This is a genomic window from Azotobacter vinelandii CA (genome assembly GCF_000380335.1).
GTDB lineage: Bacteria > Pseudomonadota > Gammaproteobacteria > Pseudomonadales > Pseudomonadaceae > Azotobacter > Azotobacter vinelandii.
The window spans coordinates 3,894,059-4,007,611 of sequence record NC_021149.1 but is presented as its reverse complement, the minus strand read 5'-3'; the positions used below and the strand labels follow the sequence as shown (position 1 = coordinate 4,007,611).

Sequence of the window (113,553 nt, the reverse complement as noted above, 5' to 3'; positions counted from 1 at the left end):
CGCTGGTCAGGCTCGCGCTGCCTTTGCCCTGCGGGGCGATGCCGGCCAGGCGGAGCAGGCCATTGCTGATCCAGCCGAGCAGGATCACCAGCGGATACAGGATCTTCTGCAACTGCGCCAGCGGCCGGCTGAAGGGGTAGGCGACCAGCTCCGGTCGAATGGCCGCCAGCGTCTTGGGAGTGATCTCGCCGAAAATCAACAGGGCGAGGGTCGCGCCGAGGGTGGCGATGGCGATACCGACCTCGCCCCACAGGCGTGTGGCCAGCACGGTGGCGATGGCGGACGCGAGAATGTTGACGAAGTTGTTGCCGATCAGGATGGTGCCGAGCAGGCGATCGGGGTGTTCGAGCAGCGCCTTGGCGCGTTGGGCGCCGCGGTGCCCTTTCTCGGCATGGTGGCGCAGGCGATGGCGGTTGAGACTGAGCAGGCCCGTCTCGGCACTGGAGAAGAAGGCCGAGCATGCCAGCAGAAAGATCAGCAGGCCAATCAGGTAGCCGGGATGCAGGGCTTCCATGCGCGGTCCGGGATGTGCTCGGGGATGGGGGCCGGGCATGCGTCCCGGCGGCTCGCCTGCCGGCGAGGGTTGCCCTTCTGTTGGACGGCCTTAAACATGCACGATGAATTCGCGGACCAGCTTGCTGCCGAAGTAGGCGAGCATGAGCAGGCAGAAGCCGCTCAGGGTCCAGCGGATCGCCGTGTGCCCGCGCCAGCCGAGGCGGTGGCGGCCGATCAGCAGGGCGGAGAAGACCAGCCAGGCCAGACAGGCGAGCAGGGTCTTGTGCACCAGGTGCTGGGCGAACAGATCGTCGAGGAACAGCCAGCCCGAGAGCAGCGATAGCGAGAGCAGTCCCCAGCCGGCCCAGAGAAAACCGAACAGCAGGCTTTCCATGGTCTGCAGGGGTGGGAAGTTGCGGGCCAGGCCTGAAGGATGCTTGTGCTTGAGTTGATAGTCCTGCAGCAGCAGCAGCAGGGACTGGAACATGGCGATGGTGAGCATGCCGTAAGCGAGGACCGACAGCAGGATATGGGCGAGGATCCCTGGCTCCTCGTCGACTCCCTTCAAGGTGCCGACCGGCATGAACTGCGCCAGCAGCACGGTGAGCGCACTCAGCGGCAGCAGCAGCAACAACAGGTTCTCCACCGGCATGTAGAAGCTGGCGAGCAGGGTCAGGGCGATCACTGCGGCGGCGATCAGGCTGGAGGCGTTGAAGAAGTGCAGGGTCAGGCCGTTCGGCCCCAGCAGTTGCAACGCCAGGCTGATACCGTGGGCGATCAGGGCCAGGATGCCCAGCAGCAGGAGCAGGCGTTTGTCCGGCAGGCTGTGCCTGGCCAGGCGCATGCCCTGGTAGAGCGTGGCGGAGGCGTATAGACCGGCGGCGGCGAGGCTGGGCAACAGTGGATGCATGAGTCCGGGTCTGGCAGGTCCTAAAGCCCCGAGTGTGGCATACAACCGGCTTCTCACGAAAGACCGCCCGCGGTGTCGGCTCCGGGCTCTTCGTTATATAATTGCCGGCCCGCTGCAAGCCCACCCTGGGCTCTTCGAGCCCGAAAGGAACGTGCATGTTCGAAAACCTTACCGATCGCCTTTCCCAGACCCTTCGTCATGTCACCGGCAAGGCCAAGCTGACCGAGGACAACATCAAGGATACCCTGCGCGAAGTGCGCATGGCCCTGCTCGAGGCCGATGTCGCGCTGCCGGTGGTCAAGGAGTTCGTCAATCGGATCAAGGAGCGCGCTGTCGGCACCGAGGTTTCGAAGAGCCTGACGCCGGGGCAGGCCTTCGTGAAGATCGTCCGCGTCGAGCTGGAAACGCTGATGGGGGCGGCCAACGAGGATCTGGCGCTGAATGCGGCGCCGCCGGCGGTGGTATTGATGGCTGGCCTGCAGGGGGCGGGCAAGACCACCACCGTGGGCAAGCTCGCGCGCTTTCTCAAGGAGCGCCGCAAGAAGTCGGTCCTGGTGGTGTCCGCCGACATCTACCGCCCGGCGGCGATCAAGCAGTTGGAAACCCTGGCCGAAGAGGTCGGCGTCACCTTCTTCCCATCCGATGCCGCTCAGAAGCCCGTGGATATAGCCCAGGCGGCGATTCGCGAGGCGCGGCTCAAATTCATCGACGTGGTGCTGCTGGATACCGCCGGCCGTCTGCACGTCGATGCCGACATGATGGAGGAGATCAAGCTCCTGCATGCCGCCGCCAAGCCGGTCGAGACCCTGTTCGTGGTCGATGCGATGACGGGCCAGGACGCCGCCAACACGGCCAAGGCCTTCGGCGACGCCCTGCCGCTGACCGGCGTGGTGCTGACCAAGGTGGATGGCGACGCGCGTGGCGGTGCCGCCTTGTCGGTCCGCTACATCACCGGCAAGCCGATCAAGTTCATCGGCATGGGCGAGAAGAGCGATGCCCTGGAGCCCTTCCACCCGGATCGCATGGCTTCGCGCATCCTCGGCATGGGCGATGTGCTCAGCCTGATCGAGGAGGCCGAGCACAAGCTCGACCGCCAGAAGGCGGAGAAGCTCACCAGCAAGCTGAAGAAGGGCAAGGGCTTCGACCTTGAGGATTTCCGCGATCAGTTGCAGCAGATGAAGAACATGGGGGGGCTCGGCGGGCTGATGGACAAGCTGCCGGCCATCGGTGGCGTCAACCTGGCGCAGATGGGCAATGCCCAGGGCGTGGCGGAAAAGCAGCTGATGCAGATGGAGGCGATCATCAACTCCATGACCCCGGCCGAGCGCCGCGATCCGGACATCATCAGCGGTTCGCGCAAGCGGCGCATCGCCCTCGGTTCCGGCACCCAGGTGCAGGATGTCGGCCGTTTGATCAAGCAGCACAAGCAGATGCAGAAGATGATGAAGAAGTTCACCGCCAAGGGGGGCATCACCAAGATGATGCGTGGCATGGGCGGCATGTTCCCCGGCGGTCGGCTGCCCAAGATCTAGCGGCCGCCCGCTCGATACCGGGCTCGGTGGCGCGAACTCGAAAAGCCGTTTGCAAAATGCTGCATAACCTTTAGAATATGCGGCCTTTCGGGCCATGAGCCCAGTGTGCAATCTGGTTTTGCAGCACCGACTACAGGAACAATGTTCACATGGTAACCATCCGTCTTGCCCGTGGCGGCTCCAAGAAGCGCCCCTTCTACCACCTGACCGTGACCGACAGCCGCAACGCCCGCGACGGCCGTTTCGTCGAGCGCATCGGCTTCTTCAATCCGGTCGCCTCGGGCGCCGAAGTGAAGCTGTCCGTGGACCAGGAGCGCGCTGCCTACTGGCTCGGCCAGGGCGCCCAGCCGTCCGAGCGCGTCGCCCATCTACTCAAGGAAGCGGCCAAGGCGACCGCCTGATTTCGACATGGACATGACGCCTGCATCCGCCGATGGGCTGATCGTTCTCGGCAAGATCACTTCGGTGCATGGCGTCCGCGGGGAAGTGAAGGTCTATTCCTTCACCGATCCGATCGACAATCTGCTGGATTATCGTTTCTGGACGCTCAGGCGTGGCGACGAACGGCGTCAGATCGAGCTGGTCCGAGGGCGCCCGCAGGGCAGGCTTCTGGTGGCCAGGCTGAAGGGGATCGAGGATCGCGACGGGGCGCGTGCCTTGGCGGATTTCGAAGTCTGCGTTCCCATCGCCCAACTGCCTCGGCTGGACGAGGGCGAGTTTTACTGGCATCAGCTCGAAGGCCTGCGAGTGGTCGACCGGGAAGGTCGCTTGTTCGGCAAGGTCGATCATCTGCTGGAAACCGGCGCCAACGATGTGCTGGTGGTCAGACCCTGTACCGGTAGCCTGGACGACCGGGAGCGTCTCCTGCCCTATACGGATCAGTGCGTGTTGCGGGTGGATCTGGCGGCCGGCGAGATTCGGGTGGACTGGGATGCGGACTTCTGAGTATGCAGGTCGAGGTCATCAGCATTTTTCCGGAGATGTTCGCCGCCATCCGCGATTTCGGCATAACCAGCCGCGCGGTCAAACAGGGATTGCTCAGGCTCAACTGCTGGAATCCTCGCAGCTTCACGGAGGACCGTCACCAGACGGTGGACGATCGTCCGTTCGGCGGTGGTCCGGGCATGGTCATGAAGATCCAGCCCCTGGAGCGTGCGCTGGTTGCGGCCAGGGCGGCCATCGGGGGGCGGGCGAAGGTGATCTATCTGTCGCCGCAGGGCCGTCGGCTGAAGCAGCAGGCGGTGCGCGAGCTGGCGCGGGAAGAGGCACTGATCCTCATCGCCGGCCGTTACGAGGGTATCGACGAGCGCTTCATCGAGGCGCACGTGGATGAGGAATGGTCGATCGGCGATTATGTCCTGTCCGGCGGCGAACTGCCGGCCATGGTGCTGATCGATGCGGTTACCCGGTTGTTGCCCGGTGCGCTGGGGCATGCCGATTCCGCCGAGGAGGACTCGTTCACCGATGGCCTGCTCGATTGCCCGCACTACACCCGACCGGAGGTGTACGAGGGAAAACGTGTTCCTGAGGTGCTGCTGAGCGGCAATCACGAGCACATCCGGCGCTGGCGTCTGCAGCAATCCCTCGGGAGGACCTGGGAGCGCCGCGCCGATCTTCTGGATAGCCGCTCGCTTTCTGGAGAAGAGCAAGAGCTGTTGGCGGAATATCTTCGCCAACGGGACGATAGTTGACGTATCGATGGCGGGCCGAGGGCCTGTCTCAGGAGCACTCAGATGACCAACAAGATCATTCAGCAGCTCGAAGCCGAGCAGATGAGCAAAGAGATTCCGGCTTTCGCCCCGGGCGACACCGTGATCGTGCAGGTTAAGGTGAAGGAGGGCGAGCGCCAGCGTCTGCAGGCTTTCGAGGGTGTGGTCATCGGCAAGCGCAACCGCGGCCTGAACAGCGCTTTCACCGTGCGCAAGATCTCCAGCGGCGTGGGCGTCGAGCGTACTTTCCAGACCTACAGCCCGCTGGTCGACAGCATTACCGTCAAGCGTCGCGGTGACGTGCGCAAGGCCAAGCTGTATTATCTCCGCGACCTGTCCGGCAAAGCGGCACGTATCAAGGAAAAGCTTTCCTGATCAAGGGCTTTTCCCCTCGAAAAAGCAGCCGGAAGGCTGCTTTTTCGTTTGGGTGTCCGCCGATAGGCGTAACTCCTGCCTTGCAGCGTACAACAACAAAATCCCGCCAGTGGCAGCCATCTATTTTTATCTGGAAGTAGTGGCATGACCCCTAGAGAGCAAGAAATCCAGCGTCGGATCGAGTTGTCCGAAACCCGCATCACCAAAGCGGTCTTTCCGTTCACCACCAACCACCACAACACCCTGTTCGGCGGTACCGCGCTGGGCTGGATGGACGAGATTTCATTCATTACGGCGACGCGCTTCTGTCGTCTGCCGACGGTTACGGTTTCCTCCGACCGGGTCGACTTCAAGCATCCGATTCCGGGCGGTTCGATCGTCGAACTGATCGGTCGGGTGGTGCAGGTCGGCAATACCAGTTGCAAGGTCGAGGTGGAGATCTTCGTCGAAGGCATGTATTGCGGTACCCGCGAGAAAGCCATCACCGGCGTGTTCAGTTTCGTCGCCATCGACGAAAACAAGAGACCACGGGCTATACTGCCCGACTTTTCATCGGAAAAGGACGAAGCGGCCTGAGTGGTTGCTCGCCGATGTGAGTTTCCAGACTCCCTGGCGGCTTTTTCCGGTCTGTTCTGGCAAGGATCGGCATGCCTGGCGTCGAGCATCCACAGATCGAGCGTTTTCTCGAAGCCCTCTGGCTGGAAAAGGGCCTCTCGGCGCATACCCGGGCGGCCTATCGCAGCGATCTCGAACTTTTCAACGGCTGGCTGTGCGAGCGCGGCCTGGCGCTGGTCGAGGTGGGGCGCGAGCTGATCCTCGATCATCTGGCCTGGCGGGTCGATGCCGGTTACAAGGCGCGCTCCACGGCACGTTTTCTTTCCGGTCTGCGAGGCTTCTTCCGCTATCTGCTGCGCGAGGGCGTGATCGCCGGCGATCCGACCCTGCAGGTGGAACTGCCGCAATTGGGCCGTCCCCTGCCCAAGTCCCTTTCCGAGGCCGATGTCGAGGCGCTGCTGGCAGCGCCGGAAGACGACGATCCGCTCGGGCTGCGCGACCGGGCCATGCTCGAAGTGCTGTATGCCTGTGGCCTGCGGGTCAGCGAACTGGTCGGCCTGCGCCTGGAGCAGTTGAACCTGCGCCAGGGGGTGGTGCGGGTATTCGGCAAGGGCAGCAAGGAGCGCCTGGTGCCTCTGGGCGAGGAGGCCATCGCCTGGCTCGAGCGCTATTTGGTCGAGGCCAGGCCGCTGCTGCTGGGCGGGCGGCCGAGCGACGTGCTCTTTCCCAGCCTGCGTGGCGAGCAGATGACCCGGCAGACCTTCTGGCACCGCATCAAGCATCACGCCCGGCTGGCGGGGATCGGCAAGAGTCTGTCGCCGCACACCCTGCGCCATGCCTTCGCCACCCATCTGCTCAATCACGGTGCCGATCTTCGCGTGGTGCAGATGCTTCTCGGCCACAGCGACCTGTCGACCACTCAGATCTATACCCATATCGCCCGGGCACGCCTACAGGAGCTGCACGCGCGGCATCATCCGCGTGGCTGAATGGGCCGTCCGGGGTGTCCGCCTGTGATAGGCTCTGCCCATTCGCATTGTTCCTCTGGAGTATCCATGCGCGTTTCCTCCCTTTTCGCTGCCGTGGCGCTCGGTTTGGCAAGCACTCTGGCCTTGGCGGCCGATCCCGGCCAGGCCATTCGCAAGGCCCTGCAACAGATGCAGCCGGGGCTGCCGATCGAGTCCATCGCTGAAAGCCCGATGACGGGGCTCTACCAGGTCCAGTTGAAAGGGGGACGAATGCTCTATGCCAGTGCCGATGGCCAGTTCGTCATGCAGGGCTATCTGTATCAGCTCAAGGACGGCAAGCCGCTCAACCTCACCGAGAGGGCGGAAAGCCTGGCCGTGGCGAAGGCCATCAACGGTATACCGGCCGGCGAGATGGTGATCTTCGCGCCCAAGGAGCCGAAGACCCACATCACCGTCTTCACCGACACCGACTGCGGCTACTGCCAGAAGCTGCACAGCGAGGTGCCGGAGCTGAACCGGCTCGGTGTCGAGGTGCGCTACGTGGCCTTTCCGCGCCAGGGCATCGGTTCCCACGGCTACGGGGATCTGGTGAGTGTCTGGTGCGCCAAGGACCGCCAGGCGGCGATGAACAAGGCCAAGGCGCGGGAGAAAGTGCCGGCGGCCACCTGCGACAACCCGGTCGCCAAGCAATTCGAGCTGGGTCAGATGATCGGCGTGCAGGGCACTCCCGCCGTGATACTGGCCAACGGACAGATGATCCCCGGTTATCAGCCGGCGGCGCAGTTGGCCAAGCAGGCCCTGACCGCCCAGTCGACCAACTGAGCGGGTCGCCGCGCCTTCGGCGTTCGCGGGCGGCACGCCAATTGACTAAAGGCCGGGTGCTTCGTAATGTGCGGCTCTTTTCTCTGCGGTCGGGGCATATCCGGCCGCTCTCTGCGGTGAAGATGGGGAGTTTCAGCGTGAAACCGGTCAAAGTAGGCATCTGTGGACTGGGTACCGTCGGCGGCGGCACCTTCAATGTGCTCAAGCGCAATGCCGAGGAGATCGCCCGCCGCGCCGGGCGTGACATCGAGATCGCCCAGATCGCCATGCGCAGCTCCAACCCGAAATGCGATATCGCCGGCACCCCCATCGCCGCCGATGTCTTCGAACTGGTCGACAATCCGGAGGTCGAGGTCGTCGTCGAACTGATCGGCGGTTGCAGTCTGGCCCGCGAGTTGGTGCTCAAGGCCATCGACAACGGCAAGCACGTGGTCACCGCGAACAAGGCGCTGATCGCCGTGCATGGCGACGAACTCTTCGCCAAGGCCCGCGAGAAGGGCGTGATCGTCGCCTTCGAGGCGGCGGTGGCCGGCGGCATTCCAGTGATCAAGGCGATCCGCGAGGGTCTGGCCGGCAACCGCATCAACTGGGTGGCCGGCATCATCAACGGTACCGGCAACTTCATTCTCAGCGAAATGCGCGAGAAGGGCCGGGCCTTCGCCGACGTGCTCAAGGAGGCCCAGGCGCTGGGCTACGCCGAGGCCGATCCGACCTTCGACGTGGAGGGCATCGATGCCGCCCACAAGCTGACCATCCTCGCCTCCATCGCCTTCGGCATTCCGCTGCAATTCGACAAGGCCTACACCGAAGGCATTTCCAGGCTCACCAGCGCCGACGTCGGCTACGCCGAGGCGCTGGGTTACCGCATCAAGCACCTGGGCATCGCACGGCGCACCGCCGAAGGCTTCGAGCTGCGCGTGCACCCGACGCTGATCCCGGCCGACCGCCTGATCGCCAACGTCAACGGCGTGATGAACGCGGTGATGGTCAACGGCGATGCCGTGGGCTCGACCCTGTTCTGCGGCGCCGGCGCCGGTATGGAGCCGACCGCCTCGGCGGTGGTGGCCGATCTGGTGGACGTGGTCCGCGCCATGACTTCCGACCCGGAGAACCGCGTGCCGCACCTGGCCTTCCAGCCCGATGCGCTGTCCGCCCACCCGATTCTGCCGATTTCGTCCTGCGAGAGCGCCTACTACCTGCGCATCCAGGCCAAGGACCATCCGGGCGTGCTGGCCCAGGTGGCGACCATCCTTTCCGAGCGTGGCATCAACATCGAGTCGATCATGCAAAAGGAGGCCGAGGAGCACGACGGCCTGGTTCCCATGATCCTGGTCACCCACCGGGTCCGGGAGCGCTGTATCGACGAAGCCATCGCCGCCATGGAGGCGCTCGAGGGCGTGGTCGGCAAGGTCGTCCGCATCCGCGTCGAACAGCTCAACTAATCCGCTACAAGCCGCCCGCCGTCCGCCGCCAGTCGAGCCCCGCTGCGGCCCGGGGCCGCGGCCCGAACCTAAGGTTTGCACACATGCGCTACATCAGCACCCGTGGCCAGGCGCCGGCCCTGAATTTCGAAGACGTGCTGCTGGCCGGCCTGGCCAGCGACGGCGGCCTCTACGTGCCGGAAAGCCTGCCGCGCTTCACCCTCGAGGAGATCGCCTCCTGGGCCGGCCTGCCGTACCACGAGCTGGCCTTCCGGGTGATGCGCCCGTTCGTCGCCGGCTGCATCGCCGACGCCGACTTCAGGCGGATTCTGGAAGAGACCTACGGCGTATTCGCCCACAAGGCGGTGGCGCCGCTGACCCAACTGGGCGCCAACGAGTGGGTGCTCGAACTCTTCCAGGGCCCGACCCTGGCGTTCAAGGACTTCGCCCTGCAACTGCTCGGCCGTCTGCTCGACCATGTGCTGACCAGGCGCGGCGAGCGCGTGGTGATCATGGGCGCCACCTCGGGCGACACCGGCTCGGCCGCCATCGAGGGCTGCAAGGCCTGCGACAACGTCGACATCTTCATCATGCACCCGCACAACCGCGTGTCCGAGGTGCAGCGCCGGCAGATGACCACCATCCTCGGCGACAACATCCACAACATCGCCATCGAGGGCAACTTCGACGACTGCCAAGAGATGGTCAAGGCCAGCTTCGCCGACCAGGGCTTCCTCAAGGGCACCCGGCTGGTGGCGGTCAACTCGATCAACTGGGCGCGGATCATGGCCCAGATCGTCTACTACTTCCATGCCGCCCTGCAGCTCGGCGCGCCGCATCGCTCGCTGGCCTTCTCGGTGCCGACCGGCAACTTCGGCGATATCTTCGCCGGCTACCTGGCGCGCAACATGGGCCTGCCGGTCAACCAACTGATCGTCGCCACCAACCGCAACGACATCCTGCACCGCTTCATGTCCGGCAACCGTTACGACAAGGACACCCTGCACCCGTCGCTGTCGCCGTCCATGGACATCATGGTGTCGTCCAACTTCGAGCGCCTGCTGTTCGACCTGCACGGCCGCAACGGCGCCGTCGTCGCCGCGCTGATGGACGCCTTCAAGGCCACCGGCAGGCTGTCGGTCGAGGACGACCGCTGGACCGAGGCGCGTCGTCTGTTCGACTCGCTGGCGGTGGACGACGAAACCACCTGCGCGACCATCGCCGGGGTGCACGGCGAAACCGGCTACCTGCTCGACCCGCATACCGCGATCGGCGTCAGGGCCGCCCGCGAATGCCGGCGCAACCCGGCCCTGCCGATGGTCATTCTGGGCACCGCGCATCCGGTCAAGTTCCCCGAGGCGGCGGAGAAGGCCGGCATCGCCGCCGTTCCGCAACTGCCGGCGCACCTGGCCGACCTGTTCCAGCGCGAGGAGCGCTGCTCCGTGCTGCCCAACGACCTGAAGGCGGTGCAGGCCTTCGTCAGCCTGCACGGCAATCGCGGCAAGCCGCTGTAAGGCGCCGCGGCTCGAACCCTGAAGCCGCTTTCCAGCAGGAGGGTGGCTTTTTCCTTTTCCTTCATATCCTCCATGATCGGGCCGCTCGCGGTTCCTCCCTTTCCCGCGAGCGCCTGTCTTGCTGCCTGGAAAACGGGCCCTGTGGAAACTTTCCGCGTGCCGGCAAGTCATTTGCGGGCTGCAAGCAGCCTTCTCATCACTTGGGGTGTCTGGATATGGAAAGCACGCGTGAGTTGCTGGTCGAGGCGCTGGCGCCTTACAAGATCGATATAGGAGGGGTTCGTCCGGATGGCAGTCGGTTGCTGACGTTGCAGAACGGAGCTGGCGAAATCCTGATCGAGCGTCCGTTGAGTCCGGTGCAGTTGATGGACAAATGGTTGCTCATTGATGTCGTGGACGGCATCCATCGCGACCTGCGCATCCTCGAGGGACGGCTCACTCCCAAGGTGATCGCGGCGCTGGAGCGGGGGCAATGCGCCCGGCAGAACGACGTGTTCTGAGTCCGATGGGCGACCGGATGCGCGATGATCGTTGCGGGCCTTTCGCTTGCGCCCGGACATCGGCGCGTTCCATTTCCATGCCGGGTGGTGGATCGCTCCGGCAACGGACGTTGCGCATGGGCGGACTGGAGGAGGAGAGCACGGCACAGGGAGGTGTGGCCGGGCATGCCAGGAGGCCTGCGGGCTGCTGAGACGCTGACCCATGGCGCCGCGCCCGAACGGTTCGGGCATGGCGTCCGAGGGCTGGCGCCATGCCATCGGCGCACGTAAAGTTTCGCCTCCCGGTCCCGGCCCCAGCCTGTCCATGACCCTGCATCTGCCCACCCTGCTGCTGACGGTTGTCTACGTCCTGATCCTGCTGGGCCTGCTGATGCTGCATGCCTGGTGGCGCAGCGAAGGCGAGTCGACCCTCGGCTACATGGCCGGCACGCTGCTGGTAGCCGCTGCCGGCATGCTGCTGGGCAGCCTGCGCGGCATCGGCATCGATACCCTGTCCATCGTGCTCGGCAACATGCTGCTGCAATTGTCGGGCGGACTGGGTTGGACGACTTCGCGGGTGTTCGCCGGGCGACCGGCCTGGTGGCCGGGAATCATGGGCGGCGCGCTGCTCTGGGGGCTGCTCTGCCTGTGGCCGACATTCCTGGCCTCGCTGCCGCTGCGGGTGGCGATCGCCAACCTGCTGGTGATTCTCTACAGCGCGCTGGGGGCCTGGGAGCTCTGGCGTGTCCGCGCCTCCCTGACGGTCTCCGTCGCGCCGGCGCTGGGGATGCTGGTCCTGCACGGCACTTTCTACTGCCTGCGGCTGTCGTTCGATCGCGGCGCCTCCATCGGCCTGCGCTGGAGCGAAAGCGGTGCCGACTTCATGGCCTGGATGGTGCTGGAGGCCTTCCTGTTCGCCAACGGCATCGCCTTCGCTACCCTGGCCATGGTCCGCGAGCGCGCCGAGCAGCGCTACCGGGCGGTGGCCTATCGCGATCCGCTCACCGACATCGGCAACCGCCGGGCCTTCACCAGCGGCGGCGAGGTTCTGTTGGCCCGCTGCGCCGCCGAGGGACGGCCGGCGGCCTTGCTGCTCTGCGACCTCGATCATTTCAAGCGACTGAACGATACCCATGGGCACGCCATGGGCGATGCGGCGCTGGTCGCCTTCGGCCGTCTGCTCGCCTTGGGGGTCCGCCAGCAGGATATTTGCGGGCGCATCGGCGGCGAGGAGTTCGCCTGTCTGCTGCCCGGGGCGGACAGGACGGTATCGCTGCAGGTGGCCGAGCGCATCCGCCAGGCCTGCAGCGAACTGTCGCTGGAGCCGGGGGTGCGCGTCAGCGTCAGCATCGGCGTCGCCTCCAGCGAACAGGCCGGCTACGACCTGTCGCGCCTGCTGGCGCTGAGCGATCAGGCACTGTACCGGGCCAAGGCCAACGGTCGCGATCGGGTCGAGTGTTCCGCCGACTGACGCTCGCAGCGCGGATTCGGGGTACACTTGCCGCCCCTCGAAGCGGACCGGATGCCTGCCCATGGCCCTGCAAGCCACGCCCTACAAAGTCGAACTCAACCTCACCGACCTGGATCGCGGCGTCTACGAGAACCTGCGCTTCACCGTCGCCCGGCATCCTTCGGAAACCGAGGAGCGCCTGGCCGTGCGGCTGATCGCCTATGCTCTCTGGTACGACGAGCAACTGGCTTTCGGCCGCGGCCTGTCGGACGTCGACGAACCGGCGTTGTGGCTGAAAAGTCTCGACGACCGCGTCCTGCACTGGATCGAAGTCGGCCAGCCGGACGCCGAACGCCTGACCTGGTGTTCGCGACGCGCCGAACGGGTCAGCCTGCTGACCTACGGCAGCCTGCGGGTCTGGCAGGGCAAGGTGCTGGAGGCGGTGAAGGGCCTGAAGAACCTCAGCGTGGCGGCCGTGGGCCAGGAAGCCCTGGAGGAACTGGCCCGCGACCTGCCGCGTTCGCTCGGTTGGAGCCTGATGATCAGCGACGGCGCCTTGTTCGTCACCGACGAGCGCGGTCAGCACGAGATTCCCCTGGAGTGGCTGCTCGGCGAGCGCTGAGCGACGTTTCCCCGTAGGGCGGGAGCGTCCCGCCAGTCTTCGAATCCGGCGGCTGCTTCCGCCCTGAAATTACCATCCAATGCGAATCGAATCCCGTCCACTGCCCGAGCCCTTGCCCGACCTGGGCGATCTGCCGCCGCTTCTGACCCGGCTCTATGCCGCCCGTGGCGTGCAGTCCGCCGCCGAACTGGACAAGGGGCTGGCGCAACTGTTGCCCTACCGCCGGCTCAAGGGCATCGAGGCGGCGGTGGCGCTTCTGGTCGAGGCGCTGCGCGAGCGTCGGCGCATCCTCTTCGTCGGCGACTTCGATGCCGACGGCGCCACCGCCAGCACGGTCGGCGTGCTCGGCCTGCGCCTGCTCGGCGCTGAGCATGTCGACTATCTGGTGCCGAACCGCTTCGAATACGGCTACGGTCTGACTCCCGAGATCGTCGCCGTGGCCCTGGAGCGCCGGCCGGAGCTGCTGGTGACGGTGGACAACGGCATTTCCAGCCTCGACGGGGTGGCCGCGGCCAAGGCCGCCGGCCTGCAGGTGCTGGTCACCGACCACCATCTGCCGGGCCACGAACTGCCGGCGGCGGACGCCATCGTCAATCCCAACCAGCCTGGCTGCGACTTCCCCAGCAAGGCCCTGGCCGGGGTCGGAGTGATCTTCTACGTGCTGCTGGCGCTGCGCGCCCGCCTGCGCGAACTGGGCTGGTTCGCCGGGCGGAACGAGCCGAACCTGGCCGAACTGCTCGATCTGGTCGCCCTCGGCAGCGTCGCCGACGTGGTGCCGCTGGACGCCAACAACCGCATCCTGGTCCACCAGGGGCTGGCGCGCATCCGCGCCGGACGGGCGCGACCGGGGTTGCGCGCGTTGCTCGGGGTGGCCGGGCGCGACCCGCGACGGATCACTTCCACCGATCTCGGCTTCATCCTCGGGCCGCGGCTCAACGCCGCCGGGCGGCTGGACGACATGTCCCTCGGTATCGAATGCCTGCTCTGCGAGGATGAGGAACTGGCCCGCGAGATGGCGGTGCAGCTCGACCAGCTCAACCAGGACCGCAAGGCCATCGAGCAAGGCATGCAGCGCGAGGCCCTGGCCCAGCTCAGGGAACTGCCTGTCGAGGAACTGCCCTTCGGCCTCTGCCTGTTCGAGCCGGACTGGCACCAGGGGGTGATCGGCATCCTCGCCTCGCGCCTCAAGGAGCGCTACCACCGCCCGGCCATCGCCTTCGCCGACGCCGGCGACGATCTGCTCAAGGGCTCGGCGCGTTCGGTGCCGGGGTTTCACATCCGCGATGCGCTGGATGCGGTGGCGGCCCGGCAGCCTGGGCTGATCAGCAAGTTCGGCGGGCACGCCATGGCCGCCGGGCTGTCGCTGCCGCGGGAGAACTTCGCCGCCTTCGCCGCGGCGTTCGACGCCGAAGTGCGCCGCCAGCTCCGCGCCGACGACCTGAACGGGCGACTGCTCTCCGACGGCCCGCTCGGCATCGCGGAGTTCCACCTCGATCTGGCCCGCGCCCTGCGCCAGGCCGGTCCCTGGGGCCAGCACTTTCCCGAGCCGCTGTTCCACGGCACTTTCCAACTCGTCCAGCAGCGCCTGGTCGGTGAGCGCCATCTGAAGCTGGTGGTACGCAGCGAGTGCGGCGTGCTGCAGCTCGACGCCATCGCCTTCAATATCGATCGCGAGCAATGGCCGAATCCGGCGGTGCGCTGGGCCGAACTGGCCTATCGGCTGGACGTCAACGAGTACCGTGGGCAGGAGAGCGTGCAACTGGTGGTGGTGCATATCGAGGCGCGCTGAGCGGAGCGCCAGACCCGCGCGCCCCTTTCCCCGGCGCCGTTCGCCGCCGCTCTCGTCGGTGCGGGCAGCCGGTACATGACCCGGGCCCGTCGCGGTATGCCAGGGGCTTGTTTGCCATTTCCTGCAGGTGCAGTCTTTTCTCCCGTCTAGAGTTGAAGTGTCGATCATTCGTTAGGACCGGAGTGTTGCCATGAGCCTGCTGTTCGAGCCCTTGACCCTGCGTCAACTGACCTTGCCCAACCGTATCGTCGTATCGCCGATGTGCCAGTACTCGGCCCGGGACGGGCTGGCCAACGACTGGCATCTGGTGCACCTGGGCAGCCGCGCGGTGGGCGGAGCCGGGCTGGTGATCGTCGAGGCCACCGCGGTCGTCGCCGAAGGGCGTATTTCCGCCCAGGATCTCGGCCTCTGGAATGACGAGCAGATCGAGCCGCTGCGCCGCATCACCTCCTTCATCGAGTCCCAGGGCTCGCTGGCCGGCATCCAGTTGGCCCATGCCGGACGCAAGGCGAGCGTCTGGCAGCCCTGGCTGGGCCGGCCGGGCAGCGTGCCGCCCGAGGAGGGCGGCTGGGTTCCGGTCGGCCCCTCGGCGATTCCCTTCGATCCCCGCCACAGGGTGCCCGAGGTCCTCGACGAGGCCGGTATCCGCGAGGTCGTCCGGGCCTTCGTGCAAGCCGCCGAGCGTGCCCTGGCCGCCGGTTTCAAGGTCGTCGAGGTGCACGCCGCCCACGGTTATCTGTTGCATCAATTCCTCTCGCCGTTGTCCAACCAGCGTCGGGACCAGTACGGCGGCAGCTTCGACAACCGCATCCGCCTGTTGCTGGAGGTGACCGAGGCGGTACGCGCGGTGTGGCCCGAGACCCTGCCGCTGTTCGTCCGCCTGTCGGCCACCGATTGGGTGGAGGAAGGCTGGAACCCGGAGGAGACGGTGGCGCTGACCCGGCGCCTCAAGGCACTGGGCGTCGATTTGATCGACGTGTCTTCCGGCGGCACCGCGGCCGCGGCGGAAATTCCCGTCGGGCCGGGCTACCAGACCCGCTTCGCCGAACAGATACGCCGCGAGGCGGGGATCGCCACCGGCGCGGTGGGCATGATTACCGAGGCGGCGCAGGCCGAGCACATCCTGCGCACCGCCCAGGCCGACCTGATCCTGCTGGCCCGCGAGTTGCTGCGCGATCCCTACTGGCCGCTGCATGCAGCGGACTTTCTCGGCGACAAGGCGGTGCCCTGGCCGGCGCAATACGTGCGGGCCGCACATCGCGACACGCCGTTCCGCGAGTCCGGCGAACTCGACTGACGCCGGCCTCGCTTCTCGACCCGGAAGCAGAGGAGACTGTGCGATGAACACCAGTGGATTGCTCGATCAACTTCTCAGGTCCGCCGAGGGCTTTCGCCGGCAGGGACAGCCGTCGCCCGGCGGCGGGGCTGGCGGCGGCCTGTTCGGCGACATCCTCGGCGGCGCCGGCGGCGGTTCTCCGGGAGGCTCGCTGGGCGGCCTGCTGAGCGGCGGAAACAAGGGGGCGCTGGCGGCAGGGGCTCTCGCCCTGCTGCTCGGCAAGCAGCGGCTCGGCAAGCTGGGCGGCAACGCCGTGGCCTACGGCGGTCTCGCCGCCCTCGGGATGCTGGCCTACAAGGCCTTCAACAACTGGCAGGCACAACAGGCCGGCGCTTTCCCAGGCGAGCCGCAGACCCTCGACCGCCTGCCGCCGGAGCGAGCCGAAGGGCACAGCCGGGCGCTGCTCAAGGCGCTGGTCGCCGCGGCCAAGGCCGACGGGCATGTGGACGAGCGCGAGCGCCAGTTGATCGAAACCGAACTGGGGAGGGTCGCGGAGGACGAGGAGCTGCAGGGCTGGCTGCATGACGAATTGAACCGGCCGCTGGACCCGGCCGATGTGGCCCAGGCCGCCGACACACCGGAACTGGCCGCCGAGATCTACCTCGCGAGTCTGCTGGCGGTCGACGAGGAGCAATTCATGGAGCGCGCTTACCTGGACGAACTGGCGCGGCATCTGCGGCTCGATCCGCAACTCAAGACGGAGCTGGAGAGCCAGGCGAGGGCCGCCTGAGTCCGGCCGGGCGCTTCACGCATGCGGACCGCGGGCTGTCAGTGGCGGCCCGCTGCGTTATACTCTTCGGCTTTTCGAACTGTCCGAGCGCGAGCGCTGCCCACCATGGAAATCAATCCGATCCTCAACAGCATCAAGGACCTGTCCGAACGTACCCAGACCATTCGGGGGTATCTTTGACTACGATCGCAAGCGTGATCGTCTGACCGAGGTCGAGCGCGAGCTGGAAGACCCGAACGTCTGGAACAATCCGGAATACGCGCAGAACCTGGGGCGCGAACGCGCCCAACTGGCGCTGGCCGTCGAAACCCTCGACGAGCTCACCGGCGGTCTGGCCGACTCCCGCGATCTCCTGGACATGGCCGTCGAAGAGAACGACGAGGGTGCGGCGAACGATGTCGCCGCCGAAGTCGAGCGCCTGCGCGGCATCCTCGAGAAACTCGAGTTCCGCCGCATGTTCAGCGGCGAAATGGACGCCAGGAACGCCTACCTCGACGTCCAGGCCGGCTCCGGCGGCACCGAGGCCCAGGACTGGGCCAACATGCTGCTGCGCATGTACCTGCGCTGGGCCGACAAGCACGGCTTCGACACCGAGATCGTCGAACTGTCGGAAGGCGAGGTCGCCGGCATCAAGAGCGCGACCGTGCACGTCAGGGGCGAGTACGCCTTCGGCTGGCTGCGTACCGAGATCGGCGTGCACCGCCTGGTGCGCAAGAGCCCGTTCGACTCCGGCAACCGCCGGCACACCTCGTTCTCCGCGGTATTCGCCTCGCCGGAAGTCGACGACAACATCGAGATCGACATCAATCCGGCCGATCTGCGCGTCGATACCTACCGCTCGTCCGGGGCCGGCGGCCAGCACGTGAACACCACCGACTCCGCGGTGCGCATCACCCACCTGCCGACCAACACCGTGGTGAGCTGCCAGAACGAGCGCTCCCAGCACGCCAACCGGGACCGCGCCATGAAGATGCTGCGCGCCAAGCTGTACGAGCTGGAGGTCATGAAGCGCAACGTCGCCGCCCAGGCGCTGGAGGACACCAAGTCGGACATCGGCTGGGGCCACCAGATCCGCTCCTACGTGCTCGACCAGTCGCGGATCAAGGATCTGCGCACCGGCATCGAGAACAGCAACTGCGATGCGGTGCTGGACGGCGATCTCGACGAGTTCATCGAGGCCAGCCTCAAGAAGGGCCTGTGACCCTCACCGAATCATTCGCACCACATGCCAGATAGACAGAGACCATGAGCGAACAACCGCTGAACCAGCATGCCCTCCACGAGGAAGAAAACAAGCTGATCGCCCTGCGCAAGGAGAAACTCGCCGCCGAGCGCGCGAAAGGCAATGCCTTCCCCAACGACTTCCGCCGCGACAGCTACTGCGCCGACCTGCAGAAGCGCTATGCCGAGGCGGGCAAGGAGGAGCTGGAAGCGGCCGCGATCCCGGTCAAAGTGGCCGGGCGCATCATGCTCAACCGCGGCGCCTTCATGGTCATCCAGGACATGACCGGGCGCATCCAGGTCTACGTCGACCGCAAGGGCCTGCCGGCCGAGACGCTGGAGGCGGTCAAGCACTGGGACCTGGGCGACATCATCGCCGCCGAGGGCACCCTGGCGCGCTCCGGCAAGGGCGATCTCTACGTGCACATGAGCACGGTGCGCCTGCTGACCAAGTCGCTGCGCCCGCTGCCGGACAAGCATCATGGCCTGACCGACACCGAGCAGCGCTACCGCCAGCGTTACGTCGACCTGATGGTCAACGAGGAAACCCGCCACACCTTCCGCGTGCGTTCGCAGATCATCGCCCACATTCGCAGGTTCCTCGCCGAGCGCGACTTCCTCGAGGTGGAAACGCCGATGCTCCAGGTCATCCCCGGCGGCGCCGCGGCCAAGCCCTTCCAGACCCACCACAACGCGCTGGACCTGCCGATGTTCCTGCGCATCGCACCCGAGCTCTACCTCAAGCGCCTGGTGGTCGGCGGCTTCGAGCGGGTCTTCGAGATCAACCGCAACTTCCGCAACGAAGGCGTCTCGACCCGCCACAACCCCGAATTCACCATGCTCGAGTTCTACCAGGCCTACGCCGACTACGAGGACAACATGGACCTCACCGAGCAGTTGTTCCGCGAACTGGCGCAACTGGTGCTGGGGACCACCGACGTGCCCTACCAGGGTAAGGTGTTCCACTTCGGCGAGCCCTTCGCCCGCCTGTCGGTGTTCGACTCGATCCTCTACTACAACCCGGAAGTCTCCGCCGCGGACCTGCGCGACATCGAGAAATGCCGCGCCATCGCCAGGAAGGCCGGCGCCGACGTCAAGGGTTTCGAGGGACTGGGCAAGCTGCAGACGATGATCTTCGAGGAGTTGGTCGAGCACCGCCTGGAACAGCCGACCTTCATCACCCGCTATCCCTTCGAGGTTTCGCCGCTGGCGCGGCGCAGCGACGACGATCCGAGCGTCACCGACCGCTTCGAGCTGTTCATCGGCGGCCGCGAGATCGCCAACGCCTACTCCGAGCTGAACGACGCCGAGGACCAGGCCGAGCGCTTCATGCAGCAGGTCCGGGACAAGGATGCCGGCGATGACGAGGCCATGCACTTCGACGCCGACTTCGTGCGCGCCCTGGAATACGGCATGCCGCCGACCGCCGGCGAAGGCATCGGCATCGACCGTCTGGTGATGCTGCTGACCGATTCGCCGTCGATCCGCGACGTGATCCTTTTCCCGCACATGCGTCCGGAAGTCTGATCCGACGGCCGCACGAGCGACGCCCGACGAGGCCCGCACCAGGAGGCGGCGGGCCTCGTCGGACGCGCAAGATACGCTCCGCTGGTCGCGACCCGTGGTGCCGAGCTATCACGATGGATTGCTTCTGGCGCGGAAAGCCCTAACAATGGGGGCAGGTCTTAGTTGGAAAAGGATGCCCGTCTTGACCCAGTTCCTCTCCCTGAACAGTGCTGCCCACATGGCCAGCGCCGTTGCCCACAGTGTCCAGTATCGAGGTCGAAAGACCAGTCGTCGCGGTAGCGAGCAGCGCCGCCAGGCCATTCTCGATGCCGCCATGCGTATCATCATCCGCGACGGCGTGCGCGCCGTGCGCCACCGGGCGGTGGCCGCCGAGGCCGGCGTGCCGCTGTCGGCGACCACTTACTATTTCAAGGACATCGACGATCTGCTCACCGATACCTTCGCGCTGTTCGTCGAGCGCAGCGCGGCCTACATGGCCGGTTTCTGGGAGCGGACCCAGGGCCTGCTGCTGGAGCAGGTCGGTCGCCTCGACGACAGCGGCGATTCGCGCCGCCAACTGGCCGAGGAGATCGCCCGGCTGGCGGTCGGCTATGTTCGCGACCAGTTGCATTTCCGGCGCGACGAGCTGGTCGCCGAGCAGGCTTTCCAGCAGGAGGCGCTGATCAACTCGCGCCTGCACGAACTGGCCCGTTCCCACCGGCGGATCCTCCAGCAGGGCGCCATCCAGTTCTTCCAGGTACTCGGTTCGCAGCATCCCGAGCAGGATGCCAGCGTGCTGACCGGGATCATCGGCCGCATGGAGTACCAGGGACTGCTCGAAGGTCCGGGACGCCTGGACGACGAGGAGATGCTGGCCGTTCTGAGCCGCTACATGTATCTGGTTCTCGGGCTCTGACGAGATGGCCGTCCCGCTGGGTGCCGGGGTGGTCCTTCCTGGCGGGGGAGAGCGTTATGCGAGCCTGGCGTCTTGTCCTCCTGCTGCCCTTCTGCCTGCTCGCCGGCTGCCTGGTGAGCTTCACCGAGCGAATCGCTCCCGGCGAAGCGGCACCGGTTTCCCTGCTCGGTGAGTGGAGCCGGCGCAACGAGTGGGGCGAACGACTGGCCCTGGAGATTCGCCCGGCCGGCCCCGCCCGCTACCGCGCCCGGCAATCCCTGGAAGGGGCCGACGACGGGCTGCAGGCCGAATTCACCGTGACCCGCCATGGCCGGCGCTGGTATCTTTCCGCCGGGCTGCCGGACGACCTCGGTGGCGGTTTTCTCATCCTCGGCTTCGAGCTGACGGCGAACAACGAACTGGTGCTCTACAACCTGGGGCCGGCGCGGGTTCGCCAGGCGCTGGAGCGGGGGACACTGGCCGGCAAGCCGATCGTCACCGCCCGGGGACCCGGGGTGCGCGTTCTCAGCCCGCTGGACAGGGTCTTCGCTTATCTGGACGATCCCGCCAATTCCGACGTTTTCAGCGAAGTGGCGCGCTACCGGCGCGTCGGCCAGTGAGAGCTCGATGAGCAGACGCAAGCAGCAGTACGAGTACCAGCAGATCATCCGCAGCCTTTCCGACCGGTTGGTCGAGGCGCAGATGCCGATCCGCGTGCTGGACGCGGTGAAATGGGACGACGAAGTGCGCCAGCGCTTCTTCGCCGCCGATTGTCGCCAACTGCCGCCGGTGGACCGGGGCTATTACGAGAGTCGCCCCCTGTCCTTCGATCCGGTGGCGAAAAAGCAGGAGTTTCAGAGCATCGAGCGGGATATCACCCGCCAGCTCGGCCAGTTCAGCCCGGTCGGGCAGATCATGCGGCGCATGTGCAAGGAATACCGCATGGTCATCCGCATGCTCGAGGCGCGCGGTACCCCGGATTTCGGGCTGATTTCCGAGGAGCTCTACGGCGCCGCTTCGGATGCCTTCCACGCCGGCGACCCGACCCTGGCCGATTTCGGCCTGATGCTGTCCGACTACCTGAACCAGATCGCCGATCGCGGCGACCTCAAGGACGAGCCCAAGACCCTCAATGCCAGCGCTGCCGTGCAGAAGCTTCAGGAGCGCCTGAACCGGGTGTTCGGCGAGCACGAGAGCACGGTTCGCGTGTTCGAGTCCGACGGCATCGTCGCCGACGCCGCGGCCGGCGCCGACTACATCAAGATCCGCAGCGACGCGCTGTTCAACGAGCGCGACGTGCGCGCTCTGGAGGTGCACGAGGGGCTGGTCCACGTGGCCACCACGCTCAACGGGCAGAACCAGCCGATTTGCACTTTTCTGGCCAAGGGGCCGCCGTCCTCCACGGTGACCCAGGAGGGACTGGCGATCCTCATGGAGGTGATCGCCTTCGCCTCCTATCCCAGCCGCCTGCGCAAGCTGACCAATCGCACCCGTGCCATCCACATGGCCGAGCAGGGGGCTAATTTCCTGGATATCTTCGAGTTCTTCCGCGACCAGGGGCTGAGCGACGAGGACAGCTACACCAACGTCAGCCGCGTGTTCCGCGGCTCGTGCCCGGACGGCATGCCCTTCACCAAGGATCTGTCGTATCTCCGGGGCTTCATCCTGATCTACAACTACATCCAGTTGGCGGTACGCAAGGGCAAGCTGGAGCAGATCCCCCTGCTGTTCTGCGGCAAGACCACCCTGGAGGACATGCGTACCCTGCGCCAACTGGTGGACCAGGGGCTGGTGGTGCCGCCGAAGTACCTGCCGGAACAGTTCCGCGACCTCAATGCCCTGTCGGCCTGGATGTGCTTCTCCAACTTCCTCAATCACCTCAGCATGGAACGGATCGAGGCGGACTACGCCAACATCCTCTGAGCGGTGCGCGGCGATTCGCGTCGCCGCGCCGGGCGGCGTTCCCACGGAGTATCCTTGCGGGCTTCCCGTCTCGATAAGGACCGTTTTCCATGGCCAGCCATCAGCTCGATTACGAAATCCTCGGCGCCCACGCCCAGTCGGTGGAAATCATCCTCGATCCCGGCGAAACGGTGATCGCCGAGGCCGGCGCGATGAATTACATGACCGAGGGCGTACGCTTCGAGACCCGCATGGGCGATGGCTCGGAGAGCGGCGTGCTGGGCAAGCTGTGGGGCATGGGCAAGCGCATGCTGACCGGCGAGTCGCTGTTCATGACGCATTTCTCCAATCACGGCAAGCGGCAGGCGCGGGTCGCCTTCGCCGCGCCCTATCCGGGGACAGTAGTGCCGGTGGATCTCGCCGAGATCGGCGGCACCCTGATCTGCCAGAAGGACAGCTTCCTCTGCGCCGCCCGCGGTACCGAGATCGGCATCAGTTTCAGCAAGCGCATCGGTGCCGGTTTCTTCGGCGGCGAGGGCTTCATCCTGCAAAGGCTGTCCGGCGACGGCCTGGCTTTCCTGCATGCCGGCGGCGCGGTGATCCGCAAGGAGCTGCGCGACGAGACCCTGCGCCTGGATACCGGCTGCCTGGTGGGCTTCAGCCGGGGCATCGACTACGACATCCAACTGGCCGGCGGGCTGAAGAGCATGTTGTTCGGCGGCGAGGGCATTCTCCTGGCGACCCTCAAGGGCACCGGCACCGTCTGGCTGCAGAGCCTGCCGTTCTCGCGGCTGGCCGAGCGGGTCTACGAGTCGACCGTCAAGGCCCGCGAGGACGTGCGCGGCGGTGGCGACTGATGCCGCAGCGAGCGCTGCGTCCGCTCCTGCTCGGCTTGTTCCTGGCCGCCGGTGCCGGCTGCAGTTCCCTGCTGTTCTATCCCGAGCCCGGCCAGCCCCTCACGCCGCGCGCGGCCGGCCTGGACTACCGCGACCTCTACTTGCGCGCCGCAGACGGCACGCGCCTGCATGCCTGGTGGCTGCCGGCCCGGGCGGGACGGGAGGTGCGCGGCACCGTGCTGCACCTGCACGGCAACGGCGGTAACCTGGCCTGGCATCTGGGCGGCAGTTGGTGGCTGCCGGAACAGGGCTGGCAGGTGCTGCTGCTGGATTACCGCGGCTACGGCCTGTCCGAGGGCTCGCCCGCCCTGCCGGAGGTATACCAAGACCTAGAGGCGGCCTTCGCCTGGCTCGGGTCGGAACCGGCGGTGCGCGACAGGCCGCTCGCCGTGCTCGGCCAGAGCCTCGGCGGTGCCCTGGCAGTGCATTTCCTGGCGCAGCGGCCGCAACGCCGCGCCCGGCTTTCGGCACTGGTGCTCGACGGCGTGCCGGCCAGCTACCGGGAAGTGGCGCGGCACATGCTGGGCGGCGCCTGGCTGACCTGGCCACTGCAGGTGCCGCTGTCCTGGCTGGTGCCGGACGGCGACAGCGCGGTCGACGCGATGCCGCGGCTGCAGGGGCTGCCCGTACTGATCTACCATAGCCGCGACGACGAACTGGTCCCCCTGTCCAACGGATTGCGCCTGTACCGGGCCGCGGCTCCGCCACGGTTTTTCCAGCCGACCCGCGGCGGCCATGTGCAGACCTTCGCCGAGCCGGCATGGCGGGCGTTGATGCTGCGCTTTCTCGCCGATCCCCGGAGCGCAGGCGGACTGGCCCAACCTTCCCCAGACGAGATTTCCCGATGAGCGTGACCAACCCCGTTCACCTGATCCTCACCGCCGTCGGCAGTGTCGCCGTCACGGTGGCCGCGCTCGGCCATTACGGCTATCTGCATGTGGCCAGGCCGGAGGATGCCCTGCTGCTGGCGGAGTTCACCATGCTCAAGACCGTCCCCGGCGAGGATTACCGGGTTTCCCTGAAGCCGGCCAGCCAGGTGGCGCAGTGCATCGATGGCGTGCTGGTGCTGTTCGATACCGAGCAAAAGGGTCTCACCGGCGTGCTGGTGGACCAGCGCAGGCAGGCGGTGCGCTGTCCTGGCCAGGAAACTCCGCGGGGCGAGCGATGAAGGTCGTGGTCTGGCAGGGTGACCTGACGAATCTGGCGGTGGACGCGGTAGTCAATGCCGCCAATCCCGGCCTGCTCGGCGGCGGCGGGGTGGATGGCGCCATTCATCGCGCCGCAGGTCCGGGGCTGCTCGCCGCCTGTCGCCGGCTGGGCGGCTGTCCGACCGGCGAGGCGCGCCTGACGCCGGGCTTCCGCCTGCCGGCGCGCTATGTGATCCACACGGTCGGGCCGGTCTGGCTGGGCGGCGGCCAGGGCGAGGCGGAACTGCTCGCCGCCTGCTACCGCAACAGCCTGGATCTGGCCGAACGGCACGCTCTGACGAACATCGCCTTCCCGGCGATCAGTTGCGGCATCTACGGCTATCCGGCGGATCAGGCGGCCGCCATCGCCGTGGCCGAGCTGTGCCGTCCGCGCCCGGCCGGCAGCTCCCTGCGCCAGGCGCTGCTGGTGGCCTTCTCGGCAGACATGGCCGCCCTCTACCGGCGCCTGCTGGATGTCTGATTTCAGTGACTGGCGCCGTCGGCCTGTGCGCTCATCTCCTGCAGGTAGCGGCGCGACAGGGCGAGAAAGCGCGGCGTCGGGCCGATGTCCTCGTAGAGTGGATCGCCCTGCTCGTCGAGGGAGACGATCTGGCTGCCCTTCACATAGGGCATGCTGGTTTCCAACTCCTCGAGAGCCGCGCCGATCAGTTCGCCGAGCAATTCCTCGACGTTGCGTCTGGGGTACATTTCGGCCAGCGCGGCGAGGCGCGCGGCAGCTTCCAGGTCGAGTCGGATATGGTACGGACTGGGCGTCAGACGACCTCTGGCGCCGCGTTCCCAGTGCTGGAGCAGTTCGCGGATCTTCATGAGGCACCTCATCTGCTGCGTGGATGACCCGCCGGGCGGCGATCCGCCGGGCGGTGACAGGTCGTGCTCGGGTATTGACTTCAGACTAGCCCAGCAGCGCTTCCCCCTTGTCAGAAATCGGCATGCTGGGCACTCTACGGCAAGTGATCCGGTGCGACGGATGGACACCGGAAGTCCGGTCGGCTGGATATCCCCGAACTGCTGCTGGAGGTTCTCATGGAGGAAATCGACGCCCGCCTGCGCGAGGACGTCCGCCTGCTCGGCGAACTGCTCGGCGAATATATCCATGCCCAGTGCGGTGAGGTCTTCTTCGACAAGATCGAGCGCATCCGCCTGGGGGCCAAGACGGGACGCCTGGGGTCGGAGGAGGGCGCCGAGCAGTTGACCCGTACCCTGGGCGAGCTGCGGGAGGACGAGCTGCAGCCGGTGGCGCGGGCCTTCAACCAGTTCCTCAACCTGGCCAACATCGCCGAGCAGTACCACGAGATCCGCCGCCGCGCTCCCGAGGAGCCGCCGCCCTTCGCGGTGCGCGCCCTGCCCGAACTGCTCGACCGGCTGTTGGCCGGCGGCCATGCCGCAGACGCATTGGCCCGCCAACTCGGGCGCCTGGAGATCGACCTGGTGCTCACCGCCCACCCCACCGAGGTGACGCGCCGTACCCTGATCCGCAAGTACGAGGCGATCGCCGCCGAACTGGCCGTGCTGGATCATGGCGATCTGCTGCCGGCCGAGCGCGAGGCGGTGCACGAGCGCCTGCGCCGGTTGATCGCCGAGGCCTGGCACACCGACGAGATCCGCCGCAGCCGGCCGACCCCGGTGGACGAGGCCAAATGGGGCTTCTCGGTGATCGAGCATTCCCTCTGGCAGGCCGTGCCGGCCTTCCTGCGCGGCGTCGACCGCGCGTTGCACGAGGCCACCGGCCTGCACCTGCCGCTGGAGGCGGCGCCGATCCGCTTCTCCTCCTGGATGGGCGGCGATCGCGACGGCAACCCCAATGTCACCGCCGCGGTCACCCGCGAGGTGCTGCTGCTGGCGCGCTGGGCGGCTGCCGACCTCCATCTGCGCGACGTCGAGCAACTGGCCGCCGAGTTGTCCATGCAGGAGGCGAGCAGCGAGCTGCGCGCCCGGACCGGCGAGGTCGACGAACCCTACCGGGTTCTGCTCAAGCAACTGCGCGAGCGGCTGTTCGCCACTCGCGACTGGGCCGCGGCGGCCCTGCACGGCGAGGCCGTGCGTTCGCCGGCGGTGCTGCAGAACAACCGCGAGCTCCTGCAGCCGCTGGAACTCTGCTACCGCTCGCTGCATGCCTGCGGCATGGGGCTGATCGCCGACGGTCCGCTGCTCGACAGCCTGCGCCGGGCGGCCACCTTCGGCCTGTTCCTGGTGCGCCTGGACATCCGCCAGGATGCCGCCCGGCATGCCGCGGCGCTCAGCGAGATCACCGAATACCTGGGTCTCGGCCGCTACGCCGACTGGAACGAGGAAACCCGTACCGCCTTTCTGATGCGCGAGCTGGACAGCCGCCGGCCGCTGTTGCCGGTGCATTTTCCCGCCTCCGCGGAAACCGCCGAGGTCCTCGCCACCTGCCGCGAGGTGGCGCAGGCCCCGGCGGCGTCGCTGGGCTCCTACGTCATCTCCATGGCCGCGGCGCCCTCCGACGTGCTGGCCGTGCAACTGCTGCTCAAGGAGTGCGGCCTGCAGCGGCCGATGCGTGTGGTACCGCTGTTCGAAACCCTGACCGACCTGGACAACGCCGCGCCGACGGTGGAGCGGCTCCTGCTGCTGCCGGGCTACCGCGCCCGCCTGCACGGTCCCCAGGAGGTGATGATCGGCTATTCCGACTCGGCCAAGGACGGCGGCACCACGGCCGCCGCCTGGGCACAGTACCGCGCCCAGGAAGGCCTGGTGGAGGTCTGCCGGCGACAGGGCGTCGAACTGCTGCTGTTCCATGGCCGCGGCGGTACCGTCGGTCGTGGCGGCGGTCCGGCCCATGCGGCGATCCTCTCCCAGCCGCCGGGCTCGGTGCCCGGACGCTTTCGCACCACCGAACAGGGCGAGATGATCCGCTTCAAGTTCGGCCTGCCGGACACCGCCGTGCAGAGCCTGAACCTCTATCTGTCCGCCGTCCTCGAGGCCACCCTGCTGCCGCCGCCGGCGCCGGAGCCGGCCTGGCGCGAACTGATGGACCGCCTGGCCGCCGAGGGGCTGGCCGCCTATCGCAGCGTGGTGCGCGAGCATCCGCAGTTCGTCGAATATTTCCGCCAGGCCACGCCCGAGCAGGAACTCGGCCGCCTGCCGCTGGGCAGTCGCCCGGCCAAGCGGCGGGCCGGCGGGATCGAGAGCCTGCGGGCGATTCCCTGGATCTTCGCCTGGACCCAGACGCGCCTGATGCTGCCGGCCTGGCTGGGCTGGGAGACGGCCCTGGGCAATGCCCTGGCGCGCGGCGAGGGCGAACTGCTCAGGCGGATGAGCCGGCATTGGCCGTTCTTCGGCACGCGCATCGACATGCTGGAAATGGTCCTGGCCAAATCGGATGCCGCCATCGCCCAACTGTACGACGAGCGGCTGGTGGAGCCGGGCCTGCTTCCCCTGGGGCAGCAACTGCGCGGCCTGTTGTCGCAGGCCTGCGCCGCCGTCCTCGAATTGACGGAGCAGGATCGCCTGCTTGGCCACAATCCCGAGGTTCGTGCCGCCTTCAGCGTGCGCAATACTTACCTGGATCCTTTGCATCTGCTGCAGGTCGAACTGCTGGCCCGCTACCGTCTGCACCAGGAGCAGGCCTGCAGCCCTCTGGAGCAGGCATTGCTGGTGAGCGTGGCGGGCATCGCCGCCGGTCTGCGCAACACCGGCTGACGAACGGTCGGCGGGGGGGCTGCCGGCATCGCTCCCAGGAGGGGTGCCTTGCAGTGCTTTTCGTCGGTTTTTCCGTTGTTCGTGTCAAGTTCGCTACATTTTGGGCTGGCTTGTGCACCCCGGGGTCAGCTGTGTATCTTGTGCACCTTTTGGCTGCCCGATGGCGCCAGGTTTGTTGTTCAGAAGGTCGATCCGAGACAATTCGAAGCTTTTAACAATCACTCAAGGAGCTACATCGATGCGCGTGATTCTGCTGGGGGCGCCCGGTGCCGGCAAAGGTACCCAGGCCCGCTTCATTACCGAGAGGTTCGGCATTCCGCAGATTTCCACCGGTGACATGCTGCGTGCCGCGGTCAAGGCCGGCAGCCCGCTGGGGCTCAAGGTGAAGGGGGTGATGGACAGCGGCGGCCTGGTTTCCGACGACATCATCATCGATCTGATCCGCGAGCGCATCGCCCAGCCCGACTGCGCCCGGGGTTTCCTCTTCGACGGTTTCCCGCGCACCATTCCCCAGGCCGAAGCCCTGCGCGATGCCGGCGTGAGCATCGATCACGTGCTGGAAATCGCCGTCGACGACGAGGAGATCGTCTCGCGCATGGCCGGCCGCCGCGTCCACGCGGCCTCCGGGCGCGTCTACCACGACCTGCACAACCCGCCGAAGGTGGCCGGCAAGGACGACGAGACCGGCGAGGATCTGATCCAGCGCGAGGACGACAAGGAGGAGACCGTGCGCCATCGCCTGGCTCTCTACCATTCGCAGACCAAGCCGCTGGTCGATTTCTACCAGAGGCTCGCCGCGACCACCGGCACTCCCCGCTACACCCGCGTCGAAGGCATCGGCTCGGTGAGCGAGATCACCGCCCGCGTGCAGGCCGCCCTGGCCTGATCCGCCGTGCCCGCGACGGACGGCTCGCTTCGTGCGGGCCGTCCGTTTTCCGGTCTCCGCCCGGACGGGGTTTATAATGCCCGTCCTTTCAGTTCCTCCCGGATGACCCGATGACCACTCTGCTGGCCCTGGATACCGCCACCGAAGCCTGTTCCGTCGCTCTCCTGCACGAGGGCCGTGCGTTCGGCCGCCATGCGGTGATCCCGCGGTTGCATGCCCAGCGCGTGCTACCCATGGTTCAGGAGCTGCTGGGCGAGGCGGGCATCGCCCTGTCGGCGGTCGATGCCATTGCCTTCGGTCGCGGACCGGGTGCCTTCACTGGCGTGCGCATCGCCGTCGGCGTGGTTCAGGGCCTGGCCTTCGCCCTGCAGCGGCCGGTGCTGCCGGTTTCCGACCTGGCGCTGCTGGCCCAGCGCGCCCACCGGGAGCGGGGAGTCGATCAGGTGGCGGCGGCCATCGACGCGCGCATGGACGAGGTCTACTGGGGCTGCTACCGCCTGGCGGAGGGCGAGATGCGTCTGGTCGGCGGCGAGGCGGTACTGGCGCCGGAACGGGTCGAGCTGCCGCGCCTGGCGAGCGGCGACTGGTTCGGCGCCGGGACCGGCTGGACACACGCCGAGCGCATGCCGGTCGCGCCCACCGCCCGGGACGCCGATCTGTTGCCCGATGCCCTGGATCTGCTGAGCCTGGCCGGCTTCGCCTGGCGGCGCGGCGAGGCCGTGCCGGCCGAGCAGGCGCAGCCGGTCTACCTGCGCGACAAGGTCGCCACCCCCAAGGGTGTCCGGTAGGCCCGCGATGCTGCCCTATTGTCTCGGCTGTCCCTCCTGGAGCGAGGCGGGTTGGCGCGGCCGCCTCTACCCGGACGGCACGCCGGCGTCCGACTATCTGGCGCTGTACGCCCGGGTGTTCAATGCGGTCGAGGGCAACACCACCTTCTACGCCCGACCTTCGGCGGCGACCGTGCAGCGCTGGGCGCAACGGATGCCGGCGCATTTCCGCTTCTGCGCCAAGCTGCCGCGCGACATCAGCCATTCGGCCGAGCTGCGCCTGCAGATGCCGGCCGCCCGGGCCTTCGTCGAGTCGCTGGCGCCCCTGGGCGAGCGGGTCACGCCGTTCTGGCTGCAACTGCCGGCCAGCTTCGGGCCGGCGCGCCTCGGCGAGCTGGCGGACTTTCTCGCCGGCTTCGAGCGTCCCCTGGCGGTGGAAGTCCGCCACCCGGCCTTCTTCCAGCGCGGCGAGGAGGAGCGGGCACTGAACCGCCTGCTGCGCGACCGGGGCGTCGAGCGCCTGTGCCTGGATTCCCGGCCGCTCTTCAGTTGCCACGAGGACACGCCGGCGGTGCGCCATGCCCAGTCGCGCAAGCCGCGCCTGCCGGTGCGCCCGGCGGCCCTCACGGCGTTTCCGCAGGTACGCTTCATCGGCCATCCGCTGCTCGCCGCCAACGATCCCTTCATGGCGCCCTGGCTGGACAAGGTCGCCGCCTGGATCGAGGAGGGCAGGCAGCCCTACGTTTTCCTGCATACCCCGGACAACTTGCTGGCCCCCGAACTGGCTCGGCGCTTCCATGAACGGTTGCGGGAGCGCCTGCCGGGACTGCCGCCGTTGCCGGCGCCGGCGGCGGCCGACGATTCGCAACTCGATCTGCTCTGAGCATGCAACCAAGTTCCCCGTTCGTTGCCTCAAGGGCATGCCCATCGTTCGCAGGTTCTTGGTGTGCGCGCTGCTGGCAGGGCTCGCCTGGGGCGGCTGGCAGGCCTGGCCGGCCGTGCCGCCCCGCTGGAATCCCTGGGCGCCGCTGGATGTGCGGGATTCGCCGAACCCGCTCACGCCCTTCAAGCAATGGCGCCTGCGGCACGATCCGGCGCTCTGCGCCACGGCGCTGGCCAGTTCCGCACTGCGTTATACCGTCCTGGCCGACAGCCGGCCGGCGCCCGATTGCCCGATCGAGAACAGCGTGCGTCTGCACGCCGCCGAAGTCGCTTTCAATGCCAGCTTCACCGCCACCTGCCCGCTCGCCGTCGGCTATGCCCTGTTCGAGCGCCATGGCCTGCAGCCGGCGGCCCGGCGGGTGTTCGGCCAGCCGGTGGTGGGCATCGAGCACTATGGCAGCTTCGCCTGCCGCAATATCGCGCGCAGCGCCAGGCGCAGCCAGCACGCCAGCGCCAATGCCCTGGATATCGCCGGTTTCCGCCTGGGTGACGGCCGGCGCATCAGCGTGGCCCGCGACTGGGGCGGCGACGACCAGGCGGCGCGCTTTCTGCGCCTGGTGCGCGATGCCGCTTGCCGTTCCTTCAACGTCACCCTGGGCCCGGATTACAACGCTGCGCACCGCGATCACCTGCACGTCGACATGGGGCCGGGCCGGCTCTGCCGTTAGAGCCGGTGGTTCGGCCTGCCGGGACGCCGGAACCGGTCGCGACTCTGGCAGAATGCCGGGCCTGGAGTCGACGGCCGCCGGGGCGGCCCTTTTCGAGCATTTTGCAATGGCTGATGAAAGTCCTGCGGTATGGGTTCGGGTCGAAGCCCTGGATACGGTTTTTCACGAGGCGGCACAGGCCCTGGCCGGGCGCCTGGGGCTGCCGTTCGGCGGCGAGGCGCGATTCGCCCTGCAGCTCGGCGAGCAGGGGCTGCAGTTGGCCGAACTGGGAGCGCAGGCGCCCGGGCCGGTGCGGGTCGACTTCGTCGAGGGCGCGTCGGCGCACCGGCGGTTGTTCGGCGGCGGCAGCGGACAGATGATCGCCAAGGCGGTCGGCGTGCAGCCGGGCGTGCGTCCCCGGGTGCTCGATGCCACCGCCGGGCTGGGGCGCGATGCCTTCGTGCTCGCCTGCCTGGGTTGCGAGGTGACCCTGATCGAGCGTCAGCCGCCGATCGCCGCACTGCTCGAGGACGGTCTGGCCCGCGCGGTCCGGGATCCGGAAGTCGCTCCCATCGTCGCGCGCATGCGCCTGCTGCCGGGCGACGCCATCGCGCGGATGCGCCAGTGGCCGGACGAGCCGCCGCAAGTGATCTACCTCGATCCGATGTTTCCGCACCGCGACAAGAGCGCCCTGGTGAAGAAGGAGATGCGTCTGTTCCGCCCGCTGGTCGGCGACGACCCGGACGCGCCGGCCCTGCTCGAGGCCGCCCTGGCGCTGGCCAGCCACCGGGTGGTGGTCAAGCGCCCGCGCAAGGCGCCGAGCGTCGCCGGACCGAGGCCGGGCTACAGCCTGGAGGGCAAGTCCAGCCGCTACGATATCTATGCGCGGCAGTCGTTGAAGGGCTGAACACAGCGCGTTACAGGGCGCCGAACACCTTCTTCGCCAGGCTGGTGGCGGCGGCGGTCGGGTTCTCGCGGATCTTGGCTTCCTCGCCGGCGATCACCTCGAACAGTCCGTCGAGCGCCCGCTCGGTGACATAGTTTTCGAGATTGGCGCTTTTCGCATCGATCGCGCCGAAGCCAGCCGCCTTGGCGGCGAAGGCGTTGTACTGGCGGGCCAGGCCGACCTGGTCGGTCGCCTGCTTGACGATGGGCAGGAACTTGGCGCGGATCTGCTCGCGGCTGCTGCGGTCGAGGTACTGGGTGGCCGCATCCTCCGAACCGGAGAGAATCTCCTTGGCGTCGGCCACGGTCATCTTGCGCACCGCATCCAGCAACAGGCTCCCGGCTTGGGGAACGGCGGCCTCGGCGGCCTGGTTCATGCTGGCCTCCAGTTGCTCGACCTGGCTGCCCATGCCCATCAGTTTCATGGTCTTGGCGAGCTTGCCCAGACCGCCCGGCAGCTCGATGCGCAGCGCGGGATCGTTGCTGAAGCCGCCGGGCTGGCCCAGTTGCCGTACGGCCAGTTGCGCCCCCTGGCTGAGTGCGTCCTTGAGTCCGCCGCTGGCATCCCCCTGGCTGAGATCGGCGAGGGAGAGGGCGAAGGCGTGGGTACCCAGCACGAGGCCGGCGAGCAGCGGGGCGATTCGACGCATGATGGCATTCCGCGCGGAAAAGGGACGGCCAGCTTAGCCGAGGCGGGCGGAGCGGAACAGTCCGGCTCCCGCGAATCGGGCTTTCCGCCCGCATGGCAGAGCGCTTGCGGGGGAGGGGCGTGGCACCGGGCAGTGGCTTGCCAGGCCGGCGGCGGACTCCTTATAGTCCGCCGGCATTCACCACTGGCCGTTGGAAGGCCCCCGATACGCGGCCATCGGCGCCGGACCCGTCCGCACAGGGCGGGCTTTTCAACGGATCGAACGAGGCGTTTCCCGCCTGTGGCCGTCGGCTGGCGGGAAGGCCTTACTACACGGATGAGAGGCCATGATCGAGATAGAGAAGCTGACCAGGCGCTTCGCGCAGCGCACCGCGGTGGACGATCTGTCCTTCCGCGTCCAGCCGGGGGAGGTGCTGGGCTTTCTCGGCCCCAACGGCGCCGGCAAGTCCACCACCATGAAAATGCTCACCGGCTTTCTCGCGCCGACCTCCGGCACCGCGCGCATCCTCGGTTTCGACATCCGCCGCCAGACCCTCCAGGCCCAGCGGCTGATCGGCTATCTGCCGGAGGGCGCGCCCTGCTATGGGGACATGCGCGTGGCCGGCTTCCTCGGCTTCATCGCCGAGGTGCGCGGTTTCCGCGGCGCGGAGAAGCGGCGGCGGGTCGCCGCGGCGGTCGAGCGGCTGGAACTGGAGAAGGTGCTCGGGCAGAGCATCGATACCCTCTCCAAGGGCTTCAAGCGCCGGGTCGGCCTGGCCCAGGCGATTCTCCACGAGCCGCCGGTGCTGATCCTCGACGAGCCGACCGATGGCCTCGATCCCAACCAGAAGCATCAGGTGCGCCGGTTGATCGGCGATCTGGCCCGCGACCGCATCGTGATCATCTCCACCCATATCCTCGAGGAGGTGACGGCGGTGTGCAGCCGCGCGCTGATCATCGCCGCCGGCAGGCTGGTGGCCGACGGCACGCCGCTGGAGCTGGAAAGCCGCTCGCGCTACCACCAGGCGGTGACCCTGGTCGGCGAGGGCCTGGAGCAGAATGCGCTGGCGGCGCTGCCGGGCGTCGCCGGAATCGAGAGCAATCCACGCGAGGGCAGCCTCACCGTGCTGGCCAGGCCGGGGGAGGTGATCTTTCCCCAGGTCAATGCGCTGATCCACCAGCGCGGCTGGCAGGTGCGCGAGCTGGACGTGGAGCGCGGCCGCCTCGACGAAGTGTTCCGCAGTCTGACCCGAGGGGAGGCGGCATGAGGCAGCTACCGGTGGTTTTCAAGCGCGAACTGGGCAGCTATTTCGCCACGCCCCTGGCTTATGTGTTCATCCTGATCTTCCTGGTTCTCTCCGGGGTGTTCACCTTCTACCTGGGCCGCTTCTTCGAGAGCAACCAGGCGAGCCTCGCGCCTTTCTTCGATTTCCATCCCTGGCTCTACCTGTTCCTGGTCCCGGCCATCGCCATGCGCCTCTGGGCCGAGGAACGCAAGTCGGGCTCCATCGAGCTGCTGATGACCCTGCCGATCGGCCGCTTCGAGGCGGTCGTCGGCAAGTTCCTCGCCGCCTGGGTGTTCGCCGGCCTGGCATTGCTGCTGACCTTCCCCATGGTGTTCACCGTCAATTACCTGGGCGACCCGGACAATGGCGCGATTCTCACCGGCTACCTCGGTAGCTGGCTGCTGGCCGGCGCCTACCTGGCGATCGGCTCGTGCATGTCGGCGCTGGCGAAGAACCAGGTGATCGCCTTCATCCTCGCCGTCAGCCTGAGTTTCCTGTTCATCGTCAGCGGTTTTCCGCTGGTGCTCGACGCCTTCGCCGACTGGGCGCCGCAATGGCTGCTCGATGCGGTGGCCTCGTTGAGCTTCCTGGTACGTTTCGACGCGATCAGCAAGGGCGTTCTCGATCTGCGCGATCTGCTCTATTTCCTCTCCCTGATCGCCGCCTGGCTGGCCGCCACCGCGGTGGTGGTCGATCTGAAGAAGGCCGACTGACATGAAGAAGATCCTTTATTCGGGCGTCGGGCTGCTGCTCATCGCAGTGGCGTTCCTGGCCTTCAACGTTCTTTCCAGCCAGTTGCCGGGCAACGCCCGCCTGGATCTCACCGAGCAGAAGCTCTACACCCTGTCCGCCGGCACCGAGCGTATTCTCGCCGGGCTGGAGCAGCCGCTGGACCTGTATTTCTTCTACTCCGACCAGGCCACACGCGAACTGGCGCCGCTGCGCAACTACGCCCGGCGGGTCGAAGAGATGCTCAAGGCCTACGAGCGGGTGGCGAACGGCAAGCTGCGCCTGCACATCGTCGACCCCGAGCCGTTCTCCGAGGACGAGGATCGCGCCGCCGAGTTCGGCCTGCAGGCGGTGCCGCTGAACCAGGGCGACGAGCAGGTCTACTTCGGTCTGGCCGGACGCAACGCGGCGGGCAACACCCAGGCGATCCCGTTCTTCCCGCTGGATCAGGAGGAGTTCCTCGAATACGAGATCAGCCGCCTGGTGCAGGGTCTGGCGCATGCCCGCCTGCCGGTCGTCGGAGTGCTTTCCGGGCTGCAGTTGAACGGCGGCTTCGACATGCTCGCCGGACAGCCGACGGCGCCCTGGATGGTGCTCGAGGAAATTCGCCAACTGTTTCGCATCGAGAGCCTCGAGCCCGGTGTCGACCAGATTCCCGAGGAGGTTTCGGTGCTGCTGCTGGTGCATCCGAAGCAGTTGCCGGAGCAGACCCTCTATGCCATCGATCAGTTCGTGATGCGCGGCGGCAAGCTGCTGGCCTTCGTCGATCCGCTCAGCGAGATCGACAGCGGCATGAGCCTGTCCGGCGAGATGGGCGCTGGCCGGGCATCCGATCTGGAGCCGCTGTTCAAGGCCTGGGGCGTGCGCCTGCGCCCCGCCGAGGTGCTCGGCGACGGCGTCTATGCCATGGCCGTGAGCCTCGGCCAGGGACAGCGGGCGGTGCGCCATCCCACCTGGCTGAACCTGCCGCCCGAAGCGCTCGATCAGCAGGACGTCACCACCGCCGGACTGGAGAGCCTGATCGTCGCCAGCGCCGGTATCCTCGATCCGCTGGAGGGCGCCTCGACCCGTTTCGTGCCGCTCATCCAGAGTTCCACCCATGCCATGCCGCTGGACGCCGAGCGCGTCGCCGCGGTCGACGATCCGCAGAGTCTTTATGCCGATCTGCAACCGACCGGCGAGCGTTACGCCATTGCCGCGCGAGTCGACGGGCCGGCCAGATCGGCCTATCCGGACGGGATCGAGGGGCGCAAGGACGGCATCAAGTCGGTCGACAACATCAATCTGATCCTGGTCGCCGACAGCGACCTGCTCAGCGACCGCATGTGGGTGCGGATACAGGACTTCTTCGGCCAGCGCATCCCGCAGCCGTTCGCCGACAACGCCAGCTTCGCGATCAACGCGCTGGACAACCTGGCCGGCTCCGACGCGCTGATCGAGGTACGCTCGCGCGGCCGCTTCAGCCGTCCGTTCGAGGTGGTCGAGGCGCTGCAGCGCGAGGCGGAGGCGCGCTTCCGCGAGAAGGAGGAGGTGCTGCAGCAGCGCCTGGAGCAGACCGAGCGGCAGCTCGCCGCCCTGCAGCAGGGCGAGGAGCCGGGCAAGGTCCTGGAACTGAGCCCCGAGCAGCAGGCCACCCTGCAGCAGTTCCTCCAGGAAAAGCTGCGTATCCGCAAGGAACTTCGCGAGGTGCGCTACCAGTTCAATGCCGACATCGAGGCGCTCGGGCGTACCCTCAAGTTCCTCAATATCGCCCTGGTACCGATGCTGCTGACCCTGGGCGCGCTGGCTGTCTGGCTGTGGCGCCGGCGGCGGGCCTGAGAGGAGGGCAGGGACCGGCTCCAGAAGATATTTCGGAGCCGATAGCAACCTCCAAATCGATGAAAATAGTGGAATTTTCGACCGATTTATTGATCTGGAGGGGTTGCGCCTGCGACAAAAAGTCCTTCCCTGCCCAGGTGGTTGCTTTATACTGCCCAAGCGGTGCTTCCAGGGATGCGCCTTCAACACCCAAGCCTAGAGCATGTTTGAGGGTTTGGAGCACGTCCGCGGGCCATGGTGGCCTCTGGTAAGTCGAACAAAAATTGCATGTGTGGAGAGAGTGGTAATGGCTGATCGTGAGGTCGGAACCGTCAAGTGGTTCAATGATGCCAAAGGCTATGGATTCATTCAGCGCGAGAGCGGCCCGGACGTGTTCGTCCATTACCGCGCCATCCGCGGCGAAGGTCACCGATCCCTGATCGAGGGACAAAAGGTGGAATTCTCGGTGATCCAGGGCCAGAAGGGCCTGCAGGCGGAAGACGTCTCCAAGATGTAAGACACCGGCAGGTCCGTCGGCGACGGGCCTGTCCGCTTCTCCACGCTTCTCTCCAGGCTTCGGCAGGCGCCGAGGCGTCCTCGGCCCTCAGTGGGTCCGCCAGATGAACTCCTGTTCGCCCGTATCGTCGATCTTGATCCAGCGGTCGGCGGCATCGACGCTTTCCTCTTCCTGCCAGCCCCCCGGCGCGCAGCGGATCTGCACGCCCAGCGCGGCGAAGGCAGCGCGGGCGAAGGCCAGGTCGTCCTCCCAGGGCGTCCGCTCGCTTTCGATGAACAGGCTGTGCCACTTGCCCACCGCGTTCGGCAGCCAGGTGATGGGCGCGCCGTCGGCCGCCTGGCACTTGAAGGTCTGGCCCTGGCGCTGCCAGGGCGTGCAGGGCCCTATGGCGGCGTTCAGCCAGTCGGTGACCGCCTGCTGGTCGCCGTCCTTCAGGTAGATTTCGATGTCGGGTTGGCGCATGGCGAATTCCCCAGGATCGACAGACCCTTGCGTCAATTTCGTTCGATCCAATCGTAGCGTATGGCGATCGTGACCTCTAAGGGCGCGGCGATCACCGCGGCGCGGTGTTCGGCGTTGGCGCGCCAGCCGTGCGGGGTCATCGCCAGGAGGTCGGCACGATCCCCGGCGGCATCCAGACGCAGCCGGTAGCTCAGCGTTTCGCTGTGCGCGAGCCGCATGCCGGGCGGAATCAGCGACAGGTGCTTGGCGTCGTCGTATTCGCGCACCTCGTCATAGAGCAGGCCGCGCAGTTCCAGCAGATGCTCGCGGGTCGGCCCCATGCGCAGCAGGCCGCCACCGGGAGCCAGCAGGCGCCGCGCCTCCTGCCAGTCGAGCGGGCTGAACAGGCTGGCCAGCAGTTCGCAACTGGCATCGGCCAGCGGTACTCGCGCCATGCTGGCCACCAGCCAGGTCAATTGCGCAGCCCTGCGGCAGGCCCGCTTGACCGCCTCGCGGGAGATGTCCAGGGCGTAGCCATCGGCAGCGGGCAGGGCCGCGGCCAGTTGCGCCGTGTAGTAGCCCTCGCCGCAGCCGACGTCCAGCCAGCGGCGCGGCGCGCGTTCGGCGGCCAGTTCGGTCAGGCGCAGGGCCAGCGGGGCGTAGTGGCCGGCCTCCAGGAAGCGCCGGCGCGCCTCGACCATCGCCTGGTTGTCGCCGGGATCGCGGCTTTTCTTGTGCTGTACCGGCAGCAGGTTCAGGTAGCCCTGGCGGGCGCGATCGAAGCGGTGGCCGGCCGGGCAGGTCGCGCCTTGCTCGTCAGGCTGCAGCGTGCCCCGGCAGAGAGGACAGATCAGCATGCCAGCAGCCGCACCAGGGTCTGGTAGTGGATTTCGGTGAGCAGCTCCAGGTCGCTGGCCAGCACGCATTCGTCGACCTGGTGGATGGTGGCGTTGAGCGGACCGACCTCGACCACCTGGGTGCCCAGGGTGGCGATGAAGCGGCCGTCCGAGGTGCCGCCGCTGGTCGAGGGCGTGGTGTCCCGGCCGGTCACCGCGCGGATGCTGGCCGACACGGCGTCCAGCAGTGCGCCCGGTTCGGTGAGGAAGGGCAGGCCGGACAGCGCCCAGTCGATGTGCCAGTCGAGGCCGTGGCGGTCGAGGATCGCCGCGACGCGCCGCTGCAGACCCTCCACCGTGGACTCGGTGGAGAAGCGGAAGTTGAACAACATCTGCAGCTCGCCGGGGATCACGTTGGTGGCGCCGGTGCCGGCCTGGATGTTGGAGATCTGGAAGCTGGTCGGCGGGAAGAAGGCGTTGCCGTCGTCCCAGTGCTCGGCGGCCAGTTCGGCCAGCGCCGGCGCGGCCTGGTGGATGGGATTCCTGGCCAGTTGCGGATAGGCCACGTGGCCCTGCTTGCCGCGCACCGTCAGAGTCGCGCCGAGCGAGCCGCGCCGGCCGTTCTTCACCACGTCGCCGAGCGTCTCGCTGCTCGACGGCTCGCCGACGATGCACCAGTCCAGGCGTTCGCCACGCGCGCGCAGGCGCTCGACCACCGCCTGGGTACCGTGCAGCGCCGGGCCTTCCTCGTCGCTGGTGATCAGGAAGGCGATCGCCCCGCGATGGCGCGGATGGTCGGCGACGAAGCGTTCCACCGCGACCAGCATGGCCGCCAGGCTGCCCTTCATGTCCGCCGCGCCGCGCCCGCGGAGCATGCCGTCGGCGTCGAGGGTGGCGGTGAAGGGCGGGGTCTGCCAAGCTTCGTGCGGACCTGTCGGCACCACGTCGGTATGGCCGGCGAAGCAGAGTACCGGTCCCTCGCCCGTGCCGCCGTCGCGACGGGCCCAGAAATTCTCCACCTCTCCGATGCGCATCGGTTCCAGGGCGAAGCCGAGGGCGCCCAGGCGGGCCATCATCAGCGCCTGGCAACCCTCGTCCAGCGGCGTGACCGAGGGCCGGTCGATCAGTTCGCAGGCGAGCGCCAGGGTGGGGGAGAGGGCGGTGGCGGTCATCATGGCTCCGAAACGGCGGGAAAAGGACGGCATTTTAAGACAAAAGCCGCTGCGGGGCTGCAGCGGCTTTCGGGGCGCAGGAGGGGGCGGCGCTGCCGCAGCGCTGTCCGGCAATGCCGACCGCCTGTCAGACGGCTTCGACGAGCGGGACCTCCTGAACCTTCTTCGGCTGCGACGACAGCAGCGCCATGATCAGCGCCGCCAGATAGGGCAGCGACTGGATCAGCAGGACCGCCACCCAGAAGATCACGTCGTTGCTCGGGAAGCCCTGCACCAGGGCGATGCCGGCGGCCGCGCCCCACAGCACCAGCATGATCACCACCTCCTCGCGGGCTTCCGCCAGGGCCACCAGGATGCCGTGGTTGTTCGCCATCTTCGGTGTGCGGAAGAACGGGATGCTGCTGGTGAAGAAGCCGTAGAGCACCGCCTTGGCGATGGTGTGCGACAGCGCCAGGCCGGCGATCGCGGCGTAGAAGGCGTCCTTGAGGTTGACGCCCACCGCGCGGCGGTAGAGGAACAGGATCTTGCCGACCTTGAAGAAGAACAGCGCCAGCGGCGGGATGGCGAAGATCAGCAACGGCGGGTCGACCCGGTGCGGGACGATGATCATCGCCGCCGACCACAGCAAGGCGCCGAGGGTGAAGAAGATGTTCAGCCCGTCGGCGATCCACGGCAGCCAGCCGGCCAGGAAGTGGTAGCGCTGGCCGCGGGTCAGCTCGCTCTCCTTGCCCCACAGCAGGCTGCGGGTATGGCGCTTCATGATCTGGATGGCGCCGTAGGCCCAGCGGAAGCGCTGCTTCTTGAAGTCGATGAAGGTGTCGGGCATCAGTCCCTTGCCGTAGCTGCGTTCGGAATAGGCGGCCGAGAGGCCCTTCTCGAACACCCGCAGGCCCAGCTCGGCGTCCTCGGTGATGCACCAGTCGGCCCAGCCCAGTTCGTCCAGCACCGAACGCCGGGTCATGGTCATGGTGCCGTGCTGGATGATCGCGTCGCGGTCGTTGCGGGTGATCATGCCGATATGGAAGAAGCCCTTGTATTCGGCGTAGCAGAGCTTCTTGAAAGCGCTTTCGCGGTCGTCGCGATAGTCCTGCGGCGACTGCACCACGGCGATCTTCGGGTCGGCGAAGTGCGGCACCATGTGCTTGAGCCAGTCGCGTTCGACGCAGTAGTCGGAGTCGATCACCGCGACCACTTCGGCGTCCGGCGCGGTGTACTGCAGCACGTAGTTCAGCGCGCCGCCCTTGAAGCCGGCCAGCGGCGCGACGTGGAAGAACCTGAAGCGCGGGCCGAGGCGCGCGCAGTGCTCCTCGAGGGGCTTCCAGACCGCTGGGTCCTTGGTGTTGTTGTCGATCACCAGCACCTCGAAGTCCGGGTAGTCCAGGCGCGAGAGGGCGTCGAGGGTCTGCTTGACCATCTCCGGCGGTTCGTTGTAGCAGGGCACGTGGATCGACACCTTGGGCCGGTAGGCTTCGTCGGCGGTCACCGGCGGGAACGGCCGGCGGCGCTTGAGCGTCCATACCGTCTCGGCCAGTTCGTGGGCCTCGGTGAGCAGCACGATGAACACGCCGAGCGCACCGAGGGCGAGCAGGAAGCCGACGGTGAGGCTGAACCAGGTGCTGTACTGCTGGCTGTAGTCGTAGCCGATCCACACCAGGATCGAGCCGCAGGCGAAGGCGACGAAGGTCAGGAAGGTGCGTCCGCGCTGGCGCAGCGCGCTGCCATCGATCAGCAGCAGAGCCAGGGCCAGTACGGCGAGGACCACCGAGCCGACCGCCAGCAGGCGCCACTGGGGAATGGCCACCACCGGTCCCTCGAAGGCGAACTTGGGCTGGCGCTCGAAGTTGTAGACGCCCCAGTAGGCACCGACCGAGCCCTCGTCGTCGATCTTCCAGGGCTGGTCGAAGGCCTCGATGACGAAGTAGTTGTAGCCCTGGGCGTTCAGGGTATTGACCAGGGTGCGCAGGTAGATCGCCTGGTCGATCTGGGTGGCCTCGGCGCCGCCGCGGGTACGGCCGTTGCTCGGCCAGCCGACCTCCGAGAGCAGCAGCGGCTTTCTCGGGAACAGTTTCTTCAGGTCGCGGGCGCGGTCGAGGGTGAACTGGACGGAGTCCTCCATCGGCACGAATTCCCAGTAGGGCAGGATGTGCGCGGCGATCAGGTCGACGTGGCGGCCCAGCTCGGGGTATTCCTGCCAGATGTGCCACTGCTCGGAGGTGGTCACCGGCACCTTGACCGCGGCGCGGACCCGGTCGATGTAGGCGATCAGCGCCTCGGGAGTGATCTCGCTGCGGAACAGCGCCTCGTTGCCGACCACCACGCGCACCACGCTGCGCGAGCTCTTGGCCAGCTCGATGGCCTTGGCGATTTCCCGCTCGTTGCGCTCCATGTCCTGGCTGATCCAGATGCCCAGGGTCACGCGCAGGCCCAGCTCCTCGGCCAGGCGCGGCACGTTGGCCAGGTTGCCGTCCACCGAATAGGTGCGGATGCTGTCGGTCTGCCGGCTGAGCAACTCCAGGTCGGCGCGGATTTCATCGTCGCTCGGGTAGCGGTTTTCCTGGGGATTCTGCCCGGGGCGGAAGGGGGAGAAGGAGTAGCCGGAGATCTGCTCGGGCCAGTCCGGCGCGGTGACCGGCAGGTTGTAGAGCGCCCAGATTCCGGTGAAGAGCGCAGCGACTGCCACGACCACCACCAGATTGAGTCCGAATTTATGCGATGACATGACTGATTCAGGTTCCAAGAGGTGGAGCAGGAGAAGCCGGCGAACGCCGTTGACGCATCCTACGTTGCCATCCCTGACCTGTATAGCTCCCGCCTGTCCTGCCACGCCAGGCCCGGCGCGGCTTGCCACCCTTTGGCAGCGGATGGCCGGGCAAGTTCGGCGGAGGCTTCAATCCCGCCGTGCCTGCGCCGATAATAGCCGCCGGTTCGCGAGGTGGAACAATGATTACTGAAGATCGGCGCTTCGGCGGTATCGCCCGTCTCTACGGCAGCGAAGGCCTGGCCCGCCTGGCCGCGGCCCACGTGGCGGTGGTCGGCATCGGCGGGGTCGGCTCCTGGGCGGCGGAAGCGCTGGCGCGCAGCGGGGTCGGCGAGATTTCCCTGTTCGACCTGGACGATATCTGCATCACCAACACCAACCGGCAGATCCATGCCCTGGATAGGGCGGTGGGCCGGCCCAAGGTGGAGGCGATGGCCGAACGCCTGCGCGCCATCAGCCCCGAGTGCCGGGTGCATGCGGTGGCCGACTTCGTCACCCGCGAAACCATGGCCGAGCACATCACCGAAGACCTGGATTTCGTCATCGACTGCATCGACAGCGTGGCGGCCAAGGCGGCGCTGATCGCCTGGTGCAAGCGGCGCAAGATCGGCATCGTCGCCACCGGCGGCGCCGGCGGGCAGATCGATCCGACGCGGATCCAGGTCTGCGACCTGAACAAGACCTTCAACGACCCGCTCGCCGCCAAGGTGCGCTCGACCCTGCGCCGCGACTACGGCTTCTCGCGCACGCCGGGGCGGACCTATGGCGTGCCCTGCGTGTTCTCCAGCGAGCAGTTGCGCTACCCCAAGCCGGACGGCACGGTATGCCAGAGCAAGGGCTTCGTCGGCGAGGGCGTGAAGCTCGACTGCGCCGGCGGCTTCGGCGCGGTGACCATGGTCACCGCCAGCTTCGGCATGGCCGCCGCGGCCAGGGCGGTGGACAAGCTGGTGGCCGGCGCCCGTCGTCCGGCGGAGCGGCGCGCATCGTCCGCCTGATTATCCGGGATTCTTTACCCACGCTTACCCATCTTGACCTAACTCTTGCCACCCGCCTGACATAATCGACCGCCGTTGCGAACCGCCCCGGAGTCCGTGCGAATGTCGAAATCCAGGCTCTTGCGTCTTTCCCTGCCGTTGCTCGTCGGCGCCGTGCTGGCCGCCTGCGCCGGGCGCCCCGAGCCGCCCGGTCCGCCGCCCGGTGAAAACCTCGAGCGTCGACTGGAGGGCGCCTACCGGCCGGCCGCGCGGTCGCCGGTGCGCGGCTGGGATGACGAATGGCAGGTGGCCGGACAGGCGGTGGAGGTCAGTTGGCTGGCGCCGGAACAGGTCCAGGGGATGCCGCTGATCCTCTATCTGCCGGGGCTCGGCGAGAGCAGCCGGGACGGTGTGCAATGGCGCCGGGCCTGGGCCGAGGCCGGCTACGCGGTGCTTTCGGTACAACCTCGGCAGTACGGACGGGTGATCTACTCCAGCTCCGAGGCGCAGGTGGGGGTATTCCGCTCCCTGGCGCAGAAGAGCTTCGCTGACCAGGCCCTGGCGGCGCGCATCGCCGTGCTCGATCAGGTCCTGGCGGATCTGCGCAGACGGGCGCAAGCCGGCGAGCCGAACCTGGCCAGGGTCGACTGGCAGCGGCTGGCGGTGGCCGGCTTCGATCTCGGCGCGCAGACCGCCGCCGCCCTGGCCGGCGAGCGCGCGGCCGGAGCATCGGCGCCGGCCGGCTGGCAGCCGAGGGCGGCGATCCTGCTCAGTCCCTATGTCGCCGAGGACGGCGGGGGCGACCGCTTTGGCCGCATCGGTACGCCGCTGCTGGCGGTCACCGGGCCGCACGACGAGGACCCTTTCGGCTGGGTCGACCCGCCGAGCCGCCGCCAGCGGCTCTGGGAGGGGGTGAGGACCTCCGGCAGCTATCAACTGATCGCCGCCGAGGCCAGTCATCGGCTGCTGAGTGGCTCGTTCGAGGACATGGCCGGAGCGGGCGGCGGGCGTCAGGGCGGACCTTCGTCCGGCGGCCGGCCGGAGGGGGGCGCTGGTCGTGGCGGAAGCGGCGGGCCTGGCGGCGGTGGGGGACCCGGTGGGGGCGGCGGGCCCGGTGGCGGTCCTGCAGGCGGCGGACGCGCCGGTGGTCCCGGCGGCAAGGGCGGCGGCCCCGGTGGCGGCAGTCGGATGGGCCGCGGCCAAGGCATGGAGGAACGCATCGATCCGCGCCAGATGGCCAGCCTGCAGAGCCTCAGCCTGGCCTTCCTCGACGCCCGGGTGCGCGATGCCGCGCCGGCGCGCCTGTGGCTGGAACGCGACGCCGTCCAGTGGCTGGAGGCGACCGGCCGGCTCGAGCGGAAACCCTAACCGGCCAGTTCGCGCATTCGTTGCAGCACGGCATTCAGGCCGTTGCTGCGCGACGGCGAGAGCTGGCGGGACAGGCCGAGGCGGGCGAACCAGTCGGCCAGATCCACGGCCCGCAAGGCCTGTGCATCGAGGCCATCGACCCGCGCCAGCAGCACTGCCAGCAAACCGCGCAGCAGCCGCGCATCGCTGCCGGCGCGGAAATGCCAGTGGCCGTCCCGTCGTTCGCCGAGCAGCCAGACCTGGCTCTCGCACCCCTGCACCTGGTTGGCCGAGCAGCGCTCCGCGTCGCTCAGCGCTTCGAGACGCTCGCCCCACTGCAACAGCAGGCGCGCCCGCTGTTCCCAGCCGGGGCATCGGGCGAAGGCTTCCAGGGCCTCGCCGGCGGCGGCGGGCAGGCTCATCGCAGCAGTTCCAGGGCGCGTTCGAGGGCGGCGAAGAAGCGCTCCAGATCGTTCCCGTCGCTGTACAGGCCGAGCGACACGCGCAGCGCGCCGGGCAGGCCGAGGCGGCGCAGCAGCGGCATGGCGCAGTGCTGGCCGGCGCGCACGGCGATGCCCTGTTCGGCGAGCAGATGGGCCAGATCGGCGTTGTGCACCCCTTCGATCACGAAACTGGCCAGCGCGTTGTGCGGCTCGGCGAGCAGGCGCAGACCGGCGACAGCGCGCAGTCCGGCGAGCAGGCGCCGGTGCAGAGCCGCCTCGTGGGCGGCGACCGCCGTGCCGTCCAGGCTCTGCAGGTAGTCCAGGGTGGCGCCGAAGGCGATGGCCGCGCCGATCGCCGGGGTGCCGGCCTCGAAGCCGAGCGGCGCCGGGCGAAAGCGCGCCTCGTGGTAGTCGGCCTGCTGCACCATCTCGCCGCCGAACTGCCAGTGCTGCAGGCGTTCCAGGGCCTGCGGACGGCCGTGGAGCACGCCGAGGCCGTCCGGGCCGTAGAGCTTGTGCGCGGAGAACACGTAGAAGTCGCAGGCCAGCGACCGCAGGTCGTGGCGACCGTGGACCGCGCCCTGGGCGCCGTCGACCACCGTCAGCGCGCCCCGGGAACTGGCCAGGGCGAGCAGTGCGTCGAGCGGCTGCCAGCGGCCGAGCACGTTGGACAACTGACTGACCGCGAGCAGCCGGGTGCGCGGGCCGATCAGCCGCTCGGCCTGCTCCAGGTCGATGTCGCCGGCGCCATCCAGCGGCAGCACCACCAGGTCGAGACCGCGGCGCTGCGCCAGGCGTTGCCAGGGCAGCAGGTTGGCGTGGTGCTCCAGGGCGCCGACGGCGATCGTGTCGCCCGGCGCGAACAGGTGTTCGAGTCCGTAGGCGAGCAGGTTGAGGGACTCGGTGGCGCCGCGGGTGAAGACGATCCGCTCGGCGCTTCCGGCGTTCAGCCAGGCGGCGACCTTCGCCCGCGCCGCCTCGAAGGCCCGCGTGGCGCGCTCGCCGGGGCAGTGCTGGGCGCGGTGCACGTTGGCCGCGCCGCCGGCGTAGTGGCCGAGCAGGGCGTCCAGCATCGCCTGTGGCTTCTGCGCGGTGGCGGCACTGTCCAGGTAGGTCTGGCCGTCCCGGGCGAAGGCGGCGAAGGCCGGGAAGTCGGCCCGCCAGGGGGAGGGAAGGGACATGGTCGGTGCGTCGTCGTGAATGATGGGGAGGCCTTCGGGGCGGCGACGTTTGTCGTCATGCGATTCGTTGTAAACACCGTTTTTGTAAGAAACGGATTCGTCCGCGATCCGTAGGGTGGAAAACCGCGCAGCGTTTTCCACCAATCGCCGCCCGGCGCCCGCCAGGGTGGATGGCTTCGGCCATCCACCCTACGCCTGTGGTCGCGTCCGCAGAAGGCGGCGCGGTGGCTCAGTTGTGGGCGTGCAGCGCCTCGTTCAGCTCGATGGCCGACTTGTGGGTCTTGCACTCCACCGCGCCGCTCTGCGAGTTGCGGCGAAACAGCAGGTCCGGCTGGCCGGCCAGCTCGCGGGCCTTGACCACCTTGACCAGTCGGCCCTGCTCGTCGAGCAGATTGACCTTGGTGCCGGCGGTGACGTACAGGCCGGATTCCACGGTGTTGCGGTCGCCCAGCGGGATGCCGATGCCGGCGTTGGCGCCGATCAGGCAGCCTTCACCGACCGAGATGACGATGTTGCCGCCGCCGGACAGGGTGCCCATGGTCGAGCAGCCGCCGCCGAGGTCCGAGCCCTTGCCGACGAACACGCCGGCCGAGACGCGGCCCTCGATCATCCCCGGACCCTCGGTGCCGGCGTTGAAGTTGACGAAGCCCTCGTGCATCACCGTGGTGCCTTCGCCGATGTAGGCGCCCAGGCGGATGCGCGCGCTATCGGCGATGCGTACCCCGGACGGCACCACGTAGTCGGTCATCTTCGGGAACTTGTCCACCGAGAAGACCTCCAGCAACTCGCCCTTCAGGCGTGCCTCCAGTTGGCGGGCCGGCAGTTCGCCCAGATCGACGGCGCCCTGGCTGGTCCAGGCCACGTTGGGCAGCAGCGGGAAGATCCCGGCGAGGTTCTGCCCGTGCGGCCTGACCAGGCGATGGGAGAGCAGGTGCAGCTTGAGATAGGCCTCCGGGGTGGAGGTGAGGGCGGCGTCCTCGGCCAGCAGGGTGGCGACCAGCGGCTTGTGGGATTCGGCCAGGCGGGTGAGCAGGGCGGACTGCGCCGGGTCGATGCCTTTCAGCGCCACGGCCAGCTCGGCGGCCCGGTCGGTGTCGATGGCGATCGCCTGGTTGCCGCCGCTGTAGCCGATGAGCGGCGCGACCGCCGCGACCAGCTCGGCGGCCGGGTGCAGCAGCGGCAGGGCGTAGAAGACTTCCAGCCAGGCGCCCTGGCGGTTCTGGGTGCCGACGCCGAAGGCCAGGCTGAACAGGGTGGTGGACATGGGGGCGTTCCTTGTTGCTGATTCGTGAAGGCGCCGGCCTCAGGCCAGCGCGGCGGAATAGAGTTCCGGCTTGAAGCCGACCAGGCTGCGTTCGCCGAGGTCGAGCACCGGGCGCTTGATCATCGAAGGCTGGGCGAGCATCAGCTCGATGGCCCTGGCCTGATCAAGATCGGCCTTCTGTGTGTCATCCAGTTTGCGGAAGGTAGTGCCGGCGCGGTTGAGCACGACCTGCCAGCCGTGCTCGGCGCACCACTTCTCCAGGTGCGCGCGGTCGATGCCGGCGCTCTTGTAGTCGTGGAAGCGGTAGGCCACGCCCTGCGCGTCGAGCCAGGCGCGGGCCTTCTTCATGGTGTTGCAGGCCTTGATGCCGTAGAGGACCGGGGTTCCGTCTGTCATCTGGATATCGTGTGGTCGGGATGGAGGAGGGGAATTATGCCATGTCGGTTCCGTGCCGGCCGCAGCTCGGAAGGAATTTACCGGACGGTCCGGCGGTCTCTGCGCAAATCGCCCTCAGGCGCTACACTGCCAGCCTTTTCGGCTGCCGCCATCACCGTTTTTCCGAAGGACCCGCATGCCCGGCCTGAATCGCATCATCCTGATCAACACCCACCTCCAGGGCGTGGTGGAACTGGTCGTCGACGACCACACCAACATTTGCGGTACCAACGCCTCCGGCAAGACCACCCTGCAGCGGCTGGTGCCGGTGTTCTACGGCGAGTACCCGAGCCGCGTGGTGCCGGCTACCCGCGACAGCTTCGAGCGCTGGTACCTGCCCACCGAGCAGAGTTTCATCGTCTACGAATACCAGCGCATGGACGGCCAGCTCTGCCAGGCGGTGCTGGCCGCCGCCAGCGACGGCCGGGGGGTGACCTATCGCCTGGTGCAGAAGGGCTTCGAACTGGACGACTACGTGAAGAACCGCCAGGGCGACGCCATCGTCTGCCTGAGCATGGAGGAACTGGGGCGGCGCTTCCGGCAGGGCGGCGTCAACACCACCCGGCTGATCAACACCACCCAGTTCCGCGCCATCATCCAGAACGACCGCAGCCTGCTCGCCGCCGACGGTCAGCGCGCCGAGCTGCGCGGCTGGGCCCGGCAGTTCTCGCTCTGCGATCCGGAGCACTCGCTGCGCCATATCGAGAAGCTGGCGCGCGCCGTGCACTCGCGGGAAGGCAAGATGGAGACCATCAAGTCGATGGTCGCCGCGATCCTCGAGGAAGACGGCGTCAGCCCGCCGGCCACCCACCTCAACCTGCAGCGGGTCGAGGACTGGATTCGCGACAGCCGCCTGATCCAGGGCTTCAACGCCATCCGCCCGGAGTTCGAGCGCCTGGAGCGCGAATACCAGGACCTGCTGGGCGGCGAGCTGCGCCTGGCCGGCCTGCTGTTCGGCTACAAGGCCGACGAGCCGCGCCTGTTCCAGTCCCAGGAAGAGACCGAGGCGTCGATCGAGCGGAGCGGCTTCCAGCTCCGCCAACTGGAAGAGGGCTGGAAGGAGCGGCGCGACGCGCTCAACCAGGAGCTGTCCGCCGCCCGCGGCGACATCGGCCGCATCGAGGACGAACTGGAGCAGATCGAGCGGCAATACCAGGGCTATCTGGACGCCGACATCGAGCAGGCCAAGGCCGATCTCGAACAGGTCGGCGCCTGGCGCGACGAGATGGCCAACCTCGACGCCCGCCACCGCCTGCTCACCGAGCGCCACCAGGACGTCGAGCGCGCCTGGCTGGAGCGCCAGCAGGCGATCAAGGACCAGCGCGAGCTGGCGCTGGAGCAGTTGCGCGGCCAGGAAGAGGCCCTGCGCGAGGAGCGCGACGAGCGCAAGGCCCGGCAGGACGAGGCGCTGCACGCCCTCGAGAGCGCCTTCGTCGCCCGCCGCCAGGAAGGCCTGGAAGACTTCAACCGCCGCGAGTACGAGCGCAGGCTCGAACGCGATCGTCTCGACCAGCGGAGCCGCAACCTCGGCTACAGCGAGGAGGAGAACCTCGCCCTGGCGATCCTCGACCGTCGTCTCGAGGAGGCCGACGAGAGGGTCGAGGCCGCCGAGGCCCGGGTGCGCCATCTGGAAACCCAGGAGCGCGGCCTGCGCGCCCGCCGCGAAGAGGCCCATGGCGCCTTCACGCTGGGCGCGCGGCGGCTGGTCGAGCGCCAGGAGCAGCTCGACGAGATCGAACTGATGCTCTATCCCGGCCAGCACACCCTGCTGGAATTCCTGCGCCGCGAGCAGCCGGGCTGGGAGAGCCGGATCGGCAAGGTCATCCATCCGGAACTGCTCAAGCGCGCCGACCTCAAGCCGGCGCTGGGCGACGACGGCGAAGGCGGCCTGTTCGGCGTGCACCTGGACCTGGCCGCCCTCGAAGTCCCCGGCTACGCCGCCAGCGAGGCCGAGCTGCGCCAGCGCCTGCAACTCGCCCAGGACGCCTTGCAGGATGCCGAGAACCAACAGAAGGAGACCGAGGCCCGGCTGGTCGAGGCCAACGCCGCCTTGGAGGAGTCGCAGCGGCAACTGGTGGTGGCGCGCAGCGAGGCGCAGAACCGCCGCGACGACCGCCAGCGCCTCAAGGAGGAGCGCCGCGCCCAGAAGGACCGGCTGGACGCCGCGGTGGCCGAGCGGCGCAGCCAGGCGCGCAGGCAACTGGTCGAGCTGGATGGCGCGCTCGAGCTGCTGGTCGCCGAGCGCGATGCCTGGCTGGCCGAATTGAAGAGCCGCTACGGCGAGGAGCGCCTGGAAACCTCGGCGCACTGGCAGCAGGTGCTCGGCAGCCTGGACAACCAGATCCGCCAGCTCAAGGCCGCCGCCGAGGCGCGCCGCGCCGGCGCCCGGGCCGAGCTGGAGGAGTGCGAACGCTGGTACAGGGACGAGTTGAAGTCGCGTGGCGTCGACGAGAACGCCATCGTCGAACTCAAGCGCCAGATGAAGGCGCTCGGCGAGCGGATCGCCCGTACCGAACAGCGCCGCGACGAGGTGCTGCGCTACGATGACTGGTACCGGCACAGTTGGCTGGCGCGCAAACCCAAGCTGCAGGGCCAGTTGGGCGAAAGCCGCGACCTGGCCGCGGACCTGGAGCAGCGGCTGGGCGGCGCCAGCACCGCCTACAAGGCCGAGCGCGGCCGCTTGGAGGAAGGCCGCCAGCGGGCCGTACAGCTCAAGGGCCAGCTCGACGAGGCGCTGGGCCGTCTCAGGACGCTGCTGCGCCGCCTCGGCGAGCTGAAACTGCCGCGCGAGGCCAGCCCCGCCGAGGGCGAGCTGGACGAGCGCCTGCGCCTCGGCGAGGAGCTGCTGCAGGCCCGCGAGCGGCAGCTCGCCGCCATCAAGGCCCACGTCGAGCGTTTCGACGGCCTGATCGCCGGGCAGTCCGGCTCCGGCCTGGCGGAAACCTGGGAGCGCAGCCGCGCCGAATGCACCCAGGTCGGCGAGCGCGGCATCCCGAGCCTCGACTACCGTCGCCTGGTGCCGCACCTGGCGGAACTGCTCAACGTCCTGGTGCCGCAGAAGATCGCCGCGCTGCGCGATCTGGGCAAGAACTTCGGCATCGAGCTCAACCACTACTACGAGGTGCTCGCCGACATCGACCGCAAGATCGACACGCAGAGCGCGCGGATCACCCGCGAGGTCGGCGAGGAACTGTTCCTCGACGGCGTCTCCGAGTCGGCGGTGCGCATCCGTTCGCGGATCGGCGAGCTGGAGTTCTGGCCGGAACTCAAGGCTTTCATCAAGGCCTTCCGCGCCTGGCGCGAGGACGGCTACGGCGAACTGCCCGGCGAGGACTACACCGGCAGCATGCGCCGGACGCTGGACATCGTCGGCCGTTCGGCGCTCGGTGGCGGTATCGCCGGGCTCCTGGAGATCGAGCTGCGCCTGCGCGAGGGCAACAGCGACCTGGTGATCCGCACCGACCGCCAGCTCAACGAGTCGTCCAGCCACGGCATGGCCTATCTGATTCTCTGCAAGTTCCTGCTGGCCTTCACCCGCCTGTTGCGCGGCGCGGCGCCGGCCGTCGTCCACTGGCCCATCGACGAGCTGGGCACCCTGCACCACAACAACGTGAAGAAGATCTTCGACGCCTGCAGCAACAACAACATCCGCATCCTCGGCGCTTTCCCCAACCCGGATTCCGAGGTGCTGTCGCTGTTCGCCAACCGCTACATCGTCAACAAGCAGACCCGCCAGTTGCAGGTGGTCAGGCCGCGCCTGGATGCCATCGCCGAGCGCCTGAAGAACCTGAAAAGCGGAGAGGTGGCCTGAATGCTCTCGACCAGGGGACAAGTGATCGAGCGCCTGCTCAGGGGCGAGTTCATCTGCCGCACCAGCGACGAGGACGCCTGGCGTTTCCTGAAGACGCCGGCCAACCGCGAGCAGATCGACGACTATCTGGCCACCCTTAACCGCATGGTCGCCACCGTCGGCGGCGCCGGCGAGGGCGACGTGTTCTTCTGCGCCTACCGGCAGCTCGGCGAGGACGAGCGGCGGGTGGTCGGCCAGCAGTTCCGCGACGTCTGCGCCGCCCTCTCCCCGCTGGTGGAGTGGCTGGTGCTGGTCCAGGAGGCCGGCGCCCAGGATGCGCCGCTCACCGAGGGCAGCGCGCTGCGCCTCAACGAGCTGCAGAGCATCGTCGAGGACACTCCGGCGTTCCGCGAGCAACTGGCGCGGATCAGCCACTACCGGCTGTTCGGCTCGACCAGCGCCGGCGTCGACGGGCAGATCAAGCAGGTGTTCAAGCGCCTGTGCGAACTGGGCTATCTGGTGCGGCCCAATCCGGACAAGCAGATCTACCTGGGCACCGGCAAGCTCGACTACCTGTACGAGGTGATCCGCTTCATCGACGAAAGCGAGGGTCTCGACCTCGAAGGCCGCGCGGAAGGCGCCAGCCAGGGCTCGCTGCTATGAGCGGCAGCCTGCATCAGGCCGGGGTGCGCTTTCTGCGCCTGCTGGGCCGGCATGCCGAGCCGATCATGGACGCCTACCTGGCCGGCTCGGTGACGGATCAGGCGCTGGAGCCGGCGGTCGAGGAGCGGCTGGTCAGGGACGGTATCCTCTACCGTCCCGAGCCCGGCGCCGACCTGCACCTGCGCCGGGCGGTGCGCGCGCTGCTGGAGGAGGCCCTGCGCGACGACCGCAACCGGCAGATCGACGCCAACGCCGGCGCCGCCCTGGCCACCTTCAAGACCCTCGCCGCCCACTACAAGGAGGCGCGCCACCAGGGCGACTACGCGGCCGCCGACGCTTACCTGGGCGAACTGCGCGAGCACGTCTACGCCTTCGGCGAGACCCTGGGCCACGGCATTCGCGTGCTGTGGAGCCGGATCAACAACGAGTTCGGCTACGTCGGCACCCTCAACGCCAAGATCCGCGAGAACGAGTTGGCCCAGTCCCAGGTGAGCGAACTGCTCGCCGGGCTGGAGCTGATCAGCTTCGAGGAACTGGCCGAGACCGCCGGCGACCTGCGCGAGCTGCGCCGCCTGCTGGTCACCAGCCTGCAGCGCACGGTCAGCGCCTGCTCCCAGGAGCTGAGCGTGGTCCAGGGCCGCCTGCTCGAACTGCTCGGCCGCTTCCGCCAGATCCGCGGCCGCACCCGTCTGCTCAAGGGCTGGCTGCTGCACATGGAGCAGCAGCCGGACTACCGGGTGGGCAACCACGCCGCCCAGCCGCAGGTCCCGCAACTGTTCAACCAGGCCCCGGCGATCCTCGCTCCGGCCGCGGTGGACGTCCACAACCCGTCGCAGGAGGAGGTCCTGCTCGCCCTGGTGGCCCAGGCGCGCAGTCTGCAGCCGGCCGAGCGCCTGGGCCAGGCGCCGGGCGAGGCCGGCGAATTCGTGCTCGGCGCGCCCGAGGACTTCGAGGTCGTCGCCAACCCGATCCGCGCGGCCGTCGAGGCCTACTTCTGCCGGATCATCGACGGTGGCGAACGGCTTTCGGCCCTGGAGTACCGGGCGCAGCACGAACTGCCCTGGGATGCGGAAAGCTGGCTGTACCAGGTGATCGGCGGCTACGAGGGGCTGCCGGAGGAGCAGAAGCGCCACTTCGAGCTGGACCCCATCGGCGAGCCGCATCCGGTCTACTCGGGCAATTTCATCGTGCGGGACGTCAGGCTGTGGCTGGCCTGAGCGCGCGTCACTTGCAGGCCATCCACAGCCTGTTGCGCAGTCGGCGCCACAGGGTACCGCTCAATGCGACCTGGCAGTTCATCCGGGAGGAGCTGGAGGTCGGCGAGCCACGGGGAAACAGCCTCTACTTCGACGATGCCATGCTGCGTGTCCTGCGCCGGGCGGCCGAGTGCGCGAGCGGTGCCGCAAACCTGCTGGCCAGCGCTCCGCGCGGTAATCGCCTGCAGGTGGCGGCACAGGGTTTCATCGACGAGAAGACCGCCCGCCAGCGCCCCGACGATGGCTTCGTGCTGCTCAAGGGACGCCTGCCCGCGCCGTTGCCGACCCTGTCGCCCAGCCTGAGCCTGCGCGTGCCGCTGGAGAGCCTGGACCTTTCCGCCGTTGTCCAGGTACTGGTGATCGAAAACCTCGACAGCTTCGACGACTGGGAAGGCTACCGGGCCCCGGCCGGGCTGGCCGACAGCCTGATCCTCTATCGCGGTCACGGTGGTCTGGCGCGCGGCGCCCGGCGTTTGCTCGGCGCGCTGCCGGCGGCGGTGCGCGTCGGCGTGTTCGCCGACTACGACCCGGCCGGCCTGTGCATCGCCGCCGGCCTGCCGCGCGTCGATTTCCTGCTGCTGCCGGAACCAGCGCCGCGCCTGCTGGACAAGGGCAATCGCGAGGATTATGCCGACCAGTTCCGGCAGACCGCCCATCTGGAACGCATCGAACTGGACGGCTGGCAGGGCGTGTGGATGGAGATGAAAGAGCACGGGGTCAGCATCAAGCAGCAGCACATGCTGGCGCTCGGCATCGCGCTGCGACAGATACCACGTCGCCGGAGCGACGGAACTCGACCATGGTGAATTCTCGCCGCTTCGCTTGAGGGAGTAGACTGGGAACTCCCCAAGTGCCTCTTCCTGCATCCCATGCAACTTCTCTATACGATTCTGATCATGCTGCTGGTCGTCGGCGGCACGCGCATCACTGCGCAGTTCATCCCCATTCCCCTGCCGCTCATCCAGATCGCCATCGGCGCCCTGCTGGCGCTGCCGGGGTTCGGTTTGCACGTGCGGCTCGATCCCGAACTGTTCCTGCTGCTGTTCATTCCGCCCTTGCTGTTCGTCGACGGCTGGCGGATGCCCAAGGGCGAGTTCTGGCGGTTGCGCACGCCGATTCTGCTGCTGGCCTTCGGCCTGGCGCTGTTCACCGTGCTCGGCGCCGGCTGGCTGATCCATCTGCTGTTCCCCGGCATCCCGCTGGCGGCGGCCTTCGCCCTGGCGGCGGTGCTGTCGCCCACCGATGCCGTGGCGGTGTCGGCGATCGCCCATGGCCGCCTGCCGCGCACTCTGATGAACATTCTCCAGGGCGAGGCGCTGATGAACGACGCTTCCGGCCTGGTGGCCTTCAAGTTCGCCGTGGCGGCCGCCCTGACCGGCTCGTTTTCCCTGACCGAGGCTGGTCTGGAGTTCGTCCTGGTGGCCCTCGGCGGGCTGGCGGTCGGGGTGGCCCTGAGCTATGCGCTGGGGCGTTTCCGGGCCTGGATGATCGCGCTCGGCTGGGAGGAGCCGGCGCCGCACGTGATGTTCATGCTGCTGCTGCCGTTCGCCGCCTATGTGGCGGCCGAGCACCTGGGCGTCTCCGGGATTCTCTCGGCGGTGGCGGCGGGCATGATGCAGAGCCGTCTCGACCTGCTGCCGCGGCAGACCACCACGCGGCTGCTCAACCGCAGCGTATGGGCGCTGCTGGAGTTCACCTTCAACGGCCTGATCTTCCTGCTGCTCGGCCTGCAGTTGCCGGACATCGTCAAGGCCACGCTGAAAGAGGGCGAGCTGTTCTGGACGAGCGCCGTCGAGTTGGGACTCCTCGTCGGCCAGGTGTTCCTGGCGCTGATCCTGCTGCGTTTCGTCTGGACCTGGCTCTACTGGCTGGTGTCCGGTGCGCTGCGCCGCTGGCGCGGTCTGCCCAGCAGCTTCGCCGGGCAGTCGTCGCTGCGTCTGGCGGCGCTGCTCACCCTGGGCGGGGTACGCGGTGCCGTGACCCTGGCCGGCGTGCTGTCGCTGCCGTTGCTGCTGAGCAATGGCGAGGCTTTTCCACAGCGCGACCTGCTGATCTTCGTCGCCGCCGGGGTGATCCTGCTGTCGCTGCTGGTCGCCACCCTCGGTCTGCCGCTGCTGCTGCGCGGCCTGCCGGCGGACAACGAGGAAGCGCGCGAGCAGGAGTTGCGCCGCAACCGGGTGAAGACCGTCGAGGCGGCGATCCGCGCCCTGGAGGCGCAGAGCGAGGAGCCCGGCCTGAGTCCCGAGGAGATGGCCCTGGCGGCCGAGGTCAAGGCGAAGATCATGGCCGAATACCGCCAGCAACTGGAGCGCGACGATTCCGTGGAGGCGCGTACGCGCCTGCGCCAGATGGATGCGCTGGAGCAGCGCCTGCGCCTGCAGGCGCTGCGTTCCCAGCGCCTGGAGCTATACCGTTTGCGCCGTCGCCATCAGGTCGACGACGACCTGCTCGGCGAGATCCTGCGCGAGCTGGACATCAGCGAGGCGCGGCTGTTCCGCAGCACCTGAGGGCGAACGGCGGGCGAGGGGCGCCGTGCCGATGGCGCCGCTCAGCCCGCGCGAACGAAGTCGCGGATGCGCCCGGCGGCTTCCACGCATTCGTTCAGCGGGGCGACCAGGGCCATGCGCACGCGGTCGGCGCCGGGGTTGAGGCCGTCCACGCTGCGCGACAGGTAGGCGCCCGGCACCACGGTCACGTGCTCGCGGGCGAACAGGTCGCGGGTGAAGACCTGGTCGTCCACCGGAGTGCGCGGCCACAGGTAGAAACTGCCGTCCGGGCGCTCGACGTCGAGCACCGGCTGCAGGATGCCCAGCACGGCGTCGAACTTCTCCCGGTACAGCACACGGTTGGCGCGCACATGGACCTCGTCGCTCCAGGCGGCGATGCTGGCCAGTTGGGTCGGCACCGGCATGGCGCAGCCGTGGTAGGTGCGGTAGAGCAGGAAGCTCTTGAGGATCTCGGCATCGCCGGCGACGAAGCCCGAGCGCAGGCCCGGCAGGTTGGAGCGCTTGGACAGGCTGTGGAACACCACGCAGCGGCGGAAGTCGTCGCGGCCCAGCTCGGCGCAGGCGGTGAGCAGGCCGGGCGGCGGGTTCTGTTCGTCGAAGTACAGCTCGCTGTAGCACTCGTCGGCGGCGATCACGAAGTCGTGCTCGTCGGCCAGGGCGATCAGCTTCTTCAGGGTGGCGAGCGGCACCAGGGCGCCGGTGGGGTTGCCCGGCGAGCAGAGGAACAGCAACTGGCAGCGCCGCCAGACGTCCGCCGGTACCGCGTCGAAGTCGGGATTGAAACCGTTCTCCGGAAGGCACGGCAGGTAGTGCGGGGTGGCCCCGGCGAGCAGGGCCGCGCCTTCGTAGATCTGGTAGAAGGGGTTGGGGCTGACCACCAGGCCGTTGCCCGTGCGCTTCACCACGGTCTGGGCGAAGGCGAACAGCGCCTCGCGGGTGCCGTTGACCGGCAGCACGTGGCGCGCCGGGTCCAGCCGGTCGGCCGGCACCCGGAAACGCCGCTCGCACCAGCGGGCGATGGCTTCGCGCAGCGCCGGCAGGCCGAGGGTGGTGGGGTAGACCGCGAGCTGTTCGAGGTTGGCGGCCAGGGCCTCGACGACGAAGCTCGGCGAGCGGTGCTTGGGTTCGCCGATGGACAGGGCGATGGGCTTCTTGCCGGCCGGCGGCTGCACGCCGGCGAGCAGCGCGCGGAGCTTCTCGAAGGGATAGGGTTGCAGCAGGTTCAGGGCGTCGTTCATGGGGCTTTCCTGGTAGCCGCGGGCGGCGGCCGTCCCTGCGCGGGGCGGGCCGCCGTCCGGTTCTGGGTTCAGATGCTGATCCGGCTCGGCTGGATATAGCTGTCGCCGTCGGCCAGTTGTTCGGCGATCGCCAGTTGCAGGCGGGCGCAGAGTTCCGGGTCGGACAAGGGCTGGTTGTGCGCGTCGGTGACGAAGAACACGTCCTCGACCCGTTCGCCGAGGGTGGCGATCTTGGCGTTCTGCAGCGACAGGTCGAAGTCCAGGAAGATCTTGCCGATCCGCGCCAGCAGGCCGGGGCGGTCCGGGGCGATGATCTCGAGGATGGTCACCGGGCGCAGGGCGTCGTTCTGGATGGTGACCTGCGGGGCGAAGGCGAAGTGCTTGAGCTGGCGCGGCACGCGGCGCTGGATGATGGTGGGGTAGTCGGCCGGGTTGCGCAGGGCCTCCACCAGCCCCTGGCGGATCTCCTGGATGCGCGCCGGGTTGTTGCCGATCGAGCCGCCGTCGGCGTCGAGCACTATGTAGGTGTCGAGGGTGAACTGGCTGGTCGAAGTGATGACGCGGGCGTCGTGGATGCTCAGGTTGAGCTGGTCCATGGCGGCCACGGTCACGGCGAAGAAGTCGTGCTGGTCCGGCGCGTAGATGAATATCTGGGTGGCGCCCTCGAACTCGCGCTGGGTGGTTTCCTTGATCAGCACCAGCGGTCCGCCACTGCTCGGGTGCTGAAGGATCGCCTCGGTGTGCCAGGCGATGTCGCTGGAGGTGTGGCGCAGGAAGTAGTCGTCGCCCAGTTGCGTCCAGAGATGTTCGGCGTCGTCGGGATCGGTGCCGCTGCGCACCAGGATGTCCAGCGCGGCCTTCTGCGTCTGGCGGATCTGTTCCTCGCGGCCGACCGGCTGCTCCAGTCCGCGGCGCAGGGCGTGCTTGGTCTCGGTGTAGAGCTGGCGCAGCAGGCTGGCCCGCCAGGAGTTCCAGAGGGTCGGGTTGGTGGCGTTGATGTCCGCCACGGTCAGCACGTAGAGATAGTCCAGGTAGGTCTGGTCGCGGACCTTCTGGGCGAAGTCGAAGATCACCTGCGGATCGGAGAGGTCCTTGCGCTGGGCGGTGGTGGACATCAGCAGGTGGTTGCGCACCAGCCAGACGATCAGTTGGGTGTCCATGGCCGGCAGGTCGTGGCGTTGGCAGAAGGCCAGCGCGTCGGCGGCGCCGAGTTCCGAATGGTCGCCGCCGCGGCCCTTGCCGATATCGTGGTAGAGCCCGGCCAGGTAGATCAGTTCGGGCTTGGGCAGCTTCTCGATCAGCTTGCTGGCCAGCGGGTATTTCTCCGCCAGTTCCGGCCAGAAGAGTTTGCGCAGGTTCTTGATCAGGTTCAGGGTGTGGGCGTCGACCGTATAGATGTGGAACAGGTCGTGCTGCATCTGTCCGACGATGTGGCCGAACTCCGGCAGGTAGCGCCCGAGGATGCCGTAGCGGTTCATGCGCCGCAGGTTGCGGTGGATGCCCTGGCGGCTCTTGAACAGTTCGATGAACAGGCCGGTGTTGTGGGGATCGCGGCGGAAGGCGTCGTCGATCAGGTAGCGGTGGTCGCGCAGCAGACGGATGGTGTCGGCGCGCACGCCGCGGATCTCCGGGCGCCGGGCCAGCAGCACGAAGATTTCCAGCAGGGCGGAGGGCGTTTCCTGGAAGACGCCGGCGTGGGTGACCTCCAGATAGCCGTCGCGCACCTGGAAACGTTCGTTCAGCGGTTCGACCCGCCCGGCGGCGTCGCCGGGCAGGATGACTTCCTCGAAGTGCTGGAAGACCAGCTCGGTCAGCTCGGCGATGCCGAGCACCACCCGGTAGTACTTCTGCATGAAGCGCTCGACCGCCAGCTTGGCGTCGCTGTCCTCGTAGCCGAGCAGGCCGGCGATCTGCCGCTGCAGGTCGAACAGCAGGCGGTCCTCGGCGCGTCCGGCGAGCATGTGCAGGGCATAGCGCACCTTCCAGAGGAATTCCTGGGAGGAGGCGAGCAGGGTGTATTCGCTTTCCAGCAGGAAGCCCTGGCCGACCATGGCGTGCAGGTTGATGGTGCCGAACTGGCGACGGGCTATCCAGAGCAGGGTCTGGATGTCGCGCAGGCCGCCGGGCGAGCCCTTGACGTTGGGTTCGAGGTTGTACTCGGTGTCGTTGTAGCGGGCATGGCGGGTCTTCTGCTCGTCGCGCTTGGCGAGGAAAAAGGCCCGGCTCGGCCACATCCGCTGCGCGCTGGTGACCTCCTGCATGCGCTGGCGCAGGTGCTCGGGACCGGCGATGGTGCGGCTCTCCATCAGGTTGGTGATCACCGTCAGGTCGGCCTGCGCCTCCTCGGCGCACTCGGCCAGCGAGCGCACGCTCTGGCCGACCTCCAGGCCGATGTCCCAGAGCAGGGTGAGAAAGCCCTCGATCGGTTCGCGGAACACCTCGTGGTCGGCGCCGTCCATCAGGATCAGCAGGTCGATGTCCGAGTAGGGATGCAGTTCGCCGCGACCGTAGCCGCCGACGGCGATCAGGGCGATATCGGCATCCTCGCTCCAGTCGAAGCGGTTCCAGGCCAGGGCGAGGATCTGGTCGACGAACCAGGCCCGGTCCTCGATCAGCCGGCGGATGTCGCGGCCTTCCTGGAAGCGCGCATCGAGCACTTCCCGGGCGCAGCGCAGGGCTTTCTTATAGGCGGGGATGGGGCTGGACTTCAGGGCCAGCTCGGCCTGGAACTGCCCGGGGTCGAACAGATCGGGATCCACCTGCGGCATGGCGTCACCTCGATCAGCGCGAAGTGCGCGCGATGGTGTCGTCGCGGCGCAGGGTCAGGATCTCGTAGCCGCCGGCGGTGACCAGCAGGGTGTGCTCCCACTGGGCGGAGAGCTTGCGGTCCTTGGTGATGGCGGTCCAGCCGTCGCCGAGCAGGCGGGTTTCCGCGCGGCCCTGGTTGATCATCGGCTCGATGGTGAAGGTCATGCCTTCCTTGAGTTCGAGGCCGGTGCCGGCACGGCCGTAGTGGAGCACCTGGGGCTCTTCGTGGAACACCGCGCCGATGCCGTGTCCGCAGTATTCGCGGACCACCGAGAAGCCGCTCTTCTCGGCGTGCTTCTGGATCGTCTCGCCGATATCGCCGAGGTGGGCGCCCGGGCGCACCAGCTCGATGCCCTTGTAGAGGCATTCCTGGGTCACCTGGCACAGGCGCCTCGCCCATTCCGGGGGATTGCCGACCAGGAACATCATGCTGGTGTCGCCGTGATAGCCGTCCTTGATCACGGTGATGTCGAGGTTGACGATGTCGCCGTCCTTCAGCGGTTTGTCGTTGGGAATGCCGTGGCAGACCACATGGTTGACGGAGGTGCAGATCGACTTGGGATAGCCCTTGTAGTTGAGCGGGGCGGGAATGGCGTGCTGCACGTCGACGATATAGTCGTGGCAGATGCGGTCCAGCTCCTCGGTGGTGACGCCCGGCCTGACGTGTTCGCCGATCATTTCCAGCACCTCGGCGGCCAGGCGGCCGGCTACGCGCATTTTTTCGATTTCCTCGGGCGTCTTGATGGTGACGGTCATGCGGGCTCTCTCTCGGCGCCTGGGGCGCGGGACATACGTTCGGAATGGGGCGATGATAAACCAAATCGCCTGCGCGCCGCGCGGGGCATCGCCCGCCGCCCGGTAGCCTGCGGTCGGCTTTTGTGCTATAAAACGCGCCGCTCGGCGGACCTGCGGTTCGCGAGCATCGACCCCACACACGCATCGGCACGGTATCCTGGGTGCCCGCAAGGGTTGGATATCGGGATGCGTGGAGGCCTAACCCGATTCGAACGAGGAATTGAAATGTCCCAAGTCACCATGCGCGACATGCTGAAAGCCGGTTGCCACTTCGGTCACCAGACCCGTTACTGGAACCCGAAGATGGGCAGGTACATCTTCGGCGCGCGCAACAAGATCCACATCATCAACCTGGAAAAGACCCTGCCGATGTTCAACGAAGCCCTGAGCTTCGTCGAGAAACTGGCGGCGGGCAAGAACAAGATCCTGTTCGTCGGCACCAAGCGCTCCGCCGGCAGGCTGGTCCGTGAAGAGGCGGCCCGTTGCAGCATGCCCTACGTCGATCATCGCTGGTTGGGCGGCATGCTGACCAACTACAAGACCATTCGTGCCTCCATCAAGCGCCTGCGCGAGCTGGAAACCCAGTCCCAGGACGGTACCTTCGCCAAGCTGACCAAGAAAGAGGCGCTGATGCGCACCCGCGATCTGGAGAAGCTGGAGCGCAGCCTGGGCGGCATCAAGGACATGGGCGGCCTGCCCGACGCGATGTTCGTGATCGACGTCGATCACGAGCGCATCGCCATCTCCGAAGCCAACAAGCTGGGCATTCCGGTCATCGGTGTGGTCGATACCAACAGCAGCCCCGAGGGCGTCGACTACATCATCCCGGGTAACGACGACGCCATCCGCGCCGTGCAGCTGTACCTGGGCTCGGTGGCCGATGCCGTGCTGCGCGGCCGCCAGAACGCCGGCACCGGCGACGAGTTCATCGAGGAAGTCGCCGCTTCCGAGGCCGCGGAAGGCTGAGCGCGGGACATCAGGCGGTACCCGCTGCGCAAGAAAGGGGGCTAGGCCCCCTTTTTGCCACTTTATACATTTGAAGATCGGAAACGCCCGATCCAGCGGGCGGAATGGTTGAAAACCTTTTCAAGAGGATTGCGAACATGGCAGAGATTACCGCGGCGCTGGTCAAGGAGCTACGCGAGCGTACCGGCCAGGGCATGATGGAGTGCAAGAAGGCCCTGGTCGCCGCCGGCGGCGACATCGAGAAGGCCATCGACGACATGCGTGCCTCCGGCGCAATCAAGGCCGCCAAGAAGGCCGGCAACATCGCCGCCGAAGGCTCCATCGCGGTCAAGGTGTCCGACGACAACAAGGCGGCCGTGATCATCGAGGTCAACGCCCAGACCGACTTCCTGGCCCTGCAGGAAGATTTCAAGGCCTTCGTCGCCGAAAGCCTCGAGAAGGCCTTCGCCGACAAGCTGACCGACGCCGCTCCGCTGATCGCGGACCGGGAGTCGGCCCGCGAGGCGCTGGTGGCCAAGTGCGGCGAGAACGTCAACATCCGTCGTCTGACCCGTGTCGAGGGCGACGTGGTGGGTGCCTACCTGCATGGTCACCGCATCGGCGTGCTGGTCAACCTGAAGGGCGGCAACCCCGAGCTGGCCAAGGAAATCGCCATGCACGTGGCGGCCAGCAACCCGCAGTTCCTGAGCCCGTCCCAGGTGTCCGAGGAGGCGGTCGCCAAGGAAAAGGAAATCTTCCTGGCGCTGAACGCCGACAAGATCGCCGGCAAGCCGGAGAACATCGTCGAGAACATGGTCAAGGGCCGCATCAACAAGTTCCTCGCCGAAGCCAGCCTGGTCGAGCAGCCGTTCGTCAAGGACCCGGAAATCAAGGTGGGCGAACTGGCCAAGAAGGCCGGAGCCGAAATCGTCTCCTTCGTCCGCTACGAGGTGGGCGAGGGCATCGAGAAGGCCGAGGTCGACTTCGCCGCTGAAGTGGCTGCCCAGCTCGCCGCCAGCAAGCAATAAGACGGCTTCGACTCCGTCGTCCCGACAAGAGGCTGCCCGCTCACGCGCGCGGCCTCTTTGTCGACTGGCAGCCCGTGGTTCGCCGTTCCGCTCCGGGTTGCCAGGGGCGAGGAGTGGCGTACGGCATGTCTGCCGCGGCGCCGGAGTCGAGCGTCGCAATCGATTTGCAGGTGGCCGGGACCCGCTTCGCCGGATCGCCTTCCCGGCCGCCGGTCTGCGCCGTTTCCGGTGTGGAGCAAGGCAGGCCGCGCGCCTGTTCCGACTGATACAGATAGAGCCGCAGGAGAGATACGCAATGGCCCAGCAGGTGAGTGGTCGTCAACCTCGCTATAAACGCATTCTGCTCAAGCTCAGCGGCGAAGCTTTGATGGGGGCCGAGGATTTCGGCATCGATCCCAAGGTGCTGGATCGGATGGCGCTGGAGGTCGGCCAACTGGTCGGCATCGGCGTGCAGGTCGGCCTGGTGATCGGCGGCGGCAACCTGTTCCGCGGTGCCGCTCTGTCCGCCGCGGGCATGGACCGGGTCACGGGCGATCACATGGGGATGCTGGCCACGGTGATGAATGCCCTGGCCATGCGCGATGCCCTCGAGCGCTCCAATATTCCGGCGACCGTCATGTCGGCGATTTCCATGGTCGGTGTGACCGATCACTACGACCGGCGCAAGGCCATGCGCCATCTGGTTTCCGGCGAGGTGGTGATCTTTGCCGCGGGAACCGGAAATCCCTTCTTCACTACCGACTCGGCCGCCTGCCTGCGCGCCATCGAAGTCGATGCCGACCTGGTGCTCAAGGCCACCAAGGTGGATGGCGTCTACACGGCCGACCCCTTCAAGGACCCGGATGCCGAGAAGTTCGAGTACCTGACCTACGACGAGGTGCTGGATCGCAAGCTGGGTGTGATGGATCTGACCGCCATTTGTCTGTGTCGCGATCACAAGATGCCGCTGCGCGTCTTCAATATGAACAAACCGGGAGCCCTGCTGAACATCGTGGTCGGCGGTGCCGAAGGAACCCTGATCGAGGAAAGCAAGCATGATCAATGAGATCAAGAAGGACGCGCAGGCGCGCATGAAGAAGAGTCTGGAGTCGCTGGAGCACGCCTTCGCCAAGATCCGCACCGGTCGGGCTCACCCGAGTATTCTGGATGGCGTCATGGTTTCCTACTATGGTGCCGACACCCCGCTGCGTCAGGTCGCCAACGTAGTCGCCGAGGATGCCCGCACCCTGGCCCTGACTGTGTTCGACAAGAGCATGATCCAGGCGGTCGAGAAGGCCATCATGACTTCCGATCTGGGGCTCAACCCGGCGACCGCCGGCACCACCATCCGCGTGCCGATGCCGGCGCTGACCGAGGAAACCCGCAAGGGCTATACCCGCCAGGCGCGTGCCGAAGCGGAGAGCGCCCGGGTCGCGGTGCGCAACATCCGCCGCGATGCCTTGGCCCAGCTCAAGGACCTGGTCAAGGAGAAGGAGATCAGCGAAGACGAAGAGCGTCGCGCGGCGGATGAGGTGCAGAAGCTCACCGACAAGGCCATCGCCGAGGTCGACAAGGCGCTGGAGGCCAAGGAGGCCGACCTGATGGCCGTGTAGTCGCGGTCGTACGGGATATTTCATGGATAAGTACAAGACCGCTGCTCCCGCTGTGGTGCCGCGCCATGTCGCCATAATCATGGATGGCAACAACCGCTGGGCGAAGAAGCGCCTGCTGCCCGGCATAGCCGGGCACAAGGCCGGAGTCGATGCGGTGCGCGCTACGATCGAGGTGTGTGTCGAGGTGGGAGTCGAGGTGTTGACCCTGTTCGCCTTCTCCAGCGAGAACTGGCAGCGCCCTGCCACCGAGGTCAGCGCCTTGATGGAGCTGTTCCTGACGGCCCTGCGTCGCGAGGCGAGGCGTCTCTGCGAGAATGGCATCTGCCTGCGTATCATCGGCGATCGCTCGCGCTTCAGTCCCGAACTGCAGGACGCCATGCGCGAGGCGGAGCTGCAGACCGCCGGGCAGACGGGCCTGCTTCTGCAGGTCGCCGCCAACTACGGCGGGCAATGGGACATAGCCCAGGCTGCGCAGCGCCTGGCGCGCGAGGTCCAGGCCGGCCAACTGCAGCTTGACGACATCACCCCACAGCTCCTGCAGAGCTGTCTGTCGACCGGCGACCAGCCGCCGCCGGACTTATGTATCCGTACCGGGGGAGACCGTCGCATCAGCAACTTCCTGCTCTGGCAACTGGCCTATGCCGAGTTGTACTTCACCGATCAGTACTGGCCTGACTTCAGGCAGGACGCCATGCGCCGGGCATTGGTCGACTTCGCTTCCCGTCAGCGCCGTTTCGGCAAGACCAGCGAGCAGGTGGAAGCAGAGGCGCGGACCTGATGCTCAAGCAACGAATCCTGACGGCGCTGGTGCTGTTGCCCCTCGCCCTGGCCGGTTTTCTCCTGCTCGAGGGCGGGGTCTTCGCGCTGTTCATCGGTGCGGTCGTCACCCTTGGCGGCTGGGAATGGGCGAGGCTCGCCGGCTTCGCCGAGCAGCGCTCCCGCGTGGGCTTCGCCGCGGCGGTCGCTGCGCTGTTGCTCCTGCTCTATTGGCTGCCAGCGCTGGCGGCCGGAGTCATGCTGCTCGGCATCCTCTGGTGGCTGCTGGCCGTGCCGCTGGTCCTGAACTATCCGCAGAGCAGTCACCGCTGGGCGGGCAGGGGGAGGCGACTGGCAATCGGTCTGCTGATCCTCCTGCCGTCCTGGCAGGGGCTGTTGCTGCTCAAGCAATGGCCGCTGGGTAACTACCTGATCCTGGCGGTGATGGCGCTGGTCTGGACCGCGGACATCGGTGCCTATTTCGTCGGCCGGGCCTTCGGCCGGCGCAAGCTGGCGCCGCAGGTCAGCCCCGGCAAGAGCTGGGAGGGCGTGGCGGGTGGCCTGCTGGCCTGTCTGCTGGTCACCGTCGCCGTCGGGCTGTTCCGCGGCTGGCTGGCGGGAGAACTGGCGCTGGCCCTGGTCGGTACGACCCTGGTCGTGTTGATCTCGGTGGTCGGCGATCTGACCGAGAGCATGTTCAAGCGTCAGGCCGGCCTCAAGGACAGCAGCAACCTCCTGCCCGGGCACGGGGGGGTGCTGGATCGTATCGATAGCCTGACGGCGGCCATTCCCATGTTCGTCGTCATGCTCTGGCTCGCGGGTTGGGGGATATTTTGAATCCACAAAGAATAACGGTGCTGGGTGCCACCGGCTCGATCGGCCTGAGCACTCTGGATGTGATCGCCCGCCACCCCGAACGTTACCGGGCCTTCGCGCTGACGGGGTTCACCCGGCTGGACGAGTTGCGGGCGCTCTGCCTGCGCTTTGCTCCCTGTTATGCCGTGGTGCCCGAGGCGGCGGCGGCCTGCCGGCTCGAAGACGAGCTGCGCGCCGCCGGCTTGGACACGCGGGTGCTGTTCGGAAGCGAGGGACTGTGCGAGGTGGCGGCCCATCCCGAAGCGGATGCGGTGATGGCGGCGATCGTCGGAGCCGCCGGGCTGCGTCCCACGCTGGCGGCTGTGGAGGCGGGCAAGAAGGTTCTGCTGGCCAACAAGGAGGCGCTGGTGATGTCCGGTGCCCTGTTCATGCAGGCGGTGCGCCGCAGCGGTGCGCAGTTGCTGCCGATCGATAGCGAGCACAACGCGATCTTCCAATGCCTGCCCGCCGCCTATGGGAACGGTCTGGCGACGGTCGGCGTGCGGCGCATCCTGCTGACCGCCTCCGGTGGGCCCTTCCGCGAGACTCCGGCGGCCGAATTGATCGAGGTGACGCCGGCGCAGGCCTGCGCCCATCCCAACTGGTCGATGGGGCGGAAGATCTCCGTGGATTCGGCCAGCATGATGAACAAGGGGCTGGAACTGATCGAGGCCTGCTGGCTGTTCGATGCGCGTCCCGCACAGGTCGAGGTGGTGGTCCACCCGCAGAGCGTGATTCATTCCCTGGTCGATTACATCGATGGCTCGGTGCTGGCGCAACTGGGCAATCCGGACATGCGTACGCCGATCGCCCATGCGCTGGCCTGGCCCGAGCGAATCGATTCCGGGGTCGTTCCCCTGGATCTGTTCTCCATCGCCCGCCTGGACTTCCAGGCTCCCGACCCTGCGCGCTTTCCCTGCCTGCGTCTGGCCCGGGAGGCGGCCGAGGTCGGCGGCAGCGCGCCGGCCATGCTCAATGCCGCCAACGAGGTGGCCGTGGCGGCCTTTCTCGACGGGCGCGTCCGTTTCCCGGAAATCGCGAGTATCATCGAGGACGTCCTGCAGGGTGAGCCGGTCGTCGCCATCGACGATCTCGAAACCGTGCTGCACGTGGACATCCAGGCCCGCGCGCGGGCCCAGGCCTGGTTGCTGCGCCGTGAGCGCTGAGCCGCTCCGGCAGCTCCCTGCCATCGCGGCATGCCGGGGCCGGCCGGCAACCGAGGTGGCGCATCTTCGTCCGCGGGGATATGTGGACACATGGCGGAGGGCGGGCATGCCCCTTCCGGCAGGGGCGAGGATTCGCCAGCCTGTTCCGGCCCCCCTCACCGCGACTTGCGTCCGGCCTCATGGTCGCCGGACCGGAGGAGTTCAATGAACGCCCTGTACATGATCATCGGCACCCTGATAGCGCTCGGAGTGCTGGTCACCTTCCATGAGTTCGGCCATTTCTGGGTCGCCCGTCGCTGTGGCGTCAAGGTATTGCGCTTTTCCATCGGCTTCGGCATGCCCTTGCTACGCTGGCACGATCGGCAGGGAACCGAGTTCGTGATCGCTGCGATTCCCCTGGGCGGTTATGTCAAGATGCTCGACGAGCGCGAGGGTGAGGTTCCCCCGGCGTTGCTCGACCGGACCTTCAACCGCCAGGGCGTCCGTCGACGCATCGCCATCGTGGCGGCCGGTCCCGCCGCCAACTTCCTGCTCGCCCTGTTGTTCTTCTGGGTGCTCGCCATGCTCGGCAGCCAGCAGTTGCGTCCGGTCATCGGCGCCGTGGAGGCGGGCAGTCCGGCGGCGGTCGCGGGAATCCAGGCCGGCGAAGAGGTTCTCGCGGTGGATGGCGAGGAGACGTCCGGCTGGGCAGCGGTCAACCTGCAGATGATTCGTCGTCTGGGGGAGACCGGCACGCTCGAGGTCACCGTGCGCGAGGCGGGTTCCAGCGTGACGGCCCGGCGTCACCTGGTCATCCGGGACTGGCTCGAGGGAGTCGATGAGCCCGATCCCATCGCGAGTCTCGGCATTCGCCCGTGGCGGCCCGCCCTGCCGCCGGTGCTGGCGCAACTGGACCCGAAGGGACCGGCACAGGCGGCCGGGCTGCGCGGCGGCGACCGCCTGCTGGCGCTCGACGGGGAGCCGCTGGATGACTGGCAACGGGTCGTCGAGCGGGTGCGCGCCCGCCCCGGCGCGCGCGTCGTCTTCCTGCTCGAGCGCGACGGTCAGCGTATCGAGCGGCCGGTCGAACTGGCGGCTCGCGGCGAAGGCGAGGCGCGCAGCGGCTATCTCGGCGCCGGCGTGGAGACGGTCGAATGGCCGCCGGAAATGCTTCGTGAGGTCCGCTACGGTCCGCTGGAGGCGGTTGGCGAGGCCCTTCGGCGGACCTGGAGCATGAGTGTCCTGACCCTCGATTCCCTTAGGAAAATGCTCTTCGGCGAGCTCTCGGTAAAAAACTTGAGCGGACCGATAACCATTGCTAAAGTGGCGGGCGCTTCGGTCCAGTCAGGGGTGGGAGACTTCCTGAATTTTCTCGCCTATCTGAGCATAAGCTTGGGGGTGCTCAATCTGCTGCCGATTCCGGTGCTCGATGGCGGGCATCTGCTTTTCTATTTCGTCGAGTGGGCCCGGGGGCGCCCCTTGTCGGAACGAGTCCAGGCTTGGGGAATGCAGATTGGGATCAGTCTTGTCGTTGGGGTCATGCTGCTGGCTTTGGTCAATGATCTGAGTCGCTTGTGATACATTGCCGAGTTTCGAAACTGCCGCGTTTCGCGGCAGTTTCTTTATTGTCAGTTGAAACAGAAAGGACTTCATGAAACGCCTGCTGCTGCCTGCGGTGGTCTTCGCCGCCATGACGATCACAGAGGTCCACGCCGAGTCCTTCACCATCTCCGATATCCGTGTCAATGGTCTGCAGAGGGTTTCTGCCGGCAGCGTATTCAGCGCCCTGCCGCTCAGCGTCGGCGATCAGGTGGACGACCAGCGCCTTGTGGAGGGTACGCGCGCACTCTTCAAGACCGGTTTCTTTCAGGATATCCAGCTTGGCCGCGATGGCAATGTCCTGGTCATCACGGTCGTCGAGCGGCCTTCCATCTCCAGCATCGAACTGGAGGGCAACAAGGCCATCAAGTCGGAAGACCTGCTGAATGGCCTGAAGCAGTCGGGACTCGCCGAGGGCGAGATCTTCCAGCGGGCCACCCTGGAAGGGGTGCGCAACGAGCTGCAGCGCCAGTACGTAGCCCAAGGCCGTTATTCGGCCTCGATCGAGACCGAGGTCGTGCCGCAGCCGCGTAACCGGGTGGCACTGAAGATCAAGATCAACGAAGGTTCGGTCGCCGCCATCCAGCATATCAACGTGGTGGGCAATACCGTCTTTTCGGACGAAACCCTGCTCAGGCTGTTCGAACTGAAGACCAGCAACCTGCTGTCCTTCTTCCGCAACGACGACAAGTACGCTCGCGAGAAGCTGTCCGGCGACCTGGAGCGTCTGCGTTCCTATTATCTGGACCGCGGCTACATCAACATGGATATCGCCTCCACCCAGGTATCCATCACTCCGGACAAGCGCCATGTCTACATCACCGTCAACATCGACGAGGGCGAAAAGTACAGTATCCGCGACGTCAAGCTCACCGGCGATCTGAAGGTGCCGCCCGAGGAGATCGAGTCCCTGCTGCTGGTCAAGGAGGGACAGGTGTTCTCCCGCAAGGTGATGACCAGTACCTCCGAGTTGATAACCCGACGCCTGGGCAACGAAGGCTATACCTTCGCCAACGTCAATGCCGTGCCCGAGCCGCATGCCGAAGACAAGACGGTTTCCGTGACCTTCGTGGTCGACCCGGGCAAGCGGGCCTACGTCAACCGCATCAACTTCCGCGGCAACACCAAGACCGAGGACGAAGTACTCCGTCGCGAGATGCGCCAGATGGAGGGCGGCTGGGCCTCGACCTACCTGATCGACCAGTCCAAGACCCGTCTCGAGCGCCTGGGCTTCTTCAAGGAGGTCAGCGTTCAGACGCCGCAGGTACCGGGCAGCGACGATCAGGTCGACGTCAACTTCACCGTCGAGGAGCAGGCTTCCGGCTCCGTCACCGCCAGCGTCGGCTTCGCCCAGAACGCCGGTCTGGTGCTGGGTGGCTCGATCAGCCAGAACAACTTTCTCGGCAGCGGCAACAAGGTCACCATCGGCCTGACCCGCAGCGAGTACCAGACCAACTACAACTTCGGCTTCGTCGATCCCTACTGGACCGAGGATGGTATCAGCCTCGGCTACAACGTGTTCTTCCGGACCACCGACTACGACGATCTGGAGGTGGATTATTCCAGCTATTCGGTGGACAGTTTCGGCTCCGGCATCAACATCGGCTATCCGATCAGCGAGACCGCGCGTCTGAGCTTCGGCCTCAGTCTCCAGCAGGATAGCATCGATACCGGAACCTACACGGTCGACGAGATCTTCGACTTCCTCGACGAGGAGGGCGAGGACTACCTGAACTTCAAGGCTTCGGCGGGCTGGTCGGAGTCGACCTTGAACCGGGGGGTGATGCCCACCCGCGGCGCTTCGCAGAGCCTGACCTTCGAAACCACGCTGCCCGGCAGCGACCTGTCGTTCTACAAGATCGACTACAACGCCCAGATGTTCAAGGCGTTGACGGACGATTACACCCTGCGCTTCCATACCAAGCTCGGCTATGGCGACAGCTTCGGTTCCACCTCGAAGATGCCTTTCTACGAGCATTACTATGCCGGCGGTTTTTCTTCCGTCCGGGGCTTCAAGGACAACACCCTGGGCGCGCGCAGTACGCCGAGCCGGGGTGAGGCCGTGACCGGCAACGAGGGGACCGAGGAGGATTCGGATCAGGACGAGCAGCCGTTCGGCGGCAACGTGCTGGTGGTCGGCGGTGTCGAGATGATGTTCCCGATGCCGTTCGTCAAGGATCAGCGCTCGCTGCGTACATCCCTGTTCTGGGATGTGGGCAACGTATTCGATACCAACTGCAGTTCCTCGCAGAAGGAACGCAACGACGACAGTTGCGATATCGACTTCAGCAACATGGCCAGCTCGGTCGGGCTGGGCGTGACCTGGGTCAGCGGCTTCGGGCCGCTGAGCTTCAGCCTGGCCGTGCCGGTCATGAAGCCCAACGACGCAGAGACCCAGGTATTCCAGTTCTCAATGGGTCAGAGCTTCTAACGGATCTGCCCTCATCACGTAAATGCTGCAAAGCGGGAGTTCATCGTGCGCAAGCTGACTCAGTGGGTTTTGTTCAGTGCTGCCCTTCTGGCGACACCGGCCTTCGCGGAAATGAAGATTGCCGTGCTCAATTATCAGATGGCCCTGCTCGAATCCGATGCGGCGAAGAAATATGCCGTGGATGCGGAGAAGAAGTTCGGGCCCCAGTTGAACAAGCTGAAAACCCTGGAGAGCGATGCCAAGCGTATCCAGGATCGCTTGGTGAAAGAGGGCGAGAAGATGCAGACCGCCGAGCGCGAGCGTCTCGAGCTCGAGTTCAAGCAGAAAGCCCGCGACTTCCAGTTCCAGTCCAAGGAGCTGAACGAGGCCAAGGCGGTCGCCGACCGCGACATGCTCAAGCTGATCAAGCCCAAGCTGGACAAGGCTGTCGAGGAGGTCATCAAGAAGGGAAGCTTCGACCTGGTGCTCGAGCAGGGCTCGGTGGTCGAGGTCAAGCCGCAATATGACATCACTCGCCAAGTCATCGAGCGCATGAACCAGATGCGTTGACGATGAGCACGCCCGCATTCACTCTCGGCGAACTGGCCGAGCGCCTCGGCGCCACGTTGCGCGGTGCGGCGGACAGAACCGTTCGCGGGCTCGCCACCCTCGAGGAGGCGGGTCCGGAGCACCTGAGCTTTCTCGCCAATCCCAAGTATCGCAAGTATCTGGGAAGCACCCGCGCCGGCGCCCTGCTGCTGACCCCGGCGGATGCCGAATCCTACGCGGGGGACGCCCTGCTGCTGGCCGATCCCTACCTGGCCTATGCGCGCTTGTCGCATCTGTTCGATCCGAAGCCCGTGGCCCCTGCCGGAGTGCACGCCACTGCCGTGGTCGCCGCGGATGCCAGCATCCATCCGACCGCCAGTGTCGGCGCCTATGCGGTGATCGAGGCCGGGGCGCGGATCGAGGCCGGGGTCAGCGTGGGTGCCCATTGCTATATCGGCGCCCGCAGCGTGATCGGCGAAGGCGGCTGGCTGGCCCCGAGGGTGACGCTCTACCACGATGTGCGGATCGGCCGGCGGGTGGTCGTCCAGTCCGGCGCGGTGATCGGTGGAGAGGGGTTCGGGTTCGCCAACGAGAAAGGCACCTGGCGCAAGATCGCCCAGATCGGCGGGGTGATCATCGGCGACGACGTGGAAATCGGCGCCAATACCACCATCGACCGCGGCGCACTGGCCGATACTCTGATCGGCAACGGCGTGAAGCTGGATAACCAGATCATGATCGCCCACAACGTGCAGATCGGCGATCACACCGCCATGGCCGGCTGCGTCGGCATTTCCGGCAGCACCAAGATCGGCAGGCACTGCATGATCGCCGGCGGCGTCGGCATGGTGGGACATATCGAGGTGTGCGACGGGGTGTTCGTCACCGGGATGACCATGGTCACCCGCTCGATTCACGAGCCGGGCGCCTATTCCTCCGGTACCGCCATGCAGCCTGCCGCCGAATGGAAGAAGAGCGTCGCCCGCATTCGCCAACTGGACGATCTGGCGCGGCGTCTGCAGCAGATGGAAAAGCGTCTGGGGGGCGTGACTTCCGACGGAGATGCTCCATCAGAGGCTGACCCACTTTGATGTGCGTCCCCAACTTTACCTACAGGCTTTCCTGGAAATGATGGACATTAACGAGATTCGCGAATACCTGCCGCACCGCTATCCTTTCCTTCTGGTCGATCGGGTGGTGGACCTTGATGTCGAGGGCCAGCGCATTCGCGCCTACAAGAATGTCAGCATCAACGAGCCGTTCTTCAACGGTCACTTTCCCCAGCATCCGATCATGCCGGGTGTGCTGATCATCGAAGCGATGGCCCAGGCCGCCGGCATCCTGGGCTTCAAGATGCTGGACGTGAAACCTGCCGACGGCACAATCTACTACTTCGTAGGGTCGGACAAGATGCGCTTTCGTCAGCCGGTGATACCGGGCGACCAGTTGATCCTCGAGGCGAGGTTCCTCAGCGCCAAGCGCAGTATATGGAAGTTCGAATGCCAGGCCCTGGTGGACGACAAGCAGGTTTGCTCGGGCGAAATCATTTGTGCGGAACGAAAGCTATGAGTTTGATCGATCCTCGCGCCATCATCGATCCGAGCGCCACCCTGGCGCCCGATGTACGTGTCGGTCCCTGGACCCTGATAGGACCGCATGTGCACATCGGCGAAGGTACCGAGATCGGTCCCCATGTAATCGTTAGAGGGCCGACCTGGATCGGCCGGCACAACAGGATTTTCCAGTTTTCCACCATTGGCGAAGACACGCCGGACCTTAAATACAAGGGCGAGCCGACCCGTCTGGTGATCGGTGACCACAATGTGATCCGCGAGGGGGTCACCATCCACCGCGGCACCGTCCAGGATCGTTCGGAAACCACTATCGGCGATCACAACCTGATTATGGCTTATGTCCACATCGGCCATGACAGCGTGATGGGCAGCCATTGCATCCTGGTCAACAACGCTTCCCTGGCCGGTCATGTGCACGTGGGCGACTGGGCGATCCTCTCCGGCTACACCCTGATCCACCAGCATTGCCAGATCGGCGCGCACAGCTTCGTCGGCATGGGCAGCGGCGTATCCAAGGATGTGCCGGCCTTCGTCACCGTCCTCGGCAGCCCGGCCCAGGCCCGCAGCATGAACTTCGAGGGCATGCGCCGGCGCGGTTTCAGCCCCGAGGCCATGAATGCGCTGCGCCGGGCCTACAAGGTCGTCTATCGCCAGGGACTGACCGTGGAGCAGGCGCTGGTGGAACTGGAGGAGTCGGCCAAGCAGTTCCCCGAGGTCGCGATCTTCCGCGATTCCGTGCGCGCCTCCACCCGTGGGATCACCCGCTGAGATGGCCGGGGTGCTGCGCGTGGCCCTGGTGGCCGGCGAGGCTTCGGGCGATATCCTCGGCGCCAGCCTGATGCAGGCCCTGAAGGCGGTTCGTCCGGATATCGAGTTCATCGGCGTCGGCGGCCCGCGCATGCAGGCCGAAGGGCTGCAGTCGTATTTCCCCATGGAGCGACTGGCGGTCATGGGCCTGTTCGAGGTACTCGGCCGTCTTCCCGAACTGCTGCTGCGTCGCCGGTGGCTGATTCGCGACCTGCTCGAAGCCCGTCCCGACCTGTACATCGGCATCGATGCCCCGGATTTCAACCTGGGAATCGAACTCCGCCTGCGTCGTGCCGGCATCCGTACCGTGCATTACGTCAGCCCGTCGGTGTGGGCCTGGCGGCAGAAGCGCGTGCTGAAGATCCGCCAGGCCTGCGACCTGATGCTCACCCTGTTCCCCTTCGAGGCGGAATTCTACGAGGCCCGGAACGTGCCGGTCCGCTTCGTCGGCCATCCGCTGGCCGACCAGATTCCCCTGCAGACCGATCGCGACGCCGCCCGGGCCGCCCTGGATCTGACGGACGGGGAAACCATCGTCGCCCTGCTGCCAGGCAGCCGCGGCGGAGAGCTGGCCCGTCTCGGCCCATTGTTCATCGAGGCCGCCGAGCGCCTGCTGGCGCTGCACGCCGGACCGCTGCGTTTCGTCGTGCCCTGCGCGAGCCCCGAGCGGCGCCGGCAGCTCGAAGAGATGCTCAGCCATACCCGCCGCGACCTGCCGGTGATGCTGCTCGACGGTCGTTCCCACGAGGCGCTGGCCGCCTGCGACGCGGTGCTCATCGCCTCCGGTACCGCAACCCTGGAGGCTCTGCTGTACAAGCGTCCGATGGTCGTGGCCTATCGCCTGGCGCCGCTGACCTACAAAGTCGCGCGGCACCTGGTGAAGACGCCGTTCTTCTCCCTGCCCAACCTGCTCGCCGGCCGGGCGCTGGTGCCCGAGCTGCTGCAGGACCGCGCGACGCCCGAGGCGCTGGCCGAGGCCTTGATACCGCTGCTGGAGATCGGCGGGGAGCAGACCGAGTGCTTCGACGCCATCCATCGCTCGCTGCGTCGGGACGCTTCGCGTCGGGCGGCCGAGTCGGTGCTCGAACTGGCGGAGCGCGCCTGATGCAGTTGGGCCTGGATTTCGGCCGGGTCGAGGCGCTGGTCGCCGGTGTCGACGAGGTCGGCCGCGGTCCGCTCTGCGGGGCGGTGGTCACCGCCGCGGTGATTCTCGATCCGGAGCGGCCGATCCTGGGACTGAACGACTCGAAAAAGCTTTCCGAAGCCCGTCGCGAGGCGCTCTCCGAGGAGATCCGCGAGAAGGCCCTGGCCTGGTGCATCGCGCGCGCCGAGGTGGAGGAGATCGACCGGCTGAACATCCTTCACGCGACGATGCTGGCCATGCGGCGTGCCGTGGAAGGGCTCGCCGTGACGCCCCGCCTGGCGCTGATCGACGGCAACCGCTGCCCTAAACTGGCGGTGCCCTGCGCGCCGGTGATCAAGGGGGACGCCCAGGTGCCGGCCATCGCCGCGGCCTCCATCCTCGCCAAGGTCGCCAGGGACCGGGAAATGCTCGTGCTGGATGCCCTCTATCCCGGTTACGGGCTGGCCCGGCACAAGGGCTATCCCACGGCCGTGCACCTGGAGGCCCTGGCCCGTCTGGGGCCGACCCCGATCCATCGGCGCTCCTTCGCGCCGGTGCGCGAGCTGCTCGACGTCGTTTCCATCCCCTGTGCCCCGACCTCCTGAGCGAGCGCCCGTCGCGAACAGTCGCCGTCGGGGCGGTTACAATCCCGTCTCTGTCGTTTTTCCGTGAGCCAAGGTCTGTCCATGTCCGTTTCCTTCGTCCACCTGCGCGTGCACACCGAGTTTTCCCTGGTCGACGGCCTGGTACGGGTCAAGCCGCTGATCAAGGCCGTGGCCGGGGCTGGCATGCCCGCGGTGGCGGTCACCGACCAGAGCAACATGTGCTCACTGGTGAAGTTCTACAAGGCGGCCATGGCGGGTGGGGTCAAGCCGATCTGCGGCGCCGATATCTGGCTGGCCAGCGCCGAGCCCGATGCTCCGCTGTCGCGCCTGACCCTGCTGGCGATGGATGCCAAGGGTTACCGCAACCTCACCGAGCTGGTTTCCCGGGGCTGGACCGAGGGTCAGCACGGCGATGGCCTGGTGATCATCCAGCGCGACTGGGTGAAGGAGGCCGCCGAAGGGGTGATCGCCCTGTCCGGGGCGAAGGAAGGGGAGATCGGCCAGGCGCTGCTCAACGGCCATGTCGACCAGGCCGCAGCGCTGCTCGAGGAGTGGCTGGCGGTGTTTCCCGAGCGCTTCTATCTGGAAGTGCAGCGTACCGGCCGGGTCGGCGACGAGGAGTACCTGCATGCCGCCGTCGAACTGGCCGATCGCTACGGCGCTCCGCTGGTGGCGACCAACGACGTGCGCTTTCTCAAGCAGGAGGACTTCGAGGCCCACGAGACCCGCGTCTGCATCGGCGAGGGACGCACCCTCGGCGACCCGCGGCGGCCGCGTAACTACTCCGACCAGCAGTACCTGAAGACCCCGGCGGAGATGTGGGAGCTGTTTTCCGACCTGCCCGAAGCGCTGGAGAACAGCGTGGAGATCGCCCGGCGCTGCAACATCGAAGTGCGCCTCGGCAAGTACTTCCTGCCCAACTTCCCGGTGCCGGCCGGCATGACCATCGACGACTACCTGCGCCAGGTGGCCTACGAGGGGCTGGAGGAGCGTCTGGCGGTGCTCTGGCCGCAGGAGACCACGCCCGACTACGCGGATAAGCGCGAGGTCTACGTCGAGCGTCTGGAGTTCGAGCTGAACACCATCATCCAGATGGGCTTTCCTGGCTACTTCCTGATCGTGATGGACTTCATCAAGTGGGCGAAGAACAACGGCGTGCCGGTCGGTCCCGGCCGCGGCTCCGGCGCCGGCTCGCTGGTCGCCTACGCGCTGAAGATCACCGACCTCGATCCCCTGGCCTACGACCTGCTGTTCGAGCGCTTCCTCAACCCCGAGCGGATCTCCATGCCCGACTTCGACGTCGACTTCTGCATGGACGGCCGCGACCGGGTCATCGACTACGTGGCCGACACCTACGGGCGCAACGCCGTGAGCCAGATCATCACCTTCGGCTCGATGGCGGCCAAGGCGGTGGTGCGCGATGTGGCGCGGGTGCAGGGCAAGTCCTACGGGCTGGCCGACCGCCTGTCGAAGATGATCCCCTTCGAGGTCGGCATGACCCTGGAGAAGGCCTACGAGCAGGAGGAGATGCTCCGCGAGTTCCTCAAGAACGACGAGGAGGCCCAGGAGATCTGGGACATGGCCCTGAAGCTCGAGGGCATCACCCGCGGCACCGGCAAGCACGCCGGCGGCGTGGTGATCGCGCCGACCAAGCTCACCGATTTCGCGCCCATCGCCTGCGATGCGGACGGCGGCGGCCTGGTCACCCAGTTCGACAAGGACGACGTGGAGGCGGCCGGCCTGGTCAAGTTCGACTTCCTCGGGCTGCGCACCCTGACCATCATCAAGTGGGCGATGGAAACCATCCACCGCGAGCAGCGGCGCCGGGGCGAAACCGAACTGGTGGACATCGACCGCATCGCGCTGGACGACAAGGCCACCTACGCGCTCCTGCAGAGGGCCGAGACCACCGCGGTGTTCCAGCTCGAATCGCGCGGCATGAAGGAACTGATCAAGAAGCTCAAGCCCGACAACATCGAGGACATGATCGCGCTGGTCGCGCTGTTCCGCCCGGGCCCGCTGCAGTCGGGCATGGTGGACGACTTCATCAACCGCAAGCATGGCCGCGCGGAGCTTTCCTACCCGCACCCCGATTACCAGTACGCGGGCCTGGAGCCGGTCCTGAAACCCACCTACGGCATCATCCTGTATCAGGAGCAGGTGATGCAGATCGCCCAGGTGATGGCCGGCTACACCCTCGGCGGCGCGGACATGCTGCGTCGCGCCATGGGCAAGAAGAAGCCCGAGGAAATGGCCAAGCAGCGCGGCGGCTTCGTCGAAGGCTGCGCGAAGAATGGCATCGATGCCGAGCTGGCGGGCAACATCTTCGATCTGGTGGAAAAGTTCGCCGGTTACGGGTTCAACAAGTCGCACTCGGCCGCCTATGGCCTGGTTTCCTACCAGACGGCCTGGCTGAAGACCCGTTATCCGGCGCCCTTCATGGCCGCGGTGCTTTCCGCGGACATGCACAACACCGACAAGGTGGTGACCCTGATCGAGGAATGCCGCAGCATGAAGCTGCGCATCGTGGCGCCGGACGTGAACAACTCCGAGTTCATGTTCACCGTCGACGACGAGGGGCGCATCGTCTACGGCCTGGGGGCGATCAAGGGCGTCGGCGAGGGGCCGGTCGAGGCCATCGTCGAATGCCGCGCCGCCGGCGGTCCCTTCACGGATCTGTTCGACTTCTGCGCGCGGGTCGATCTCAAGCGGATCAACAAGCGTACCCTCGAGGCGCTGATCCGTGGCGGCGCGCTGGACCGCCTGGGACCGTACTTCGCCGACGAGCCCAAGGCCTACCAGGCCAACATCGACCGCAACCGGGCGGTCCTGCTGGCCGCCGTGGAGGAAGCCGTGCAGGCCGCCGAGCAGACCGCGCGCAGCGCCGACAGCGGCCATCTGGACCTGTTCGGCGGGCTGTTCGCCGAGCCCGAGGCGGACGTCTATGCCAATCACCGCAACGCCCGCGAGCTGTCGCTCAAGGATCGCCTCAAGGGCGAAAAGGACACCTTGGGCCTGTACCTGACCGGCCATCCGATCGACGAGTACGAAGGCGAGGTCCGCCGCTTCGCCCGCCAGCGCATCGTCGAGCTGCGCCCGGCGCGGGAACTCCAGACGATCGCCGGACTGATCGTCAACCTGCGGGTAATGAAGAACAAGAAGGGCGACAAGATGGGTTTCATCACCCTCGACGATCGCTCCGCGCGGATTGAGGCCTCCCTGTTCGCCGATGCCTTCGCCGGCGCCCAGGCGCTCCTGCAGACCGATGCCCTGGTAGTTGTGGAGGGCGAGGTCAGCAACGACGACTTCTCCGGTGGCCTGCGCCTGCGCGCCAAGCGGGTGATGAGCCTGGAGGAGGCACGCACGGGACTGGCCGAGAGCCTGCGGCTGCGGGTCGCCAGCGAGGCGCTGGAAGGGGATCGCCTGCGCTGGCTGGCGGAGCTCTGCAGCCGCTATCGGGGCGCCTGCCCCATCACCCTGGACTACATCGGGCGCGAGGCGCGTGCCCTGCTGCAGTTCGGCGAAGCGTGGCGGATCGATCCGGCGGACAGCCTGATTCAGACGCTGCGTGACCAGTTCGGCAAGGACAACGTCTTTCTGCACTACCGCTGAGACGAATGCCGGCGGAATCATCGTGCGCGGGGATCGTTCCGGACTGCTCCGATCCTCGACGCCAGGTGCCCGATCCCGTAAGGTTGGGGCGCCAAATGGAACAGCAAACGGCCGCCTGGCCGTCGACTCAAGACGGAAACCTATGAACCCGAATTTTCTGGATTTCGAACAGCCGATTGCCGACCTGCAAGCCAAGATCGAAGAGCTGCGTCTGGTCGGCGATGACAATGCGCTGAACATCAGCGACGAGATTTCCCGCCTCCAGGACAAGAGTCATGCGCTCACCGCGAGCATCTTCGGCAACCTGACCAGCTGGCAGATCGCCCAACTGGCGCGGCATCCGCGGCGGCCCTACACCCTCGACTACCTCGAACACATTTTCACCGAGTTCGAGGAACTGCACGGTGACCGCCATTTCACCGACGATGCCGCCATCGTCGGCGGCGTGGCGCGCCTGGACGACCAACCGGTCATGGTCATCGGCCATCAGAAGGGCCGCGACGTGCGCGAGAAGGTCCGCCGCAATTTCGGCATGCCGCGCCCCGAGGGCTACCGCAAGGCCTGCCGTCTGATGGAGATGGCCGAGCGCTTCAAGCTGCCGATCCTGACCTTCATCGACACGCCCGGCGCCTATCCCGGCATCGACGCCGAAGAGCGCAACCAGAGCGAGGCCATCGCCTGGAACCTGCGGGTGATGGCGCGCCTGAAGACGCCGATCGTCTCCACGGTGATCGGCGAGGGCGGTTCCGGCGGCGCGCTGGCGATCGGTGTCTGCGACCGCCTGAACATGCTGCAGTACTCCACCTATGCGGTGATTTCGCCGGAAGGCTGCGCCTCGATCCTCTGGCGCACCGCCGAGAAGGCCGCCGACGCCGCCGAGGCGATGGGCATCACCGCCGCGCGTCTGAGGGAGCTCGGCATCGTCGACGAAGTGATCGGCGAACCCCTGGGCGGCGCCCACCGCAATCCGGCCGCCACAGCCGAAAGCGTCCGTCAGACACTGCTGGCCCAGTTGGAAAGTCTGCGTGGCCTGGATGCCGACAGCCTGCTCGAGCAGCGCTACGAGCGTCTGATGAGTTACGGCAGGGCTTGATGCGGATCGAGCGGCGCTACTCCGTTGGGAGCGGGCGAAAATACTCGGTACGTCCGGCGTCTTGCGGGTGGATGGCCCGCCGTGTGGCGGTTTCCGTTGCGCCGCGCTGAGGCTTTCCCGGTTTTCCCGGCATGACCCTGGAGTCCCGCCTGCTCGCCGCCCTGGCACCCTGGCGAGAGGCGCCGGCCTGGCGCCTGGCCTTTTCCGGCGGGCTGGATTCCAGCGTGCTCCTGCACCTGCTGGCAGGGCTCGCCCGGCATCACGCCTTGCCGCCGCTGACCGCCCTCCACGTGCATCACGGCCTGCAGAGCGTGGCCGACGACTGGCCGGAGCACTGCCGGCAGGTCTGCGCGCAGTTGGGGGTTCCCCTGGTCATTCGCCGGGTCCGCGTCGCGGCCGGCGCCAGCCTCGAGCGGGCCGCCCGCGAGGCGCGCTATCGGGCCTTCGCCGAGGCGCTCGGTGCGGATGAAGTGTTGCTGACCGCCCAGCACCTCGACGACCAGGCGGAAACGCTGCTCTTCCGCCTGCTGCGCGGTGCCGGCGTGCGCGGCCTGGCGGCCATGCCGGGGATGCGCCCGCTCGGCCGCGGCTGGCTGGTGCGGCCCCTGCTGGAGGTTTCCCGTGGCGAACTGGAGCATTACGCCGTCTCGCGGGCCCTGCACTGGATCGAGGACCCGTCCAACCGGGATCTGCGCTTTTCCCGCAACTTCCTGCGTCATCGTGTGTTGCCGTCGCTGGCCGAGCGCTGGCCGCAGGCCGTGGGCAACATGGCCCGCAGCGCGGCGCACATGGCCGAGGCGCGGGAGTTGCTGGACGATCTGGCGCAACTGGATCTGGCCGCCGCCGGGGGAGAGGGCGGTCTCCCCTGGCTCGGGCTGCCGTCGCTGGCCCTGGCGCCGTTGCTCGGGTTGTCCCCGGCGCGTCAGCGCAATGCCCTGCGCCATTGGTTGGCTCCTTTCACGGCTCTGCCGGATAGCGCCCATTGGGCGGGCTGGGAGGCGCTGCGCGATGCGGCGCCGGATGCGGCGCCGCTCTGGCGGCTGGCGGGCGGAGAACTGCGCCGGGGGACGGGACGGATCTGGTGGCTTGCCGGGGACTGGCTGCGTCCGCCCGGCGGACCGCTGGCCTGGAGCCGGCCGGCCGAGCCCCTGGCGCTGCCGGGCAACGGCTTCCTGCGCTTGCAGGGCGAGGTGCCGGACGGTCCTCTCGAAGTCCGCTACCGGCTGGGCGGCGAAGCGCTGAAGGTGCCGGGCCGCGGCCACCGCGACCTCAAGCGCCTGCTCAACGAGCGTGGGCTTCCGGCCTTCGCCCGTGGCCGCCTGCCGCTGCTCTACCGGAAGGGCGAACTGCTCGCCGTGGCTGCGCTGCCCGGCCTCGACGGGCCGGTCGACGGGGCCTGGCGGCTGCTCTGGAAACCGCCGGGCGGCGTCGAGGTTTGAGCTGAAAACCCCTTTCCGGTAGACTACGCTCCCGTCTCATATCGTTACTGCGGGCTCCGGCCAGGGAACCCGCAATGCTTTGCTGTTGTCGCACTGTGCGCAATCGCTCCTTCGCTTCCCCGGCGGCGCCGGCCGCTTAAACGCAGACTTCTAGGGTTATTCATGACGCGCTACATCTTCGTCACGGGCGGTGTTGTTTCTTCATTGGGGAAAGGCATTGCATCGGCATCCTTGGCGGCCATCCTGGAGGCGCGGGGACTGAAGGTCACCCTGCTCAAACTGGATCCCTACATCAACGTCGATCCGGGCACCATGAGCCCCTTCCAGCATGGCGAAGTGTTCGTCACCCACGACGGGGCCGAGACCGATCTCGACCTGGGGCACTACGAGCGCTTCGTGCGCACCACCATGACCCGCAACAACAACTTCACCACCGGCCGCGTCTACGAGGACGTGCTGCGCCGCGAGCGCCGCGGCGACTACCTGGGCGCTACCATCCAGGTCATTCCGCACATCACCGACGAGATCAAGCGGCGCATCATCAAGGGTGCCGGCAACGCCGACGTGGCCATGGTGGAGATCGGCGGTACCGTCGGCGACATCGAATCCCAGCCGTTCCTCGAGGCGATCCGCCAGTTGCGCCTGGAAGTCGGCGCCAAGCGCGCGATGCTGATCCACCTGACCCTGGTGCCCTACATCGCCACCGCCGGCGAGACCAAGACCAAGCCGACCCAGCACTCGGTGAAGGAACTGCGCTCGATCGGCCTGCAGCCCGACGTGCTGATCTGCCGTTCCGACCATCCGATCGACATTTCCTCGCGGCGCAAGATCGCCCTCTTCACCAACGTGGAGGAGCGCGCGGTGATCGCCTTGGAGGACGTCGACACCATCTACAAGATTCCTTCGGTGCTGCATGCCCAGGGTCTCGACGATATCGTCGTCGAGCGCTTCGGCCTGGCGTGCGGGAGCGCCGACCTTTCCGAATGGGAGCGCGTGGTCGACGCCAAGCTGCATCCGGAGAAGGAAGTCACCATCGCCATGGTCGGCAAGTACATGGAGCTGCTGGATGCCTACAAGTCGTTGATCGAGGCCATGGGGCACGCCGGCATCCAGAACCGCACCCGCGTCAATCTGCGCTACATCGACTCGGAAGACATCGAGAACCAGGGCACCGCGCTGCTGGAGGGCGCCGATGCCATCCTGGTGCCGGGCGGCTTCGGCCTGCGCGGAGTGGAGGGCAAGATCGCCGCGGTCAGGTATGCCCGCGAGAACAAGGTCCCTTACCTGGGCATCTGTCTCGGCATGCAGGTGGCGGTGATCGAGTATGCCCGCGACGTGCTGGGCTGGGCGGACGCCAACTCCACCGAGTTCGACAAGTCCTGCGGCCATCCGGTGGTCGGCCTGATCACCGAGTGGCAGGACGCCACCGGTGCCACCGAGGTACGCAGCGAGTCTTCCGACCTGGGCGGCACCATGCGCCTCGGGGCTCAGGAGTGCCAGTTGGAGGCGAACTCGCAAGTGCGCCAGTGCTACGGCAAGGACGAGGTCGTCGAGCGCCACCGCCATCGCTACGAGGTCAACAACAACCTGCTGCCGCACCTGATCGAGGCCGGCCTCAAGGTCACCGGCCGTTCCGGCGACGGCGCCCTGGTGGAAGTGATCGAGGTGGCCGACCATCCCTGGTTCGTCGCCTGCCAGTTCCACCCGGAGTTCACCTCCACCCCGCGCGACGGCCATCCGCTGTTCAGCGGTTTCGTCAACGCTGCGCTCGCGCAGAAAGCCCGGAAGGCCTGAACCATGACCCAGAAAACTATCCGAGTCGGCGACATCGAGATCGCCAACGACAGGCCCATGGCGTTATTCGGCGGGATGAACGTGCTGGAGTCCCGCGACCTGGCGCTGAGGGTCTGCGAGGAGTACGTGCGGGTCACCGGCAAGCTCGGCATTCCCTACGTCTTCAAGGCCAGCTTCGACAAGGCCAACCGTTCCTCGATCACCTCCTTCCGCGGCCCCGGCCTGGAGGAGGGCATGCGGATCTTCGAGGAGGTGAAGAAGGCCTTCGGCGTGCCGGTGCTCACCGACGTGCACGAGCCCTGGCAGGCGGCGCCGGTGGCGGAGGTCTGCGACATCCTGCAACTGCCGGCCTTCCTGTCCCGGCAGACCGACCTGGTGGTCGCCATGGCCAAGACCTCCGCGGTGATCAACATCAAGAAGGCCCAGTTCCTCGCTCCGCAGGAGATGCAGCACATCCTGCGCAAGTGCGAGGAGGCCGGCAACGACCAGTTGATCCTCTGCGAGCGCGGCACCTCCTTCGGCTACAACAACCTGGTGGTCGACATGCTCGGCTTCGGCATCATGAAGCAGTTCGAATACCCGGTGTTCTTCGACGTGACCCATGCCCTGCAGATGCCGGGCGGGCGCGCCGACTCCGCCGGCGGCCGCCGCGCCCAGGTCACCGACCTGGCCAAGGCCGGTATCAGCCAGGGGCTGGCCGGATTGTTCCTCGAGGCCCATCCGGACCCCGATAACGCCAAGTGCGACGGTCCCTGCGCCCTGCGCCTGGACAAGCTCGAGCCCTTCCTCGCCCAACTCGCGCAACTGGACGCGCTGGTCAAGAAATTCCCGCCAATCGAAACAGCTTGAACCCTGTCGCTTGCAGTTATCTATGGAGTGTTGAACAACAATGGCAAAGATCGTCGACATCAAGGGACGCGAAGTGCTCGACTCCCGTGGCAACCCCACCGTGGAAGCCGACGTGATTCTCGACAATGGCATCATCGGCAGCGCCTGCGCTCCGTCCGGCGCCTCCACCGGTTCCCGCGAGGCGCTGGAACTGCGTGACGGCGACAAGGCCCGCTATCTGGGCAAGGGTGTGCTGAAGGCCGTGGCCAACGTCAACGGCCCCATTCGCGACCTGCTGCTGGGCAAGGACCCGGCCGACCAGAAGGCGCTCGACCGGGCGATGATCGAACTGGACGGCACCGAGAACAAGGCCAGCCTGGGCGCCAACGCGATCCTCGCCGTGTCCCTCGCCGCCGCCAAGGCGGCCGCCAAGGACAAGGGCGTGCCGCTCTATGCGCACATCGCCGACCTGAACGGCACCCCGGGCGTCTACTCCATGCCGGTGCCGATGATGAACATCATCAATGGCGGCGAACATGCCGACAACAACGTCGATATCCAGGAGTTCATGGTGCAGCCGGTCGGCGCCAAGAGCTTCGCCGAAGCGTTGCGCATGGGCGCCGAGATCTTCCACAACCTCAAGGCCGTGCTGAAGGCCCGTGGCCTCAACACCGCGGTGGGCGACGAAGGCGGCTTCGCGCCGAACCTGAGTTCCAACGAGGATGCCCTGGCCGCCATCGCCGAGGCGGTCGGCAAGGCCGGCTACAAGCTGGGCAGCGACGTGACCCTGGCCCTGGACTGCGCCTCCAGCGAGTTCTACAAGGACGGCAAATACGATCTGGCCGGCGAGGGCAAGACCTTCGATGCCGCCGGTTTCGCCGACTATCTGGCCGGCCTGACCCAGCGCTACCCGATCATTTCCGTCGAAGACGGCATGGACGAGTCCGACTGGGCCGGCTGGAAGGGGCTGACCGACAAGATCGGCGCCAAGGTGCAACTGGTCGGCGACGACCTGTTCGTGACCAACACCAAGATCCTCAGGGAGGGCATCGAGAAGGGCATCGCCAACTCGATCCTGATCAAGTTCAACCAGATCGGTTCCCTGAGCGAGACCCTGGAGGCCATCCAGATGGCCAAGGCCGCTGGCTACACCGCGGTGATCTCGCACCGTTCCGGCGAAACCGAGGACAGCACCATCGCCGACCTGGCCGTGGGCACCGCTGCCGGCCAGATCAAGACCGGCTCGCTGTGCCGTTCCGACCGCGTGTCCAAGTACAACCAGCTGCTGCGCATCGAGGAGCAACTGGGTGCCAAGGCTCCGTACCGGGGGCGCGCCGAATTCCGCGGCTGAACCGCGGCATGCTGGAGAGGGGCGGCGCAAGCTGCCCCTTTTCGTGTCGGGCGAGCGAATCCATGAGCAGAGAGCGGGAGAGGCCTTCGGGCCCCGGTGCCCGAGCGAAGTGTCGACATGTCATTCCTGCGTAGTCACTACTGGCTTTTCGTCGTACTGGCCCTGCTGCTGGGGGGACTGCAGTATCGCCTGTGGGTGGGCGATGGCAGCCTGGCGCAGGTGGCGGACCTGAAGCGGCAGATCGCCGAACAGCAGGGCGAGAACAAACTCCTGCACGAGCGCAACCGGATTCTCGAAGCCGAGGTGCGCGAACTGAAGAAGGGGATGGAAACCGTCGAGGAGCGCGCCCGCCATGAACTCGGCATGCTCAAGGAAGGCGAAACCCTGTACCTGCTGACCGAATGAACATTCCCGATTTGCCATTCTTCTGGGCCGTGATCCCGGCCGCCGGTATCGGCAGCCGCATGCGTGCCGATCGTCCCAAGCAATATCTGCCGCTCGGCGGCAGGACCATTCTCGAACATACCCTCGACTGCTTCCACGGCCACCCCCGGCTGAAAGGGCTGGCAGTCAGCCTGGCGCAGGACGATCCCTACTGGTCGCGGCTGCCGTGCGCCGCCGATGAGCGCATCCTGCGCGCCGCCGGTGGCCGCGAGCGCGCCGATTCGGTGTTCAACGCCCTGCAACTGCTCGCCGCTCGGGGCGCGGATGCCGCGGACTGGGTTCTGGTGCACGACGCCGCACGGCCGAATCTGGCCCGCGTCGATCTGGATCGGCTGCTGGCCGAACTGGCCGACGATCCGCTGGGCGGGCTGCTGGCGGTGCCGGCGCGGGACACCCTGAAGCGCGCCGATGCCGACGGCCGGGTGCGCGAGACCGTGGATCGCTCGACGATCTGGCAGGCCTATACGCCACAGATGTTCCGCCTGGGGGCCTTGCGCCAGGCTCTGGACGATGCGCTGCGGGCAGGCGTGGCGATCACCGACGAGTCCTCCGCCATGGAATGGGCCGGGTACGCCCCTCGGCTGATCGAGGGGCGAGCCGACAACCTGAAGATCACCCGCCCGGAGGACCTGCTCTGGCTGCAGCAGGTCTGGACCCGAAAGCGCTAGCGTGGGCTCCGGGTCGTCTCGGTATCTTCCGTCAGGCGCTGGGCGGGAGGGCCGGATATATTCGTTTAATGAATGACGATGAAGCAGGAATATGTAAAAAGTTTATCATGCCAAGGCCGGTTGCCTGTCGTCCACCGACCGGGCTGCGGCAGGATGGAACCCTTGGTTGCCGCCGCCTTCCGTTAGACTTTGGATTTTTCAGCTCATCGAGAACGCATTCATGACCATCAAATCTCGTGCCGCCGTGGCTTTCGGCCCGAACCAGCCGCTGCAAGTCGTCGAAGTGGACGTGGCGCCGCCGAAGAAGGGCGAGGTGCTGGTGCGCATCGTCGCCACCGGTGTCTGCCATACCGATGCCTACACCCTGTCGGGGCAGGACTCCGAAGGTGTCTTCCCCTGCATTCTGGGCCACGAAGGAGGCGGCATCGTCGAGGCGGTGGGCGAGGGCGTGACCTCCCTGCAGGTGGGCGATCATGTGATTCCGCTGTATACCGCCGAATGCCGCGAGTGCAAGTTCTGCAAATCCGGCAAGACCAACCTGTGCCAGGCGGTGCGCGCCACCCAGGGCAAGGGCCTGATGCCGGACGGCACCACCCGCTTCAGCTACCAGGGCCAGCCGCTCTACCACTACATGGGCTGTTCGACCTTCTCCGAGTACACCGTGCTGCCGGAGATCTCCCTGGCGAAGATTCCCGAGGACGCACCGCTGGAGAAGGTCTGCCTGCTCGGCTGCGGGGTGACCACCGGCATCGGTGCGGTGCTCAACACCGCCAAGGTCACCGAGGGCTCTAGCGTGGCGATCTTCGGCCTGGGCGGCATCGGTCTGGCGGCGATCATCGGCGCGAAGATGGCCAAGGCCTCGCGGATCATCGCCATCGATATCAACCCGGCCAAGTTCGAGGTCGCCGGGCAACTGGGCGCCACCGACTTCGTCAACCCGAAGGATCACGACAAGCCGATCCAGGAAGTCATCGTCGAGATGACCGACGGCGGCGTGGATTACAGCTTCGAGTGCGTCGGCAACGTGCAACTGATGCGCGCGGCCTTGGAGTGCTGCCACAAGGGCTGGGGCGAGTCGACCATCATCGGCGTGGCCGGGGCCGGCCAGGAGATCAGCACCCGACCGTTCCAACTGGTCACCGGACGGGTCTGGCGCGGCAGCGCCTTCGGCGGCGTGCGCGGCCGCACCGAACTGCCGAGCTATGTGGAGAAGGCGCAGAAGGGCGAAATCCCGCTGGATACCTTCATCACCCACAATCTTCCCCTGGAGCGGATCAACGAGGCCTTCGACCTGATGCACGAGGGCAAGAGCATCCGTACCGTCATCCACTTCTGAGCGAGCGCGCGTCCACGTTCCGGCGTGGACGTTCCATTCCGCGATATTGCTCAGGGAGCACCCATGACCCTCGAACTGCTCTCCAGCCAGAAAAGCTTCGGCGGCCGCCACGACCGCTACCGTCACCGCTCCGCTACCCTGCAGTGCGACATGGCGTTCGCCGTCTACCTGCCACCGCAGGCGGAGCGGGGTGGCCGGCTGCCGGTGCTCTACTGGCTGTCGGGGCTGACCTGCACCGACGAGAACTTCATGCAGAAGGCCGGCGCGCACCGGCTCGCCGCCGAACTGGGATTGGTGCTGGTCGCCCCGGACACCAGCCCGCGCGGCGCCGGAGTGCCGGGCGATCCGGATGGCGCCTGGGATTTCGGCCATGGCGCCGGCTTCTACCTGAATGCCACCCAGGAGCCCTGGGCGCGGCACTACCGCATGCACGATTACGTGGTGCACGAATTGCCGGCCCTGATCGAAGCCAGCTTCCCGGTGAGCGATCGGCGCGGCATCAGCGGCCACTCCATGGGCGGCCATGGCGCGCTGGTCTGCGCCCTGCGCAATCCGGGGCGCTACCGTTCGCTGTCGGCCTTCGCGCCGATCGCCAACCCGATCAACTGCCCCTGGGGGGAAAAGGCCTTCAGCCGCTATCTGGGTGCGGACCGCGAAACCTGGAAAGGCTGGGACGCCTGCGAACTGCTCGCCGGGGCCCGGGAACGTCTGCCGATCCTGGTGGATCAGGGCGACGCCGACGGCTTCCTCGCCGACCAGCTCAAGCCCGAGGCTCTGCGGGTCGCGGCCAGCGCCGCCGGACATCCGCTGACCCTGCGTCTGCAGCCCGGCTACGACCACAGCTACTACTTCATCGCCAGTTTCATCGACGACCACCTGCGCCATCATGCCGTCGGGCTGAATCCGTAGGCGCAGGCTGGCTCCCACCGGGGGCGAGTCCTGTAGAATCGCGGCCCGACTTTCCAGGGCGTTCCTATCATGCGTATCGGACACGGCTATGACGTGCACCGTTTCGCCGAGGGTGATTTCGTCACTCTCGGCGGGGTGCGGATTCCTCATCGTTTCGGGCTGCTCGCCCATTCCGACGGCGACGTGCTGCTGCACGCGCTCTGCGACGCGCTGCTCGGCGCCGCGGCGCTGGGCGATATCGGCCGGCATTTCCCTGACACCGATCCTCGCTTCAAGGGTGTCGACAGTCGCGTGCTGCTGCGCCATGTCGTGGCGCTGGTGCGGGAAAAGGGCTGGCGGGTCGGCAATGTCGACGCCACCATAGTCGCGCAGGCGCCGAAAATGGCTCCGCATATCGAACGCATGCGTCTGTCGATCGCCGAAGACCTGCAGGTCGGCGTGGAGCAGGTCAACGTCAAGGCCACCACCACCGAAAAGCTCGGCTTCACCGGCCGCGAGGAAGGGATCGCCGTGCATGCGGTGGCCCTGTTGCTGGCGCTATGAGCGAGTCCGAACTGCTCGGTCCCAGGGCATATGGCGAAGCCTGCGGCCAGGCACTGCTCAAGGCCTGCGCCGAGGACTTCCAGGTCGACGAGGTGCTGGACATTCCCCTGAGTGGGCAGGGCGAGCATCTCTGGTTGTGGGTGGAAAAGCGCGGGCTGAATACCGAGGAGGCGGCTCGGCGCCTGGCCCGTGCCGCCGGGATGCCGCTGAAGGCGATCAGCTATGCCGGTCTGAAGGATCGCCAGGCGCTGACCCGCCAGTGGTTCAGCCTGCACCTGCCGGGCAAGGCCGATCCCGACCTCGTGGCCGCGGAGGACGACAGCCTGCGTATCCTCGAGCGTGTCCGCCACTCGCGGAAACTGCAACGTGGTGCCCACGCGGCCAACGGTTTCAAGCTGCGGCTGACTCGCCTCGCCGCCGATCGTCCGGCGCTGGATGCGCGTCTGGAGCAGCTCCGCCGCCAAGGAGTGCCCAACTACTTCGGCCTGCAGCGTTTCGGCCACGACGGCGGCAATCTCGCCGAGGCCAGGGCCTTCGCCGTGCGGCGGGAACTGCCTGCGCAACGCAACCTGCGCTCGCGTCTGCTCTCGGCAGCGCGCAGCTATCTGTTCAACCGGGTGCTGGCCGAGCGGGTCGCGGTAGGCGACTGGAATCGGGCGCAGCCGGGAGACCTGCTGGCTTTCACCGACAGCCGCAGTTTCTTCCCGGCGGGCGTGGAGGAGTGCGCCGACCCGCGCCTGGCACTGCTCGACCTGCATCCCACCGGCCCGCTCTGGGGCGCGGGCGGCTCCCCGGCCGGCGCGGCGACCAAGGTGCTGGAGGATGCCGTCGGCCGGTGCGAGGCGCCACTCGGCGACTGGCTGGGGGAAGCGGGCATGCTGCACGAACGGCGCATCCTGCGCCTCCCCATCGACCGGCTGGCGTGGCATTATCCCGCCATCGACATCTTGCAACTGGAATTCGTCCTGCCGGCCGGCTGCTTCGCCACTGTCGTGGTCCGCGAGCTCGTCGATCTGTGGCCGGCAGGCTTAATGGACACTTCATGCGTATTCTGATCGCCAACGACGACGGGGCCCTTGCTCCCGGCATAGCCGCGCTTCACGATGCCCTGGCCGACATGGCCGAATGTGTGGTCGTCGCTCCCATCAAGGACATGAGCGGAGTCAGCGGTTCGCTGACCCTGGACCGGCCGCTGCACCCGCAGCTACTGTCGAACGGCTTCATCGCCCTCGACGGAACCCCTACCGATTGCGTCCACCTGGGACTCAACGGTCTGCTGGACCCGGTTCCGGACATGGTGGTGTCCGGCATCAACCTGGGGGCCAACCTGGGGGACGACGTGCTCTATTCGGGGACCGTGGCAGCCGCCATCGAGGGGCGCTTCTGCAAGCGGCCGGCCTTTGCCTTCTCGCTGCTTTCGCGCGAGCCGGACAACCTGCCGGCGGCCGCGCATATCGCTCGTACCCTGGTCGAGCACCACGAGCGGCTCGCACTGCCGCCGCGCACCGTGCTCAGTGTGAACATTCCCAATCTTCCCCTGGAGCGCATCCGCGGTATCCGCCTGTGTCGCCTCGGCCACCGCGCCCGGGCCAAGGCACCGGTCAAGATGGTCAATCCGCGCGGCAAGGAGGGCTACTGGATCTCGGTTGCCGGCGACGCCGAGGATGGCGGACCGGGAACCGATTTTCATGCCGTGATGCAGGGGTACGTCTCCATCACCCCGCTGCAACTCGATCGTACCTTCCACGAAGCCTTCGCCGGCCTCGACAGTTGGCTGGAGGACTTGCTCTGATGCGCCTCCGGCCCGACGACCTGTCGCACAGCGGCATCGGCATGACTTCGCAGCGTACCCGCGAGCGTCTGATCCAGCGTCTCTACGAGGAGGGCTTGTCCAGCGCTCCAGTGCTCGAGGTGATCCGCCGCACGCCACGCCATCTGTTCGTCGACGAGGCCCTGGCGCACCGGGCCTATGAGGACACGGCGTTGCCGATCGGCCACAACCAGACGATTTCCCAGCCCTACATGGTAGGACGCATGACCGAATTGCTGCTCGGCGGCGACCGCCTGGACAAGGTGCTCGAGATCGGTACCGGTTCGGGTTATCAGACAGCGGTATTGGCGCAACTGGTGGAGCGGGTGTTTTCCGTCGAGCGGATCCAGGCGCTGCAGGAGCGAGCCAAGGAGCGGCTGCTCGAACTCAATCTGCGCAATGTGGTCTTTCGCTGGGGCGATGGCTGGGAGGGCTGGCCGGCGCTGGCTCCTTACAACGGCATCATGGTCACGGCCGCCGCTTCGGATGTCCCTTCCGCACTGTTGGATCAACTGGCTCCCGGCGGGCGCCTGGTGATACCGGTGGGCAGCGGCGCCGAGCAACAACTGTTGCTCATCGTGCGCGAGCCCGATGGCGGCTTCCGCCGTCATGCGCTGGAGACCGTGCGGTTCGTACCCCTGCTCCAAGGTTCTTTGTTCTGACCGTTCGGATGGGCTCCGTGAAATCTTCCTTGCTGCTTTTCCTGAAGGGTGCCGCCATGGGGGCGGCGAATGTCGTGCCCGGCATTTCGGGGGGGCGGTCGCTTTCGTCGCCGGTATCTATGACGGACTGTTGCGCTCCATCGGCCGTTTGCCCGGCGCGCTGCCGCTACTGTTGCGCGAGCCCGTCCGCACCGGCCTGGCAGTGTGCCTGCGATCTTGCTGCTGATGCTTCCGAGCGGCATCCCGGACAAAGTGTTCAGCCTGGCACGCCCGGTCACCTGGCTGCCGGAGCATCGGTCGATCCCGCTCCGGTCGTTCTTCTTCGGGTTGATCCTGGTATCGAGCAGGCCGGTCGGGCGTCGCCGGCCGGCAGGTAACTTGGCCGAGTAATCGGGTTCGTCGAAATTCCAGAGTCATCGGAAAGGGGATGCGCGGGTGAGTTTCAGAGTTTTTCAATTTCTCAGTAGTGGCCGTACCGTTCGGAGCGTGCTGGGGGGGATCATCCTTGCCCTGCTGTTGGCCGGCTGCGCCAGTTCCTCCCGGAACAACGTGCAGGTGGCGGAGCGCCAGTCGGTTCCTCGCGTCACCAGCGGGCAACATGTGGTCAGCCGTGGCGAGTCGATCTCGTCCATTGCCATGCGCTATGGCTGGGAGTGGCGCGAACTGGCCGCCCACAATGGCATCGCTGCGCCCTACGTGATTCATCCGGGACAGAAGATCCAGCTGGGGCCGGTGCGGCAGGCAGCGGCCTCGACGGCAGCCCGGCCGTCAGTCCCGGCGGCGACCCCTGCTCCAACTGTCCCAGCCACCAGCCAAGCTGCCGTAGCGGCGACACCGGTCAAGCCGGACTCCGGGAAGGTTCAGCCGCCGCCTGCGACAAAGGCGCCTAGTGCACAGCCGGCGGTGTCCGCCAGATCACCGTCCGGCTGGGCCTGGCCGGCGGAAGGCCCTCTGGTGGGACGCTTTTCCTCAAACGGCAGTTTGAATAAAGGCATTGATATCGGCGGTCAATTGGGCCAGCCTGTCCTGGCTGCGTCTGATGGGTCGGTTGTGTACGCCGGAGGTGGTTTGCGGGGCTACGGCGAACTGATCATCATCAAGCATAGCGATGTTTACGTCAGCGCCTACGGCCATAACCGCAGGCTGCTGGTCCGGGAAGGACAACAGGTGAAGGCGGGGCAGGTTATTGCCGAAATGGGGTCGACGGGTACCGATCGGGTGAAGCTCCATTTCGAGATTCGCCGCCAGGGAAAACCTGTGGACCCTCTGCAATATCTACCTTCCCGGTGAACCGTTGTAGCCCGTTCCAGTCAGAATAAGGGCTCGGGTGTCCAACCATGGGAGGGTGGCACCGAAGCTTGTTGTTGAACATAGCAGGGGACGACAACGATGGCTCTCAATATAAAAGCAAAAGAAGCGCCGGAGTTTGATGTAGACGATGATGTGCTCCTGATGGACGCCGACATCGTGCTGGAGGATGTCCTGGACGATGAGCCGGACCTCCCCGTCGCGAAGTCCAGGCAGGCGAACCTGAAGCAGCACAAGTACATCGACTACACTAGGGCGCTGGATGCGACCCAGCTCTACCTCAACGAAATCGGCTTCTCGCCGCTGCTGACACCAGCGGAGGAAGTGCATTTCGCGCGGCTGGCGCAGCGGGGAGACCCGGCTGGCCGCAAGCGGATGATCGAAAGCAACCTGCGACTGGTGGTCAAGATCGCCCGCCGCTATGTCAACCGGGGCCTGTCGCTGCTCGATCTGATCGAGGAGGGGAATCTAGGCCTGATCCGGGCAGTGGAGAAGTTCGATCCGGAACGCGGCTTCCGTTTCTCGACCTACGCCACCTGGTGGATTCGCCAGACCATCGAGCGGGCCATCATGAACCAGACCCGCACCATTCGTCTGCCGATCCATGTGGTCAAGGAGCTCAATGTCTATCTACGGGCGGCGCGTGAACTGACCCAGAAGCTCGATCACGAGCCTTCGGCGGAAGAGATCGCCAACCTGCTGGAAAAACCGGTCGCCGAGGTCAAGCGCATGCTCGGACTCAACGAGCGGGTCACCTCGGTCGATGTCTCGCTGGGTCCGGATTCGGACAAGACCCTGCTCGACGTGCTGACCGACGATCGCCCCTCCGATCCCTGTGACCTGCTGCAGGACGATGATTTGTCGCAGAGTATCGACCAGTGGCTGTTCGACCTGACCGAGAAGCAGCGGGAAGTCGTGGTGCGTCGTTTCGGTCTGCGCGGCCACGAGAGTTGTACGCTGGAGGAGGTGGGGCAGGAGATCGGCCTGACCCGCGAGCGGGTTCGCCAGATCCAGGTCGAGGCGCTCAAGCGTTTGCGGGAGATCCTCGAGAAGAATGGCCTTTCCAGCGATGCGCTGTTCCAGTGAAAAAGATGCATGTGCGGCTGGCCGGAAAAGTTCCGGCTCGGCTGGCGTGCAAGCCTCACAGAGCGAGCCGTCGCGCGTCTTCCGTGTACTTGCTGTGTGACTGATCGAGCGGCTTGCGGTTCCTGATCCGCTCGGGAACCAGAAGGGTGGAGGATATGCCTCCACCCTTTTTCGTTTCCGGCGACAAGCATTCCGCCCATCGAGAACCTGCTGGCGGTGGAAATATCCGCTGGTCGCTCGGGCCACAGGCTCCGCTGTCCCCACTCTTCCTGCTGGCGTTTGGCTCCGGCATTGAACGGCCTCGATCGCTGTCGCCTGGCCTGACGCCGCCATCCCATTCAAGTAGCGCTTTTTCCTGGGGAAGCGGGCCAGGGATGGATCTCGTCCAGGCGCTTCCCAGGCTGTTTCGAGGCAGTTTTGATGTCATAAAGGCATCAATACGGTTTTGAAGATTTGTGGGAAAGCTCGCATTTTTCTTGTTTCTTCGAACAGTCCTTCCTGAAGAAATCAGGCCTTGCCGCGTATGGCGCGCTTATTGCTTGAAGCTCTCCCATAGGCGGCCCTATCCGATTGCCGCCTCTCCTGGCGCTCCACTCCCTGCATGCCTAACTCAAGGAACATGACGTGAAGTCCAATTGTCTTGTCACCCAGCATGAATACGAGTTGAGGGACGATCAGAACCTGCTTTCCAGGACTGACTTGAAAGGACGCATCACTTATGCTGCCCCCGGTTTCATCGAGGCCAGCGGTTACAGCCGAGAAGAATTGATCGGTGCGCCGCACAGTCTGGTACGCCACCCCGACATGCCTAGGGAGGCTTTCGCCAATCTCTGGGAAACGCTCCTGCGCCGGGAGGTCTGGGCCGGGGTGGTCAAGAACCGGCGCAAGAATGGGGACTTCTACTGGGTTCGTGCCAATGTGGCGCCGATCATCGAAAATGGCGAGGTGCTGGGCTACTCGTCGGTGCGTGTCAAGGCCAGTCCCCAGGAGCGGTTGGAAGCCGAGCAGGCTTACGCGCGAATCCGTGCGGGAGATACCCGGGGTATCCGCCTCGAACGCGGCACGGTCGTCCGGACAGGGCTTTCGGGATGGGACCGGCGTCTCGAGGCCAGTGCGTTCAAGGTCTGCCTGGGTGGCATGATCGGCTTGAATCTGATCTTGCTCGCCATCTGCATCGGTCTTGGCTATTTCGGTTTCAGGTATGCCGGCAGCCATGTCCGGCAGTTGCAGTCGGACCTGGGGGATTCTGCTTCGGCCGCCCTGCTGGCGGCGCTGCAGGATCATCAGCAAAGCCTTTTCTGGGCGCAGACGGGATTGCTCCTGCTGGTCGGTTCACTGATGCTGGTGGCCGGCCTGACGGTGATGCGCGGCCTGCTGCGCCAGCTTCGGGAGGCCGTGGTTTTTTCCATGCAGATCGCTACGGGCAACCTGGCGGCCATGCCGCCGGCGATGATGCGCGGTGAGATCGGCAGGCTGATGGACATGCTGATCATCATGCGTACGAGTCTGGGCAACATCGTCACCGATGTCTATCAGTGCCTGGGCGAGGTCCAGCCAGCCGCCTAGTCGATCGCCAGAGGCAATGTCGACCTGTCCAGGCGCACCGAGCAACAGGCGGGTGCCCTGCAGCAGACCGCATCGAGCATGGAGCAGATTACCGCTACCGTGCAGCAGAACGCAGCCAATGCGAGGCACGCCAGTTCCTTGTCCCATATGGCCGCCGAAGAGGTCCAGGCCACCGGCTCGGCGATGAAGTCCGTAGTGCAGAGCATGGAGCGGATCAGCAGCAGTTCCGGGAAGATCGCCGAGATCATTCGGGTCATCGACAGCATCGCCTTCCAGACCAACATTCTCGCCCTCAACGCCTCGGTGGAGGCCGCCCGGGCTGGCGAGCACGGCCGTGGTTTCGCGGTGGTCGCCAGCGAAGTGCGCAACCTCGCCACCCGGAGTGCGGCCGCGGCGCAAGATGTGCATGCCCTGATCGAAGTGTCGAGCCGCGAGATTCATGCCGGCGAACAGCATGTCGGAAAGGCCGAGGCAGCCATCCGGCAGGTGGTCGAGGCGGTACTCGAGGTCGACGGCATCATGAACGAGATCGCCGCCGCCTCGGAGGAACAGACCCGTGGCATAGAGCTTGTCAACCAGGCGGTCGCACAGATGGACGAAGTCACCCAGCGCAACGCCGAACTGGTCCAGCAGTCGGCCAGGGATGCCGCGAACCTGGATACCCAGGTAGCCGAGCTGTCCAACGTGATTTCGGCATTGAGAGTCAGCGGACGGGGGGTGGAGCATGTGAGTCGCCAAGATCGCTTCGCTGCCCGTGCCGCCCGGCGGCGCAGCGAGCCCGACCGCAGGGGCGGCAAGGCCACCGTGCTCCTCGAGCCGGGGATCGCCGTCGCCCCGCCCCGGGAGCGCTGGGCCGAGTTCTGAGGTTCCTGCCGGCCAACGGAAAGGGCCCGCCGGTTGGCGGGCCCTCGCGTTTCATATCGGCTCAGCGCTCCAGGTGCTGCAGCTTGCCCTTCACGCCATCCCAGTCTTCGGCGTCCGGCAGCGGGTCCTTCTTCTCGGTAATGTTCGGCCAGACTTCCGCCAGTTCGGCATTCAACTGGATGAACTCCTGCATGTCCTCGGGTACTTCGTCCTCGGAGAAGATCGCCTGGGCGGGGCACTCGGGCTCGCAGAGCGCGCAGTCGATGCACTCGTCCGGATGAATGACCAGGAAGTTCGGCCCTTCGTAGAAACAGTCTACCGGGCAGACTTCAACACAATCGGTGTACTTGCACTTGATGCAGTTGTCGGTGACGACGAAGGCCATTCCTGTGTTCTCCTCAGGCGCAGCTGCGGAGCCGAACCGGCTCCCTGCTTGTATGTGAAGGGCGCCGGACTTCGGGCTAAAGGTTCCGGTGCCCTCTGAAAGCGCGCGATTCTAGCAGTTTGCTCGGGTATGTGTTAGAGCCTCGTTTTCCACGAATACAATAGCTCAAGCGCCTGGCGCGGGCTCAGGTCGTCCGGCTTGAGGCGTGCCAGTTCCTCCATCAGGGGATGCGGCAGGCTGGCGAACAGATCGCTCTGGATCGGCGGCTGGGGTTTGCCTGCTTCGCGGAGCGGCGCTTCATGGGGCAGGCTGGTGGCCTCCAGACGCGCCAGGTGTTCGCGGGCACGGCTGATCACCGGTCCAGGCACGCCGGCCAGTTGGGCGACCGCCAGGCCGTAACTCTGGCTGGCCGGTCCCGGCAGCACATGGTGGAGGAAGACGATGCGCTCGTTGTGCTCGGTGGCCGACAGGTGCACGTTGGCCACTACCGGTTGGCTTTCCGCCAGCACGGTCAGCTCGAAATAATGGGTGGCGAACAGGGTCCAGGCGCGCAGGCCGGCCAGGTGCTCGGCCGCCGCCCAGGCCAGTGACAGGCCGTCGAAAGTGCTGGTGCCGCGGCCGACCTCGTCCATCAGCACCAGGCTGCGTTCGCTGGCATTGTGCAGGATGTTGGCCGTCTCGCTCATCTCCACCATGAAGGTGGAACGGCCGCCGGCCAGGTCGTCGCTGGAGCCGATGCGGGTGAAAATGCGATCCACCAGGGAAAGCTCGCAGCTCTGCGCCGGAACGAAGCTGCCGATGTGGGCGAGCAGCACGATCAGCGCCGTTTGCCTCATGTAGGTGGATTTGCCGCCCATGTTGGGGCCGGTGATGATCAGCATCCGGGTGTTGTCGTCGAGTTCCAGATCGTTGGCGACGAAGGGTGTGTCCAGCACCTGCTCGACCACCGGATGGCGGCCCTGGCGAATGCGCAGGCAGGGTTCTTCGACGAAGCGTGGGCGATTGAAGTCGAGGTTCAAGGCCCGCTCGGCGAGGTTGGCCAGCACATCCAGTTCGGCCAGGGCGGTCGCGGTTTCCTGCAGCGGCGCCAACTGGGCGATGAGGATCTCCAGCAGTTCCTCGTAGAGTGCCTTTTCCCGCGCCAGGGCACGGCTCTTGGCCGACAGGGCCTTGTCCTCGAAGGCCTTCAGCTCGGGCGTGATGAAGCGTTCGGCGCCCTTCAGGGTCTGGCGGCGGATATAGTCGGCCGGCGCCTGCTCGGCCTGTACCCGCGGCAGCTCGATGTAATAGCCGTGGATGCGGTTGTAGCCGACCTTGAGGTTGGGCAGCCCGGTGCGTGCCTTTTCCCGCGCCTCCAGGTCCATGAGGAACTGGCCGGCGTTCTCGCTGAGCGAGAGAAGCTCGTCCAGCTCCGCATCGTAGCCCTGCTTGAGCACTCCGCCATCGCGAATCACCGCCGGCGGGTTATCGATGATGGCGCGTCTCAGCAGCTCGGCCAGTTCCGGATAGGTCCGGATGTTGCCGGCCAGGGCCTGCAGGTGCGGCGCTTCCAGCGGACTCAGCGCCGTCTGCAGTTGTGGCAGTGCGGCAAGAGCATCGCGCAGGCGGGCGAGATCGCGCGGGCGGGCATTGCGCAGGCCGATGCGGGCGAGGATGCGCTCGACATCGCCGATCTCCTTGAGCTGCGGCTGCAGGCTCTCGAAGCGGTAGTCCTGCAGCAGGCAGGCGACGGTGTCCTGGCGCGCCTCCAGCACTGCGCGATCGCGCAGCGGGCGATTCAGCCAGCGACCGAGCAGGCGGCTGCCCATGGCCGTCTGGCAACGGTCGATCACCGACTGCAGGGTATTATCGCGCCCGCCGGAAAGGTTGACGTCCAGCTCCAGGTTGCGCCGGCTGGCGCCGTCGAGGATCACGGTATCGTCCAGGCGCTCGTGACGCAGACCGCGCAGATGAGGCAGGGCTGTGCGCTGGGTTTCCCTGGCGTAGGCCAGCAGGCAGCCGGCGGCACCGATGGCCAGACCCAGCCCATCGCAGCCGAAGCCTTTCAGATCCTGGGTGGCGAACTGCTGGCAGAGGCTCTTGTACGCGCTGTCGAAGTCGAAGTCCCAGGGCGCCCGGCGGTGTGCGCCACGACGCTTTTCCAGCGGCAGACCGGCCGGCCAGTCGTCGGGATACAGCAGCTCCGCCGGATTGAGGCGTTCCAGTTCGGCCAGCAGATTTTCCCAGCCCTGGATCTCCTGAACGTTGAAGCGACCGCTGGTGATGTCCAGTATCGCCAGACCGAACAGCCGTTCGTCACCGACCACTGCCGCCAGCAGGTTGTCGCGGCGCTCGTCGAGCAGTGCCTCGTCGCTGACCGTGCCCGGGGTGATGATGCGCACTACCTGGCGCTCCACCGGTCCCTTGGTGGTGGCCGGGTCGCCGATCTGCTCGCAGATCGCCACCGACTCGCCGAGCTTGACCAGCTTGGCCAGATACCCCTCGACCGAGTGGAAAGGAATGCCGGCCATGGGAATCGACTTGCCGGCCGACTGACCGCGGGCGGTGAGGGTGATGTCGAGCAGCTTGGCGGCTTTCTTGGCGTCCTCGTAGAACAGTTCGTAGAAGTCGCCCATGCGGTAGAACATCAACTGATCCGGATGCTCGCGCTTGAGCTTCCAGTATTGCTGCATCATCGGGGTGTGCTGAGAAAGGCTTTCCATTCAATCACTTGGCTTAAGATATCAATTTAACAGCGGCAGGCAGGGACTAATACTACCCTGGCTGCCGCCTGGATTTTGCGGGGGAGGCCGGAATGCCGGTAACCATCGGGCGTGCGTCGAGCGCTGGTCGTTCAGGTCGATAGCGCTGGCAAAATGACCAGCAGGGCGCTGACGACGATGAGCAGCAGCCCGAGTTTTTCCCGCCGGGAAACCTGCTCCTTGAGCCAGTGCTGCGACAGCAGGAGGGTGAAGAACACCTCGATCTGGCCCAGGGTCTTCACCAGTCCGACGTCTTCCAGGTTGACCGCGGTGAACCAGCACAGGGAGGCGACGGAGCTGGACAGGCTGATGCGAAATACCAGCGAGGGGCGATTCCACAGTTTCACCAGCGTCTGGCGGTCGCGCAGGGCCAGCCAGCCGGTCAGCGCCGCGACCTGGATGCTGATGGTCCACACCAGCGCCCAGGCGGCGGTGTGCATGAAGGGTAGTTGTAGCTGATGGCAGGCATCGCGCACCCACAGGGTGGTCAGGGCGAAGCACAGGCCGCTTGCCAGACCCAATAGCAGGGTCGTGAGATCCAGCGAGCCGGGCTCGCCGCGCCCCTTCATCAGCCAGACGGCCCCCGCGCCTACCATTACGCCCAACCAGCCGACCGGGCCGAGCAGCGCGCCGAAAAAGACCGAGCCCAGCACCGCAGCCAGCAGGGCCTCGCTCTTGGCCAGGCCGACGCCCGTGGCATAGCTACGGCGCTGGAACAGTAGCACCATGAGGGTGGTAGCGAGGATCTGTGCGAAGGCGGCGGCGGCCACGTCGAAGACGAAACGGCCACTGAAGTGTGGCTGTTCGGCGGGGGTGCTGGCATACAGCAGCGCCAGGTAGAGCACGGCCAGCGGCAAGGCCCAGATGAAGCGTGCCAGGGTTACGCCCAGCGCGTTCACCTCGTGGCTGAGCTGTTTCTGCTGGGCGTTGCGTAGCGCCTGGGTGAAAGCGGCGAGCAGGGTGAAGGGAATCCAGAGCATGAGAGAGACCCGTGTGAGGACGACACAGGGTCTGGCGCATTCGCTCGGGCGTCAAGCCCGGCGCCTGCAGAGGTGCAGCCCGCTCGGGACAGGGGGCATGTGGGAGGCCGTTGTGATCGACATCTTTCGTTTCGCCGTGGCCGACGGACAGAGGCCGGCCCGCTCACCCAGGGAATGCTCGTTCGCCGATTCGAAAGTTGCATGTCCCGTTTGTCGTCCTTATTGGAAAAGTACCGGAACCGTGAATTCCGTCTGCCAAAAGAACCGAAAAATTTTGCTCGCCGCCCCTTGAAGCCTGTTTGTCCGTCCCTATTTAAGAAGTAAGGGATGCCGAAGTCGGGTCTCTGTCTCAATGAACTTGCCGATAATTCGGGAGATTGAATATGGCTACTTTCACCATGGCTCCGTTGTTTCGCCAATCCATCGGTTTCGACCGTTTCAACGATCTGTTCGAGGCGGCACTGCGCAATGAAAGCGGCAGCACTTATCCTCCCTATAATATCGAGAAGCACGGCGAAAACAGTTATCGCATCGTGATTGCGATGGCCGGCTTCGAAGAGGCCGACCTGGACCTGCAGGTCGAGCGCGGCGTACTGACCGCGAGCGGCAGCAAGCGCACGCCGGCGAAGAGCGAAGAGGCCTCGGCGGTGACCTACCTGCACCAGGGCATCGCCCAGCGCAGCTTCAAGCTGTCGTTCAACCTGGCCGACCACATCGAAGTGAAAGGCGCCAATCTGGTCAACGGCCTGCTGAACATCGAACTGGAGCGGGTCGTTCCGGAAGAGGCCAAGCCCAGGCGCATTGCGATCAACCAAGGCGACAAGCCGGCCCTGCTGAATTGATCCATCGTTGATTCGAAAAGTATGCGGGATGCCGAAGTCGGGTCCCGAGCTTAACAAACTCGCTGATATTCGGGAGATTGAACATGGCTACTTTCACCATGGCTCCGTTGTTTCGCCAGTCCATCGGTTTCGACCGTTTCAACGATCTGTTCGAGGCGGCACTGCGCAATGAAAGCGGCAGCACTTATCCTCCCTATAACATCGAGAAGCACGGCGAAAACAGTTATCGCATCGTGATTGCGATGGCCGGCTTCGAAGAGGCCGACCTGGACCTGCAGGTCCAGGTCGGCGTACTGACCGTGAGCGGCAGCAAGCGTGCGCCGGCGAAGAGCGAAGAGGCGCCGGCGGTGACCTACCTGCACCAGGGCATCGCCCAGCGCAGCTTCAAGCTGTCGTTCAACCTGGCCGACCACATCGAAGTGAAAGGCGCCAATCTGGTCAACGGCCTGCTGAACATCGAACTGGAGCGGGTCGTTCCGGAAGAGGCCAAGCCCAGGCGCATTGTGATCAACCAAGGCGACAAGCCGGCCCTGCTGAACTGAGATCCGGGGCGGCGATTGGAGCGGAAAGGGGCGAAAGCGCCCCTTTCCGCATTTTCGTTCGAGGCGGTTTTTACACCGAAAACCTGGTCGGCTGAGTGAATAACCAAGGGGCTATGGGACGTCGGTCGGGAAGCCCGGAGCCAGAAGGAAGACAAGGAGTCTCGTCCTGTCGCGCATCGACCATGGCGGAAGAGTTTGTCAGCGCCTGTCCATCTGGCAGGGGGATGGCATGGAGGTTGTCCGAGTCCTCCGTTTGAACGGAGCCGGTCTTGTCCTGCAGGACATGGGATATCAGCTCTATGAGAAGATCCATCACCATGACGGATAGGGTCAGGTAGAGCAGAGCGGCGATCGTGAGTATCAGGACTCCCTGCATCAACAAGATGATGTGCCTCCAGACTGACTTGATGGGATGTCATGGCGAACGGGGCCGCTGGTGCTTCGTTTCGTTGCACTGCCAAGGACCGGCGAAGGCCGGGCATATTCGGTACAGGGCCGTCCGAGCCGGCACCCTACGGCAGCGAGGTTACGGAATTGTTAACTCGGGCCGATATTCGTCCGGTGTACGCCATGCGGTACGCTTCCGGGCACTTTCGATATTCTAGCTCCCCGGCCATCGCCGAACCTGCAGTCCGACCAACGAGCCCCTGTCTCTTCGGCGGGTGCCCCTTGGAGCTTCGAGAGACCTTGGGGACGGAGGATTGACAGGCGGAAAAGCAAGGAGGAACAGCGCCTTGCTTGTCCCCTTGCGATGACGCAGGCATTTTTCGTCACTTTCGAGGAGCGACCCCGTGACTCCACCGCCATCGAAACTCCTGTTTCTTCCCGGCGCTTCCGGCAGCACGCAGTTCTGGCGGCCGACAGCCGATCTGCTCACCCATCCGGCACGGAAAGTCCATATCGGCTGGCCCGGTCTGGGTTCGACGCCAGCCGACCCGAGCGTGACCGGCTTTGCCGATCTGGTGGCGCGCGTCGTGGCCGAAATCGACCAGCCCGCGGCACTGATGGCGCAGTCGATGGGGGGAGTTGTCGCCATGCTGGCGGCACTCGAGCGGCCCGAACAGGTCTCTCATCTGGTATTGGCCGCGACTTCGGGCGGGATGGACATGGCGAGCCTGGGCGCGCAGGACTGGCGCCCCTTGTTCGCCGCCGAAAACCGGACCGTACCGCAGTGGTTCATCGAATACCATGAAGACCTGACGCATCGGCTGGCGGAGCTGCGCATGCCCGTGCTGCTGCTGTGGGGCGATGCCGATCCGATCAGCCCCGTCGGTGTCGGCCAGCGCCTCGCCGTATTGCTGCCTCGCGCCGAACTGCACGTTTTCCCGGGCGCAGGCCATCGACTGGCCAAAAACCTCGCCGCGCAGGTGGCACCGCTGATCGACAGGCATCTGGCCAGAAGCTGATGGCCTGAACGTCCCCGTGGCCTCGCCATCCAGGCTGCCAACGCCGAACGGCCGACCTCGGGATCGGGGGCGTCGGCGTGTTGTTTCTGCATAACGGGCGGGAAAGCGCACGACTCCGTTTATGTCCCGCTAATCGGACGCCAGTTCGGGTCCGGTAATTTTCCTTTCGAATCAACCGGTTGATGTCTTCTTCGGCAGGCACGGGAGGAAGTTTCGTCTTGCCGGTCGTCAGGGATACCCCTCCTTAAGCATGATGTGCCGATTATTTTATTGATCTGTGTCAATCAAAACGGTAGTTTTTGCCCCAAGGGAAAGCGAAACGGCGCAGAACCGCGCCCCCAGTCCCAACAGGAATCGACTGGCCACGACCACTGATATCGACCTCGGGGGAACCGCCATGAAAAAGTTCGGCATTCTGGCTCTGACCATCGGCATGCTCGCCATGAGCAATGTCTACGCCGCTGAAATCGTCAACGAAGTGACGGACGAGACCTCCGGCCAGGCTACGGGCGGCATGACCGGCATGATGGCCGGCTCCGTCGGCGGTCCGGTCGGTGCCCTGATCGGTGCCGGCGTCGGTGCGCTGGTCGGCGGTTCCGGCCAGAAGGCAGTCGGTGGTAGCGATCGTGCCTACATCGTGCGTACCGACAGTGGCGAACTGAAGAGGTACCGCTCGCCGAACTATGTCTTCGCTCCCGGCGACAAGGTCGTGATCTATGGCAATCGCCCGCGCCCGCTCGGCTGGACGCCTGAAACTGCCGAGTCCTTTCCCTATAACGGCTGACGACGCCGGTTAGCGGTCAGGGTGGACAACGCTTGGATTGTCCACCGCCACCGACTCCCGCAACGGCCAAGTACATTCCGGATTGCACATCTTCTCCTGCGGCACTTGCGATACGGCTGTGCCGTCGTGTTTCCCCCTCTTGGCGATCCCGCTCCGACAGCCAGCCTCCGCTGCTGGGCTTCCGTGCACCGGCCGGTTTTCGATGGCGGTCCGATGGCGGACGACCCTTCGCGCGAACCTGTAAAAGAAGCGTACCGACGGGTAGATTTTCCTTGTGCCCGGTCGGCTGCCGGGCCGGGCCATGGGGTCTGTCCCATATTTCCCTGGCGCCGATTCCGGCTTGCGGCATAGCCGTCGATCTGTGCCGGACCGGGCGGGAACTGGAACGATTCTTTCATTTCAGTGGATTGCTAGCGTTATCGCCATGGCCGACGCATTAGCGGGACACGCGCGTCGGGGTCTGGTTTATCCATCGGGGCCACGGCTTGCGAAAGGTGCGGGACGGGGCTCCATCCAGGCATGGTTTCGCCTTCCGGCGCGGACGGAGCGGGTCTGCGGCCGGCCCGCCGCTTGCCCTGTGCCGACATCGGAGTAGGGTATCGTTCTGCAGCGACTCTGCCTGGAGGACACCATGGACGACATTACCCGACTCGCCGTCGAACTCGGCGAGAGTCTGCGCGCGCTCGGCGCGCAGGCGAGCACTGCCGAATCCTGCACCGGCGGCGGCATTGCCGAGGCGATCACCCGCATTCCCGGCAGTTCGGCCTGGTTCGAGGCCGGCTACGTCACCTACTCGGATCGCCAGAAGAATGTCCAACTGGGCGTGCCGAGCGAACTGCTCGAGCGTTTCGGTGCGGTCAGCCGAGAGGTGGTCGAAGTCATGGCGCGCGGCGCCCAGGCGCGCAGCGGCGCTCGCTACGCCGTGGCGGTGAGTGGTGTCGCCGGCCCCGATGGCGGCTCGCCGGAAACCCCGGTCGGCACCGTCTGGCTGGCCTGGGCAGATGGCGAGCGCTTGTTCGCGGTGCGCCAGCAGTTTCCCGGCGACCGCGGCGAGGTACGTCGACGGACGGTGCAGGCCGCCCTGGCCGGTCTGATCCGCCTGGTTGCCGATGGGACGCTCGAATGAGGTGCTGGACATCACGGAAATGGATCGGCCCAGGGGTAGGCGCCCGAGCTTTTCCTATGCTCTAATACTGTCTACTTATACAGTGTATGGCGGCCGCAAGGCCCTCCTGAATACGTGAGGTCTTCAATGGACGAGAACAAGAAGCGCGCCTTGGCTGCGGCCTTGGGCCAGATCGAAAAGCAGTTCGGCAAGGGCGCGGTGATGCGCATGGGCGATCACGAGCGGCAGGCGATTCCGGCCATTTCCACCGGTTCCCTGGGGCTGGACATCGCGCTCGGCATCGGCGGCCTGCCCAAGGGGCGGATCGTCGAGATCTACGGCCCCGAATCCTCCGGCAAGACCACCCTGACCCTGTCGACCATCGCCGAGGCTCAGAAGCAGGGTGCCACCTGCGCCTTCGTCGACGCCGAGCACGCGCTCGATCCGGACTACGCCGCCAAGCTCGGGGTGAACGTCGACGACCTCCTGGTTTCCCAGCCCGATACCGGCGAGCAGGCGCTGGAGATCACCGACATGCTGGTGCGTTCCAACGCGGTGGACGTGATCATCGTCGACTCCGTGGCGGCGCTGGTGCCCAAGGCGGAGATCGAGGGCGAGATGGGCGACCAGCACGTCGGTCTGCAGGCCCGTCTGATGTCCCAGGCCCTGCGCAAGATCACCGGCAACATCAAGAACGCCAACTGCCTGGTCATCTTCATCAACCAGATCCGCATGAAGATCGGTGTGATGTTCGGCAACCCGGAAACCACCACCGGCGGCAATGCCCTGAAGTTCTACGCCTCGGTGCGTCTGGACATCCGCCGCACCGGCGCGGTGAAGGAGAGCGACGAGGTGATCGGCAGCGAGACCCGCGTCAAGGTGGTGAAGAACAAGGTGGCGCCGCCGTTCCGTCAGGCCGAGTTCCAGATTCTCTACGGCAAGGGCATCTACCGTAACGGTGAGATCATCGACCTCGGTGTGCAACTCGGCCTGCTGGAGAAGTCCGGCGCCTGGTACAGCTACCAGGGCAGCAAGATCGGCCAGGGCAAGGCCAATGCGGCCAAGTTTCTCGAGGACAACCCGGAGGTCGCCGCAGCGGTCGAGAAGAGCATCCGCGATCAGTTGCTCGCCGCGCCGGCCAGCGCCCGTCCGGCAGCCTTGGCCGACGAGCCGGCCGACGCGGATCTCGATTATTGATGAGTGCGTCGATGCCGGGGCTCGACAGTCCCGCCGCCGTGCGCCGGGCCGCCATGGACCTGCTGGCGCGTCGTGAGCACGGGCGGGTCGAACTGGCCCGCAAGCTGGCCCGGCGCGGTGCTTCGGCCGAACTGATCGAGACGGTTCTCGATCGTCTGGCGAACGAGGGACTGCTCAGCGAGTCCCGTTATCTGGAGGCTTTCGTGGCCAGCCGCGCCCGCGCCGGCTACGGACCCCTGCGGATTCGCGAGGAACTGGCCCAGCGCGGCCTGCCGCGACAGGCCGTCGAGCAGGCGTTGCGCGAGAGCGGCCTGGACTGGGGCGAGTTGCTGGTCGACACCTGGCGACGCAGGTTCGCCGGCCGCTTGCCCGAGGATGCACGCGAGCATGCCCGTCAGGGCCGCTTCCTCGGCTACCGCGGGTTTTCCCCCGAGATGATCGGCCGCCTGCTGCGCGGTGGCTTGTCCGACGATCGCTGAGTTCCGGCGCTTGCCGATCGATACAGCCGGGACTGGGCCTCGTGCGTTTCTCCCTGCCCAAGAGCGATTCGTGTCGCTGTCACGCCATGCCTGGCGGCGCATGGCCTGGAGCCGAGCGCCGATGGTGGGTGGACCGGACGGACGAGCGGCAGGGAAGGGACCGCCGGCCCGGCTGGGCTGGCTTGGCGGTGTCGCCTGGATCAGTCCTTGGCGGCCCAGTGCTGTGAAAGGTTGATGAAGTTGAGCAACTCGCGCAGGCGGCCGTGGTCGCGGGCGTTGAAGATGAAGCTCAGGCGTATCAGGTGGCAGAGTTCCGGTTCGTCCTGTTCGGTTTCGCAATAGCCCTGCTGTTCGAAGGTGCCGCTCAGGCAGAGGTCGGCGAACTCGTCGCGCAACCGGGCCAGCGCCGCTTCGCTCAGTGGGTGGTGCATACGGATGACGAAGCGGTCCTTGATCCAGCGGCTGGAGTGGTAGTTGCGGTAGAACTGGGCGATTTCCTCGGCCGCCTCCTCGGCGCTGTCGGCCAGGTGGAGCAGGTGCATGTCGCTGGGCAGTATGTAGCGGTTGCCTTCCAATTGCTTGCGGATGAACTGCAGGGCGTCCGCCCAATAGGTTCCGCCCGGCTCGTCCAGCAGGACCACCGGAACCAGCGGGCTCTTGCCGGTCTGGATCAGGGTCAGCACTTCCAGCGCCTCGTCCAGGGTACCGAAGCCGCCGGGGCAGAGGATCAGCGCATCGGCCTCCTTGACGAAGAACAGCTTGCGCACGAAGAAGAAGTGGAAGGACATCAGGTTCGGCGTGCCTTCGACGGTGGCATTGGCGTGCTGTTCGAAGGGCAGGGTGATATTGAAGCCGAGGCTGTTCTCCAGGCCGGCCCCTTCGTGGGTGGCAGCCATGATCCCGCCACCGGCGCCGGTGATGACCATCAGGCCATGGTGCGCCAGGGTTCGACCGAGTTCGCGCGCCAGGGCGTACAGCGGATGTTCGATCGGTGTGCGCGCCGAGCCGAACACGGTGACCTTGCGGCGGCGCTTGAACTGTTCGAGGCGGCTGAAGGCCTGCTCCATTTCGCGCAGGGTCTGCAGCATGATCTTGGCATCCCAGCGGTTGCGATCGGCCTGGGCCATGCGGATGACGGTGTAGAGCATCTCCCGGTAGAGCGGGAGATTGGGACTGGTTTCGGGAACGACTTCATCGACCAGTGCATCGACGAGCGCGTTGACGTCGACGCCGCTGGTCTGGAAATGACGAGAGAGGAACTCGTCCGATTCGAAAGGCATGGACTTCTCCTTGGGCGCGGAATCCTGGCGGTGCTGCGAGCAGCACCGTTCCAATGGCGGGGCTGGTCATCATGACGGCCCGATATGGCGACGATCGGTCCATTTTATTATCGGCTCGGGCAGCCAACCTACTGCTGCTTCGCCTCAGATCGCTATCTGCTCACCTCGCTCGGGAATGGTGGCTGTCCAGTTCAGACGTTCGTGCAGGGTCTGTTGCAGGACCAACATCTTTTCCCGTTCTCCGTGTACCAGATAGAGCTCGGGATGGTGATCGAAGTGCTGCACCCAGTCGATCAACTGGGATTGCCCGGCATGGGCCGAGAAACCGCCGAGGGTGTGCACCTGCGCGCGCACGGCGATGCGCTGGTGCAGGACCTTGACGCTGCCGGCGCCGTCGACGATCCGCCGTCCCAGGGTGCCCTGCGCCTGGAAGCCGGGGAATACCAGATGGCACTCCTGGCGCCAGAGATTGTGCTTGAAGTGATGGACGATGCGTCCTCCGGTGCACATGCCGCTGCCGGCGATGATGATGGCGCCGCTCTTGATCCGGTTGATCGCCATCGACTCCTCGGGAGTGGGCGTCATGCGCAGGACCGGTAGCCAGTCCTCGGCACGCTTGACACCCTTGGCCCGCAGCAGGTCGCGATCCAGTGGGTCGAACTCTTCGGCGAAGCGCGCATAGATGGCGTTGGCGCGGATCGCCATGGGACTGTCGAGGAACACCGCCTGCTGAGGCAGGCGCCCTTCCTGGTAGAAGCGCCCCAGGTAGAAAAGCAGATCCTGGGTGCGGCCGACGGCGAAGGAGGGGATCAGCACGTTGCCGCCGTCGCGATGGGCCTTCTGCAGGATTTCGGCGAATTCCTCCAGGGTTTCTTCGCTGTTGCGGTGGTTGCGGTCGCCATAGGTGGATTCGAGCAGCACCACGTCGGCCCTGGACAAGGGGGTCGGGTCGCGCATCAGCGGCGTGCAGGTGTTGCCGAGGTCGCCGGAGAACACCAAGCGACGGGTCAGATGATGATCGTGCAGTTCCATCTCGACGATGGCCGAGCCGAGGATGTGCCCGGCCGGGTGGAAGGTGACGATCACGCCCGGAGCCACCTCCAGCGCGGCGCCATAGGGCTGCGGGCGGCACAGGGACAGCGCCTTCTCGGCATCGGCCGTGGTGTAGAGCGGTTGCACCGGCGGCTTGCCGAGGCGAGCCCGCCACTTGTTCTCCCATGCCGCATCGTTTTCCTGCAGGTGGGCCGCATCCAGCAGCATCAGGTTCATCAGTTCGCAGGTGGCTTCGGTGGCGAAGATCGGTCCCCGATAGCCGGCGGCGGCCAGGCGCGGCAGTAGGCCGCTGTGATCGATATGCGCATGGGAGATGACCACGGCATCGAGGCTGCCCGGATCGAAGGGAAACGGCCGGGCATTGACCTCCTCTTCCTCGCGGCGCCCTCCCTGGCGCATGCCGCATTCGAGCAGCACGCGGCTGCCGTCGCGCGTCTCGACCAGGTAGCAGGAGCCGGTCACTTCTTGAATCGCACCGAGAAAGCTGAGGAGGGCCATGTTGTTTCCTTGACTTCGGACAATTGGGGCAGATTGCCGGCGGTGGCCGTCGGTTTGCCCTGATGTGAGTCATCATAGCCGCGGACCGAACCGATCGATATATAAGGGCCTCCCCGTGTCCGCCCGGCCGATGGAGTCCGCCGACGGGCTCGGACAGCGGGAAGATGGCATAGACTGCAAATGGATATTCATGACGGAGCCCGCAATGCCCCAGATTCTCCCGCCCCTCGCCGAGCTGGACGAGCACGCCCGGGTCGAGCCTTCCTTCGCCCGGTGGCGCCAGGGTTTCGGCCCCCTGCGGCATGCCGACGAAACCCAGGCCGGGGTGTTCCGCCTGGCTCACCAACTGGTCCAGGCCGGTCGGCAGCCCGATGTGGCCAGCGTCTATCGCCTGTTGCATGCGCTCGACCGCCTGGCCTGCGCAGGGCTCTGGCTGGTGGTGCACATGACTTATGCCCGGCGTGTGCGTCTGGATGGTGCGCCGCTCGCGGCCGAGGACTTCAAGGTCGATCCGCAGGGGCATACCGGCGGCGCGCTGAATATGGTGCCGGCCTATGCCGGCTATCTCGCCCTGAATCTCCTGAGCGGCGAGAACCGTGGCTGGCTGATGGGCCAGGGGCACTGCGTGGCGGCCATCGATGCGCTCAACCTGCTGACCGGCAATCAGTTGCCCGAGCAGGCCCGCGCCTATCCCTGCGACGAGGCCGGCATGACCCGCTTGGTGCAGGATTTCTACGGTTACCGGCAGGCTGCCGACGGTCGTCCGGCCGCACCGCTGGGCAGTCATGTCAACGCTCATACCGCCGGTGGGATCGCCGAAGGCGGCTATCTGGGCTTCGCCGAACTGCAGTATGCGCATCTGCCCTTGCCCGGAGAGACCCTGGTGGCCTTCCTCTCCGACGGGGCTGCCGAGGAGCAGCGTGGCAGCGACTGGATGCCGCGCTGGTGGCGCGCCGAGGACTGTGGCGCGGCGCTGCCGGTGATGATCGCCAACGGCCGGCGCATCGAGCAGCGCACCGAGCTGGGCAGCCACGAGGGGCTGGAGGGCTTCCGCCAGCACCTGCGCCGCTGCGGCTTCGATCCGATCGGCTTCGATGGACGCGACCCGGCGGCCTTCGTCTGCACCCTCTGGGAAATGCAGCAGCGCCTGGGGCGGCGGGTGGAGGAGCTGGAGCGGGGCATCCTGCGCTATCCGCTGCCGATTCCCTATGGCATCGCCGAGACGGTCAAGGGATTCGGCTTCTACGGGGCCGGCAGCAATGCCGCGCACAATCTGCCGCTGCCGGGCTGTCCACAGCGCGATGCCGATTCGCGGGCGCTGTTCAACCGTCACGCAACGGCGCTGTGGGTGTCGCCACAGGAGCTTTCGGCTGCCTGTGCATTGTTCAGCGCCGCCCGCCAGGGCCGTCCGCTGCCGCGCGACAACCCGCTGGCCGTGCGCCACCCGCCGGTACCGGCGCTTCCCGCGCTGCGTTACTGCGCGCCGGGCGAGCGGATATCGCCAATGCTGGCGCTGGACCGCTTCTTCGTCGACCTGGTGCAGGCCAATCCGGAGCTGCGTCCGCGGGTCGGCAATCCGGACGAGCTGGCCAGCAACCGCCTCGGGGGCGTGCTCAAGGCGCTCAGGCACCGTGTCTGTCAGCCCGAGAGCGAACTCGAGGCACTGGATGGCAAGGTCATCACCGCGTTGAACGAGGAAGCGGTGGTGTCCGCCTGTCTGGGCAACCAGGGCGGGCTCAACCTGGTGGCCAGCTACGAGGCGTTCTGCGTGAAGATGCTCGGCGCGGTGCGGCAGTGCCTGATCTTCGCCCGCCAGCAGAAGGAGGTCGGCCGCCCGGCCGGCTGGCTGGGCTGGCCGCTGGTGGCCACCTCGCACACCTGGGAAAACGGCAAGAATCAGCAATCGCACCAGGACACCACCTTCAGCGAGGCGCTGCTCGGCGAGATGGGCGACATGCTGCGGGTGCTCTTCCCGGCCGACCACAACAGCCTGCTCGCCCTGCTGCCGTCCCTCTACGAGGCGCGCGGACAACTGGCCTGCCTGGTCGTGCCCAAGCGCGACCGCCCTGTGCTGTTCGACCGCTCGCAGGCCGAGCAACTGGCCCGCGAGGGGGCGTTGATCGTCGAGGAGCTGGCCGGAAACGAGCCGCTGCTGCTTATCGCCAACGGTAGCTACCAACTGGCGGAGATGCGTCGCGCGGCCGGGCGCCTGGAGGCGGCCGGCCAGGCCTACCGGCTGGTCTATCTGCAGGAGCCGGGGCGCTTCCGCGCGCCGCGCGATCGCTGGGAGGCGGCGGCGCTGGCCGATGCCGGGCTGGTCGCCCGGCTGTTCCCGGACAGCCACGCGCGTCGCGTGCTGCTGACCCACATGCGGCCGGAGGTCGTCCGCGGCCATCTCTGGCCGATCCTGCCGGACGCGCGCCGGACGCTGGCGCTCGGCTACCGCAATGCCGGCGGTACCCTGGACGAGGCCGGCATGCTGTTCGCCAACCGCGCCAGTTGGGTCCATGTCCTGGAAGCCTGCGCCACGCTGCTGGAGGTGTCTGTCACCACGCTGCTCGACCGGGAGGAGGCCGAGATCCTCGCCGGTCGCGGCGACCCGGCGCAACTGCGTGCGGATGCCTGAGGCGGCGCCGGCTGCGCTTATTTACAGGTTGCAGTCGGCGGCGCGATAGCGCTCGGTGGTCACCGGGCGGTTGCTCTGGTATTCGCTGAACTGGTAGCGCAGCACCGCGCCTTGGGCGAGCAACTGACGAAAGCCCCGGTTGCTGCACACGCTGCCGAGCAACTGGTTGCGCACGGCGTCGGGATGGGCGCGCATCTGCTGGGCATGCGAAGTGCGCACGCTGAGGTGGTTGATCAACTCGTTACCTTCCACCGTATAGCCTTGGTCGAGGATGTCTTCGTTGATCG

At 66.5% G+C, this 113,553-nt stretch carries 104 protein-coding genes and 1 pseudogene (2 of these 105 only partly in view); 84 read left to right on the top strand and 21 right to left on the bottom strand.

The annotated features are described in order from the left end of the window. A protein-coding gene (locus AVCA_RS18025) for an HlyC/CorC family transporter (protein WP_012702474.1) crosses the window boundary here: on the bottom strand, window positions 1-514 show its beginning. Its footprint begins 767 nt before the window's first position; the window shows 514 of its 1,281 coding nt (coding positions 1-514); it begins with the start codon at window positions 512-514; the stop codon falls past the left edge of the window. 90 nt (window positions 515-604) lie between these two features. Further along, complete coding sequence (locus AVCA_RS18020; RefSeq protein ID WP_012702473.1) at window positions 605-1,405, bottom strand: cytochrome C assembly family protein; 801 nt, start codon at window positions 1,403-1,405, stop codon at window positions 605-607. A gap of 155 nt (window positions 1,406-1,560) precedes the next feature. Between AVCA_RS18020 and ffh the strand changes: the two genes are divergently transcribed. The 25 genes from ffh to AVCA_RS17895 all read left to right on the top strand — a co-directional run bounded on the left by ffh (window position 1,561) and on the right by AVCA_RS17895 (window position 24,795). After that, complete coding sequence (gene ffh, locus AVCA_RS18015) at window positions 1,561-2,937, top strand: signal recognition particle protein (RefSeq protein WP_012702471.1); 1,377 nt, start codon at window positions 1,561-1,563, stop codon at window positions 2,935-2,937. Window positions 2,938-3,086: 149 nt separating this feature from the next. After that, entirely contained in the window at window positions 3,087-3,338 is a 252-nt protein-coding gene (gene rpsP, locus AVCA_RS18010) for a 30S ribosomal protein S16 (RefSeq protein ID WP_012702470.1), read from the top strand. A 7-nt stretch (window positions 3,339-3,345) separates the two neighbouring features. Continuing rightward, window positions 3,346-3,882, top strand: coding sequence for a ribosome maturation factor RimM (rimM, locus tag AVCA_RS18005; RefSeq protein WP_012702469.1), 537 nt, complete (start codon window positions 3,346-3,348; stop codon window positions 3,880-3,882). A gap of 2 nt (window positions 3,883-3,884) precedes the next feature. Beyond that, a complete protein-coding gene (trmD, locus tag AVCA_RS18000) occupies window positions 3,885-4,628 on the top strand; it encodes a tRNA (guanosine(37)-N1)-methyltransferase TrmD (RefSeq protein WP_012702468.1) in 744 nt (247 codons plus the stop codon). Between the two features lie 42 nt (window positions 4,629-4,670). Then, complete coding sequence (gene rplS, locus AVCA_RS17995; protein ID WP_012702467.1) at window positions 4,671-5,021, top strand: 50S ribosomal protein L19; 351 nt, start codon at window positions 4,671-4,673, stop codon at window positions 5,019-5,021. Window positions 5,022-5,165: 144 nt separating this feature from the next. Further along, window positions 5,166-5,597, top strand: coding sequence for an acyl-CoA thioesterase (locus AVCA_RS17990; RefSeq protein ID WP_012702466.1), 432 nt, complete (start codon window positions 5,166-5,168; stop codon window positions 5,595-5,597). A 71-nt stretch (window positions 5,598-5,668) separates the two neighbouring features. Continuing rightward, window positions 5,669-6,565 carry a site-specific tyrosine recombinase XerD gene (xerD, locus tag AVCA_RS17985; RefSeq protein WP_012702465.1) on the top strand — a complete coding sequence of 299 codons (897 nt, stop codon included), beginning with the start codon at window positions 5,669-5,671 and terminating at the stop codon, window positions 6,563-6,565. 66 nt (window positions 6,566-6,631) lie between these two features. Further along, a complete protein-coding gene (locus AVCA_RS17980) occupies window positions 6,632-7,366 on the top strand; it encodes a DsbC family protein (protein ID WP_012702464.1) in 735 nt (244 codons plus the stop codon). Window positions 7,367-7,503: 137 nt separating this feature from the next. Next, window positions 7,504-8,808, top strand: coding sequence for a homoserine dehydrogenase (locus AVCA_RS17975; protein ID WP_041807379.1), 1,305 nt, complete (start codon window positions 7,504-7,506; stop codon window positions 8,806-8,808). Window positions 8,809-8,891: 83 nt separating this feature from the next. After that, window positions 8,892-10,301, top strand: a complete 1,410-nt coding sequence (thrC, locus tag AVCA_RS17970; RefSeq protein WP_012702462.1) for a threonine synthase — start codon at window positions 8,892-8,894, stop codon at window positions 10,299-10,301. Window positions 10,302-10,516: 215 nt separating this feature from the next. Then, complete coding sequence (locus AVCA_RS17965; protein ID WP_012702461.1) at window positions 10,517-10,801, top strand: DUF3509 domain-containing protein; 285 nt, start codon at window positions 10,517-10,519, stop codon at window positions 10,799-10,801. A gap of 202 nt (window positions 10,802-11,003) precedes the next feature. After that, window positions 11,004-12,251, top strand: a complete 1,248-nt coding sequence (locus AVCA_RS17960) for a GGDEF domain-containing protein (RefSeq protein ID WP_012702460.1) — start codon at window positions 11,004-11,006, stop codon at window positions 12,249-12,251. A gap of 61 nt (window positions 12,252-12,312) precedes the next feature. Next, entirely contained in the window at window positions 12,313-12,852 is a 540-nt protein-coding gene (locus tag AVCA_RS17955) for a YaeQ family protein (RefSeq protein ID WP_012702459.1), read from the top strand. A gap of 79 nt (window positions 12,853-12,931) precedes the next feature. Next, complete coding sequence (recJ, locus tag AVCA_RS17950; protein ID WP_012702458.1) at window positions 12,932-14,641, top strand: single-stranded-DNA-specific exonuclease RecJ; 1,710 nt, start codon at window positions 12,932-12,934, stop codon at window positions 14,639-14,641. Between the two features lie 190 nt (window positions 14,642-14,831). Beyond that, the gene (locus AVCA_RS17945) at window positions 14,832-15,938 is read left to right on the top strand and encodes an NADH:flavin oxidoreductase/NADH oxidase (RefSeq protein WP_012702457.1); all 1,107 of its coding nucleotides are present in this window, start codon (window positions 14,832-14,834) and stop codon (window positions 15,936-15,938) included. Between the two features lie 43 nt (window positions 15,939-15,981). After that, window positions 15,982-16,707, top strand: coding sequence for a tellurite resistance TerB family protein (locus AVCA_RS17940; RefSeq protein ID WP_012702456.1), 726 nt, complete (start codon window positions 15,982-15,984; stop codon window positions 16,705-16,707). Window positions 16,708-16,812: 105 nt separating this feature from the next. Next, window positions 16,813-17,908 (top strand): peptide chain release factor 2 gene (gene prfB / locus AVCA_RS17935; RefSeq protein WP_139239897.1). Its coding sequence is split into 2 segments (ribosomal slippage): window positions 16,813-16,884 and window positions 16,886-17,908, totalling 1,095 coding nucleotides; the frame shifts between segments, so codons are not numbered across the junction. A gap of 44 nt (window positions 17,909-17,952) precedes the next feature. Continuing rightward, the gene (gene lysS / locus AVCA_RS17930) at window positions 17,953-19,455 is read left to right on the top strand and encodes a lysine--tRNA ligase (protein WP_012702454.1); all 1,503 of its coding nucleotides are present in this window, start codon (window positions 17,953-17,955) and stop codon (window positions 19,453-19,455) included. Between the two features lie 181 nt (window positions 19,456-19,636). Further along, window positions 19,637-20,350, top strand: a complete 714-nt coding sequence (locus tag AVCA_RS17925; RefSeq protein ID WP_012702453.1) for a TetR/AcrR family transcriptional regulator — start codon at window positions 19,637-19,639, stop codon at window positions 20,348-20,350. Window positions 20,351-20,406: 56 nt separating this feature from the next. Beyond that, window positions 20,407-20,949 (top strand): hypothetical protein, encoded by a 543-nt coding sequence (locus tag AVCA_RS17920; RefSeq protein ID WP_012702452.1) that lies wholly within the window; start codon window positions 20,407-20,409, stop codon window positions 20,947-20,949. Window positions 20,950-20,956: 7 nt separating this feature from the next. After that, window positions 20,957-22,252, top strand: coding sequence for a flavohemoglobin expression-modulating QEGLA motif protein (locus AVCA_RS17915; protein WP_012702451.1), 1,296 nt, complete (start codon window positions 20,957-20,959; stop codon window positions 22,250-22,252). Window positions 22,253-22,341: 89 nt separating this feature from the next. Next, a complete protein-coding gene (locus AVCA_RS17910; protein ID WP_012702450.1) occupies window positions 22,342-23,088 on the top strand; it encodes a TIGR00266 family protein in 747 nt (248 codons plus the stop codon). Beyond that, window positions 23,088-23,975: an alpha/beta hydrolase gene (locus tag AVCA_RS17905; RefSeq protein ID WP_012702449.1), complete on the top strand. Its 888-nt coding sequence runs from the start codon at window positions 23,088-23,090 to the stop codon at window positions 23,973-23,975. The genes AVCA_RS17910 and AVCA_RS17905 overlap by 1 nt, the downstream gene beginning before the upstream one ends. Further along, the gene (locus AVCA_RS17900) at window positions 23,972-24,295 is read left to right on the top strand and encodes a hypothetical protein (protein WP_012702448.1); all 324 of its coding nucleotides are present in this window, start codon (window positions 23,972-23,974) and stop codon (window positions 24,293-24,295) included. Before AVCA_RS17905 ends, AVCA_RS17900 begins: the two co-directional genes overlap by 4 nt. Next, the gene (locus AVCA_RS17895; protein WP_012702447.1) at window positions 24,292-24,795 is read left to right on the top strand and encodes an O-acetyl-ADP-ribose deacetylase; all 504 of its coding nucleotides are present in this window, start codon (window positions 24,292-24,294) and stop codon (window positions 24,793-24,795) included. Before AVCA_RS17900 ends, AVCA_RS17895 begins: the two co-directional genes overlap by 4 nt. Before the next feature lie 2 nt (window positions 24,796-24,797). Here AVCA_RS17895 and AVCA_RS17890 read toward each other — a convergent pair whose 3' ends face one another. Beyond that, on the bottom strand, window positions 24,798-25,142 hold the full coding sequence (locus AVCA_RS17890) for a hypothetical protein (protein ID WP_012702446.1): 345 nt from the start codon (window positions 25,140-25,142) through the stop codon (window positions 24,798-24,800). A 216-nt stretch (window positions 25,143-25,358) separates the two neighbouring features. Here AVCA_RS17890 and ppc point away from each other — a divergent pair, with 216 nt between their 5' ends. From ppc to AVCA_RS17860, 6 genes are all read left to right on the top strand, one after another. Then, entirely contained in the window at window positions 25,359-27,995 is a 2,637-nt protein-coding gene (gene ppc, locus AVCA_RS17885; protein ID WP_012702445.1) for a phosphoenolpyruvate carboxylase, read from the top strand. Between the two features lie 238 nt (window positions 27,996-28,233). Next, window positions 28,234-28,881 (top strand): adenylate kinase, encoded by a 648-nt coding sequence (gene adk, locus AVCA_RS17880; RefSeq protein WP_012702443.1) that lies wholly within the window; start codon window positions 28,234-28,236, stop codon window positions 28,879-28,881. Between the two features lie 110 nt (window positions 28,882-28,991). Continuing rightward, a complete protein-coding gene (tsaB, locus tag AVCA_RS17875) occupies window positions 28,992-29,669 on the top strand; it encodes a tRNA (adenosine(37)-N6)-threonylcarbamoyltransferase complex dimerization subunit type 1 TsaB (protein WP_012702442.1) in 678 nt (225 codons plus the stop codon). A gap of 7 nt (window positions 29,670-29,676) precedes the next feature. After that, on the top strand, window positions 29,677-30,531 hold the full coding sequence (locus AVCA_RS17870; RefSeq protein ID WP_012702441.1) for a DUF72 domain-containing protein: 855 nt from the start codon (window positions 29,677-29,679) through the stop codon (window positions 30,529-30,531). Between the two features lie 37 nt (window positions 30,532-30,568). Continuing rightward, complete coding sequence (locus AVCA_RS17865; protein WP_041807377.1) at window positions 30,569-31,258, top strand: extensin-like domain-containing protein; 690 nt, start codon at window positions 30,569-30,571, stop codon at window positions 31,256-31,258. Between the two features lie 106 nt (window positions 31,259-31,364). After that, a complete protein-coding gene (locus AVCA_RS17860; protein ID WP_085930877.1) occupies window positions 31,365-32,144 on the top strand; it encodes a class I SAM-dependent methyltransferase in 780 nt (259 codons plus the stop codon). Between the two features lie 10 nt (window positions 32,145-32,154). Here the strand turns inward: AVCA_RS17860 and AVCA_RS17855 are convergent, their stop codons facing one another. Further along, window positions 32,155-32,832, bottom strand: coding sequence for a DUF4197 domain-containing protein (locus AVCA_RS17855; protein WP_012702438.1), 678 nt, complete (start codon window positions 32,830-32,832; stop codon window positions 32,155-32,157). A gap of 325 nt (window positions 32,833-33,157) precedes the next feature. On the opposite strand from AVCA_RS17855, the gene AVCA_RS17850 reads away from it, so the two are divergent. From AVCA_RS17850 to AVCA_RS17835, 4 genes are all read left to right on the top strand, one after another. Next, window positions 33,158-34,078: an ABC transporter ATP-binding protein gene (locus AVCA_RS17850; RefSeq protein WP_012702437.1), complete on the top strand. Its 921-nt coding sequence runs from the start codon at window positions 33,158-33,160 to the stop codon at window positions 34,076-34,078. Then, window positions 34,075-34,809, top strand: a complete 735-nt coding sequence (locus AVCA_RS17845; protein WP_012702436.1) for an ABC transporter permease subunit — start codon at window positions 34,075-34,077, stop codon at window positions 34,807-34,809. The genes AVCA_RS17850 and AVCA_RS17845 overlap by 4 nt, the downstream gene beginning before the upstream one ends. Window position 34,810: 1 nt before the next feature. Beyond that, window positions 34,811-36,643, top strand: a complete 1,833-nt coding sequence (locus tag AVCA_RS17840) for a GldG family protein (protein WP_012702435.1) — start codon at window positions 34,811-34,813, stop codon at window positions 36,641-36,643. A 286-nt stretch (window positions 36,644-36,929) separates the two neighbouring features. Continuing rightward, a complete protein-coding gene (locus AVCA_RS17835; protein ID WP_012702433.1) occupies window positions 36,930-37,139 on the top strand; it encodes a cold-shock protein in 210 nt (69 codons plus the stop codon). A gap of 87 nt (window positions 37,140-37,226) precedes the next feature. On the opposite strand, the gene AVCA_RS17830 is transcribed toward AVCA_RS17835, so the two are convergent. The 4 genes from AVCA_RS17830 to AVCA_RS17815 form a co-directional block, all read right to left on the bottom strand. Then, window positions 37,227-37,601, bottom strand: coding sequence for a hypothetical protein (locus AVCA_RS17830; RefSeq protein ID WP_012702432.1), 375 nt, complete (start codon window positions 37,599-37,601; stop codon window positions 37,227-37,229). A gap of 32 nt (window positions 37,602-37,633) precedes the next feature. Continuing rightward, entirely contained in the window at window positions 37,634-38,437 is an 804-nt protein-coding gene (locus tag AVCA_RS17825; protein ID WP_012702431.1) for a putative RNA methyltransferase, read from the bottom strand. Continuing rightward, a complete protein-coding gene (gene dapE / locus AVCA_RS17820) occupies window positions 38,431-39,588 on the bottom strand; it encodes a succinyl-diaminopimelate desuccinylase (RefSeq protein WP_041807375.1) in 1,158 nt (385 codons plus the stop codon). Before dapE ends, AVCA_RS17825 begins: the two co-directional genes overlap by 7 nt. A gap of 127 nt (window positions 39,589-39,715) precedes the next feature. Next, window positions 39,716-42,307, bottom strand: a complete 2,592-nt coding sequence (locus AVCA_RS17815; RefSeq protein ID WP_012702429.1) for a glycosyltransferase — start codon at window positions 42,305-42,307, stop codon at window positions 39,716-39,718. 221 nt (window positions 42,308-42,528) lie between these two features. Here AVCA_RS17815 and tcdA point away from each other — a divergent pair, with 221 nt between their 5' ends. Then, the gene (gene tcdA / locus AVCA_RS17810; protein WP_012702428.1) at window positions 42,529-43,341 is read left to right on the top strand and encodes a tRNA cyclic N6-threonylcarbamoyladenosine(37) synthase TcdA; all 813 of its coding nucleotides are present in this window, start codon (window positions 42,529-42,531) and stop codon (window positions 43,339-43,341) included. A 102-nt stretch (window positions 43,342-43,443) separates the two neighbouring features. Then, window positions 43,444-44,688, top strand: coding sequence for an alpha/beta hydrolase (locus AVCA_RS17805; RefSeq protein WP_012702427.1), 1,245 nt, complete (start codon window positions 43,444-43,446; stop codon window positions 44,686-44,688). On the opposite strand, the gene AVCA_RS17800 is transcribed toward AVCA_RS17805, so the two are convergent. From AVCA_RS17800 to AVCA_RS17785, 4 genes are all read right to left on the bottom strand, one after another. Continuing rightward, a complete protein-coding gene (locus tag AVCA_RS17800; RefSeq protein ID WP_012702426.1) occupies window positions 44,685-45,089 on the bottom strand; it encodes a SufE family protein in 405 nt (134 codons plus the stop codon). The genes AVCA_RS17805 and AVCA_RS17800 overlap by 4 nt on opposite strands. Continuing rightward, window positions 45,086-46,291: an aminotransferase class V-fold PLP-dependent enzyme gene (locus AVCA_RS17795; protein ID WP_175555869.1), complete on the bottom strand. Its 1,206-nt coding sequence runs from the start codon at window positions 46,289-46,291 to the stop codon at window positions 45,086-45,088. The genes AVCA_RS17800 and AVCA_RS17795 overlap by 4 nt, the downstream gene beginning before the upstream one ends. A gap of 229 nt (window positions 46,292-46,520) precedes the next feature. Continuing rightward, the gene (gene dapD / locus AVCA_RS17790; RefSeq protein ID WP_012702424.1) at window positions 46,521-47,555 is read right to left on the bottom strand and encodes a 2,3,4,5-tetrahydropyridine-2,6-dicarboxylate N-succinyltransferase; all 1,035 of its coding nucleotides are present in this window, start codon (window positions 47,553-47,555) and stop codon (window positions 46,521-46,523) included. Window positions 47,556-47,594: 39 nt separating this feature from the next. Next, window positions 47,595-47,951, bottom strand: coding sequence for an ArsC family reductase (locus AVCA_RS17785; protein WP_012702423.1), 357 nt, complete (start codon window positions 47,949-47,951; stop codon window positions 47,595-47,597). Between the two features lie 175 nt (window positions 47,952-48,126). On the opposite strand from AVCA_RS17785, the gene AVCA_RS17780 reads away from it, so the two are divergent. From AVCA_RS17780 to AVCA_RS17760, 5 genes are all read left to right on the top strand, one after another. Next, window positions 48,127-51,801, top strand: coding sequence for an ATP-binding protein (locus AVCA_RS17780; RefSeq protein WP_012702422.1), 3,675 nt, complete (start codon window positions 48,127-48,129; stop codon window positions 51,799-51,801). Next, the gene (locus AVCA_RS17775) at window positions 51,802-52,443 is read left to right on the top strand and encodes a hypothetical protein (RefSeq protein ID WP_012702421.1); all 642 of its coding nucleotides are present in this window, start codon (window positions 51,802-51,804) and stop codon (window positions 52,441-52,443) included. Then, window positions 52,440-53,660, top strand: a complete 1,221-nt coding sequence (locus tag AVCA_RS17770) for a hypothetical protein (protein WP_012702420.1) — start codon at window positions 52,440-52,442, stop codon at window positions 53,658-53,660. The genes AVCA_RS17775 and AVCA_RS17770 overlap by 4 nt, the downstream gene beginning before the upstream one ends. Further along, a complete protein-coding gene (locus AVCA_RS17765) occupies window positions 53,648-54,505 on the top strand; it encodes a DUF7281 domain-containing protein (protein WP_236616260.1) in 858 nt (285 codons plus the stop codon). Before AVCA_RS17770 ends, AVCA_RS17765 begins: the two co-directional genes overlap by 13 nt. Window positions 54,506-54,568: 63 nt before the next feature. Further along, window positions 54,569-56,206 carry a Na+/H+ antiporter gene (locus AVCA_RS17760; RefSeq protein ID WP_012702418.1) on the top strand — a complete coding sequence of 546 codons (1,638 nt, stop codon included), beginning with the start codon at window positions 54,569-54,571 and terminating at the stop codon, window positions 56,204-56,206. A 41-nt stretch (window positions 56,207-56,247) separates the two neighbouring features. Here the strand turns inward: AVCA_RS17760 and dapC are convergent, their stop codons facing one another. The 3 genes from dapC to map form a co-directional block, all read right to left on the bottom strand. Beyond that, window positions 56,248-57,444, bottom strand: coding sequence for a succinyldiaminopimelate transaminase (gene dapC / locus AVCA_RS17755; protein ID WP_012702417.1), 1,197 nt, complete (start codon window positions 57,442-57,444; stop codon window positions 56,248-56,250). A 68-nt stretch (window positions 57,445-57,512) separates the two neighbouring features. Then, window positions 57,513-60,212: a [protein-PII] uridylyltransferase gene (locus AVCA_RS17750; RefSeq protein WP_012702416.1), complete on the bottom strand. Its 2,700-nt coding sequence runs from the start codon at window positions 60,210-60,212 to the stop codon at window positions 57,513-57,515. A gap of 13 nt (window positions 60,213-60,225) precedes the next feature. Further along, complete coding sequence (gene map, locus AVCA_RS17745) at window positions 60,226-61,008, bottom strand: type I methionyl aminopeptidase (protein ID WP_012702415.1); 783 nt, start codon at window positions 61,006-61,008, stop codon at window positions 60,226-60,228. Window positions 61,009-61,272: 264 nt separating this feature from the next. Between map and rpsB the strand changes: the two genes are divergently transcribed. The 34 genes and pseudogenes from rpsB to AVCA_RS17580 all read left to right on the top strand — a co-directional run. After that, window positions 61,273-62,013, top strand: a complete 741-nt coding sequence (rpsB, locus tag AVCA_RS17740; RefSeq protein WP_012702414.1) for a 30S ribosomal protein S2 — start codon at window positions 61,273-61,275, stop codon at window positions 62,011-62,013. Window positions 62,014-62,150: 137 nt separating this feature from the next. Beyond that, window positions 62,151-63,020 (top strand): translation elongation factor Ts, encoded by an 870-nt coding sequence (gene tsf, locus AVCA_RS17735; protein ID WP_012702413.1) that lies wholly within the window; start codon window positions 62,151-62,153, stop codon window positions 63,018-63,020. A 295-nt stretch (window positions 63,021-63,315) separates the two neighbouring features. Further along, a complete protein-coding gene (pyrH, locus tag AVCA_RS17730) occupies window positions 63,316-64,065 on the top strand; it encodes a UMP kinase (RefSeq protein ID WP_012702412.1) in 750 nt (249 codons plus the stop codon). Further along, a complete protein-coding gene (gene frr, locus AVCA_RS17725; protein WP_012702411.1) occupies window positions 64,055-64,612 on the top strand; it encodes a ribosome recycling factor in 558 nt (185 codons plus the stop codon). The genes pyrH and frr overlap by 11 nt, the downstream gene beginning before the upstream one ends. 22 nt (window positions 64,613-64,634) lie before the next feature. Beyond that, window positions 64,635-65,390 carry a polyprenyl diphosphate synthase gene (uppS, locus tag AVCA_RS17720; protein WP_012702410.1) on the top strand — a complete coding sequence of 252 codons (756 nt, stop codon included), beginning with the start codon at window positions 64,635-64,637 and terminating at the stop codon, window positions 65,388-65,390. Next, complete coding sequence (locus tag AVCA_RS17715) at window positions 65,390-66,205, top strand: phosphatidate cytidylyltransferase (RefSeq protein WP_012702409.1); 816 nt, start codon at window positions 65,390-65,392, stop codon at window positions 66,203-66,205. Before uppS ends, AVCA_RS17715 begins: the two co-directional genes overlap by 1 nt. Then, window positions 66,199-67,389, top strand: coding sequence for a 1-deoxy-D-xylulose-5-phosphate reductoisomerase (gene ispC / locus AVCA_RS17710; protein WP_175555871.1), 1,191 nt, complete (start codon window positions 66,199-66,201; stop codon window positions 67,387-67,389). The genes AVCA_RS17715 and ispC overlap by 7 nt, the downstream gene beginning before the upstream one ends. A 204-nt stretch (window positions 67,390-67,593) precedes the next feature. Next, complete coding sequence (rseP, locus tag AVCA_RS17705; protein WP_012702407.1) at window positions 67,594-68,946, top strand: RIP metalloprotease RseP; 1,353 nt, start codon at window positions 67,594-67,596, stop codon at window positions 68,944-68,946. 73 nt (window positions 68,947-69,019) lie between these two features. After that, window positions 69,020-71,398 (top strand): outer membrane protein assembly factor BamA, encoded by a 2,379-nt coding sequence (bamA, locus tag AVCA_RS17700; protein WP_012702406.1) that lies wholly within the window; start codon window positions 69,020-69,022, stop codon window positions 71,396-71,398. Between the two features lie 45 nt (window positions 71,399-71,443). Next, window positions 71,444-71,947 (top strand): OmpH/Skp family outer membrane protein, encoded by a 504-nt coding sequence (locus AVCA_RS17695; RefSeq protein ID WP_012702405.1) that lies wholly within the window; start codon window positions 71,444-71,446, stop codon window positions 71,945-71,947. Window positions 71,948-71,949: 2 nt separating this feature from the next. Beyond that, window positions 71,950-73,017, top strand: a complete 1,068-nt coding sequence (gene lpxD / locus AVCA_RS17690; protein WP_012702404.1) for a UDP-3-O-(3-hydroxymyristoyl)glucosamine N-acyltransferase — start codon at window positions 71,950-71,952, stop codon at window positions 73,015-73,017. A 37-nt stretch (window positions 73,018-73,054) separates the two neighbouring features. Continuing rightward, window positions 73,055-73,495, top strand: coding sequence for a 3-hydroxyacyl-ACP dehydratase FabZ (gene fabZ, locus AVCA_RS17685; RefSeq protein ID WP_012702403.1), 441 nt, complete (start codon window positions 73,055-73,057; stop codon window positions 73,493-73,495). After that, window positions 73,492-74,268 carry an acyl-ACP--UDP-N-acetylglucosamine O-acyltransferase gene (lpxA, locus tag AVCA_RS17680; protein ID WP_012702402.1) on the top strand — a complete coding sequence of 259 codons (777 nt, stop codon included), beginning with the start codon at window positions 73,492-73,494 and terminating at the stop codon, window positions 74,266-74,268. Before fabZ ends, lpxA begins: the two co-directional genes overlap by 4 nt. A gap of 1 nt (window position 74,269) precedes the next feature. After that, the gene (gene lpxB / locus AVCA_RS17675; protein WP_012702401.1) at window positions 74,270-75,412 is read left to right on the top strand and encodes a lipid-A-disaccharide synthase; all 1,143 of its coding nucleotides are present in this window, start codon (window positions 74,270-74,272) and stop codon (window positions 75,410-75,412) included. Further along, window positions 75,412-76,035, top strand: coding sequence for a ribonuclease HII (gene rnhB / locus AVCA_RS17670; RefSeq protein WP_012702400.1), 624 nt, complete (start codon window positions 75,412-75,414; stop codon window positions 76,033-76,035). Before lpxB ends, rnhB begins: the two co-directional genes overlap by 1 nt. A gap of 81 nt (window positions 76,036-76,116) precedes the next feature. Further along, window positions 76,117-79,647, top strand: coding sequence for a DNA polymerase III subunit alpha (dnaE, locus tag AVCA_RS17665; RefSeq protein WP_012702399.1), 3,531 nt, complete (start codon window positions 76,117-76,119; stop codon window positions 79,645-79,647). A 142-nt stretch (window positions 79,648-79,789) separates the two neighbouring features. After that, window positions 79,790-80,740 carry an acetyl-CoA carboxylase carboxyltransferase subunit alpha gene (locus tag AVCA_RS17660; RefSeq protein ID WP_012702398.1) on the top strand — a complete coding sequence of 317 codons (951 nt, stop codon included), beginning with the start codon at window positions 79,790-79,792 and terminating at the stop codon, window positions 80,738-80,740. Window positions 80,741-80,871: 131 nt separating this feature from the next. Further along, window positions 80,872-82,179 carry a tRNA lysidine(34) synthetase TilS gene (gene tilS / locus AVCA_RS17655; protein WP_012702397.1) on the top strand — a complete coding sequence of 436 codons (1,308 nt, stop codon included), beginning with the start codon at window positions 80,872-80,874 and terminating at the stop codon, window positions 82,177-82,179. A 162-nt stretch (window positions 82,180-82,341) separates the two neighbouring features. Then, window positions 82,342-83,973 (top strand): CTP synthase, encoded by a 1,632-nt coding sequence (locus tag AVCA_RS17650; RefSeq protein WP_012702396.1) that lies wholly within the window; start codon window positions 82,342-82,344, stop codon window positions 83,971-83,973. Window positions 83,974-83,976: 3 nt separating this feature from the next. After that, entirely contained in the window at window positions 83,977-84,822 is an 846-nt protein-coding gene (kdsA, locus tag AVCA_RS17645; RefSeq protein WP_012702395.1) for a 3-deoxy-8-phosphooctulonate synthase, read from the top strand. Between the two features lie 40 nt (window positions 84,823-84,862). Next, a complete protein-coding gene (eno, locus tag AVCA_RS17640) occupies window positions 84,863-86,152 on the top strand; it encodes a phosphopyruvate hydratase (protein ID WP_012702394.1) in 1,290 nt (429 codons plus the stop codon). 117 nt (window positions 86,153-86,269) lie between these two features. Continuing rightward, window positions 86,270-86,557, top strand: a complete 288-nt coding sequence (gene ftsB / locus AVCA_RS17635) for a cell division protein FtsB (protein WP_012702393.1) — start codon at window positions 86,270-86,272, stop codon at window positions 86,555-86,557. Then, entirely contained in the window at window positions 86,554-87,264 is a 711-nt protein-coding gene (gene ispD / locus AVCA_RS17630; RefSeq protein WP_012702392.1) for a 2-C-methyl-D-erythritol 4-phosphate cytidylyltransferase, read from the top strand. Before ftsB ends, ispD begins: the two co-directional genes overlap by 4 nt. Window positions 87,265-87,484: 220 nt before the next feature. After that, window positions 87,485-88,600 (top strand): S-(hydroxymethyl)glutathione dehydrogenase/class III alcohol dehydrogenase, encoded by a 1,116-nt coding sequence (locus AVCA_RS17625; RefSeq protein ID WP_012702390.1) that lies wholly within the window; start codon window positions 87,485-87,487, stop codon window positions 88,598-88,600. A 63-nt stretch (window positions 88,601-88,663) separates the two neighbouring features. Then, the gene (gene fghA, locus AVCA_RS17620) at window positions 88,664-89,509 is read left to right on the top strand and encodes an S-formylglutathione hydrolase (protein WP_012702389.1); all 846 of its coding nucleotides are present in this window, start codon (window positions 88,664-88,666) and stop codon (window positions 89,507-89,509) included. Window positions 89,510-89,578: 69 nt separating this feature from the next. Next, window positions 89,579-90,052 (top strand): 2-C-methyl-D-erythritol 2,4-cyclodiphosphate synthase, encoded by a 474-nt coding sequence (gene ispF, locus AVCA_RS17615; protein WP_012702388.1) that lies wholly within the window; start codon window positions 89,579-89,581, stop codon window positions 90,050-90,052. Further along, entirely contained in the window at window positions 90,049-91,107 is a 1,059-nt protein-coding gene (gene truD, locus AVCA_RS17610; protein WP_012702387.1) for a tRNA pseudouridine(13) synthase TruD, read from the top strand. The genes ispF and truD overlap by 4 nt, the downstream gene beginning before the upstream one ends. Further along, complete coding sequence (surE, locus tag AVCA_RS17605; RefSeq protein WP_012702386.1) at window positions 91,095-91,844, top strand: 5'/3'-nucleotidase SurE; 750 nt, start codon at window positions 91,095-91,097, stop codon at window positions 91,842-91,844. The genes truD and surE overlap by 13 nt, the downstream gene beginning before the upstream one ends. Then, window positions 91,844-92,524 (top strand): protein-L-isoaspartate(D-aspartate) O-methyltransferase, encoded by a 681-nt coding sequence (locus AVCA_RS17600; RefSeq protein WP_012702385.1) that lies wholly within the window; start codon window positions 91,844-91,846, stop codon window positions 92,522-92,524. Before surE ends, AVCA_RS17600 begins: the two co-directional genes overlap by 1 nt. 204 nt (window positions 92,525-92,728) lie before the next feature. Beyond that, window positions 92,729-92,914 (top strand): undecaprenyl phosphate translocase family protein, encoded by a 186-nt coding sequence (locus tag AVCA_RS27300; RefSeq protein WP_367888945.1) that lies wholly within the window; start codon window positions 92,729-92,731, stop codon window positions 92,912-92,914. A 45-nt stretch (window positions 92,915-92,959) separates the two neighbouring features. Next, on the top strand, window positions 92,960-93,814 hold the full coding sequence (locus AVCA_RS25390; protein ID WP_012702384.1) for a peptidoglycan DD-metalloendopeptidase family protein: 855 nt from the start codon (window positions 92,960-92,962) through the stop codon (window positions 93,812-93,814). A gap of 99 nt (window positions 93,815-93,913) precedes the next feature. Continuing rightward, entirely contained in the window at window positions 93,914-94,918 is a 1,005-nt protein-coding gene (rpoS, locus tag AVCA_RS17590; protein WP_012702383.1) for an RNA polymerase sigma factor RpoS, read from the top strand. A gap of 624 nt (window positions 94,919-95,542) precedes the next feature. Beyond that, window positions 95,543-96,484, top strand: coding sequence for a PAS domain-containing protein (locus AVCA_RS17585; RefSeq protein WP_012702382.1), 942 nt, complete (start codon window positions 95,543-95,545; stop codon window positions 96,482-96,484). Between the two features lie 78 nt (window positions 96,485-96,562). Continuing rightward, a pseudogene (locus tag AVCA_RS17580) lies at window positions 96,563-97,118 on the top strand (methyl-accepting chemotaxis protein); the annotation flags it as partial. A 291-nt stretch (window positions 97,119-97,409) separates the two neighbouring features. Here AVCA_RS17580 and fdxA read toward each other — a convergent pair. The 3 genes from fdxA to AVCA_RS17565 all read right to left on the bottom strand — a co-directional run bounded on the left by fdxA (window position 97,410) and on the right by AVCA_RS17565 (window position 101,454). Then, a complete protein-coding gene (gene fdxA / locus AVCA_RS17575) occupies window positions 97,410-97,733 on the bottom strand; it encodes a ferredoxin FdxA (protein WP_012702380.1) in 324 nt (107 codons plus the stop codon). A gap of 134 nt (window positions 97,734-97,867) precedes the next feature. After that, the gene (gene mutS / locus AVCA_RS17570; RefSeq protein WP_012702379.1) at window positions 97,868-100,435 is read right to left on the bottom strand and encodes a DNA mismatch repair protein MutS; all 2,568 of its coding nucleotides are present in this window, start codon (window positions 100,433-100,435) and stop codon (window positions 97,868-97,870) included. Between the two features lie 131 nt (window positions 100,436-100,566). After that, window positions 100,567-101,454, bottom strand: coding sequence for a DMT family transporter (locus tag AVCA_RS17565; protein ID WP_012702378.1), 888 nt, complete (start codon window positions 101,452-101,454; stop codon window positions 100,567-100,569). A gap of 383 nt (window positions 101,455-101,837) precedes the next feature. Here AVCA_RS17565 and AVCA_RS17560 point away from each other — a divergent pair, with 383 nt between their 5' ends. From AVCA_RS17560 to recX, 7 genes are all read left to right on the top strand, one after another. Further along, the gene (locus AVCA_RS17560; protein WP_012702377.1) at window positions 101,838-102,296 is read left to right on the top strand and encodes an Hsp20 family protein; all 459 of its coding nucleotides are present in this window, start codon (window positions 101,838-101,840) and stop codon (window positions 102,294-102,296) included. A gap of 83 nt (window positions 102,297-102,379) precedes the next feature. Continuing rightward, a complete protein-coding gene (locus AVCA_RS17555; protein ID WP_012702376.1) occupies window positions 102,380-102,838 on the top strand; it encodes an Hsp20 family protein in 459 nt (152 codons plus the stop codon). A 791-nt stretch (window positions 102,839-103,629) separates the two neighbouring features. Continuing rightward, window positions 103,630-104,244 (top strand): alpha/beta fold hydrolase, encoded by a 615-nt coding sequence (locus AVCA_RS17545; protein WP_072432477.1) that lies wholly within the window; start codon window positions 103,630-103,632, stop codon window positions 104,242-104,244. Between the two features lie 397 nt (window positions 104,245-104,641). Further along, window positions 104,642-105,028: a hypothetical protein gene (locus tag AVCA_RS17540; RefSeq protein WP_012702374.1), complete on the top strand. Its 387-nt coding sequence runs from the start codon at window positions 104,642-104,644 to the stop codon at window positions 105,026-105,028. Between the two features lie 631 nt (window positions 105,029-105,659). Then, complete coding sequence (locus AVCA_RS17535; RefSeq protein ID WP_012702373.1) at window positions 105,660-106,154, top strand: CinA family protein; 495 nt, start codon at window positions 105,660-105,662, stop codon at window positions 106,152-106,154. Between the two features lie 126 nt (window positions 106,155-106,280). Next, complete coding sequence (recA, locus tag AVCA_RS17530) at window positions 106,281-107,330, top strand: recombinase RecA (RefSeq protein WP_012702372.1); 1,050 nt, start codon at window positions 106,281-106,283, stop codon at window positions 107,328-107,330. An 11-nt stretch (window positions 107,331-107,341) separates the two neighbouring features. Continuing rightward, entirely contained in the window at window positions 107,342-107,809 is a 468-nt protein-coding gene (gene recX, locus AVCA_RS17525; protein ID WP_012702371.1) for a recombination regulator RecX, read from the top strand. Window positions 107,810-108,009: 200 nt separating this feature from the next. Here recX and AVCA_RS17520 read toward each other — a convergent pair whose 3' ends face one another. Together AVCA_RS17520 and AVCA_RS17515 are read right to left on the bottom strand one after the other, a co-directional pair. Then, the gene (locus tag AVCA_RS17520) at window positions 108,010-109,089 is read right to left on the bottom strand and encodes an LOG family protein (RefSeq protein ID WP_012702370.1); all 1,080 of its coding nucleotides are present in this window, start codon (window positions 109,087-109,089) and stop codon (window positions 108,010-108,012) included. Window positions 109,090-109,233: 144 nt separating this feature from the next. Then, the gene (locus AVCA_RS17515) at window positions 109,234-110,640 is read right to left on the bottom strand and encodes an MBL fold metallo-hydrolase RNA specificity domain-containing protein (protein WP_012702369.1); all 1,407 of its coding nucleotides are present in this window, start codon (window positions 110,638-110,640) and stop codon (window positions 109,234-109,236) included. Between the two features lie 205 nt (window positions 110,641-110,845). Here AVCA_RS17515 and AVCA_RS17510 point away from each other — a divergent pair, with 205 nt between their 5' ends. Then, entirely contained in the window at window positions 110,846-113,266 is a 2,421-nt protein-coding gene (locus AVCA_RS17510) for a phosphoketolase family protein (protein ID WP_012702368.1), read from the top strand. Between the two features lie 21 nt (window positions 113,267-113,287). Here AVCA_RS17510 and AVCA_RS17505 read toward each other — a convergent pair whose 3' ends face one another. Then, window positions 113,288-113,553, bottom strand: partial view of a quorum-sensing-regulated virulence factor family protein gene (locus AVCA_RS17505; RefSeq protein ID WP_012702367.1) — the 3' portion only. It continues 133 nt past the right edge of the window; 266 of the gene's 399 nt are visible here — the last part of the coding sequence; the start codon falls outside the window, past its right edge — the gene reads right to left on this strand; the stop codon is at window positions 113,288-113,290.

Bases quoted from the DNA above. Each gene is read 5' to 3' on its own strand.
- AVCA_RS17785 (WP_012702423.1), bottom strand. From the start codon at position 47,951: ATGACAGACGGAACCCCGGTCCTCTACGGCATCAAGGCCTGCAACACC.
- rnhB (WP_012702400.1), top strand. From the start codon at position 75,412: ATGCAGTTGGGCCTGGATTTCGGCCGGGTCGAGGCGCTGGTCGCCGGT.
- ppc (WP_012702445.1), top strand. From the start codon at position 25,359: ATGGAGGAAATCGACGCCCGCCTGCGCGAGGACGTCCGCCTGCTCGGC.
- thrC (WP_012702462.1), top strand. From the start codon at position 8,892: ATGCGCTACATCAGCACCCGTGGCCAGGCGCCGGCCCTGAATTTCGAA.
- AVCA_RS17900 (WP_012702448.1), top strand. From the start codon at position 23,972: ATGAGCGTGACCAACCCCGTTCACCTGATCCTCACCGCCGTCGGCAGT.
- AVCA_RS17965 (WP_012702461.1), top strand. From the start codon at position 10,517: ATGGAAAGCACGCGTGAGTTGCTGGTCGAGGCGCTGGCGCCTTACAAG.
- AVCA_RS17940 (WP_012702456.1), top strand. From the start codon at position 15,982: ATGAACACCAGTGGATTGCTCGATCAACTTCTCAGGTCCGCCGAGGGC.
- AVCA_RS17715 (WP_012702409.1), top strand. From the start codon at position 65,390: ATGCTCAAGCAACGAATCCTGACGGCGCTGGTGCTGTTGCCCCTCGCC.
- AVCA_RS17990 (WP_012702466.1), top strand. From the start codon at position 5,166: ATGACCCCTAGAGAGCAAGAAATCCAGCGTCGGATCGAGTTGTCCGAA.
- recA (WP_012702372.1), top strand. From the start codon at position 106,281: ATGGACGAGAACAAGAAGCGCGCCTTGGCTGCGGCCTTGGGCCAGATC.
- AVCA_RS17830 (WP_012702432.1), bottom strand. From the start codon at position 37,601: ATGCGCCAACCCGACATCGAAATCTACCTGAAGGACGGCGACCAGCAG.
- AVCA_RS17800 (WP_012702426.1), bottom strand. From the start codon at position 45,089: ATGAGCCTGCCCGCCGCCGCCGGCGAGGCCCTGGAAGCCTTCGCCCGA.
- eno (WP_012702394.1), top strand. From the start codon at position 84,863: ATGGCAAAGATCGTCGACATCAAGGGACGCGAAGTGCTCGACTCCCGT.
- tsf (WP_012702413.1), top strand. From the start codon at position 62,151: ATGGCAGAGATTACCGCGGCGCTGGTCAAGGAGCTACGCGAGCGTACC.
- AVCA_RS17845 (WP_012702436.1), top strand. From the start codon at position 34,075: ATGAGGCAGCTACCGGTGGTTTTCAAGCGCGAACTGGGCAGCTATTTC.
- trmD (WP_012702468.1), top strand. From the start codon at position 3,885: ATGCAGGTCGAGGTCATCAGCATTTTTCCGGAGATGTTCGCCGCCATC.
- fabZ (WP_012702403.1), top strand. From the start codon at position 73,055: ATGATGGACATTAACGAGATTCGCGAATACCTGCCGCACCGCTATCCT.
- lpxA (WP_012702402.1), top strand. From the start codon at position 73,492: ATGAGTTTGATCGATCCTCGCGCCATCATCGATCCGAGCGCCACCCTG.
- AVCA_RS17510 (WP_012702368.1), top strand. From the start codon at position 110,846: ATGCCCCAGATTCTCCCGCCCCTCGCCGAGCTGGACGAGCACGCCCGG.
- xerD (WP_012702465.1), top strand. From the start codon at position 5,669: ATGCCTGGCGTCGAGCATCCACAGATCGAGCGTTTTCTCGAAGCCCTC.
- ispD (WP_012702392.1), top strand. From the start codon at position 86,554: ATGAACATTCCCGATTTGCCATTCTTCTGGGCCGTGATCCCGGCCGCC.
- ftsB (WP_012702393.1), top strand. From the start codon at position 86,270: ATGTCATTCCTGCGTAGTCACTACTGGCTTTTCGTCGTACTGGCCCTG.
- ispF (WP_012702388.1), top strand. From the start codon at position 89,579: ATGCGTATCGGACACGGCTATGACGTGCACCGTTTCGCCGAGGGTGAT.
- AVCA_RS17825 (WP_012702431.1), bottom strand. From the start codon at position 38,437: ATGCTGATCTGTCCTCTCTGCCGGGGCACGCTGCAGCCTGACGAGCAA.
- mutS (WP_012702379.1), bottom strand. From the start codon at position 100,435: ATGGAAAGCCTTTCTCAGCACACCCCGATGATGCAGCAATACTGGAAG.
- AVCA_RS17945 (WP_012702457.1), top strand. From the start codon at position 14,832: ATGAGCCTGCTGTTCGAGCCCTTGACCCTGCGTCAACTGACCTTGCCC.
- AVCA_RS17805 (WP_012702427.1), top strand. From the start codon at position 43,444: ATGTCGAAATCCAGGCTCTTGCGTCTTTCCCTGCCGTTGCTCGTCGGC.
- dnaE (WP_012702399.1), top strand. From the start codon at position 76,117: ATGTCCGTTTCCTTCGTCCACCTGCGCGTGCACACCGAGTTTTCCCTG.
- AVCA_RS17905 (WP_012702449.1), top strand. From the start codon at position 23,088: ATGCCGCAGCGAGCGCTGCGTCCGCTCCTGCTCGGCTTGTTCCTGGCC.
- dapD (WP_012702424.1), bottom strand. From the start codon at position 47,555: ATGTCCACCACCCTGTTCAGCCTGGCCTTCGGCGTCGGCACCCAGAAC.
- AVCA_RS17600 (WP_012702385.1), top strand. From the start codon at position 91,844: ATGCGCCTCCGGCCCGACGACCTGTCGCACAGCGGCATCGGCATGACT.
- truD (WP_012702387.1), top strand. From the start codon at position 90,049: ATGAGCGAGTCCGAACTGCTCGGTCCCAGGGCATATGGCGAAGCCTGC.
- rpoS (WP_012702383.1), top strand. From the start codon at position 93,914: ATGGCTCTCAATATAAAAGCAAAAGAAGCGCCGGAGTTTGATGTAGAC.
- uppS (WP_012702410.1), top strand. From the start codon at position 64,635: ATGGATAAGTACAAGACCGCTGCTCCCGCTGTGGTGCCGCGCCATGTC.
- AVCA_RS17865 (WP_041807377.1), top strand. From the start codon at position 30,569: ATGCCCATCGTTCGCAGGTTCTTGGTGTGCGCGCTGCTGGCAGGGCTC.
- AVCA_RS17855 (WP_012702438.1), bottom strand. From the start codon at position 32,832: ATGCGTCGAATCGCCCCGCTGCTCGCCGGCCTCGTGCTGGGTACCCAC.
- AVCA_RS17775 (WP_012702421.1), top strand. From the start codon at position 51,802: ATGCTCTCGACCAGGGGACAAGTGATCGAGCGCCTGCTCAGGGGCGAG.
- AVCA_RS17915 (WP_012702451.1), top strand. From the start codon at position 20,957: ATGAGCAGACGCAAGCAGCAGTACGAGTACCAGCAGATCATCCGCAGC.
- tsaB (WP_012702442.1), top strand. From the start codon at position 28,992: ATGACCACTCTGCTGGCCCTGGATACCGCCACCGAAGCCTGTTCCGTC.
- dapC (WP_012702417.1), bottom strand. From the start codon at position 57,444: ATGAACGACGCCCTGAACCTGCTGCAACCCTATCCCTTCGAGAAGCTC.
- fdxA (WP_012702380.1), bottom strand. From the start codon at position 97,733: ATGGCCTTCGTCGTCACCGACAACTGCATCAAGTGCAAGTACACCGAT.
- ffh (WP_012702471.1), top strand. From the start codon at position 1,561: ATGTTCGAAAACCTTACCGATCGCCTTTCCCAGACCCTTCGTCATGTC.
- recJ (WP_012702458.1), top strand. From the start codon at position 12,932: ATGCGAATCGAATCCCGTCCACTGCCCGAGCCCTTGCCCGACCTGGGC.
- AVCA_RS17535 (WP_012702373.1), top strand. From the start codon at position 105,660: ATGGACGACATTACCCGACTCGCCGTCGAACTCGGCGAGAGTCTGCGC.
- AVCA_RS17770 (WP_012702420.1), top strand. From the start codon at position 52,440: ATGAGCGGCAGCCTGCATCAGGCCGGGGTGCGCTTTCTGCGCCTGCTG.
- AVCA_RS17515 (WP_012702369.1), bottom strand. From the start codon at position 110,640: ATGGCCCTCCTCAGCTTTCTCGGTGCGATTCAAGAAGTGACCGGCTCC.
- rplS (WP_012702467.1), top strand. From the start codon at position 4,671: ATGACCAACAAGATCATTCAGCAGCTCGAAGCCGAGCAGATGAGCAAA.
- AVCA_RS17980 (WP_012702464.1), top strand. From the start codon at position 6,632: ATGCGCGTTTCCTCCCTTTTCGCTGCCGTGGCGCTCGGTTTGGCAAGC.
- pyrH (WP_012702412.1), top strand. From the start codon at position 63,316: ATGGCCCAGCAGGTGAGTGGTCGTCAACCTCGCTATAAACGCATTCTG.
- rpsP (WP_012702470.1), top strand. From the start codon at position 3,087: ATGGTAACCATCCGTCTTGCCCGTGGCGGCTCCAAGAAGCGCCCCTTC.
- tcdA (WP_012702428.1), top strand. From the start codon at position 42,529: ATGATTACTGAAGATCGGCGCTTCGGCGGTATCGCCCGTCTCTACGGC.
- fghA (WP_012702389.1), top strand. From the start codon at position 88,664: ATGACCCTCGAACTGCTCTCCAGCCAGAAAAGCTTCGGCGGCCGCCAC.
- adk (WP_012702443.1), top strand. From the start codon at position 28,234: ATGCGCGTGATTCTGCTGGGGGCGCCCGGTGCCGGCAAAGGTACCCAG.
- rseP (WP_012702407.1), top strand. From the start codon at position 67,594: ATGAACGCCCTGTACATGATCATCGGCACCCTGATAGCGCTCGGAGTG.
- lpxB (WP_012702401.1), top strand. From the start codon at position 74,270: ATGGCCGGGGTGCTGCGCGTGGCCCTGGTGGCCGGCGAGGCTTCGGGC.
- AVCA_RS17760 (WP_012702418.1), top strand. From the start codon at position 54,569: ATGCAACTTCTCTATACGATTCTGATCATGCTGCTGGTCGTCGGCGGC.
- surE (WP_012702386.1), top strand. From the start codon at position 91,095: ATGCGTATTCTGATCGCCAACGACGACGGGGCCCTTGCTCCCGGCATA.
- lpxD (WP_012702404.1), top strand. From the start codon at position 71,950: ATGAGCACGCCCGCATTCACTCTCGGCGAACTGGCCGAGCGCCTCGGC.
- AVCA_RS17870 (WP_012702441.1), top strand. From the start codon at position 29,677: ATGCTGCCCTATTGTCTCGGCTGTCCCTCCTGGAGCGAGGCGGGTTGG.
- rimM (WP_012702469.1), top strand. From the start codon at position 3,346: ATGGACATGACGCCTGCATCCGCCGATGGGCTGATCGTTCTCGGCAAG.
- tilS (WP_012702397.1), top strand. From the start codon at position 80,872: ATGACCCTGGAGTCCCGCCTGCTCGCCGCCCTGGCACCCTGGCGAGAG.
- AVCA_RS17780 (WP_012702422.1), top strand. From the start codon at position 48,127: ATGCCCGGCCTGAATCGCATCATCCTGATCAACACCCACCTCCAGGGC.
- AVCA_RS17625 (WP_012702390.1), top strand. From the start codon at position 87,485: ATGACCATCAAATCTCGTGCCGCCGTGGCTTTCGGCCCGAACCAGCCG.
- AVCA_RS18020 (WP_012702473.1), bottom strand. From the start codon at position 1,405: ATGCATCCACTGTTGCCCAGCCTCGCCGCCGCCGGTCTATACGCCTCC.
- AVCA_RS17560 (WP_012702377.1), top strand. From the start codon at position 101,838: ATGGCTACTTTCACCATGGCTCCGTTGTTTCGCCAATCCATCGGTTTC.
- frr (WP_012702411.1), top strand. From the start codon at position 64,055: ATGATCAATGAGATCAAGAAGGACGCGCAGGCGCGCATGAAGAAGAGT.
- AVCA_RS17815 (WP_012702429.1), bottom strand. From the start codon at position 42,307: ATGTCATCGCATAAATTCGGACTCAATCTGGTGGTGGTCGTGGCAGTC.
- AVCA_RS17520 (WP_012702370.1), bottom strand. From the start codon at position 109,089: ATGCCTTTCGAATCGGACGAGTTCCTCTCTCGTCATTTCCAGACCAGC.
- recX (WP_012702371.1), top strand. From the start codon at position 107,342: ATGCCGGGGCTCGACAGTCCCGCCGCCGTGCGCCGGGCCGCCATGGAC.
- AVCA_RS17955 (WP_012702459.1), top strand. From the start codon at position 12,313: ATGGCCCTGCAAGCCACGCCCTACAAAGTCGAACTCAACCTCACCGAC.
- AVCA_RS17835 (WP_012702433.1), top strand. From the start codon at position 36,930: ATGGCTGATCGTGAGGTCGGAACCGTCAAGTGGTTCAATGATGCCAAA.
- AVCA_RS17890 (WP_012702446.1), bottom strand. From the start codon at position 25,142: ATGAAGATCCGCGAACTGCTCCAGCACTGGGAACGCGGCGCCAGAGGT.
- bamA (WP_012702406.1), top strand. From the start codon at position 69,020: ATGAAACGCCTGCTGCTGCCTGCGGTGGTCTTCGCCGCCATGACGATC.
- rpsB (WP_012702414.1), top strand. From the start codon at position 61,273: ATGTCCCAAGTCACCATGCGCGACATGCTGAAAGCCGGTTGCCACTTC.
- AVCA_RS17555 (WP_012702376.1), top strand. From the start codon at position 102,380: ATGGCTACTTTCACCATGGCTCCGTTGTTTCGCCAGTCCATCGGTTTC.
- dapE (WP_041807375.1), bottom strand. From the start codon at position 39,588: ATGACCGCCACCGCCCTCTCCCCCACCCTGGCGCTCGCCTGCGAACTG.
- AVCA_RS17750 (WP_012702416.1), bottom strand. From the start codon at position 60,212: ATGCCGCAGGTGGATCCCGATCTGTTCGACCCCGGGCAGTTCCAGGCC.
- AVCA_RS17910 (WP_012702450.1), top strand. From the start codon at position 22,342: ATGGCCAGCCATCAGCTCGATTACGAAATCCTCGGCGCCCACGCCCAG.
- AVCA_RS17860 (WP_085930877.1), top strand. From the start codon at position 31,365: ATGGCTGATGAAAGTCCTGCGGTATGGGTTCGGGTCGAAGCCCTGGAT.
- AVCA_RS17540 (WP_012702374.1), top strand. From the start codon at position 104,642: ATGAAAAAGTTCGGCATTCTGGCTCTGACCATCGGCATGCTCGCCATG.
- AVCA_RS17565 (WP_012702378.1), bottom strand. From the start codon at position 101,454: ATGCTCTGGATTCCCTTCACCCTGCTCGCCGCTTTCACCCAGGCGCTA.
- kdsA (WP_012702395.1), top strand. From the start codon at position 83,977: ATGACCCAGAAAACTATCCGAGTCGGCGACATCGAGATCGCCAACGAC.
- AVCA_RS17850 (WP_012702437.1), top strand. From the start codon at position 33,158: ATGATCGAGATAGAGAAGCTGACCAGGCGCTTCGCGCAGCGCACCGCG.
- AVCA_RS17660 (WP_012702398.1), top strand. From the start codon at position 79,790: ATGAACCCGAATTTTCTGGATTTCGAACAGCCGATTGCCGACCTGCAA.
- AVCA_RS17895 (WP_012702447.1), top strand. From the start codon at position 24,292: ATGAAGGTCGTGGTCTGGCAGGGTGACCTGACGAATCTGGCGGTGGAC.
- AVCA_RS17650 (WP_012702396.1), top strand. From the start codon at position 82,342: ATGACGCGCTACATCTTCGTCACGGGCGGTGTTGTTTCTTCATTGGGG.
- AVCA_RS17960 (WP_012702460.1), top strand. From the start codon at position 11,004: ATGGCGCCGCGCCCGAACGGTTCGGGCATGGCGTCCGAGGGCTGGCGC.
- AVCA_RS17795 (WP_175555869.1), bottom strand. From the start codon at position 46,291: ATGTCCCTTCCCTCCCCCTGGCGGGCCGACTTCCCGGCCTTCGCCGCC.
- lysS (WP_012702454.1), top strand. From the start codon at position 17,953: ATGAGCGAACAACCGCTGAACCAGCATGCCCTCCACGAGGAAGAAAAC.
- map (WP_012702415.1), bottom strand. From the start codon at position 61,008: ATGACCGTCACCATCAAGACGCCCGAGGAAATCGAAAAAATGCGCGTA.
- AVCA_RS17840 (WP_012702435.1), top strand. From the start codon at position 34,811: ATGAAGAAGATCCTTTATTCGGGCGTCGGGCTGCTGCTCATCGCAGTG.
- AVCA_RS17920 (WP_012702452.1), top strand. From the start codon at position 20,407: ATGCGAGCCTGGCGTCTTGTCCTCCTGCTGCCCTTCTGCCTGCTCGCC.